This window comes from Nocardioides sp. S5-5 (assembly GCF_054954065.1).
In genome coordinates, this window is sequence record NZ_CP199913.1 from 957,195 (window position 1) to 1,068,751 (window position 111,557).

115 protein-coding genes (2 of these 115 cut by a window edge) are annotated in these 111,557 nt (G+C 71.1%); 79 read left to right on the forward strand and 36 right to left on the reverse strand.

The window, feature by feature from the left end; genetic code table 11:
- The 5 genes in view from ACUP6Y_RS04525 to ACUP6Y_RS04545 are tightly spaced (each overlapping or abutting the next) and all read left to right on the forward strand, a layout consistent with a single transcriptional unit that may run on beyond the window.
- Positions 1-242, forward strand: the end of a protein-coding gene (locus ACUP6Y_RS04525) for an ABC transporter substrate-binding protein (protein WP_462554444.1). It extends 1,021 nt beyond the left edge of the window; the window shows 242 of its 1,263 coding nt (coding positions 1,022-1,263); the start codon falls outside the window, past its left edge; the stop codon is at positions 240-242.
- Complete coding sequence (locus tag ACUP6Y_RS04530; protein WP_462554445.1) at positions 239-1,024, forward strand: ABC transporter ATP-binding protein; 786 nt, start codon at positions 239-241, stop codon at positions 1,022-1,024. The genes ACUP6Y_RS04525 and ACUP6Y_RS04530 overlap by 4 nt, the downstream gene beginning before the upstream one ends.
- Complete coding sequence (locus ACUP6Y_RS04535; protein ID WP_462554446.1) at positions 1,005-1,811, forward strand: ABC transporter ATP-binding protein; 807 nt, start codon at positions 1,005-1,007, stop codon at positions 1,809-1,811. Before ACUP6Y_RS04530 ends, ACUP6Y_RS04535 begins: the two co-directional genes overlap by 20 nt.
- Positions 1,808-2,707 (forward strand): branched-chain amino acid ABC transporter permease, encoded by a 900-nt coding sequence (locus ACUP6Y_RS04540; RefSeq protein ID WP_462554447.1) that lies wholly within the window; start codon positions 1,808-1,810, stop codon positions 2,705-2,707. The genes ACUP6Y_RS04535 and ACUP6Y_RS04540 overlap by 4 nt, the downstream gene beginning before the upstream one ends.
- Positions 2,700-3,908 (forward strand): branched-chain amino acid ABC transporter permease, encoded by a 1,209-nt coding sequence (locus tag ACUP6Y_RS04545; protein WP_462554448.1) that lies wholly within the window; start codon positions 2,700-2,702, stop codon positions 3,906-3,908. Before ACUP6Y_RS04540 ends, ACUP6Y_RS04545 begins: the two co-directional genes overlap by 8 nt.
- Positions 3,909-4,097: 189 nt before the next feature.
- Here the strand turns inward: ACUP6Y_RS04545 and ACUP6Y_RS04550 are convergent, their stop codons facing one another.
- Complete coding sequence (locus ACUP6Y_RS04550; protein ID WP_462554449.1) at positions 4,098-4,799, reverse strand: hypothetical protein; 702 nt, start codon at positions 4,797-4,799, stop codon at positions 4,098-4,100.
- A gap of 248 nt (positions 4,800-5,047) precedes the next feature.
- Here ACUP6Y_RS04550 and ACUP6Y_RS04555 point away from each other — a divergent pair, with 248 nt between their 5' ends.
- The 7 genes from ACUP6Y_RS04555 (at position 5,048) to ACUP6Y_RS04585 (ending at position 8,020) form a co-directional block, all read left to right on the forward strand.
- Complete coding sequence (locus ACUP6Y_RS04555) at positions 5,048-5,404, forward strand: hypothetical protein (RefSeq protein ID WP_462554450.1); 357 nt, start codon at positions 5,048-5,050, stop codon at positions 5,402-5,404.
- A gap of 2 nt (positions 5,405-5,406) precedes the next feature.
- A complete protein-coding gene (locus ACUP6Y_RS04560) occupies positions 5,407-5,796 on the forward strand; it encodes a hypothetical protein (protein ID WP_462554451.1) in 390 nt (129 codons plus the stop codon).
- Between the two features lie 19 nt (positions 5,797-5,815).
- On the forward strand, positions 5,816-6,040 hold the full coding sequence (locus ACUP6Y_RS04565) for a hypothetical protein (RefSeq protein WP_462554452.1): 225 nt from the start codon (positions 5,816-5,818) through the stop codon (positions 6,038-6,040).
- A gap of 34 nt (positions 6,041-6,074) precedes the next feature.
- Positions 6,075-6,767, forward strand: coding sequence for a hypothetical protein (locus ACUP6Y_RS04570; RefSeq protein ID WP_462554453.1), 693 nt, complete (start codon positions 6,075-6,077; stop codon positions 6,765-6,767).
- Between the two features lie 155 nt (positions 6,768-6,922).
- Positions 6,923-7,243, forward strand: a complete 321-nt coding sequence (locus ACUP6Y_RS04575) for a DUF308 domain-containing protein (RefSeq protein WP_462554454.1) — start codon at positions 6,923-6,925, stop codon at positions 7,241-7,243.
- Between the two features lie 277 nt (positions 7,244-7,520).
- On the forward strand, positions 7,521-7,724 hold the full coding sequence (locus tag ACUP6Y_RS04580) for a cold-shock protein (protein ID WP_036550836.1): 204 nt from the start codon (positions 7,521-7,523) through the stop codon (positions 7,722-7,724).
- Positions 7,725-7,873: 149 nt separating this feature from the next.
- The gene (locus ACUP6Y_RS04585) at positions 7,874-8,020 is read left to right on the forward strand and encodes a hypothetical protein (protein WP_462554456.1); all 147 of its coding nucleotides are present in this window, start codon (positions 7,874-7,876) and stop codon (positions 8,018-8,020) included.
- Positions 8,021-8,044: 24 nt separating this feature from the next.
- Here ACUP6Y_RS04585 and ACUP6Y_RS04590 read toward each other — a convergent pair whose 3' ends face one another.
- The gene (locus tag ACUP6Y_RS04590) at positions 8,045-9,097 is read right to left on the reverse strand and encodes a hypothetical protein (RefSeq protein WP_462554457.1); all 1,053 of its coding nucleotides are present in this window, start codon (positions 9,095-9,097) and stop codon (positions 8,045-8,047) included.
- A gap of 19 nt (positions 9,098-9,116) precedes the next feature.
- Here ACUP6Y_RS04590 and ACUP6Y_RS04595 point away from each other — a divergent pair, with 19 nt between their 5' ends.
- From ACUP6Y_RS04595 to ACUP6Y_RS04620, 6 genes are all read left to right on the forward strand, one after another.
- On the forward strand, positions 9,117-9,977 hold the full coding sequence (locus tag ACUP6Y_RS04595) for an NUDIX domain-containing protein (protein ID WP_462554458.1): 861 nt from the start codon (positions 9,117-9,119) through the stop codon (positions 9,975-9,977).
- A gap of 178 nt (positions 9,978-10,155) precedes the next feature.
- Positions 10,156-11,256 carry a phosphate ABC transporter substrate-binding protein PstS gene (locus tag ACUP6Y_RS04600; protein WP_462554459.1) on the forward strand — a complete coding sequence of 367 codons (1,101 nt, stop codon included), beginning with the start codon at positions 10,156-10,158 and terminating at the stop codon, positions 11,254-11,256.
- A gap of 120 nt (positions 11,257-11,376) precedes the next feature.
- Positions 11,377-12,342, forward strand: a complete 966-nt coding sequence (gene pstC, locus ACUP6Y_RS04605) for a phosphate ABC transporter permease subunit PstC (protein WP_462554460.1) — start codon at positions 11,377-11,379, stop codon at positions 12,340-12,342.
- A gap of 88 nt (positions 12,343-12,430) precedes the next feature.
- Positions 12,431-13,486 (forward strand): phosphate ABC transporter permease PstA, encoded by a 1,056-nt coding sequence (pstA, locus tag ACUP6Y_RS04610; RefSeq protein ID WP_462554461.1) that lies wholly within the window; start codon positions 12,431-12,433, stop codon positions 13,484-13,486.
- A gap of 27 nt (positions 13,487-13,513) precedes the next feature.
- Entirely contained in the window at positions 13,514-14,293 is a 780-nt protein-coding gene (gene pstB, locus ACUP6Y_RS04615; protein WP_462554462.1) for a phosphate ABC transporter ATP-binding protein PstB, read from the forward strand.
- A gap of 28 nt (positions 14,294-14,321) precedes the next feature.
- On the forward strand, positions 14,322-15,065 hold the full coding sequence (locus ACUP6Y_RS04620) for a response regulator transcription factor (RefSeq protein ID WP_462554463.1): 744 nt from the start codon (positions 14,322-14,324) through the stop codon (positions 15,063-15,065).
- Here the strand turns inward: ACUP6Y_RS04620 and ACUP6Y_RS04625 are convergent.
- The 3 genes from ACUP6Y_RS04625 to ACUP6Y_RS04635 form a co-directional block, all read right to left on the reverse strand.
- Positions 15,052-16,080, reverse strand: coding sequence for an anion permease (locus ACUP6Y_RS04625; RefSeq protein ID WP_462554464.1), 1,029 nt, complete (start codon positions 16,078-16,080; stop codon positions 15,052-15,054). The genes ACUP6Y_RS04620 and ACUP6Y_RS04625 overlap by 14 nt on opposite strands.
- Positions 16,081-16,092: 12 nt before the next feature.
- Positions 16,093-16,713, reverse strand: a complete 621-nt coding sequence (locus tag ACUP6Y_RS04630) for a DUF47 domain-containing protein (protein ID WP_462554465.1) — start codon at positions 16,711-16,713, stop codon at positions 16,093-16,095.
- Between the two features lie 126 nt (positions 16,714-16,839).
- Complete coding sequence (locus tag ACUP6Y_RS04635) at positions 16,840-19,017, reverse strand: RNA degradosome polyphosphate kinase (RefSeq protein ID WP_462554466.1); 2,178 nt, start codon at positions 19,015-19,017, stop codon at positions 16,840-16,842.
- Positions 19,018-19,103: 86 nt separating this feature from the next.
- On the opposite strand from ACUP6Y_RS04635, the gene ACUP6Y_RS04640 reads away from it, so the two are divergent.
- Positions 19,104-20,138 (forward strand): alpha/beta hydrolase, encoded by a 1,035-nt coding sequence (locus ACUP6Y_RS04640; protein ID WP_462554467.1) that lies wholly within the window; start codon positions 19,104-19,106, stop codon positions 20,136-20,138.
- Positions 20,139-20,250: 112 nt separating this feature from the next.
- Here the strand turns inward: ACUP6Y_RS04640 and ACUP6Y_RS04645 are convergent, their stop codons facing one another.
- Genes ACUP6Y_RS04645 through mshD form a run of 3 tightly spaced genes read right to left on the reverse strand, consistent with a single transcriptional unit; the run spans position 20,251 to position 25,132 of the window.
- Positions 20,251-20,835 carry a hypothetical protein gene (locus ACUP6Y_RS04645; RefSeq protein ID WP_462554468.1) on the reverse strand — a complete coding sequence of 195 codons (585 nt, stop codon included), beginning with the start codon at positions 20,833-20,835 and terminating at the stop codon, positions 20,251-20,253.
- A gap of 11 nt (positions 20,836-20,846) precedes the next feature.
- On the reverse strand, positions 20,847-24,239 hold the full coding sequence (locus ACUP6Y_RS04650) for a hypothetical protein (protein WP_462554469.1): 3,393 nt from the start codon (positions 24,237-24,239) through the stop codon (positions 20,847-20,849).
- 11 nt (positions 24,240-24,250) lie between these two features.
- Positions 24,251-25,132 (reverse strand): mycothiol synthase, encoded by an 882-nt coding sequence (mshD, locus tag ACUP6Y_RS04655; protein WP_462554470.1) that lies wholly within the window; start codon positions 25,130-25,132, stop codon positions 24,251-24,253.
- Between the two features lie 69 nt (positions 25,133-25,201).
- Between mshD and ACUP6Y_RS04660 the strand changes: the two genes are divergently transcribed.
- Positions 25,202-26,749 (forward strand): FMN-binding glutamate synthase family protein, encoded by a 1,548-nt coding sequence (locus ACUP6Y_RS04660; protein WP_462554471.1) that lies wholly within the window; start codon positions 25,202-25,204, stop codon positions 26,747-26,749.
- Positions 26,750-26,881: 132 nt separating this feature from the next.
- The gene (locus tag ACUP6Y_RS04665; protein ID WP_462554472.1) at positions 26,882-27,760 is read left to right on the forward strand and encodes a glycoside hydrolase family 16 protein; all 879 of its coding nucleotides are present in this window, start codon (positions 26,882-26,884) and stop codon (positions 27,758-27,760) included.
- A gap of 22 nt (positions 27,761-27,782) precedes the next feature.
- Here the strand turns inward: ACUP6Y_RS04665 and ACUP6Y_RS04670 are convergent, their stop codons facing one another.
- Positions 27,783-28,544: a winged helix-turn-helix transcriptional regulator gene (locus ACUP6Y_RS04670; RefSeq protein WP_462554473.1), complete on the reverse strand. Its 762-nt coding sequence runs from the start codon at positions 28,542-28,544 to the stop codon at positions 27,783-27,785.
- Positions 28,545-28,677: 133 nt separating this feature from the next.
- Between ACUP6Y_RS04670 and ACUP6Y_RS04675 the strand changes: the two genes are divergently transcribed.
- On the forward strand, positions 28,678-28,953 hold the full coding sequence (locus tag ACUP6Y_RS04675; protein WP_462554474.1) for a MoaD/ThiS family protein: 276 nt from the start codon (positions 28,678-28,680) through the stop codon (positions 28,951-28,953).
- A gap of 72 nt (positions 28,954-29,025) precedes the next feature.
- Positions 29,026-29,721 (forward strand): TylF/MycF/NovP-related O-methyltransferase, encoded by a 696-nt coding sequence (locus ACUP6Y_RS04680; RefSeq protein WP_462554475.1) that lies wholly within the window; start codon positions 29,026-29,028, stop codon positions 29,719-29,721.
- Between the two features lie 36 nt (positions 29,722-29,757).
- On the opposite strand, the gene ACUP6Y_RS04685 is transcribed toward ACUP6Y_RS04680, so the two are convergent.
- The 4 genes from ACUP6Y_RS04685 to ACUP6Y_RS04700 form a co-directional block, all read right to left on the reverse strand.
- A complete protein-coding gene (locus ACUP6Y_RS04685; RefSeq protein ID WP_462554476.1) occupies positions 29,758-30,462 on the reverse strand; it encodes a sugar transferase in 705 nt (234 codons plus the stop codon).
- Between the two features lie 97 nt (positions 30,463-30,559).
- Positions 30,560-31,786: a glycosyltransferase family 4 protein gene (locus ACUP6Y_RS04690; protein ID WP_462554477.1), complete on the reverse strand. Its 1,227-nt coding sequence runs from the start codon at positions 31,784-31,786 to the stop codon at positions 30,560-30,562.
- A gap of 15 nt (positions 31,787-31,801) precedes the next feature.
- Positions 31,802-32,785, reverse strand: coding sequence for an NAD-dependent epimerase/dehydratase family protein (locus ACUP6Y_RS04695; RefSeq protein ID WP_462554478.1), 984 nt, complete (start codon positions 32,783-32,785; stop codon positions 31,802-31,804).
- A gap of 137 nt (positions 32,786-32,922) precedes the next feature.
- Positions 32,923-33,987: a glycosyltransferase gene (locus ACUP6Y_RS04700; RefSeq protein WP_462554479.1), complete on the reverse strand. Its 1,065-nt coding sequence runs from the start codon at positions 33,985-33,987 to the stop codon at positions 32,923-32,925.
- A 101-nt stretch (positions 33,988-34,088) separates the two neighbouring features.
- On the opposite strand from ACUP6Y_RS04700, the gene ACUP6Y_RS04705 reads away from it, so the two are divergent.
- Genes ACUP6Y_RS04705 through ACUP6Y_RS04715 form a run of 3 tightly spaced genes read left to right on the forward strand, consistent with a single transcriptional unit; the run spans position 34,089 to position 37,424 of the window.
- Positions 34,089-35,390 carry an O-antigen ligase family protein gene (locus ACUP6Y_RS04705; RefSeq protein ID WP_462554480.1) on the forward strand — a complete coding sequence of 434 codons (1,302 nt, stop codon included), beginning with the start codon at positions 34,089-34,091 and terminating at the stop codon, positions 35,388-35,390.
- Positions 35,387-36,409: a hypothetical protein gene (locus ACUP6Y_RS04710; protein WP_462554481.1), complete on the forward strand. Its 1,023-nt coding sequence runs from the start codon at positions 35,387-35,389 to the stop codon at positions 36,407-36,409. Before ACUP6Y_RS04705 ends, ACUP6Y_RS04710 begins: the two co-directional genes overlap by 4 nt.
- Positions 36,399-37,424: a glycosyltransferase family protein gene (locus tag ACUP6Y_RS04715; protein WP_462554483.1), complete on the forward strand. Its 1,026-nt coding sequence runs from the start codon at positions 36,399-36,401 to the stop codon at positions 37,422-37,424. Before ACUP6Y_RS04710 ends, ACUP6Y_RS04715 begins: the two co-directional genes overlap by 11 nt.
- A 33-nt stretch (positions 37,425-37,457) precedes the next feature.
- On the opposite strand, the gene ACUP6Y_RS04720 is transcribed toward ACUP6Y_RS04715, so the two are convergent.
- The 4 genes from ACUP6Y_RS04720 to ACUP6Y_RS04735 form a co-directional block, all read right to left on the reverse strand.
- Positions 37,458-38,351 (reverse strand): methyltransferase domain-containing protein, encoded by an 894-nt coding sequence (locus ACUP6Y_RS04720; RefSeq protein WP_462554484.1) that lies wholly within the window; start codon positions 38,349-38,351, stop codon positions 37,458-37,460.
- Positions 38,348-39,106, reverse strand: a complete 759-nt coding sequence (locus tag ACUP6Y_RS04725; RefSeq protein ID WP_462554485.1) for an SGNH/GDSL hydrolase family protein — start codon at positions 39,104-39,106, stop codon at positions 38,348-38,350. Before ACUP6Y_RS04725 ends, ACUP6Y_RS04720 begins: the two co-directional genes overlap by 4 nt.
- Positions 39,103-40,077, reverse strand: a complete 975-nt coding sequence (locus tag ACUP6Y_RS04730; protein WP_462554486.1) for a hypothetical protein — start codon at positions 40,075-40,077, stop codon at positions 39,103-39,105. The genes ACUP6Y_RS04725 and ACUP6Y_RS04730 overlap by 4 nt, the downstream gene beginning before the upstream one ends.
- 106 nt (positions 40,078-40,183) lie before the next feature.
- Positions 40,184-40,750 carry a serine O-acetyltransferase gene (locus tag ACUP6Y_RS04735; RefSeq protein ID WP_462554488.1) on the reverse strand — a complete coding sequence of 189 codons (567 nt, stop codon included), beginning with the start codon at positions 40,748-40,750 and terminating at the stop codon, positions 40,184-40,186.
- Positions 40,751-40,880: 130 nt separating this feature from the next.
- Here ACUP6Y_RS04735 and ACUP6Y_RS04740 point away from each other — a divergent pair, with 130 nt between their 5' ends.
- From ACUP6Y_RS04740 to ACUP6Y_RS04780, 9 genes are all read left to right on the forward strand, one after another.
- A complete protein-coding gene (locus ACUP6Y_RS04740) occupies positions 40,881-41,126 on the forward strand; it encodes a hypothetical protein (RefSeq protein ID WP_462554489.1) in 246 nt (81 codons plus the stop codon).
- Positions 41,123-41,869, forward strand: a complete 747-nt coding sequence (locus ACUP6Y_RS04745) for an SDR family NAD(P)-dependent oxidoreductase (protein ID WP_462554490.1) — start codon at positions 41,123-41,125, stop codon at positions 41,867-41,869. The genes ACUP6Y_RS04740 and ACUP6Y_RS04745 overlap by 4 nt, the downstream gene beginning before the upstream one ends.
- A 9-nt stretch (positions 41,870-41,878) precedes the next feature.
- Positions 41,879-43,177, forward strand: a complete 1,299-nt coding sequence (locus tag ACUP6Y_RS04750) for a phthiocerol/phthiodiolone dimycocerosyl transferase family protein (protein WP_462554491.1) — start codon at positions 41,879-41,881, stop codon at positions 43,175-43,177.
- An 11-nt stretch (positions 43,178-43,188) separates the two neighbouring features.
- The gene (locus tag ACUP6Y_RS04755; RefSeq protein ID WP_462554492.1) at positions 43,189-44,562 is read left to right on the forward strand and encodes a class I adenylate-forming enzyme family protein; all 1,374 of its coding nucleotides are present in this window, start codon (positions 43,189-43,191) and stop codon (positions 44,560-44,562) included.
- A gap of 174 nt (positions 44,563-44,736) precedes the next feature.
- Positions 44,737-45,639, forward strand: a complete 903-nt coding sequence (locus ACUP6Y_RS04760; RefSeq protein ID WP_462554493.1) for an FkbM family methyltransferase — start codon at positions 44,737-44,739, stop codon at positions 45,637-45,639.
- A gap of 1 nt (position 45,640) precedes the next feature.
- The gene (locus ACUP6Y_RS04765; RefSeq protein WP_462554494.1) at positions 45,641-46,564 is read left to right on the forward strand and encodes a glycosyltransferase; all 924 of its coding nucleotides are present in this window, start codon (positions 45,641-45,643) and stop codon (positions 46,562-46,564) included.
- A complete protein-coding gene (locus ACUP6Y_RS04770) occupies positions 46,561-47,331 on the forward strand; it encodes a class I SAM-dependent methyltransferase (protein WP_462554495.1) in 771 nt (256 codons plus the stop codon). Before ACUP6Y_RS04765 ends, ACUP6Y_RS04770 begins: the two co-directional genes overlap by 4 nt.
- Positions 47,328-48,647, forward strand: coding sequence for a lipopolysaccharide biosynthesis protein (locus ACUP6Y_RS04775; RefSeq protein WP_462554496.1), 1,320 nt, complete (start codon positions 47,328-47,330; stop codon positions 48,645-48,647). Before ACUP6Y_RS04770 ends, ACUP6Y_RS04775 begins: the two co-directional genes overlap by 4 nt.
- 10 nt (positions 48,648-48,657) lie before the next feature.
- Positions 48,658-49,317, forward strand: coding sequence for an acyltransferase (locus ACUP6Y_RS04780; protein ID WP_462554497.1), 660 nt, complete (start codon positions 48,658-48,660; stop codon positions 49,315-49,317).
- Between the two features lie 36 nt (positions 49,318-49,353).
- Here the strand turns inward: ACUP6Y_RS04780 and ACUP6Y_RS04785 are convergent, their stop codons facing one another.
- Positions 49,354-50,367, reverse strand: a complete 1,014-nt coding sequence (locus tag ACUP6Y_RS04785) for a class I SAM-dependent methyltransferase (protein ID WP_462554498.1) — start codon at positions 50,365-50,367, stop codon at positions 49,354-49,356.
- Between the two features lie 147 nt (positions 50,368-50,514).
- Here ACUP6Y_RS04785 and ACUP6Y_RS04790 point away from each other — a divergent pair, with 147 nt between their 5' ends.
- On the forward strand, positions 50,515-51,711 hold the full coding sequence (locus ACUP6Y_RS04790) for a glycosyltransferase family 61 protein (protein ID WP_462554499.1): 1,197 nt from the start codon (positions 50,515-50,517) through the stop codon (positions 51,709-51,711).
- Positions 51,712-51,736: 25 nt separating this feature from the next.
- On the opposite strand, the gene ACUP6Y_RS04795 is transcribed toward ACUP6Y_RS04790, so the two are convergent.
- Positions 51,737-53,134, reverse strand: a complete 1,398-nt coding sequence (locus ACUP6Y_RS04795; protein ID WP_462554500.1) for a tyrosine-protein kinase domain-containing protein — start codon at positions 53,132-53,134, stop codon at positions 51,737-51,739.
- Between the two features lie 93 nt (positions 53,135-53,227).
- On the opposite strand from ACUP6Y_RS04795, the gene ACUP6Y_RS04800 reads away from it, so the two are divergent.
- The 11 genes from ACUP6Y_RS04800 to ACUP6Y_RS04850 all read left to right on the forward strand — a co-directional run bounded on the left by ACUP6Y_RS04800 (position 53,228) and on the right by ACUP6Y_RS04850 (position 65,680).
- The gene (locus tag ACUP6Y_RS04800) at positions 53,228-55,063 is read left to right on the forward strand and encodes a DUF4012 domain-containing protein (RefSeq protein ID WP_462554501.1); all 1,836 of its coding nucleotides are present in this window, start codon (positions 53,228-53,230) and stop codon (positions 55,061-55,063) included.
- A 121-nt stretch (positions 55,064-55,184) separates the two neighbouring features.
- A complete protein-coding gene (locus tag ACUP6Y_RS04805; RefSeq protein ID WP_462554502.1) occupies positions 55,185-55,970 on the forward strand; it encodes a HoxN/HupN/NixA family nickel/cobalt transporter in 786 nt (261 codons plus the stop codon).
- Positions 55,967-56,632: a hypothetical protein gene (locus ACUP6Y_RS04810; protein ID WP_462554503.1), complete on the forward strand. Its 666-nt coding sequence runs from the start codon at positions 55,967-55,969 to the stop codon at positions 56,630-56,632. Before ACUP6Y_RS04805 ends, ACUP6Y_RS04810 begins: the two co-directional genes overlap by 4 nt.
- Before the next feature lie 11 nt (positions 56,633-56,643).
- Positions 56,644-61,137, forward strand: a complete 4,494-nt coding sequence (locus tag ACUP6Y_RS04815) for a LamG-like jellyroll fold domain-containing protein (RefSeq protein WP_462554504.1) — start codon at positions 56,644-56,646, stop codon at positions 61,135-61,137.
- A gap of 135 nt (positions 61,138-61,272) precedes the next feature.
- Positions 61,273-61,353 carry a putative leader peptide gene (locus tag ACUP6Y_RS04820; protein WP_372449664.1) on the forward strand — a complete coding sequence of 27 codons (81 nt, stop codon included), beginning with the start codon at positions 61,273-61,275 and terminating at the stop codon, positions 61,351-61,353.
- A gap of 164 nt (positions 61,354-61,517) precedes the next feature.
- The gene (locus tag ACUP6Y_RS04825) at positions 61,518-62,381 is read left to right on the forward strand and encodes a sulfurtransferase (protein WP_462554505.1); all 864 of its coding nucleotides are present in this window, start codon (positions 61,518-61,520) and stop codon (positions 62,379-62,381) included.
- On the forward strand, positions 62,381-62,689 hold the full coding sequence (locus ACUP6Y_RS04830) for a DUF1416 domain-containing protein (RefSeq protein WP_462554506.1): 309 nt from the start codon (positions 62,381-62,383) through the stop codon (positions 62,687-62,689). The genes ACUP6Y_RS04825 and ACUP6Y_RS04830 overlap by 1 nt, the downstream gene beginning before the upstream one ends.
- A 77-nt stretch (positions 62,690-62,766) precedes the next feature.
- Positions 62,767-63,195 (forward strand): TlpA family protein disulfide reductase, encoded by a 429-nt coding sequence (locus ACUP6Y_RS04835; protein ID WP_462554508.1) that lies wholly within the window; start codon positions 62,767-62,769, stop codon positions 63,193-63,195.
- Positions 63,195-63,653 carry a DUF4395 domain-containing protein gene (locus ACUP6Y_RS04840; protein ID WP_462554509.1) on the forward strand — a complete coding sequence of 153 codons (459 nt, stop codon included), beginning with the start codon at positions 63,195-63,197 and terminating at the stop codon, positions 63,651-63,653. The genes ACUP6Y_RS04835 and ACUP6Y_RS04840 overlap by 1 nt, the downstream gene beginning before the upstream one ends.
- A gap of 51 nt (positions 63,654-63,704) precedes the next feature.
- Entirely contained in the window at positions 63,705-64,694 is a 990-nt protein-coding gene (gene gmd / locus ACUP6Y_RS04845) for a GDP-mannose 4,6-dehydratase (RefSeq protein ID WP_462554510.1), read from the forward strand.
- A gap of 2 nt (positions 64,695-64,696) precedes the next feature.
- Positions 64,697-65,680: a GDP-mannose 4,6-dehydratase gene (locus ACUP6Y_RS04850; protein WP_462554511.1), complete on the forward strand. Its 984-nt coding sequence runs from the start codon at positions 64,697-64,699 to the stop codon at positions 65,678-65,680.
- Here the strand turns inward: ACUP6Y_RS04850 and dtd are convergent.
- From dtd to ACUP6Y_RS04875, 5 genes are all read right to left on the reverse strand, one after another.
- Positions 65,655-66,083 (reverse strand): D-aminoacyl-tRNA deacylase, encoded by a 429-nt coding sequence (gene dtd, locus ACUP6Y_RS04855; protein ID WP_462554512.1) that lies wholly within the window; start codon positions 66,081-66,083, stop codon positions 65,655-65,657. The genes ACUP6Y_RS04850 and dtd overlap by 26 nt on opposite strands.
- 10 nt (positions 66,084-66,093) lie before the next feature.
- Positions 66,094-66,948 (reverse strand): SGNH/GDSL hydrolase family protein, encoded by an 855-nt coding sequence (locus ACUP6Y_RS04860; protein ID WP_462554513.1) that lies wholly within the window; start codon positions 66,946-66,948, stop codon positions 66,094-66,096.
- A 25-nt stretch (positions 66,949-66,973) separates the two neighbouring features.
- Positions 66,974-67,336 carry a DsrE family protein gene (locus tag ACUP6Y_RS04865; RefSeq protein ID WP_462554514.1) on the reverse strand — a complete coding sequence of 121 codons (363 nt, stop codon included), beginning with the start codon at positions 67,334-67,336 and terminating at the stop codon, positions 66,974-66,976.
- 210 nt (positions 67,337-67,546) lie between these two features.
- Positions 67,547-67,717: a hypothetical protein gene (locus tag ACUP6Y_RS04870; protein ID WP_462554515.1), complete on the reverse strand. Its 171-nt coding sequence runs from the start codon at positions 67,715-67,717 to the stop codon at positions 67,547-67,549.
- Positions 67,718-67,755: 38 nt separating this feature from the next.
- Complete coding sequence (locus tag ACUP6Y_RS04875; protein WP_462554516.1) at positions 67,756-68,073, reverse strand: hypothetical protein; 318 nt, start codon at positions 68,071-68,073, stop codon at positions 67,756-67,758.
- Positions 68,074-68,198: 125 nt separating this feature from the next.
- Here ACUP6Y_RS04875 and ACUP6Y_RS04880 point away from each other — a divergent pair, with 125 nt between their 5' ends.
- The 12 genes from ACUP6Y_RS04880 to ACUP6Y_RS04935 all read left to right on the forward strand — a co-directional run bounded on the left by ACUP6Y_RS04880 (position 68,199) and on the right by ACUP6Y_RS04935 (position 79,876).
- Positions 68,199-68,693, forward strand: a complete 495-nt coding sequence (locus tag ACUP6Y_RS04880; protein WP_462554517.1) for a heme-binding beta-barrel domain-containing protein — start codon at positions 68,199-68,201, stop codon at positions 68,691-68,693.
- On the forward strand, positions 68,686-69,111 hold the full coding sequence (locus ACUP6Y_RS04885; protein WP_462554518.1) for a Fur family transcriptional regulator: 426 nt from the start codon (positions 68,686-68,688) through the stop codon (positions 69,109-69,111). The genes ACUP6Y_RS04880 and ACUP6Y_RS04885 overlap by 8 nt, the downstream gene beginning before the upstream one ends.
- Positions 69,108-69,575, forward strand: coding sequence for an adenylyltransferase/cytidyltransferase family protein (locus ACUP6Y_RS04890; protein WP_462554519.1), 468 nt, complete (start codon positions 69,108-69,110; stop codon positions 69,573-69,575). The genes ACUP6Y_RS04885 and ACUP6Y_RS04890 overlap by 4 nt, the downstream gene beginning before the upstream one ends.
- On the forward strand, positions 69,572-70,525 hold the full coding sequence (gene ygfZ / locus ACUP6Y_RS04895) for a CAF17-like 4Fe-4S cluster assembly/insertion protein YgfZ (RefSeq protein WP_462554520.1): 954 nt from the start codon (positions 69,572-69,574) through the stop codon (positions 70,523-70,525). The genes ACUP6Y_RS04890 and ygfZ overlap by 4 nt, the downstream gene beginning before the upstream one ends.
- A gap of 212 nt (positions 70,526-70,737) precedes the next feature.
- Complete coding sequence (locus tag ACUP6Y_RS04900; protein WP_462554522.1) at positions 70,738-71,109, forward strand: hypothetical protein; 372 nt, start codon at positions 70,738-70,740, stop codon at positions 71,107-71,109.
- 103 nt (positions 71,110-71,212) lie between these two features.
- Positions 71,213-72,961: a DUF4012 domain-containing protein gene (locus ACUP6Y_RS04905; RefSeq protein WP_462554523.1), complete on the forward strand. Its 1,749-nt coding sequence runs from the start codon at positions 71,213-71,215 to the stop codon at positions 72,959-72,961.
- A gap of 48 nt (positions 72,962-73,009) precedes the next feature.
- Positions 73,010-74,401 carry a tyrosine-protein kinase domain-containing protein gene (locus ACUP6Y_RS04910; RefSeq protein ID WP_462554524.1) on the forward strand — a complete coding sequence of 464 codons (1,392 nt, stop codon included), beginning with the start codon at positions 73,010-73,012 and terminating at the stop codon, positions 74,399-74,401.
- 21 nt (positions 74,402-74,422) lie between these two features.
- Complete coding sequence (locus ACUP6Y_RS04915) at positions 74,423-75,199, forward strand: DUF4422 domain-containing protein (protein ID WP_462554525.1); 777 nt, start codon at positions 74,423-74,425, stop codon at positions 75,197-75,199.
- A 4-nt stretch (positions 75,200-75,203) separates the two neighbouring features.
- Positions 75,204-76,217, forward strand: a complete 1,014-nt coding sequence (locus ACUP6Y_RS04920; protein WP_462554526.1) for a glycosyltransferase family 2 protein — start codon at positions 75,204-75,206, stop codon at positions 76,215-76,217.
- A 10-nt stretch (positions 76,218-76,227) separates the two neighbouring features.
- Entirely contained in the window at positions 76,228-77,286 is a 1,059-nt protein-coding gene (locus ACUP6Y_RS04925) for an acyltransferase family protein (protein ID WP_462554527.1), read from the forward strand.
- 14 nt (positions 77,287-77,300) lie between these two features.
- The gene (locus ACUP6Y_RS04930; protein WP_462554528.1) at positions 77,301-78,617 is read left to right on the forward strand and encodes an O-antigen polymerase; all 1,317 of its coding nucleotides are present in this window, start codon (positions 77,301-77,303) and stop codon (positions 78,615-78,617) included.
- Between the two features lie 20 nt (positions 78,618-78,637).
- Positions 78,638-79,876, forward strand: a complete 1,239-nt coding sequence (locus tag ACUP6Y_RS04935) for a lipopolysaccharide biosynthesis protein (protein WP_462554529.1) — start codon at positions 78,638-78,640, stop codon at positions 79,874-79,876.
- 1 nt (position 79,877) lies between these two features.
- Here the strand turns inward: ACUP6Y_RS04935 and ACUP6Y_RS04940 are convergent, their stop codons facing one another.
- The gene (locus tag ACUP6Y_RS04940) at positions 79,878-80,510 is read right to left on the reverse strand and encodes a hypothetical protein (protein ID WP_462554530.1); all 633 of its coding nucleotides are present in this window, start codon (positions 80,508-80,510) and stop codon (positions 79,878-79,880) included.
- A 45-nt stretch (positions 80,511-80,555) separates the two neighbouring features.
- Positions 80,556-80,966: an elongation factor 1-alpha C-terminal domain-related protein gene (locus tag ACUP6Y_RS04945; protein WP_462554531.1), complete on the reverse strand. Its 411-nt coding sequence runs from the start codon at positions 80,964-80,966 to the stop codon at positions 80,556-80,558.
- Between the two features lie 91 nt (positions 80,967-81,057).
- Between ACUP6Y_RS04945 and ACUP6Y_RS04950 the strand changes: the two genes are divergently transcribed.
- The 4 genes from ACUP6Y_RS04950 to ACUP6Y_RS04965 all read left to right on the forward strand — a co-directional run bounded on the left by ACUP6Y_RS04950 (position 81,058) and on the right by ACUP6Y_RS04965 (position 86,306).
- Positions 81,058-82,335: an integrase core domain-containing protein gene (locus tag ACUP6Y_RS04950; RefSeq protein WP_462554533.1), complete on the forward strand. Its 1,278-nt coding sequence runs from the start codon at positions 81,058-81,060 to the stop codon at positions 82,333-82,335.
- A gap of 170 nt (positions 82,336-82,505) precedes the next feature.
- A complete protein-coding gene (locus ACUP6Y_RS04955) occupies positions 82,506-83,753 on the forward strand; it encodes a DUF222 domain-containing protein (RefSeq protein ID WP_462554535.1) in 1,248 nt (415 codons plus the stop codon).
- A gap of 478 nt (positions 83,754-84,231) precedes the next feature.
- The gene (ltrA, locus tag ACUP6Y_RS04960; RefSeq protein ID WP_462554536.1) at positions 84,232-85,743 is read left to right on the forward strand and encodes a group II intron reverse transcriptase/maturase; all 1,512 of its coding nucleotides are present in this window, start codon (positions 84,232-84,234) and stop codon (positions 85,741-85,743) included.
- A 299-nt stretch (positions 85,744-86,042) separates the two neighbouring features.
- Complete coding sequence (locus ACUP6Y_RS04965; protein WP_462554537.1) at positions 86,043-86,306, forward strand: hypothetical protein; 264 nt, start codon at positions 86,043-86,045, stop codon at positions 86,304-86,306.
- A 120-nt stretch (positions 86,307-86,426) separates the two neighbouring features.
- On the opposite strand, the gene ACUP6Y_RS04970 is transcribed toward ACUP6Y_RS04965, so the two are convergent.
- Together ACUP6Y_RS04970 and cysD are read right to left on the reverse strand one after the other, a co-directional pair.
- Entirely contained in the window at positions 86,427-87,686 is a 1,260-nt protein-coding gene (locus ACUP6Y_RS04970; RefSeq protein WP_462554538.1) for a sulfate adenylyltransferase subunit 1, read from the reverse strand.
- Positions 87,686-88,600, reverse strand: a complete 915-nt coding sequence (gene cysD / locus ACUP6Y_RS04975; protein WP_462554539.1) for a sulfate adenylyltransferase subunit CysD — start codon at positions 88,598-88,600, stop codon at positions 87,686-87,688. The genes ACUP6Y_RS04970 and cysD overlap by 1 nt, the downstream gene beginning before the upstream one ends.
- A gap of 231 nt (positions 88,601-88,831) precedes the next feature.
- Here cysD and ACUP6Y_RS04980 point away from each other — a divergent pair, with 231 nt between their 5' ends.
- From ACUP6Y_RS04980 to ACUP6Y_RS05000, 5 genes are all read left to right on the forward strand, one after another.
- Positions 88,832-90,118, forward strand: a complete 1,287-nt coding sequence (locus tag ACUP6Y_RS04980; protein WP_462554540.1) for a Fic family protein — start codon at positions 88,832-88,834, stop codon at positions 90,116-90,118.
- A gap of 37 nt (positions 90,119-90,155) precedes the next feature.
- The gene (locus ACUP6Y_RS04985) at positions 90,156-90,932 is read left to right on the forward strand and encodes a DUF4143 domain-containing protein (protein ID WP_462554541.1); all 777 of its coding nucleotides are present in this window, start codon (positions 90,156-90,158) and stop codon (positions 90,930-90,932) included.
- Positions 90,933-91,006: 74 nt separating this feature from the next.
- A complete protein-coding gene (locus tag ACUP6Y_RS04990) occupies positions 91,007-92,173 on the forward strand; it encodes a nucleotide sugar dehydrogenase (protein WP_462554542.1) in 1,167 nt (388 codons plus the stop codon).
- 99 nt (positions 92,174-92,272) lie between these two features.
- Positions 92,273-92,404: a hypothetical protein gene (locus ACUP6Y_RS04995; protein ID WP_462554543.1), complete on the forward strand. Its 132-nt coding sequence runs from the start codon at positions 92,273-92,275 to the stop codon at positions 92,402-92,404.
- A 111-nt stretch (positions 92,405-92,515) separates the two neighbouring features.
- A complete protein-coding gene (locus tag ACUP6Y_RS05000; protein WP_462554544.1) occupies positions 92,516-92,653 on the forward strand; it encodes a hypothetical protein in 138 nt (45 codons plus the stop codon).
- A 57-nt stretch (positions 92,654-92,710) separates the two neighbouring features.
- On the opposite strand, the gene ACUP6Y_RS05005 is transcribed toward ACUP6Y_RS05000, so the two are convergent.
- Positions 92,711-93,472 carry a class I SAM-dependent methyltransferase gene (locus ACUP6Y_RS05005; protein WP_462554545.1) on the reverse strand — a complete coding sequence of 254 codons (762 nt, stop codon included), beginning with the start codon at positions 93,470-93,472 and terminating at the stop codon, positions 92,711-92,713.
- 119 nt (positions 93,473-93,591) lie between these two features.
- Between ACUP6Y_RS05005 and ACUP6Y_RS05010 the strand changes: the two genes are divergently transcribed.
- From ACUP6Y_RS05010 to ACUP6Y_RS05025, 4 genes are all read left to right on the forward strand, one after another.
- Positions 93,592-94,185 (forward strand): TetR/AcrR family transcriptional regulator, encoded by a 594-nt coding sequence (locus ACUP6Y_RS05010; protein WP_462554546.1) that lies wholly within the window; start codon positions 93,592-93,594, stop codon positions 94,183-94,185.
- 230 nt (positions 94,186-94,415) lie between these two features.
- The gene (locus tag ACUP6Y_RS05015; RefSeq protein WP_462554548.1) at positions 94,416-94,628 is read left to right on the forward strand and encodes a hypothetical protein; all 213 of its coding nucleotides are present in this window, start codon (positions 94,416-94,418) and stop codon (positions 94,626-94,628) included.
- Positions 94,629-94,682: 54 nt separating this feature from the next.
- A complete protein-coding gene (locus ACUP6Y_RS05020; RefSeq protein ID WP_462556628.1) occupies positions 94,683-95,504 on the forward strand; it encodes a DUF222 domain-containing protein in 822 nt (273 codons plus the stop codon).
- Complete coding sequence (locus ACUP6Y_RS05025; RefSeq protein WP_462554549.1) at positions 95,435-95,794, forward strand: HNH endonuclease signature motif containing protein; 360 nt, start codon at positions 95,435-95,437, stop codon at positions 95,792-95,794. Before ACUP6Y_RS05020 ends, ACUP6Y_RS05025 begins: the two co-directional genes overlap by 70 nt.
- On the opposite strand, the gene ACUP6Y_RS05030 is transcribed toward ACUP6Y_RS05025, so the two are convergent.
- The 4 genes from ACUP6Y_RS05030 to cysC are packed head-to-tail and all read right to left on the reverse strand — an operon-like array spanning position 95,767 to position 102,582.
- Entirely contained in the window at positions 95,767-96,636 is an 870-nt protein-coding gene (locus ACUP6Y_RS05030) for an SWIM zinc finger family protein (RefSeq protein WP_462554550.1), read from the reverse strand. The genes ACUP6Y_RS05025 and ACUP6Y_RS05030 overlap by 28 nt on opposite strands.
- Positions 96,633-99,692 (reverse strand): SNF2-related protein, encoded by a 3,060-nt coding sequence (locus ACUP6Y_RS05035; protein ID WP_462554551.1) that lies wholly within the window; start codon positions 99,690-99,692, stop codon positions 96,633-96,635. The genes ACUP6Y_RS05030 and ACUP6Y_RS05035 overlap by 4 nt, the downstream gene beginning before the upstream one ends.
- Positions 99,692-100,696: a sulfite exporter TauE/SafE family protein gene (locus ACUP6Y_RS05040; protein WP_462554552.1), complete on the reverse strand. Its 1,005-nt coding sequence runs from the start codon at positions 100,694-100,696 to the stop codon at positions 99,692-99,694. The genes ACUP6Y_RS05035 and ACUP6Y_RS05040 overlap by 1 nt, the downstream gene beginning before the upstream one ends.
- Positions 100,696-102,582, reverse strand: a complete 1,887-nt coding sequence (gene cysC / locus ACUP6Y_RS05045; RefSeq protein ID WP_462554553.1) for an adenylyl-sulfate kinase — start codon at positions 102,580-102,582, stop codon at positions 100,696-100,698. The genes ACUP6Y_RS05040 and cysC overlap by 1 nt, the downstream gene beginning before the upstream one ends.
- 139 nt (positions 102,583-102,721) lie before the next feature.
- Between cysC and ACUP6Y_RS05050 the strand changes: the two genes are divergently transcribed.
- A complete protein-coding gene (locus tag ACUP6Y_RS05050; protein WP_462554554.1) occupies positions 102,722-103,198 on the forward strand; it encodes a helix-turn-helix domain-containing protein in 477 nt (158 codons plus the stop codon).
- Between the two features lie 8 nt (positions 103,199-103,206).
- Positions 103,207-103,845 carry a hypothetical protein gene (locus ACUP6Y_RS05055; RefSeq protein ID WP_462554555.1) on the forward strand — a complete coding sequence of 213 codons (639 nt, stop codon included), beginning with the start codon at positions 103,207-103,209 and terminating at the stop codon, positions 103,843-103,845.
- Positions 103,846-103,899: 54 nt separating this feature from the next.
- Here the strand turns inward: ACUP6Y_RS05055 and ACUP6Y_RS05060 are convergent, their stop codons facing one another.
- A complete protein-coding gene (locus tag ACUP6Y_RS05060) occupies positions 103,900-104,217 on the reverse strand; it encodes a hypothetical protein (protein WP_462554556.1) in 318 nt (105 codons plus the stop codon).
- 119 nt (positions 104,218-104,336) lie between these two features.
- On the opposite strand from ACUP6Y_RS05060, the gene ACUP6Y_RS05065 reads away from it, so the two are divergent.
- Positions 104,337-104,657, forward strand: coding sequence for a DUF2516 family protein (locus ACUP6Y_RS05065; RefSeq protein WP_462554557.1), 321 nt, complete (start codon positions 104,337-104,339; stop codon positions 104,655-104,657).
- A 16-nt stretch (positions 104,658-104,673) separates the two neighbouring features.
- On the opposite strand, the gene manA is transcribed toward ACUP6Y_RS05065, so the two are convergent.
- Both manA and ACUP6Y_RS05075 read right to left on the reverse strand, forming a co-directional pair.
- Positions 104,674-105,855: a mannose-6-phosphate isomerase, class I gene (gene manA, locus ACUP6Y_RS05070; RefSeq protein WP_462554558.1), complete on the reverse strand. Its 1,182-nt coding sequence runs from the start codon at positions 105,853-105,855 to the stop codon at positions 104,674-104,676.
- 74 nt (positions 105,856-105,929) lie between these two features.
- Complete coding sequence (locus tag ACUP6Y_RS05075) at positions 105,930-107,381, reverse strand: sugar transferase (protein ID WP_462554559.1); 1,452 nt, start codon at positions 107,379-107,381, stop codon at positions 105,930-105,932.
- A gap of 229 nt (positions 107,382-107,610) precedes the next feature.
- On the opposite strand from ACUP6Y_RS05075, the gene galE reads away from it, so the two are divergent.
- From galE to folP, 4 genes are all read left to right on the forward strand, one after another.
- Complete coding sequence (galE, locus tag ACUP6Y_RS05080; protein ID WP_462554560.1) at positions 107,611-108,615, forward strand: UDP-glucose 4-epimerase GalE; 1,005 nt, start codon at positions 107,611-107,613, stop codon at positions 108,613-108,615.
- A gap of 193 nt (positions 108,616-108,808) precedes the next feature.
- On the forward strand, positions 108,809-109,648 hold the full coding sequence (locus tag ACUP6Y_RS05085; protein ID WP_462554561.1) for an N-acetylmuramoyl-L-alanine amidase family protein: 840 nt from the start codon (positions 108,809-108,811) through the stop codon (positions 109,646-109,648).
- Positions 109,649-109,961: 313 nt separating this feature from the next.
- Positions 109,962-110,858, forward strand: coding sequence for a glucosyl-3-phosphoglycerate synthase (locus ACUP6Y_RS05090; RefSeq protein WP_462554562.1), 897 nt, complete (start codon positions 109,962-109,964; stop codon positions 110,856-110,858).
- Positions 110,855-111,557: the 5' portion of a dihydropteroate synthase gene (folP, locus tag ACUP6Y_RS05095; protein ID WP_462554563.1), read on the forward strand. 155 nt of this gene lie beyond the right edge of the window; the window shows 703 of its 858 coding nt (coding positions 1-703); its start codon is at positions 110,855-110,857; the stop codon falls past the right edge of the window. Before ACUP6Y_RS05090 ends, folP begins: the two co-directional genes overlap by 4 nt.

Consider the following 111,557-nt stretch of genomic DNA (forward strand, 5'->3'; position numbering starts at 1 on the left):
CAGCCATGGAGAAGGCCTGCGACGGCTCCGACCTGACCCGCGCGTCGCTGTGGGAGGTGTTCCACGGCGACTTCAAGATCGACACCCAGGGCGCGACCGTGCCGCTCGACTACTCCTCGCCCGGCGTCAGTCCGTCGAGCCAGGTGATCGTGCTGCGGCCGACGGCGAGCGTGCCCGGTGGCCTGGAGGTCGTGGCGAAGGACTACGCCGGTCCCACGGTGGCGAAGTTCCTCGGTCGATGACGGGGGACGCCTCGTCGCCGGACGCTGCGGCGGTCCTGGCGGCTTCGGGTCTCACGGTGCAGTACGGGTCGTCGACAGTTGCCGTCCGGGGCCTGGACCTCGAGGTTCGGGTGGGGGAGGTGGTGGCGATCCTGGGCAGCAACGGCGCAGGAAAGACGTCGCTGCTCCGGGCGTTCTCCGGGGCACTTGGGCATCACGGAGGTCGAATCGTCTCTGGGGCGATCCGGCACCGAGGGGTGGATATCACCACTCGGTCCGCGGACCAGCGGGTCCGGCGCGGCATCGTCCAGGTCCCCGAGGGGCGCCAGATCTTCGGCACCTTGACGGTGGAGGAGAACCTCCGGATGGGGGCCTACTGCAAGCGCCTCCCGCGTGCCGTGATGCAGGAGCGGCTCGCCGGAGCGTTCGACACCTTCCGCATCCTCGGAGACCGTCGCCGGCAGCCGGCCGGTCTGCTGTCCGGTGGAGAGCAGCAGATGTTGGCGATCGCGCGAGGGATGATGTCGAACCCGGACGTGCTCCTCCTCGACGAGCCGTCACTCGGACTGGCTCCACGGATCGTCGACCAGGTCAGCAGCATCCTGCGGGCGATCAACGTCGCCGGAACGTCGATGCTCGTCGTCGAGCAGAACGCGCACGTCGCGTTGGAGCTCGCCGACCGTGCCTACGTGCTGGCGGTGGGCGAGTCGGTCCTCGACGGCACCGCCGACGAGCTGAAGGCGAGCCCGGAGATCCAGGCCGCCTACCTGGGAGGAGAGATCGATGCCGAAGCCCGCGCTTGAACCCCCGGTGCTGCCGGCCGAGCTCGACGTCCGGGACGTGACGTTGCGCTTCACCGGCGTGACCGCCTTGAGCAAGGTGACGTTCTCGGTGGCCGGTGGCTCGGTCCACGCGCTGATCGGCCCCAACGGGGCGGGGAAGTCGTCTCTGCTGAACGTGCTCAGCGGTCTCTACGCGCCGCAGGAGGGCTCGGTGCGACTCGACGGGCGCGAGCTCGTCGGCACGGCTCCGCACAAGATCGCCTCCCTGAGCGTCGGGCGAGCGTTCCAGAACGCGTCGATGTTCGACGACCTCACGGTCGAGGAGCATCTGATGATCGGGCATCACCGCCACGGGCGGTCGGGTGCGGTGGCTGCGGCGCTCGGATTGTCGCGCGCTCGCCGTGACGAGGGAGAGGCGCGCCGGGCGGCCGCCGAGGTCGCCGAGTACCTGGGCCTGGACGGCCACCTGCACGAGGAGGCGGCCGCTCTCCCCTACGGGATCCAGAAGCGGGTCGACCTCGGTCGGGCTCTCGCGATGAGGCCTCGGCTGCTCCTGCTCGACGAGCCCGCGGCCGGCCTGCACACCCACGAGAAGGCGGAGCTGACCCAGCTCGTCCTGCGTCTCGCCGCCGAGCGCTCGCTGACAGTGGTGTTGGTGGAGCACGACATGAGACTCGTGATGGCGGTCGCCGACGCCATCACGGTCCTCGACTTCGGAACGGTCGTCACGACCGGACCGCCCGAACAGATCTCCGTGGACGAGCGCGTCATCGCGGCGTACCTGGGGACGGAGAAGGAATCAGCATGACCCACTTGCTCACGGTGCTCGTGACGGGCGTGTCGGTCGGATCGCTCTACGCCCTGGTCGCACTCGGCATCGTCATCGTCTACAAGTCGTCGGCGGTGGTGAACCTCGCGCAGCCGTCCCTGCTGATGCTCGGGACCTTCGTCGTCGCGAGCGCGGCCACGGTCCACGACCTGCCCTTCTGGCTCGCCCTGTTGGTCGGGCTGGTGTTCACCGTCCTCCTGTCGGTGCTGATCGAGAAGGTCCTGGTGCGCCGGTTCACCCGGCACAACGCGGTCGTCGCGGCCAGCGTGATGACACTCGGCCTCGACTTCGTCCTGGTCACCGAGGTCGACCGCCGGATCGGCGCACGGATCATCCCAGCGGGTGACCCGTGGGGCTCCGAGACCGTCTCGTTCCTCGGTGTCACCGTTCCCGCGATCAGGATCGCGGCACTGCTGGTCAGCCTGGCCTTCCTCGCAGCCTTCCACCTGTGGCTCCAGCGCAGTGACTTCGGCATCGCGATGCGGGCGACGGCGGAGCGGCCGGACACGGCTGCCCTGATGGGCGTTCGCCTCGGGGGCGTCGCGGCGGTGGCCTGGGGTGTCTCGGGTGCGCTGGCCGTCGTCGCTGGTGTCTTCCTCGTCGGTTTTCCGAGCCCGGGGCTCGACACGAGCCTGGGAGACGTGGCCCTTCGGGCACTTCCCGCAGCCATCATCGGTGGGCTCGACTCGACCACCGGCGCGGTCGTCGGGGGGTTGCTCGTCGGTCTCTCGGAGGCACTCGTGCTCGGCTACCACACGGACTTGGCGTTCCTCGGCCAGGGCCTCGAGGTCGTGGCGCCGTACGTCGTCATGCTGGCGATCCTCGTCTGGCGCCCGGCCGGACTCTTCGGAACCCAGGAGGCGCGTCGTGTCTGAGGGCGGTGGACGGATGACGACAGCGGTCGTGCAGCCCGGGTCGTCCGGTGGTGCGGACCAGCGCCGCGACACTGCGGAGCGGCCACCCCACCCGGGGGAGCGGGTGGCGGGGGATCGTCGCCTGCGCGGCGGGCGCGTCGCCGTCCTGGCCGGGGTGGTCGTGGCGTTGCTCGTGATGCCGCTCTACGTCGACGCGTTCTGGCTCAACCTGGGTGGCTTCGCCTTCGCCGCCTCGATCGGGGCCATCGGCCTGACGATCCTCTACGGCCGGGTGGGACAGCTGTCCCTCGCCCACTCGTTCTTCCTGGCCGTGGGTGCCTACGGCTACCTGTTCTTCGCCTCGCCCGCGTCGGACGGGGCCTGGGGCCTGGGCCTGCCGCCGGTCGTCGCGGTCGCTGCGGCAGTGGCGCTCTCGGCCGCGGTCGGCCTCGCCTTCAGCCCGTTGTCGCGCCGCCTGAAGGGGATCAGCATCGGCGTCGCGACGTTGGCGTTGATCTTCATCGGGGAGCATGTGCTCTACGCCCTCCCGCAGATCAGCGGAGGCTTCAACGGCCGCAGCGTGCCGGACCTCACCGTCGGCGGCTTCGCCCTGATCGGCGACGAGCCCGAGATCACCATCCTGGGCGTGGCGTTCGGTCGTCCGGAGCGGCTCTGGGTCGTCGCGGGCCTCACGCTCATGGTGACAGCGGTGCTCGCCTCACGAGTGCTGCGCGGTCGGACCGGCCGTGCGTACATCGCCGTGCGTGACAGTGAGCAGCACGCCGCGGCTCTCGGCATCGACGTCAACCGGACGCGGTCGAGCGGCTTCATGGTGAGCTCGGTGGTCGCCGGCCTCTCCGGAGTGCTCCTGGCCCTGGCATTCCGCCGGATCGTTCCCGAGTATTGGAGCCTGATGCTGTCGCTCCAGTACCTCGCGATGGTGATTCTCGGCGGGCTCGGATCGATCCGCGGGGCGATCGGAGGAGCGACGTTCGTGACCGCGCTGCCGCTGCTGCTGCAGCGGTACGGCGACGCGGTGCCGGGGTTGAGCTCGGAGCCCGGGGCGGCGTTCCCGCCGGCGGTGGTCGCGCAGCTCGTCTTCGGCGCCCTCATCGTGATCGTGCTCGTGATCGATCCGAAGGGGCTGGCCCACCAGATGACGCGCCTGGGTGACTGGTGGAGGAGCCGGCGGGTCGGTGCTCCTCTCTCGAGACGCCGCTGAGTGTGCTTCGACCTGCCCCACGGGGTCACCCGCGAACACGACCCACCGTCCGCCCGGGCGAGGTCGAGCTCAGACCCCGGCGGACCGGCCGTGCCCGCCTGGCGTTGCGCGTCGCCACCAACAGGGCCAGGACCAGGCGATGTGTCTGCTGCTCAGCGCTCACCACCGACGGGGCCGGCGCCGGCGTCCTCAGGCGGGGGCCGTCAGTCCTCGTACCGTGGCGACGGCGTGGTCGATCCACGGCTCGTCGCGATCGACCTCGGGTTGGGCGGTCGAGCGCAGGTACCACCCCTCGGTGACGGCGGTCAGCATGCCGGCGAGTCGGTGGCAGCCGTCAGGGTCGCTGCTCGTGGGCGGAAGGGTGATCCGCAGTTGGTGGCGGGTCAAGAACGCGCGGAGGCGCGGGATGACGAAGTCGTCGAAGTCGTCGTAGACGTTCGACAGCACCTCGCGCACCATCGAGTCTGCCGGCGCAGCAGGGAAGGCGAGGAAGTAGTCCGGCCCCGCAGCGACCGTCTGGATGCGGTCGCCGGCGACCCAGGCGCGCAGGCCGGACTCCCAGTCGGCGTCGGCATCCTCGAGCGCGTCGCTCGGCAGAGCCTCGGGGTGGGCGAACATCTCGCGGAAGACGTCGCGCAGGTAGTCGTCCTTGTCGTGCCAGTCTCGGTAGATCGAGGATGGTGTGAGTGGGGGGTCGGGGGCGTGGCCACGCTCCTGCTCGTAGAGCCGCGTCGCCGCGTCGACGATGTCGCGCAGTTTGACGCCCGCAAGGATCTCGCTCATCGACCGGGGTTGGCCCGAACGCGCAGCAACGGCCGCGACGCCGGCGGCGATCAGGTCGTCGCGGTCGAGGCGGCGCGCGGGGCCTCGCTTGCTGTTGCCAGGTGCCACCGGCTCACCCTATCCCAAATTCAGAAGTCAGATTCTGAGTTTGGTATTGACGCGGGCCTCCTGCTCCCTCATGCTTCTTGCAATTCAAAATGTGAATTTTGTATTGGCCTGGATGGAAGCAGGGTCCGGGCTCTCGGGCTCCGCGATCGAAGGGACGTGATGAGAGTGGCCAAGTCCAACTGCTGCGGCGAGGACGTCGAGCAAGACGACACGGGCAAGATGCGCTGCGAGATGTGCGGCGCGGTGCAGTGAGTGACCCGAAGGACGGCGGATCGAAGAAGCCGGTCGATCCGCTCGTCCACGCGCAGCGGCTGGAGATGCTGAACGCGCAGGGCGCGATCCGGCGCGCTGAGGCCGACGCGGAGCACGGCAAGGCTCTCGCCGCCCAAGCCGTGTCGGCCGTGCGTCTCGCAGAGTTGCAGACGACGGCCGACGATGCGGTTCACCTACGGCGTGAAGCCGAGCGGGCGCGCGTCGATTCTCAGGCGAAGGAGCTCGCGGCGTCGCTGCTCGAAAGCAGCGGCGGCGCCCGCGAGACCCTCGGCGATGTTCTTCTGAACCGCTGGCGAGACCAGCACGACACCAGGTCAGGGGAGTCCCGATGAGTTTGACGCCGTACTCGGGTGACAACGTCCCCGACATCTCCTCGTTCGGCCGCACGACGCGCCGCAAGGCCGGTCGCTCACTGCCCACGGTTGGGCACCGCGCAACGATGCGCCGCGCGGAGCTGGAGGCGCGCGCTCAGAATCAGCGCGACATCGAGGACGCCTACGCCGAGGAAGTGATCAAGGCCGTCCAGCAGCGCGGTCTGAACCAGCGGATCCGTGAGCAGGCGGTGGCCTCGAACGAGCTGCGCTCGCTCAACATGGATCTTCTCGAGGAGGCCCTCGGACGCGCCACGCAGAACCAGGGGCTACGCGAGCTGGCGGAGTACAACGCCAGCCAGCTGCGTCAGCTTCAGGAGGACCTCGACCGCAACGCGCGCCGCCAGTTCTGACCGAGGAGGTGGAGCGGACATGACGGAGCGGGCCGTGCGCCGTGCGGAGCGGGACTCACAAGCCCTGCTGATGCAGCAGCGCCGAGCCGACCGCAGGCGGGCCGAGCAGGCGCGGCGCCTTGCCGCGGCTCGGCTCGCGGCGATGGAGGGCGCGGAGCGCGTCGTCCATGCCGCTCGGGGCGCCGAGGACTCGTCGTGGACGGTCCGATGGCTCAAGCGGCGCTACTTCGACGGGGCTCCGTAGCCGCTTCCTCCCAACGATGTTCAAGGAGACTGCCATGGGGATCAATAGGCCCGGCTCACGTGCCATCAAGACGAGCGCCCGCTCGCGCGGCTATGCGCTCGCCATCACCTCAGCCAGGATGGGCGCCTTCTGGCCGATCGTGCTGTTGGTGGTGATCGTGCTGCCGGCGGGACTGATCTACATCGCGTACATGCATCGGGTCGAGTTCGCCGAGTGGCTCGGCCGGGATGCCCTCGAGACGTACGCTGCGCTGTTCGTGCTCTTCGCGCTGTCGACCGGGATCGCCCACCTCCTCGACCGCCCGATCGCGGTGGTGCGCGCTGCAGGTGCCCCGCTGACCTTCATGGCGATGTACGGGCTGGGGAGCGTCTTCGTGGCGGTGGGAGTGCTCGACCAGAACCTCGATGGCGCCGGGTTCCGCGAGTTGCTCGGCTGGTCCTACGCCTTCGGTCTGGCGCTCTACCTGATGACGTCGATCGTGTGCGGAGTCGTGGGTCCGAAAAGCCTTCCGGTCGAGGAGGTCGTGTTCCTCACGGGTCTCGGCACTGTCCTGGGCTGGGTGGTCGGTGCGGGGCTGTTCATCGACCGCTTCGACGGTCGACCGGTCAGCTTCGAGAGCACCACCGGCGAGTGGTATCTCGCCCCGGCCTGCTCCCTGGCGGTCGCGGTCCTGTGCCTCGCCGTCATGGCAAAGGTGGGTCCGGAAGACTCCTCGCGGTCTTCGTAGGCGACTCGTGGCCCTGATGTCTCGCACGTGTGTTGGTGGCCGCGAGTCCTGTAGGGCCCCTGCTCCCTGCCCGAGGGGAAGAACTCTGGTCGATCTGGCAGCTGCGCGCGCCGCGCGACCCTCGGCTCTCGAGGGTCCCGGAACAGGTCAACGTCGTGGGCAGCGTGGCCGTCGCCGTCGCGCTGGGGGTGGCGTCGACCGTGTCGGTCAGTGCCGCCTTGACGGTCTGGGGGCTGTGGGCCGTCGGGTCCGGGATCGCCCAGCTGGTCGCGGCCGTACGCCACCGCCGATCCGGGGGACAGGTCCCGCAGATGCTCAGTGGCGCGATCTCGGTTCTGGCGGGTGCCGGCTTCCTGGCGCAAGGGCTGAAGGGCGCCGATGACATCGTCGCCGTCGGCGGCTACGTCCTCCTCGGCGGATTCTTCTTCCTGGTCTCGGCTGTCCGGTTGGGCACGTTGCGGCGCCGCTCCGAGTGACGCCGAGACAGGTTTTCCGGGCCGTCACACGTGTGTTGCAGAACCTTCATGACCGAACCGAAGTTCGTGGCGGCAGACAGGTTCCGCGCTCGCCGCTGGTTGGTAGTGTCGACCCCGCAGCGGCTGCAGTTCTCGAAGGTGAACGCCTGCGGAGTCTGTGGCCGACGGCGTTCTGGTTTGTGGTGTCGTCATCACGCATCGGAGCGACGCGTCATCGCAGCCGCTGCGGGCCGTCGAGGTGGCGGCTCTCGCCCCGATACGAGGAGTAACGAGCAACATGGCTCAGGGCACCGTGAAGTGGTTCAGCGCCGAGAAGGGCTTCGGCTTCATCGAGCAGGAGGGTGGCGGCGACGACGTCTTCGTCCACTACTCGGCGATCCAGACCAACGGCTACAAGTCGCTGGAGGACAACCAGAAGGTCGAGTTCGACGTCACCCAGGGTCCCAAGGGCCCGCAGGCGGAGAACGTCCGTCCTCTCTGAGTCACCTCCGAGGAGACCTCGTCCTCCGTGGAGCCCCGCCGGACGGCGGGGCTCCACGAATTTTTCCGGAACTTTTGGGTTTGCCGAGGACTCCTCGGGGGATCATGAGGTCGGAGTACCGCGTTGGCCTGGCTCGAGGGAGGGGAAGCATGGCCGATCAGTTCGACGTGACCCTCGAGGACGGCGACCTCCTCGTGGAGGTCGAGCTGACCACCAACCTGATCATCGCCGCCAGCAACTCCGACGAGCGGCTCTCGGTCGAGGAGATCGACCGGATCCTCGGCGTCTTGAACTGAGTTGGACGGCGCGAGCCGCGCTCGTCAGCAGGTCGCGAACAGCACCGGTCCGTGGCTGAGGTCGGAGAGCACGAAGGTCCCCTCGACGGGCGTCATCGCCATCGTCAGCACCCGACCGGTCGCGACCACCTTGCCCAGCTCGAAGCGCTCGGGGAAGCTGCCACCCTGGCCGGGGGCCGGGCCCGCGGCCAGCCTCGAGCGGCTGTCGGCGTCCTCACGGGCCTGCTCGTCGGTCTCGAACGCCATCGCCACCCGTACGCCGCCGCCGGGCTGCGCCGCGATCGCGAACCCGGTCAGCGGGTGGACGCCGCCGGCCTGGTCGACCAGCTCGCTGGCCCGGGTCCGGTCGGCCGCGTCGGCGTCGGTCATCGCCAGCTCCGCGCAGGCCTGGTCGCCGGTGGCCACCGAGGCGCTCAGCGCGGGGCCGACGGCCTCGACCACGTCGCTGACGCCGTCGTCCTCGTCGCCGCGCGCCAGCTCGGCGCGGCGCGCCAGGAAGCCGGGGTCGTCGCTGCCGACGAGCAGGCGGTGCTCCTCGTCGATCTGGAGGGCGGCGAGCTCGGGGGTCACCGGACCGCCCAGCCCCTCGAGCAGGTCGACGCCGCCGCGCCACACGCCGTCGGCGGCGTCGGGCTCCTCGAAGCCGACGGCGCGCAACCGCTCGCGCAGCCCGGCCACGTCGAAGCCGTCGGGCAGGCCCATCAGTACCAGCGCGCCGTCCCTGCCCTGGGTGAACAGCTCCCAGTCCACGGTGGCGGGGGAGAAGCCGAGCTCGTCCTGGATGGTCGGCGCCGAGGCGTCCAGCGCCGTCGTGGAGGCCAGGTCGCGGTCGAAGGCCCGCCGGAGGAAGTCGTCGACGTCGGCCCCCGGCGAGGACGCCGACACGTCGGCACCGAGCTCGGCACGCACCGCCGCCCAGTCGGTCCAGCTGAACCGGGCCGCGGACTCCGGCGCCAGCGCGAGCGCCGTGGCGAACCGGGAGCGGTCCTCGGAGCGCAGCCGCCAGACCACGACCACGACGGCCGAGCCGACGAGACCCGCGATCAACACAAGGACCAGCCAGCGCCGACGCGTCACGATTGCCTACCCTAGGCCCGTGCCCGACATCCTCGCTGCCGGCGTGGTCGTGTTCCGTCCCGGACGGGAGGTGCTGCTCGTCCACCGCCCGAAGTACGACGACTGGTCCTTCCCCAAGGGCAAGCTCGACCGGGGCGAGCACCCGAGCGCCGCCGCGGTCCGCGAGGTGGCCGAGGAGACCGGCGTCCACGTCCGGCTCGGGCCGCCGCTGCCGTCGCAGCGCTACCCGGTCGCCCGGCGGATGAAGACCGTCCACTACTGGACCGGACGGGTCGTGGGCGACGACGACGTGTCGGCGTACCGGCCCAACGACGAGATCGACGCGGTGGCCTGGGTGCCGGTCGGCGAGGCGCCCGGGCGGCTGAGCTACGAGCACGATCGGGAGACCCTGGCGGCGGCGCTGCGGGTGCGCCGCAAGACACACGCGGTGGTGGTGCTGCGACACGCCCAGGCCCGCTCCCGCCATGCGTGGCGCGGACCGGACGCCGGCCGGACGCTGCTCAAGGTGGGCGAGCTGGAGGCGGATCGCCTGGTCCCGCTGCTCGCGGCCTACGACGTCACCCGGATCACCACCTCGACGAGCACCCGCTGCGTGCAGACCGTGCGCCCGTACGCCGAGACGGCCGGCTACACCCTGGATCTGCGTCCGCGGCTGAGCGAGGAGAACGCCACCCCGCGCGCGGTCGGGAGGATCGTCGAGGAGCTGCTCGCCACCGAGGCCGGGAGCGTGCTGTGTACCCACCGCCCCGTGCTCTGCCAGGTGTACGACGCCCTCGGGATCGATCTCGGCCCCGATGCCGGCCTCGCGCCCGCCGAGCTGCTGGTGCTGCACGTGCGCAAGGGTCGGGTCGTCGCCGTCGAGCGTCACCAGCCCCGTTGAGGGCGGGTCAACGGTCAGGGTGACGCGGGCCACGCAGGGTTCCCGCCTTGACCGCCACTGTTCACCGTTCGTTCAGATCGGCCGGGGAGTTGCGTTACCGACGCTGCCTACCTTCGCAGACGTCCAGTACGCATCGAGGGGCGAGAACACGTGCCCCTCAGCTCCGAGAGGCAGTTCCTTGAACCTCAAGTCCATCCGCAACGCCGCGGTGCCCGGCATCGCTGCTCTGGCCCTGCTCATGAGCGCCTGCGGCGCGTCCAACGAGGACGGCGGCAGTGACAACGGCGGCGACTCCGACAGCAGCCTCAGCGGCAACCTGAAGGGCGGCGGCGCGACGTCGCAGGAGAAGGCCCAGGAGGCGTGGAAGACCGCGTTCCAGGGTCAGAACAGCGGCCTCACCATCGACTACGCCCTGCTCGGCTCGACCGACGGCCGCAGCCAGTTCACCAGTGGCGCGCTGTCCTTCGCCGGCTCCGACTCCTACATCTCCGACGAGGAGCTCGCGACCGCCAAGGAGCGCTGCGGCGGCAACGTCGTCGAGGTCCCGGCGTACATCTCCTCGATCGCCATCGCGTTCAACGTCCCCGACGTCGACACCCTCAACCTCGACGCCGCGACCATCGCGAAGATCTTCGACGGCAAGATCACCAACTGGAGCGACGCGGCGATCGCGGACCAGAACCCCGACGCCAAGCTCCCCGACCTCAAGATCGCGCCCGTCCACCGCGCGGACGACTCGGGCACGACCAAGAACTTCACCGACTACCTCGGCAAGGTCGCGTCGGCCGACTGGACGTACGAGGCGGCCGACGCCTTCCCGGTCTCCGGCGGCCTCTCCGCCGAGGGCACCTCGGGTGTCGTCAAGCAGATCGGCGACACCGACGGCGCGATCGGGTACGCCGACGCCAGCCAGACCGGCGACCTCGACCACATCTCGGTGAAGGTCGGCGAGGAGTACGTCGCCCCGTCGCCCGAGGGTGCCGCCAAGACCGTCGAGGTCTCGCCGACCGTCGAGGGCCGCGACGCCACCGACATCGCCGTCGACGTGGACCGCAACACCACGGAGGCCGGCGCCTACCCGGTCATCCTGCTGTCCTACCTCATCGCCTGCGAGAACTACGAGGACCAGGCCGAGGCCGACAACGTCAAGGGCTACCTGAGCTACATCGTGTCCGACGAGGGCCAGGCCGAGGCGGCCGACTTCGCCGGCTCCGCCAAGCTCGCGCCCGAGACGGCCAGCAAGGCCCAGGAGATCGTGGCGGGCATCTCCGCCAAGTGACCCCACGGGAGGGGGTGAGGACGGCGAGCCCGTGCCTCACCCCCTCCACCTGTGGGGACTCGGGTTCCCACGCCACCCCCGAGCAGCACCCGAGAAGCACCCGAGCATGAGGTGACAGCAGTGACAGCACCCACCGCCGAGGTCGACGCCTCCGCGAACTGGGCGAAGGCCCGGGCCGGCGTCGGCGACAAGATCTTCGCCGGCACCGCCCTCGCAGCCGGGTGTGTGATCCTGGCCGCCCTGGCCGGCGTCTTCATCTTCCTCGCGATCAAGGGCGCGTCCGGCTTCACCAAGCCGGCCGAGGTCTACGGTCCGCACGCCGAGAGCTTCCTGGGGTACGTCGTCCCGCTGCTCGTCGGCACCTTCACGGCCTCGGTCATCGCGCTGATCATCGCCGTGCCGCTGGCCTTCGGGATCGCGCTGGTGATCAGCCACTACGCGCCCAGGTGGGTCGCGGCGCCGGTCGCCTACGTGATCGACCTGCTGGCCGCCGTACCCTCCGTCGTCTACGGCCTGTGGGGTGCCTTCTTCCTCGCGAAGAAGCTGGTGCCGATGCACGTGTGGCTGCACGAGCACATCGGCCCGATCCCGGTCGTCGGCGCCCTGTTCGGCGAGCCCAACCCGGCCGGCCGCTCGGTGCTGACCGCCGGCATCGTGCTCGCGATCATGATCCTCCCGATCATCACCGCCATCAGCCGCGAGGTCTTCTCGCGTACGCCGCGGCTGCACGAGGAGGCCGCCCTGGCCCTCGGCGCCACCCGCTGGGAGATGGTGCGGATGACGGTCTTCCCGTACGCCCGCTCCGGCATGGTCTCGGCCGTGATGCTCGGCCTGGGCCGCGCCCTCGGCGAGACGATGGCGGTCACGATGGTGCTCTCCGTCGGCTTCGACCTGTCCTGGAACATCATCGCCACCTCGAGCCCGACCTCGATCGCGGCCAACATCGCGCTCAAGTACAAGGAGCGCAGCGCCGACCTGCTCAACGTGCTCGTCGCGACCGGTCTGGTGCTCTTCTTGATGACCTTCCTGGTCAACTTCCTCGCCCGCTGGATCGTGGGCCGCAGCGAGCGGCGGATGAGCCGATGAGCGCGAGGAGCCCCCACGGAGGTACGCCGAGCGCCGGCGAGGTGTGCCGGAGTGAGGCACCGCAGCGCTCATCAGAAGGAGGACACCGATGACCACCCTGGAAGAGGTCCAGACCCGGGTCCACGTCCCGCTGGTCCAGCCGCGGCTGCCGCGGCAGGCCGGTGCCGTCGTCGGCGTGATCGCCGTGGCCTTCGGCGCCCTGCTGCTGGTGCTCGGCCTGGGCGTCGTCGGCTCGGTCCTGCTCGGCGCGCTCGCCTTCTTGCTGGTGCTGCCGCTGTGGTCGCTGGTGATCGAGGGGCGCCGCGGCGCCACCGATCGGCTGATGACCGGCCTGATCTGGACGTCGTTCGCCGTGGCCGTCGTCCCGCTGGTCTCGCTGATCTGGCGGGTCATCAGCAAGGGCGCCAGCCGGATCGACGGCACCTTCCTCAGCTACTCCTTCTTCAAGACCCAGATCGACCAGCCGGTCGGCGTCTACCACGCGATCATCGGCACCCTGCTGGTCACGCTCGGCGCCGCGATCATCTCGGTCCCGGTGGGGGTGATGGCGGCGGTCTACCTGGTGGAGTACGGCAAGAAGAACAAGCTGGCCAAGGCGATCACCTTCCTGGTCGACGTGATGACCGGCATCCCCTCGATCGTCGCCGGCCTGTTCGCCTTCGCGCTGTTCACCTTGATCTTCGGACCGGCCTATGTGTCCGGCTTCGGGGGATCGGTCGCGCTGTCCCTGCTGATGATCCCGATCGTGGTCCGGGCCACCGAGGAGATGCTGAGGCTGGTGCCGGACGACCTGCGCGAGGCGTCGTACGCGCTCGGCACGCCGAAGTGGAAGACGATCGTGCGGATCGTGCTCCCCACCGCGATCGGCGGCATCCTCACCGGCATCACGCTCGCCGTCTCCCGCGTCATCGGCGAGACCGCCCCGCTGCTCCTCATCGCCGGAGCCACCGACCGGACCAACATGAACCTGTTCGACGGTGCGATGACGACCCTCCCGGTCCTCATCTACGGGCAGAACCTGCGGGGTGACGCCCCCGCCGAGGCGATCGCCTGGGGGGCCGCCTTCATCCTCATCGTCATCGTGATGGTGCTCAACCTCGCAGCACGCATCGTCGGCAAGATCTTCGCGCCCCGAAACAAGTGACCCGAAGGGTTTGAGAGGCAAACAGTCATGGCCAAGAGCATCGACGTCTCCGACGTCAACATCTACTACGGCGACTTCCTCGCGGTGCAGGGCGTCAACATGACGGTCCGGGCCGGCGCGGTCACTGCCTTCATCGGTCCCTCGGGCTGCGGCAAGTCGACCTTCCTGCGCTCGCTCAACCGGATGCACGAGGTGATCCCCGGTGCGCGGGTCGAGGGCAAGATCGTCGTCGACGGCCAGGACCTCTACGAGGCCGGCGTCGACCCGGTCGCCGTACGCCGCCAGGTCGGCATGGTCTTCCAGCGCCCCAACCCGTTCCCGACGATGTCGATCTACGACAACGTCCTCGCCGGCCTGAAGCTCAACGCGGGCAAGATCAAGAAGTCGACCGGCGACGAGGTCGTCGAGAAGTCGCTGCGCGGCGCCAACTTGTGGAACGAGGTCAAGGACCGGCTCAACAAGCCGGGCATGGGCCTGTCCGGCGGCCAGCAGCAGCGCCTGTGCATCGCCCGCGCGATCGCGGTCGAGCCGCAGGTGCTGCTGATGGACGAGCCGTGCTCGGCGCTCGACCCGATCTCGACCTCGGCGATCGAGGACCTGATCCACGAGCTCAAGAACGAGTTCACCATCGTCATCGTCACCCACAACATGCAGCAGGCGGCCCGTGTCTCCGACGACACCGGCTTCTTCAACCTCAAGGCCACCGGCGAGCCGGGGCACCTGGTCGAGTTCAACCCGACCAAGAAGATGTTCGCGAACCCGGACGACCCGGCCACCGAGGCCTACATCTCCGGCCGCTTCGGCTGAGCCGAACGGTCCCGGCGAGACGATGGGAATGCGCGACGACGGGCGCCGCGATGCCCGTCGCCAGTCCGTGCGCGCCTACCTCCACCGCTGGGTCGAGTCCTCGGGAGCCCACCTCCTGGTGGTCGACCCCGCCGACGACGGGGGCGCGCTCGCGGAGGCGATGGCGGGCCGCGGCGTCCACGTGACCTGGGTCGGCTCGACGCTCGACGGCCTGGTGGAGTTCGGGCGCACCGATCCGCACGCCGTCGTGGTGACCCCCGGGGCGCCGGGCATCCCGGCGGAGCAGTTCGTCGGCGTGATCCGCCAGCACGGGTCGCCGTACGTCATCGCGGGGACCTGCGACGGCGAGGCCGGCCGGGCGGACGGCGTGGGGCCGCTCATGCTGGCCGGCGCCTCGGCGGTCGTCGTGCGGCCGTACGCCGCGCAGCACCTGTGGGAGCTGCTGACCCACGCGCCGCGCTCGCTGGCCGAGCACGCGCGTCTCGAGTTCGGGCGGGTCGTGCTCGACGCGACGGCGTACAGCGTGCGGGTCGACGGGGAGCGGATCGGCGACCTGCCGCTCAAGGAGTTCGAGCTGCTGCGTGCGCTGCTGCTGGCCGCCCCGGGCGTCGTCACCGACGACGAGCTGCGCGACGCCCTGTGGGGCACCGACGGGAAGCGGCCGGGCGGCAACACGATCGCCATGCACGTCACCCGGCTGCGCTCGCGCCTGGGCGAGGCGGCCGACGTACGGCGGATCCGGGGCCGGGGCTACAGCCTCACAGCAGAATGAGGCGCAGCAGCTCGTAGCAGCCCCACGACGCGAGCGCGGCGGCCGGGAAGGTCGACACCCAGGCGACCAGGATGGTCCGGGCCATGCCCCAGCGCACGGCGGAGAACCGCTTGGTCGCGCCGGCGCCCATCACCGCCGAGGTGATGGTGTGGGTGGTCGAGATGGGGGCGTGGAAGACGAACGCGGTCGTGTAGAGCACGCCCGCGCCGACCGACTCCGCCGCGAAGCCGCGCGGCGGGTCGAGGTGGATGATCTTGCGCCCCAGGGTGCGCATGATCCGCCAGCCGCCGGAGTACGTGCCCGCGGAGATCGCGCCGGCAGCGGCGAGGACGACCCAGATCGGCAGCGTCCCGATGTCGTACGACGCGGGGTAGGCGATCACCAGCGTCAGCAAGATGACGCCCATCGTCTTCTGCGCGTCCTGCAGACCGTGGCCGAGCGCGAGGGCGGCGGCCGAGACCGTCTGCATGCCGCGGAAGCCGCGGTTGATCTTGTGGGGATTGCCCCTGCGGAAGAGCCACAGGATCGCGGTCATCACGACGAAGGCGGCGCAGAAGCCGACGAACGGCGAGACCACCATCGGGATCAGCACCTTCTGCACGATGGTGTCCCACTTGACGCTGACGCCGCCGGCGACCGCGGCGCCGACCAGGCCGCCGATGAGGGCGTGCGAGGACGACGACGGCAGGCCGAAGTACCAGGTGATCAGGTTCCAGATGATCGCGCCGAGCAGACCGGCCATCACGATGACCAGGCCGTGATGGACCCCGACCTGCAGGTTGCCGTTGGCGTCCTCGATGGTGATCACGTCGGCGACGGTCTTGGCGACCTCCTGCCCGAGCAGGGCGCCGATGAAGTTCATCAGCGCGGCCAGGGTCAACGCGATCCGCGGCGTCAGGGCACGGGTCGACACGGAGGTCGCGATCGCGTTCGCCGCGTCATGGAAGCCGTTGGTGTAGTCGAACGCGAGGGCGATGACGACCACGGCGATGACGATCGCCAGGGTGAGGGTCATGAGGTGACTGCCTCAGCCTTCCTTGACGGCGATCTGCTCCACCGTGTTCGCCACCCGCTCGAAGGCGTCGATGGCGCTCTCGAGGGACTCGACGATGTCCTTGAGCTTGAGCACCTCGAGCGTGGGGTACTCGCCGGAGAACAGCTTGGCGAGCGTGCGCCGGTGGTTGCGGTCGCCGGCGTTCTCGAGCCGGTTGATCTCGATCCAGTAGTCGTCGAGGGACTGCATCGACTGCAGCCGCGGCATCGCCGCCGCGGTCAGCTCGGCGCAGCGCTGGAGGACCTCGACCTGCTCGGAGAGCTCGGCGGGCAGCGCGACCTGGACCTCGTAGAGCAGGATCAGGTCGACGGCCTCGTCCATCATGTCCATCACGTCGTCGAGTCCCGAGCCGAGGGCGTAGATGTCCTCGCGGTCGAACGGCGTCACGAAGGTGCTGTTGACCTTCTTGACGATCTCGTGGGTGGTCTCGTCGCACGCGTGCTCGGCGGCACGCATCCGCTCGGCCACCTCGGACTTGTCCGAGGAGTCGGACAGCATCTCGGCGAGGATCTCGGCTCCGCCCACGAGGTGCTGGGCGGACTGGGTGAAGAGGTCGTAGAAGGATGTATCGACCGGACGCAGACGCAGACCCACATGGACTCCCGTTGAGGCGGAGGCGAACTCGCTCATGCTAGGGGACCACTTCCCCGTGAACGCAACTGCGGGCAGTCCGGCGCGCTGTGGCGCCGCGCACGGTACGCGTTGTCGCAGGTCAGCGGGTCAGTCGTCCGTACGACGCCTGCGCTGCTGCTCGATCAGGGTCTCCTGCAGGTGGATCGTCCCGGCGTTGCGCTTCCACTCGCCGTCGGCGCCCAGCTCCCACGCCTGGGTCGTCGGGGCGAACGCGAGGTCCAGCAGCCGCCGTACCTCGTCGCGGCTGGCCTCGGGCAGGCGCACCAGCACCTCGACCCGGCGGTCCAGGTTGCGGTGCATCAGGTCGGCCGAGCCGATCCAGGTGGCCGGCTCGCCGCCGCCCTCGAAGGAGAAGACCCGGCTGTGCTCGAGGAAGCGGCCCAGCACCGAGCGGACCTTGACGTTCTCGCTCAGCCCGGCGACGCCGGGGCGCAGCGCGCAGATGCCGCGCACGAGCAGCTCGACCGGGACGCCCTCGCAGGAGGCCAGGTAGAGCGCGTCGATGGTCTCCTCGTCGACGACCGAGTTGGCCTTGAACCGGATGCCGGCGGGTCGGCCGGCCTTCGCGTGCTCGATCTCCCGCATGATCTGGTCGACCAGGCCGGTGCGCACCGAGTCGGGCGCGACCAGAAGCTGCTCGTAGGTCGCCTTCCGGGACCAGCCGGACAGGTTGTTGAACAGGTGGGCGACGTCCTCGCCGATGGTCTCGTCGGTGGTGAGCAGGCCGAGGTCCTCGTACATCCGCGAGGTCTTCGGGTTGTAGTTGCCGGTGCCGATGTGGGTGTAGCGGCGGATGCCCCCCGACTGCTCGCCCTCGTCGCGCACGACCATCGCCAGCTTGCAGTGGGTCTTGAGGCCGACCAGGCCGTAGACGACGTGGCAGCCGGCCTGCTCCAGCTTGCGGGCCCAGCGGATGTTGGCCTGCTCGTCGAAGCGGGCCTTGATCTCCACCAGCACCAGCACCTGCTTGCCGGCCTCGGCGGCGTCGATGAGGGCGTCGATGATGGGGGAGTCGCCGGAGGTGCGGTAGAGCGTCTGCTTGATCGCCAGCACGTGGGGGTCGGCGGCGGCCTGCTCGATGAAGCGCTGCACCGACGTGGCGAACGAGTCGTAGGGGTGGTGCAGCAGCACGTCGCGGCGGCGCAGCGCCTTGAACACGTCGACCGGCGCGGCCGACTCGAACTCGGCCAGCCGGGTGTGGGTGCTCGGCACGAAGGAGGGGTACTTGAGGTCCTCGCGCGGCAGGTCGGCGATCGAGTGCAGGCCGCGCAGGTCGAGCGGCCCGGGCAGCCGGAACACCTCGTTCTCGCTGATCCCGAGCTCGGAGACGAGCAGCTCGAGCACCGACGGCGCGATCGACTCCTCCACCTCGAGGCGCACCGGCGGGCCGAACTTGCGGCGCAGCAGCTCCTTCTCGAGCGCGGCGAGCAGGTTCTCGGCGTCGTCCTCCTCCACCTCGAGGTCCTCGTTGCGGGTGACCCGGAAGGTGTGCGCCTCGAGCACCTCCATGCCGGGGAACAGCCGGCGCAGGTGGGCGCCGATCACGTCCTCCAGCGGCACGAACCGGGCGTTGCCGAGCGAGACGAAGCGGTCGAAGTTCGAGGGCACCTTCACCCGGGCGAACAGCTCCTTGCCGGACTTCGGGTTGCGCAGCACGACCGCGAGGTTCAGCGAGAGGCCGGAGATGTAGGGGAAGGGGTGGGCCGGGTCGACCGCCAGGGGAGTGAGGACCGGGAAGACCCGGTCCTTGAACAGCCGCTTGCACTCCTTCTGCTCGTCGCGGTCCAGGTCGGCCCAGCGGACCAGGTCGATGCCCTCCGCACTCAGTGCCGGCACCACGTCGTCGTGGAAGACCCGGGCATGGCGCTGGCTGAGCTCGGCCGAACGACGCCAGATCGCCTCCAGCACCTCCAGCGGCATCAGGCCGCTGGCGGCGCGCACGGCGAGGCCGGTCGCGATCCGGCGCTTGAGGCCGGCCACGCGGACCATGAAGAACTCGTCGAGGTTGCTGGTGAAGATCGCGAGGAACCGGGCCCGCTCGAGCAGCGGCAGCGCCTCGTCCTCGGCCAGCTCCAGCACCCGCTCGTTGAACCGCAGCCACGACAGCTCCCGGTCGACGAACCGGTTGTCGACCGCCTCGACGGCCTCGACCAGAGCCGGATCGGGGACGTAGCCCGACGCCTCGTCCGACACGGCGACCAGGGTACCGGTCTCGGGGTGCTCGGCGTCGGGGAGGAGGGACGTCGGCTGCTGCTCGGTCGACATGTTCGCGAGTGTGGCACCTCCGGGTGAACGCGAGGTGACGTCGGATGGGACGCCGCGATCGCCGTACTCTCGGTATGGTCACACCCGTGAGCATCCGGAACGCGGCCGAGGCGCGCCTGCTGTCGACCTTGATGGGACTGCCCGTGCGGGCGCAGCGGCTGGTCACCGGCCCGCCGCTGGTGCTCGACGGGCAGACGCTGGCCCCCGACGTCCAGATGATGCTGACCCTGCAGCGGCTGGCCCGCAAGGGCGACCTCGCCGGAGCCGGGGTCGTCGAGGGCCGGGCCGCGATGCGGGCCAACGCCGCCCTCGTGGGCGGCCGCCAGCCGATCGGCAGCGTCCGCGACCTCGCCGTGGCCGACCTGCCGGCGCGGCTCTACGAGCCCTCGCGTCGGGTCGGGAGCGGGCTGCTGCTCTTCTTCCACGGCGGGGGCTTCCTGTACGGCGACCTCGCCTCCCACGACGCGCCCTGCCGGCTGCTCGCGGAGCGGTCGGGGGTCCGCGTGCTCGCCGTCGAGTACCGGGTCGGTCCCGAGGCCGCCTTCCCCGCCGCCTTCGACGACGCCGAGGCCGCGCTGCGCTGGGTGCATGAGCATGCCGACTCCCTCGGCGTGGACCCCGAGCGGATCGGCGTCGCCGGCGACTCGGCCGGCGGCAACCTCGCGGCGTACACCGCGATCGTCGCCGCCCGGGCCGGCCTCCCGCTCGCCTTCCAGCTGCTCGTCTACCCCTGCACCGACGCCGACCGCGCCACCGAGAGCCTGCGGCTGTTCGGGGAGGGGCTCTACCTCACCGCCGAGTCGATCGGGTCCTTCAACGACACCTACCTGCCCGACCCCGCGGACCGGGCCGACGAGCGGATGAACCTGCTCGAGATCGACCTGCCGTCCGGTCTCGCCCCCGCGTTCGTCGCCACCGCCGGCTTCGACCCGCTGCGCGACGAGGGAGAGGACTACGCGCGCAGGCTGGCCGACGCCGGCGTCGAGGTCGAGCTGAAGCGGTACGTCGACCAGGTCCACGGGTTCTTGAACGTCCTCGGCGTCGGGCGCACGAGCCGGGCCGCCGTACGGGAGATCGCGGGCCGGGTGCGCGCCGCCCTCGGCCGACCCGGCGCAAACTGACTCGGGTTGGGTGCCGACCCGGCGCAAAAGTGCTCGGTCGGCGAGCATAGAGAGTTGTTTTCGGCCGGGTCGGAGACGGAGCGAGTTCGTTTTGCGCCGGGTCGGCGAGGGGTCAGAGCTCGGGGCGGTGCTCGCGCAGCCGGCGCAGGAAGTCCTCGGCGTCGACCATCGAGCCGTCGACCACGAACGGGTCCATCGCCTTGCGCGGGAAGCGCACCGCCCAGCCGGGCTCGCCGGCACGACCGACCACCTCGACCCGGGTCTCCGGCTTGCGGACGTCGAAGCGGTACGTCGACTCGCCCTGCTCGACGTACACGATCCCGCGGACCACGCTCACCTCGACGGGTACCACCCGGGTCTTGGCCGCGGCCCAGCCCAGGCCGACCGCCACCAGGACGATGACGACGCCGAACGGCGTGGCGAGCTTGCCGTTGAGCAGCGTCAGCAGCGCCACCATGACGGCCACCACCGCCGTCGCGCCGAGCACCATCGACAGCACCCGCGGGTCGCTGCCGTCGCCCGTCAGCCGGTCACCGGCCTGCGGCTCGCCGTCGAACAGCGACAGCGACTCGCCCGACTCCAGCGTCGCCACCTCGGCCCGCGCACTCTCCAGCTCGGCCCGCAGCCGCGCGACCTCGTCCTGGCTGGCCGCCAGCCGCCGTGCCAGCTCGTCGCGCTCCAGGCGGAGCGCGACCACCGGGTCGACGTCTAGAGGTCCGGTTGCCACTGGCGCAGCGCTTCCAGGAAGGTGGGGGCGTCGACCATGCGCGAGTCGATGACGACCGGCGCCATGCTGCGCCGCAGGATGAGGACCCGCCAGCTCCGCGAGCCCGGCACACCCGTCTGCTCGATCTTGGTGTTCGGGCTGGTCAGGTCGAAGGTGCTGTTGGTGTCGCCCTGGGTCACCTTGAGGACGCCGACCTCGTCGATGCTGACGCTGCGTGAGGAGTTGCTCGCCTTGAGGGCGTAGCCCAGCAGGATCGCGGCGATGACCGTCAGGGTCGCGCTGAACGCGATGTCGTCCCACAGCGTGCCCTTGATCGCCCGCATGCCGACCACCGCGGCCAGCCCGAGCGCGACGAGGATGGCGAGTGGCGCGAGGGCGTCGGTCCCGCGCTTGGCGTGGAACGGGACGCGCTTGATCGCGGGCCTGGGCGCCGGGGCGGCGGCCATCGCCGGCTCGGGCTCCGGTTCGGGCTCGGGCTCCGGCTCCGGCTCCGGCTCCGGCTCGGGCTCCGGCTCGGGCTCCGGTTCCGGCTCGGCTTCCACGAGCGGCTCGGGCTCGGGAACGACGACCGGCTCCTCGGCGGCCTCCTCGGCCACGTCGAGCGTGTCGATGTCGTCGAGGAGCTCGTCGCTCTCGTCGGGCTCGGGGGTGCTCGCGGTCGCGCGCCACTGCTCCATCAGGGACGGTGTGCGCTCGGCGTGGCGGCCCAGCACCTCGGCGCCGGCCGGCTCCTCCGCGTCGGGCTCGACCTCGTCGGCGGCCTCGAGGTCGGGCTCCGGGGCGGCCGGGCCGTCCTCCCCGGCCAGGCGGGCCCGGATCTGGGCCATCTGGGCGGCGAGGTCGTCGGCGGGGGGTACGTCGGTCACCGGCTCGGCCGCGACCAGCTCCGCCACGTCGGGCTCGTCCTCGACGAGCGGCTCCGGCTCGGTCTCGACGAGCAGGTCCGGCTCTGGCTCTGGCTCTGGCTCTGGCTCCGGCTCGACCTCGGGCACCACCTGCGCGGCGAGCGGTGCGACGGCGGCCGCGCTGTCCGCAGCGGTCAGGGTGTCGGGAGTGTCGGGAGCGTTCGGGCCCTCCGGGACGAGGGTGGCGCGGATCTCGGCGACCTGCTGGGCGAGGGCGGCGGCGTCGGCGAGGGCGCGCTCGCGCTCCTGGGCCAGCTCGGCGGCGCGGGCTTCGGCGTCGGCGCGGGCGCGGGCGTGCTCGAGGGCGCGCTCCTCGGCCTCGACGAGCTCGGAGCGGAGGCGCTCGACGGCGGTGGTGTGGGCGGCGGCGGACTGCTCGAGCTCGGCGAGGGCGGCGGCGGCGCGCTCCTCGGCCTCGGTGCGGGCCCGGGTGGCCTCGGTGGCGAACTCGGAGGCCCGGGCGAGCGCCTCCGTGGCGACCTTCTTCTCCTCGGCGAGGGCGGCGGCCGAGGCGTGGGCGGCCGCGGCGGCGGCCTGGGCCTCGGTGGCGAGCTCCAGCTGCTGGCGAGCGGCCTCCTCGGCGACCAGGCGGGCCTGGTGCGCCTCCTCGGCGCGACGAGCCTGCTGGGCGGCGGACTCGTCGGCGGCCACGCGCGCGGCGGACTGCTCCTCGGCCCGTCCCGCCGCGTCGGCGGCGCGCGCTTCCGCGGCCTGGGCCGTCTCGTGGGCCAGGCGGGCCAGCTCGGCCTGCTCGAGCGCGGCCTCCTCGGCCAGCCGGCGGGAGGCCTGGGCCTCCTGAGCGAGCCGGGCGTGCTCGGCGGCGGCCTGCTCGGCGATCGCACGCTCCTCGACGGCCTGCCGGGCGAGAGCCCCGTGCTCCTCGGCACTGGCCGCCGCCTGGTCCGCGAGCAGCCGGGCCCGCTCCTCGGCGGCCTCGGCGGCGCGGTGGGCGTCTTGGGCGAGGGCGGCCTGCTGACGGGCGGCCTCCTCGGCGAGTGTGCGGGCCTGGGCGATCTCGGCCGACGTACGCTCGGTGGCCTCCCGCTCCTCCAGCACCCGGCGGGCGAACTCGGCATGCTCGGCGGCGCTCACGGCAGCCGCCTCGGCCACCACCCGGGCGCGGGCCTCGGCCGCCTCGCGGGCGGCGTGTGCCTCGGCCGCCAGGCGGGCCTGCTCGACGGCGCGCAGCTCGGCCTCCTCGCGCTGCGCGGACGCGGCGTTGGCCAGCCGGTCGGCCTCGGCCCGGGCCTCGTGAGCCAGCTGCGCGGCCTCCTCGGCGGCGATCCGCTCGGCGGCCTGCTCGGCGGCGGCCAGCTCGGCGTCGCGCCGCAGCCGGGCGGCCAGGGCCGCGACCACCTCGGCGTTGCCGGGGACGCTCGCCTCGTCGGGCTCGACCCCGTCGGGCAGCTCGCCCGGTGCGACCAGCTCGGCCTCGATCTCGGCCCGCGCATGGGCGAGGACCTCCTCGGGCCGGCGCGGTATGTCGTCGATCCGGTCGATGTTCGGGATCGGCTCGTCCAGCAGCGGCGGCTCGACGAACTCCTGCAGCGGGCGGGCCCGCGGCCGCGGCGCGGACCCGGCACCCTGGCGGCGACGCAGGCGGGCCAGACCCTTGGGCTGCGGAACCGGTGTCGGCTCCGCGAAGCCACCGTCGACGGCGGCCGCGATGACCCGCTGGCCGGCCTCCTCGTCGGTCAGCCGGTGGTCGGGGATCGCCTGCTCGGCGACGGGCGCCGGCTCGGGGCCGGGCGCGGCGGCGCCGTGGGCGTCGCCGAACGGGCGCTGGGTGGCGCGGGAGATGATCGCCGACCAGTCGCCGGCCTCGGGTTCCTCGACCGCCGGGCCCTCGGACGGGGCCTCCTCGGAGGTGGCCTCCTCCGCCGGGGCCGCCTCCGCCGGGACCGCCTCCGCCGGGACCGCCTCGACCGTCTCCACGGAGCGCATCCGCTCCAGCCGGTCGGTGAGGGTGCCGCGCAGGCTCGGGTCGTCGGTGGCGGCGGGGCCGGCCTCGAACTCGTGGGGCTCGATCTCGGTGAGCGGCCGGCCGAGCGAGCGGTCGATGACGCTGGCCCAGTCGGCCGACGGTCCGGGACCGAAGCGGTCGGCGCGGGGTGCCGCGTCCTCGCCGTCCCCGAGCCTGTCGACGGCCGAGGTGTGCGGCTGCACCATCGCGGCCCAGTCGACGTCGTCGGCCTCCTCGGCCTCGTCGGGAAGCGCGCCGGTGGGGCTGCCGACGCGAGCGGCGATGTCGTCCTCCGGCGCCCGATCCGGCGCCTCGTCGTCCGGCACCGACGTGGTGCTGCGGCGCAGCAGCTCCTGGACGTCGTCGGGCGCGAGCTCGCCGACGTCGAGGGCGTCCGCGTCGTGGCGCCGCCGGAGCATGCCCCTGCGTCCCCGACCACGCCCGGCGCGCGACCCGGCGAGCCGGGAGTCCTCGGGACCCGGATCGCCGTCGGTGACAGAGCTCATGGTGGGTAAATCTACTCAGGGGCGAGGGGGTTACGGGCAACTTCCGTCCGCTGGTACTGGACGTGGGTGTCGGCCGCGGCGTGCTGGAAGCCGAGATCCTCGTACAGCCGCCGGGCGGGCGCGTTGTCGGACTCGACGTAGAGGAGCACCTCGGCCACGCCGCGCGCCGCGAGGTGCTGCAGCCCGGCGACGGTGAGCACCCGGCCGAGGCCACGGCCCTGCGCGGCGGGGGAGACGCCGACGACGTACACCTCCCCGAGCGACGGGTCGTGTTGCTTGGTCCAGTGGAAGCCCAGCAGCGCGCCGTCGTCGTCGACCGCGAGCAGCAGGCCGGCCGGGTCGAACCACGACTCGGCCATCCGCTCGGCCAGACCGGCGGCGTTGAGCGAGCCCTGCTCCGGGTGGTGGGCGAAGGCGGCGGCGTTCACCGCGAGCAGTGCCTCGGAGTCGGAGGCGCCGAAGTCCCGGATCCGTACGCCGTCCGGCAGCTCCACCCCCGGCAGCGGTACGACGGCCGGTCGCCGCATCACCCACAGCTCCCGCGTGCGGGCGAACCCCCAGCGGCGGGCGAGCGCGGCGGCGGCCGGATGGTCGCCGTGCGACCAGGCGCTCAGCGGACCCGGCTCGGCGACGGCGAGCGCCCCCAGCGAGGCACCCAGGCCCTGCCCCCGTGAGGAGGGCGCGACGGCCAGGTCGAGCCCACCGTCGTACCGCAGCGCGAAGCCCTCGCCGCTCACCCAGGCGCCGGTGCCGGCGAGCCCGTGGTGCTTGAGCCGGAGGGCGACCGCCTCGTCGACGGGGTCGGTGCCGTCGTGCTCCCGGCTGGCCTCGCGGACCCGCCCGATCGCGTCGAGGGCGGCGGCGTCGGTCAGCAGGGGGAGCTCCGAGTTCACCTCGCCCACGCTATCCGGCCATCCGCCCAGCGTTTACATGTGTCGCCGTGACGCGGTAGGACTGCCCTCATGAAGCTGAGCCACGCCGTGGGTGGGGCAGCCGTGGCGCTGGGCGCGCTCGCCGCTCGCGACCTCGTGCAGAAGAGGCACGCGCTGCAGCGCAACTTCCCGGTGATCGGGCACGCCCGGTACTGGCTGGAGACGATCGGGCCCGAGCTGCGCCAGTACATCGTCACCAGCAACGAGGAGGAGCGGCCGTTCAGCCGTGACCAGCGGACCTGGATCTACGCCTCCAGCAAGGAGGAGAACAGCTACTTCGGGTTCGGCACCGACGTCGACGTCGAGCACGTCCAGGGCCACGCCTACATCAAGCAGCGCACCTTCGCCGACAAGCTGCCGAGCGACCAGGACAGCAACTGGACGCTGCCGGCGGCCAAGGTGCTCGGCGGGCCGCGCGGGCGGGCGAGGGCGTTCCGGCCGGGGTCGGTCGTCAACGTGTCCGCGATGAGCTTCGGCTCGCTGTCGTCCAACGCCATCACGGCCATCAACAAGGGTGCGGCGGCGGCCGGCTGCCTGCACAACACGGGCGAGGGCGCGATCTCGCCGTACCACCGCAACGGGGCCGATCTCGTCGTCCAGATCGGTACGGCCTACTTCGGGTGCCGTGACGAGAAGGGCGCCTTCTCGCTGCCGCGGCTCAAGGAGATGATCGCCTCCGCGCCGGTCAAGGCGATCGAGATCAAGCTCAGCCAGGGTGCCAAGCCGGGTCTGGGCGGGCTGCTGCCGGCGGCGAAGGTGACCGCGGAGATCGCCGAGATCCGCGGCATCCCGCAGGGCCGGGACTGCTCGTCGCCCTCGCGTCACACCGCCTTCCACGACGTCGACTCGATGCTCGACTTCGTCGAGATGCTGGCGGCCGAGACCGGACTGCCGGTCGGGATCAAGTCCGCGGTCGGCGCGATGGACTTCTGGGAGGAGCTGGCCCGGCTGATGTCGCCGCGTGAGCGCGGCGTCGACTTCGTGACCGTCGACGGCGGCGAGGGCGGCACCGGCGCGGCGCCGCTGATCTTCGCGGACTCGGTCGCGCTGCCGTACCGGATGGGCTTCTCGCGGGTCTACGGCACCTTCGCCGAGCTGGGCCTGACCGACGACGTCACGTTCATCGGCTCGGCCAAGCTCGGCCTGCCCGACAACGCGATCGTCGCGTTCGCCCTCGGCGCCGACATGATCAACGTCGCCCGCGAGGCCATGCTCTCGATCGGCTGCATCCAGGCGCAGAAGTGCCATACGGACCACTGCCCGACCGGCATCGCCACCCAGAACCCGTGGCTGGTCCACGGTCTCGACCCGGTGTCGAAGGCCGAGCGCTGCGCGGTCTACCTGCGCACCCTGCGCAAGGAGCTGACCCGGGTCTCGGCCGCGATCGGCGTCGCGCACCCCTCGCTGATCACCTGCGCCGACGTCGACATCTTCAACGGCGACTACGACGCCCGCTCCCTCGCCTCGGTCTACGGCTACAAGGACGGGTGGGGCGAGCTCGGCCCGGAGCTGCGCGAGCAGGTGGTCCGGCTGATGGACACCGCCGACCACTTCGACGAGCAGGGCCGCACGTCCTAGTGGTCGTCGAGATCGGGTATCCCCACGCGGGCCCTGGGCGTGCCAGAGTGTGCTCACCCGCGGTCGATGACTGCTTGCTCCAGGAGGCATGCCGTGTTCCGAGTCCGGTTGGTGACGCTCGCGTGTGCAGCGATGACGATGGGTGCGGGTGTCGTTCTCGGCCCGGTGCCGGACCCCGTTGCGGGGGCCGTGGCCGGGGCCGCGGCGCCGCCCCGGGCGGTGCCGCCCACCTGCGGCGGTGAGCGGCCGGTCAAGCCCGGTGGCGGCCGCTACACGTGCTCCTTCGACGACGACTTCGACGGCAAGGCCGTCAACCCGGCGAAGTGGGTCGTCCAGCAGACCGAGCTGAGCGGGATGACCACCTCGACGAACGACTGCTACGTCAACGACCCGGACAACGTCGCGGTCTCCAACGGGCAGCTCCATCTGCGCGCGATCGAGGAGGCGCGGCCGTTCGTCTGCCGCAGTCCCTACGGCAGCTACACCGCGACCCGCACCGTGGCCACGCTGGCGAGCTGGTCCCTGTTCACGCAGACCTACGGACGCTTCGAGTTCCGTGCGAAGGTGCCCGACCACTCCGGCCCCGGCCTGGGCTCGGGCATGTGGCTCTACCCGCAGGAGCACACCTACGGAGCCTGGCCCGCCTCGGGCGAGATCGATGTCGCCGAGTGGTTCAGCGGCCAGCCCGGGCAGGTCTACCCGTCGGTCCACTACAACGGGGAGATCTGGCCGTTCAGCACCGGCTTCAACTGCCTGGTCGCCGATGCCGGCAAGACCTTCCACCGCTACGCCGTCGAGTGGACGCCCACCGTGATGCGGTTCCTGTACGACGGCAACCTCTGCTTCACCCACTCCTGGGCGCCGAGCTGGCCGCTGTTCGCGCCGCAGCCCTTCGACCGGCCCTTCTACGTGGTGATGACCCAGGCCTTCGGCGCCGGCTGGAACGCGATCGACGCCGCGACGCCCCGCAGCGGCGAGCTGACGGTGGACTGGGTGCGCGTCTGGAAGTGACGGCGGCCGCGTGCCGGCGCGCTCAGGAGGAGGCGTCGACCGCCGAGGTCGGCGCCGAGGCGGGTCTCGAGGCCGGCGCCGCGTCGGCCTCGACGGCCTCGCCCTTGGTCGGCAGCACGAAGCGGTAGCCGACGTTGCGGACGGTGCCGATCAGCATCTCGTTCTCGGGCCCCAGCTTGGCCCGCAGCCGGCGTACGTGGACGTCGACGGTGCGGGTGCCACCGAAGTAGTCGTATCCCCACACCTCCTGCAGCAGCTGCTGGCGGCTGAACACCCGGCCGGGATGCTGGGCCAGGAACTTCAGCAGCTCGAACTCCTTGAACGTCAAGTCGAGCACCCGGCCGCCGACCTTGGCGGTGTACGTCGCCTCGTCGACCACGACCTCGCCCGACCGGATCAGGTGCGCCTCGGGGTCGGCGGCGTCCCGGGCCGCGTTGAGGCGACCGGTCGAGAGGCGGATCCGGGCCTCGAGCTCGGCCGGGCCGCAGGTGTGCAGGACGACGTCGTCCATGCCCCAGTCGTGGTTGACGACGGCGAGACCGCCCTCGGTGACGACGAGGAGGACCGGTACGTCGGTCCCGGTGGTGCGGATCAGGCGGCACAGGTCGCGTGCGCCCGCGAGGTCCTGGCGGCCGTCGACCAGGAGCAGGTCGGCGTCCGGGGCGTCGAGCAGAGCGCTACCCTCGGCGGGCAGGATCTTGACCTGGTGGCCGAGCAGCGCGAGTCCGGGCAGCACCTCGGCGGAGGGCTGCAGTGCGCTGGTCAGCAGAAGGAGTGTGCTCACCCTGGCCTCCTCACCGGCGTCCGCCTGTTCCGGGCGGCACCGAGTCGAGACCGAAACGCAACGTTGGGCAACGGCCAGTTTTCTGGTGAGCGACGATACCGAAATACGCAGGCAACGGGGAAGGGTCGGCGACGTGAGTGAGACGCAGGTCATCCGGGTGCGCTACTGGGCGGCGGCCCGGGCGGCGGCCGGAGTCGGCGAGGAGTCGGTCGAGGTCGCCGGAGCGGTGACGCTGTCGGACCTGCTGGCCACGATCGTGGCCCGCCACGCGGACTCGTCCCTCGAGCGTGTCCTGGGCGTCTGCTCGGTCCTCGTGGGCGAGCGCCCGGCGTCGTCGACGGATCCCTCGGCCGTCCTGGTCCGGCCCGGCCAATCCGTCGAGTTCCTCCCGCCGTTCGCCGGTGGGTGAGAGGATGTGCCAGCCGACCGCCGGGCAGTCAGCCGACCCCTCCAACCGCCGGCGGTGCATGGGAGGCCTTGCATGTCCCTGTCCTATCGCGCGCGACTGAGGCTGCGCCGAGCGGTCATCAAGTACGGCATCGACAACGGACGCTTCGACGTGCTGCACCAGCTGCCGAAGCTCGGCACCTGGGAGCGTGAGCGGGTCCCGGCGGACATGCCGCGACTCGAGCAGCGCCGGGAGCTCTACGAGCGCCTCCAGTCGAGCGTCCTGGGGGACGACGCGATCGACTACCTCGAGTTCGGGGTCTACAAGGGCGAGTCGATGGGCTACTGGACCGACATCCACCGCCACCCGGGCTCGCGCTTCTACGGGTTCGACTCGTTCGAGGGCCTGCCCGAGGACTGGCACTACTTCGGCGGGACGATCGAGCAGTCGACGTTCGACGCCGGCGGGGTGGCTCCCGCCATCGACGACGACCGGGTCCGGTTCGTGAAGGGACTCTTCCAGGACTCGGTGCCCGGCTTCCTCGACAAGTTCGAGCCCCAGAGCCGGATCGTGCTGCACTGCGACGCCGACCTGTACTCCTCGACGCTCTACGCCCTCACCCAGTGCGACCGGCTGCTCGTGCCGGGCTCGGTCGTGATCTTCGACGAGTTCGCCTCGGTGATCAACGAGTTCTCGGCGTTCCGCGACTACTGCGTCGCCTACCGCCGCGAGTACGACGTCGTGGCCTGCACCCAGCACATGCTGCAGATCGCCGTCGTCATGAGGTGAGCGCGGCAGCGGCGCGTGGCCTGGTCGCCCTGGCGCTCAGGCCACGTCCGCCTCGGGGGCCGGGCTGTACACCGGGTGGGCCAGGTCGGAGGCGTGCAGCACCCGGCGGCGCGGCTCGACGAGGCGCATCGCGCGCTCGTAGGTCAGCGGCCTGCGCAGCCCGAAGGTGATCAGCACCGTGTTGAGCAGGATCAGGAAGTCCAGCCGCAGGCTCGGGGCGAAGGCGGTGCGAACCGAGTACGCCGACTCGAGGGCGAGCCGCTGCCGGTCGTCGACGCCGTGGCGGCCGATCAGCTGGGGCAGGCCGGTGAGGCCGGCCGGGGTCACCCAGCGGGAGTCGATGTCGCCGTGCTGCTCGCTGAGCGCCTCGCGGACGACGTCGGTGAGCGGCCGGGCGCCGACGATGCTCATCTCACCGCGCAGGACGTGGATGAACTGCGGGATCTCGTTGAGCCCGAGCCGGTCGAGCACCCGCCCGATCGGCGTGTAGAGCGGCGAGTCGGGCGGCGTGTTCAGGAAGCGGCCGTCCTCGACGGGCGCCGTCACCTTGTTGGCGTTGGGCACCATGACCCGCAGCTTCATCATCTCGATGGCGGCGCCGGGTCCGACCCAGCGCCGCGACCTGTAGAAGATCGGCCGACCTGACAGCACCAGCACGGCGATCGCGGAGAGGGCCACGACAGGCACCCACACCACGGCAGCCAGGCAGATGACGACGACGTCGAACGCCCGCTTCTTCACCAGTGACCTCCACCAGAAATGTGTCCCCGAATGTGCGGGTTGAGGCGGTCCCGCGAACCTCTCAACGACCGAGTGCCCGATGGGATACGTGTTCTCGTCAGAACTTTGCGAGGGATCGTTGATCGCGCACCGCGACGCCGCACTGCGCGGCGAGCAGGCGCTCGAACCTGGTGGCGCAGCGCTCCAGCGCGAACTCCTGCTCGGCGAGGTCCCGGGAGGCCTCGCCCAGCTCGTCGCGGAGCTCGGCGTCGCCCAGCACGCCGCTGACCCAGGTGGCCGCCTCGGCGAGCGAGTGGTCGGCCGGCGGCAGCACCAGGCCGCCGGCGCGGGTGACCAGCGACGACGCGAGGTTCTCCCCGGGCATCAGGCCCAGCACGGGACGACCGGCGCACAGGTAGGACAGCGTCTTGGACGGCACCGAGAAGGCGCCCGCCTCCTGCTCGAGGAGCACGACCAGCACGTCGCCGGTGCCGAGCACCTCGGGCAGCCGCTCGTAGGGCTGGAACGGCAGCAGCGTGACGGGTACGTCGAGCCGGCGCGCCTCGTCCTGCAGCACCTCGACCGCGGGCCCCTCGTTGACGACGACCAGCCGCACCGGCCTGCCGGCGTCGTGGACCGCGCGCGCCAGGCGGACCAGCAGCGCGGGATTGTGCTTGAGGCCCAGGGTGCCCGAGTAGACGAGGGTCGCGACGTCGTCGAGCTCGTGCTCGATGGCCCAGTCGTTCTTGCGCTCGGTCGGGACGATCTCGTCGAGCGGCGCCCAGTTGGGGATGACGGTGACCTTGTCACCGGTGCCCCAGGCCTCGTGGACGGGGACGAACGACGGGGCGATCACGACGATCGCCGCCGCCCGGCGCGAGCACCACCGCTCGGCCACCTCGAAGGCCCAGGCGACGAACGCGAAGCGCCGCGGCAGCTTGGAGCCGGTGAACGACCTCACCGCGACGGCGTAGACGTCCTGGTGCCACAGCACCCACGGTCGCCGCAGCAGCGCGGTCACGAACGCGAAGATCACCAGGGTGGGGATCTGCACGTTCGACAGCATCACGATGTCGGGGTTCACCCTGCGGACGTGCCGCACCAGCTCGACGCCGCGCCGCATCTCGCGCAGCAGCCGCTGTGCCATCCGCTGGTTGTCGACCTTCTTCGCGCCGCCGATCGCCTCGAAGGTGACCGACTCGCCGGGGGTCGCCTCGAGGCGCCCCTTGCCGGAGACGTAGCCCTCGACGTACGAGTGGGTGACGTCGTGGCCGCGCCGGGCCAGCTCACGGCTGAGCTCGGCCTGGAAGGGGTGCCCGCTGTGGTCGTGGACGAGGATCCGCACGTGCCGTCCGCCCGATCAGCCCTGGGCGCGCTTGACCTGGTCGTAGACCCAGGCATAGGTCCGCGCGAGGCCGTCGGCGAGACTGATCGACGGCTCCCAGCCGAAGACCTCGTTGATCATCGTGTTGTCGGAGTTGCGCCCGCGCACGCCCTGCGGGGCGGAGAGGTCGTACCTCCGCTCGCACTTGATGCCGGCGATCTCCTCGACGATCGAGTAGAGCTGGTTGATCGAGACCAGCTCGGCGGAGCCCAGGTTGATCGGGTCCTCCAGGTCGCCGGCCAGGATCATCTGGGTGCCCTTGACGCAGTCGTCGATGTACATGAACGAGCGGGTCTGCTCGCCGTCGCCCCAGATCTCGAGCTCGTGCCGCCCGGAGATGACCGCCTCGGCGATCTTGCGGCACACGGCGGCGGGGGCCTTCTCGCGCCCGCCGGTCCAGGTGCCCTCCGGCCCGTAGACGTTGTGGTAGCGCGCCATCCGGGTGGTGAGGCCGAAGTCTTCGCGGAAGTGGCGGGCCATCCGCTCGGTGAAGAGCTTCTCCCAGCCGTAGCCGTCCTCCGGCATGGCGGGGTAGGCGTCGGACTCCTTGAGAGCCGTGACCGAGGTGTCGGTCTGCTTGTCGGCGGCGTAGACGCAGGCCGAGGAGGAGTAGAAGTAGCGTTCCACGTCGTACTTGTGCGCGGCCTGCAGCATGTGGGTGCTGGTGAGCACCGTCAGCATGCACAGGGCCTTGTTGTTCTCGATGAAGCCCATGCCGCCCATGTCGGCGGCGAGCATGTAGACCTCGCGCGCGCCCTCGGTGGCCGCCTCCGCCTGGTCGAGCAGCGACAGGTCGCCGACGGAGTTCTGCGCGTCGGGATGGACCTGGTACCACTCCTCGATCGGCTTCACGTCGACCGAACGCACCGTCTTGCCCTGGGCGAGGAGGTCAGCGACCAGGTGACCTCCGATGAAGCCGCCGCCGCCGGCGACGAGCACATCTACTGGGCCCGAGTTCATGCGCACTCCCTCATGTCGATTGGATCCGCCCCCCAGCGTCGAGTGACCAACGAGACGCCCTCGGGTGCGTCACGGCCCGACGCCGGAATCCGGGTCGAGAGGGGGAAGGCCGGGATCAGGTCTCCCCAGGTCCCGGGTCAGCGCAGGTGGCGGCGGATCACCTCGGCGGTGGCGCGCCAGGTGAACGCCGCGGCGAACTCCTGCCCGGCCCGCAGCTGCTCCGGCGTGCGCGCCCGGGCCCGGCGCAGCGCCTCGGCGAGATCCGCGGGCGAGGTCGTCGAGGCGACCTCGGCCAGCCCACCGGTCACCTCGGCGAGGGCGGGGTCGTCGGAGACGACGACCGGGATGCCGAGGCGCAGCGCCTCGGCCGCAGGCAGGCCGAAGCCCTCGAAGTCGGAGGGGAAGACGACCAGCCCGGCCCCGGTGAAGCAGCGCTGGAAGGACGCGTCGTCGAGCCAGGGCATCAGCTCCACCCGGGAGCCGATGCCGAGGTCCTCGACCTGCCGGCGCGCGGCCTCCCGGTCGGCGCGGCCCATGCCGACCAGGCGCAGCCGCCAGTGCTCGTCCGTGCGGCAGAGCTCCGCCCAGGCGGCGATCACGGCGTCGGCGTTCTTGTTGGCGAAGTGCCCGAACGCCAGGGCGTACGGCGGGTCGGCGGGCTCGGTGGGCGCGGGCCAGGCGAGCGCGTGGTCGGACCCGAGCACGGCCGCGTGGCCCCTGCCGGCGACCGAGGGGTGCCGTTCGCGCAGGTCCGACAGGGTCCGCTCGGAGATGGTGAAGATGCCGTCGGCCCGGCGCATGCTCCAGCCCCAGGACAGGCGGCGGGCCCAGCGCGAGGCCCGGGAGAACTGGTGGGGGCGCAACTCGTGGCGCAGGTCGTAGAGGAGCACGCCGCGCGGGCAGCCGGCGCCGAGCAGGCCGCTGGCCGGCACCCCCGAGAGCAGCGCGTCGGGACGCAGGCCGCGGGCGGCGCGACGTGTGCCGAGGGTGCGCAGCCACAGCGTCCCGGCCCTGCCCCCGACGGGCGGACGCACCTCGTGGACCGCGACGCCGGCGCCCGGGTCGAAGGCGGGTCCACCAGGTGTGGTGAGCACCGTGATCCGGTCCTCGGGCGCCAGCTCGCGCCATCCGCGCAGGAGGTGCTCGACCACGATGGCGGCGCTGCCTTCTCGGACAGCGACCGCGTCCACCAGCAGGTGCATGGTCGGCGACGATACTGTGCAGCCGTGACACGGCCTAGCTGCGCAGTCGTCCGGGACCGCATGCCTCCCGGCGTCGCCTCCCACCACGCACGGGGAGGTCGATGAGCGTGGAGACGCGCATCGTGACGGGCTGCTTCGCGCTGGCCGCGGTCGCCCTCGCGGCGGCGGCCTCGCGCGGTCCGTTCGGCGCCGTGGCCGCGGGCATGCTCGCGGTCCTGATCTGCGCCCTGGCGGTCCTGGGGCGCGAGCGGGTGGCCACGGCCGCACTGGGCGGTGCCTTCGCCACGGCCCCGATGTACCGCGGCCTGATCGACTCCAGCGTCGCCACGCCGACCGACGTGCTCATGCTGCTGGGCATGGCCCTGCTCCTGCCCGAGCTGCTCCAGCGCAAGGTCCAGATCCCACCGCTCTTCTTGTCGGCCCTCGGCCTGCTGACCGTCTGCGGGGTGCTGGCCTCGGTGGTGAACCCGGCGCCCTACGCGAGCATGGTCTTCGTGGCGCAGTGGCTGCTGCTCCTCGGCGTGCTCCCCATCGTGCTGCTCGTCTGGCAGCCGAGCCGGACCGTCGTCAACGGCTTCTTGTGGTGCTACATCGGCGGCCAGCTCGTCAGCTTCGGGAAGGCCCTCCTCGAGGGGGCCGCCCTCAACAACCGGTACGACGGCCTGGCCCACCACGCCAACGACTTCGGCCTGGCCGGGGCCGTGGTGGTGTGCGCGGTGCTCTACCTCTTCCCGCAGCACCGCTCGCGGCTCGTGCGGGTGCTGCTCGCCGGCGCGATGGTCCTGGGGCTCGGCACGGTGGTCATGAGTGGCAGCCGGGGCAGCACCCTCGCGGTGGCCGTCGTCGTCTTGCTGGTGCCGGTCGCCGAGCGGTCGGGCATCTGGGCGCTGGCCCTGACCGCGATGGGGGCGCTGGGCCTGGTCCTGCTCCCGTACGTCCTGCAGATCGGTGGTCAGGGCGGCTCGATCGCGCGGCTGGCGGGCGACGCGACCGCGGCCGCCTCCGACACCGAGCGCGAGGCCGCCATCGCCGACGGCATCGCCCGGTTCCTGGACTCGCCCTTCCTGGGCAGCGGTCTGGACCCGCTCGTCGGCACCTACCACAACGTCTTCCTCGAAGCGGCGGTGGCGGTCGGCATCTTCGGCACGACCGCCTACCTGATCGTCTGCTACGTGCTCGCCCGGCCGCTGTTCACGACCCACCCGCTGCGCCGGCTGACGTACCTGACCTGGCTGTTCCTGGTCGTCGGCATCACGTTCCCGGGCCTGGTGGACCGCACGGTCTCCATCCCGATGGCACTCGCGATCCTGGCCGTCGTCCGGGTGCCCGAGCCCGAGAGCGAGCCCGAGACCGGGGCGAGCGTCGTGGCCGGCCGCCGGACCGCCCCGGGGGGCCGCGGATGACGGCGGTGGTCCTGGTCGGGTTCAACCGGCCGGCGCACACCCGCCGCACGATGGACGCCGTCCGCCGGGTCGCGCCCGAGCGGCTGTTCCTCCTCGCCGACGGTCCGCGGGCGGGCCGCCCCGACGACGAGGCCGCCTGCGCCGAGGTCCGGGCGGTGATGGACGCCGTCGACTGGCCCTGCGACGTGCGGCGGCGCTACAGCGACGAGAACCTCGGGTGCGAGGGCAACGTCGAGACGGGCCTGGACTGGGTCTTCGGCCAGGTGGGCGAGGCGATCGTGCTCGAGGACGACTGCGTCGCCGACCCGACCTTCTTCTCCTACGCGCAGGAGCTGCTCGAGCGCTATCGCGACGACCGGCGGGTGTGGCAGATCGCGGGGAACAGCCACGGCATCCCCGCGACCCGGTTCGGCACCGACAGCTACCGCTTCGCCGCCTGGGCGAGCGTGTGGGGCTGGGCCACCTGGGCCGACCGCTGGCAGGCCCACCGGGCGGCCTTCCCGCGCGACCACCGCGGTGGCGCCGGCGGCGCGCCCGTGCGGACGCACGCCACCACGCCGCGTCCCGGCCTGCTGGTCACGCGGGGCGGCCTTCGGCACTTCACCGAGGCCGCGGTCTCCGACGACGTCGTGCGCCACGGCTGGGACAAGCAGTGGTGGATCACGATGCTCGCCGAGGGCGGCCTGGCCGCGACGCCGGGGACCAACATGGTCGAGAACATCGGCTTCGGTGCCGGCGCCACCCACGGTGTGTTCGAGCGCGAGACCGACCCGGCCCGTCCGATGCCCCAGCCGCTGCGGCATCCCGAGCGGGTCGAGCTCGACGTCGAGGTCGAGCGCGAGCTCGAGCTGCTCCTCAACAGGATCGGCGGCCCGACGACCGAGCTCGCCCGGCGGCTGATCACCCACCCCCGCCTGCGCGCGCTCGCGCGCCGGATCCTGCACAGTCGCGCAGCCGTCCGGACCACCCGCGCGCTGTCGCGCGTCACCGATCGCCGAGGAGCTCCCCGTGGCCTTTGATGTCCCCGTCGTCCTGGTCGCCTTCAACCGTCCCCGCGTCACCCAACGGGTGATCGACGCGTGGCGCCAGGTGAAGCCGTCCCGGGTGTTCGTCATCGCCGACGGTCCCCGCCCCGGCAACGACGAGGACGTCGAGCGCTGCCGTGCGGTGCGGGAGATCATCGAGACCATCGACTGGCCGTGCCAGGTCGAGCGCCGCCTGGCGGAGAGCAACATCGGGCTGGAGGCCAACGTCGAGCTCGGCCTCGACTGGGTCTTCGGCCAGGTCGACCGCGCGATCGTGTTCGAGGACGACTGCGTGCCGGACCCGTCGTTCTTCCCCTTCTGCGAGGAGCTCCTGGACCGCTACGCCGACGACGAGCGGGTGTGGCTGATCGCCGGGGACAAGAAGCTGGTGCCGCGCGAGTACTTCAAGGGCCACAGCTACGCCTTCAGCAGCTGGGCGAGCGTGTGGGGATGGGCGACCTGGGCGGACCGGTGGCAGCGGCACCGTGCCCTGTTCCCGCGCGATCACGAGGGCGCCGCCGAGCGGTCCGGAGCCAAGCCGCGCACCGCCGACGCGGTCCGGGTGGAGCCGGCGCCGCCCGCGCCCGGCGCGCTGACGACCGATGCCGGCAACCGGCACTTCCTCAAGGTGTCGCAGACCCTCGACGGCGACCACTACGGGTGGGACCACCACTTCTGGGTCACGATCATCTCGCAGGGGGGACTGTGCGCCTCGCCGTCGCTCTACATGATCGAGAACGACGGGTTCGGCCCCGACGCCACGCACACCCGTGCCAACCGCCAGCCGCGCCCGGCCCAGGAGATGGCCTTCCCGCTGGCCCACCCTCCCGCCGTGGCCCTGGACCGCGACGTCGAGACCGAGCTCGAGCTGGTGCTGCTGCGCATCGACGGCAGGCTCTCGCGGATCGCCAAGCAGGTCGTGCGACCGCTGTGGCTGCGCAAGATCGTGCGCCGCATCATCACCCAGCCACTGGTGTGGAAGATGGTGCGGCGGTTGGTCGCCCGCTGACCCGGTCAGGCCCGTCAGGCCCGGTCAGGCCCGTCAGGCCCGGCGGGCGGTGACGTCGAGGATGATCCGCGGGGCCACCGGACTGTGCACGACGGCGTCCATCGCGCGAGCGGCCGGGCGCAGCGCCCACGCCGGCGGCCGCAGCGAGGCGAGATAGGCCTCCGAGGTCAGCGAGTAGCGGGCCTGGGGCGCGACCCGGATGTCGGTGAAGCCGTGGCGCGCGAGCAGTGCGGTGATGCTGCGCGGGGTGTGCAGGATGCGGTGGTGCCCGGCCAGGCGGCGGTCGGAGAGCCGCGCCAGGCGGCCGCCGGTCGCGCGCTTGGCGCCGATCAGCACCCGGTCGGCGAACGTGCGGTGCGGCGTCTGCAGGAACAGCAGGCCACCCGGCTTGAGGATGCGCGCGGCGCCCGCGACCATGCCGGGTCCGTCCGCGGTGTGGGCGAGGACGCACCACATCGTGACCACGTCGACCGGCTCGGGGTCCGCGAGCGCGTTGAGGTCACCGAGATCGAGGTCGATGCCGTAGCGACGCTTGGCGACGGTGATCGCACCCTCGAGGATGTCGTTGCCGCCGACGGCGAAGCCGTACTCGTCGCGGGCGATCGCCAAGAACTCGCCGTCCCCGGCACCGAGGTCATAGAGACGGGGGCTCGCGACGTCGCGCAGCTCGTGCTTGAACCGGGTGAGCTGCCTGTTCCACTCGCCGGTGCCCACCGACTCGCGCTTGTTCTCGACCCAGGTGTCGACATAGTCCTCGGGCAGGTCCTCGAGGGTGAAGGTCGCCGGCGGCATCGGCGCGTTGACCAGCCAGGCAGCGCCGCAGGCGCCGCAGGTCACCACGACGTGCCCACTGCCGCGGGACTCCGGGCCGCGGCTGACGTCGGTGGACTCACAGGCCGGGCAGCGGGTGTCGTCCTGCTCGCTCATCGACGGCGCTCCTCGGGAGTGGGCATGGGGTGGGTGGTCAGGTGGTCGAGGACCAGGCGGCGGGTGGCGGCCCGCCCGGCGTCGTTGGTGTGGCAGCCGTCGTCGGTCTTCTCGGCCGGAAGCCGGCCCGCGCCGTCGGCGAGGGCCGGGCGCAGGTCCAGCGCGCTGACCCGCGGGTCGTCGGGCACCGCCGCGAGGAGGGCGTCGGTCAACCACCGGTGCGCGGCGACCCGCGCGTCGATGTCCCCGGCGATCGGGAACATCACGTGGTCGGCGATCTCGTCGCTCGGCGGCGGCGGGGTGAGGATCACGACCCGCGCGGCGCCGATCAGGTCCGCGAGCGCGACGGCCCGGTCGACGTACGCCTGCACGAAGCCGGCGTCGAGGCCGTCGCCGAGCCGGGGCGCGAGATGGCAGCGCACGTCGATCTCGCCGAAGACGAAGAAGCAGGTGAGCCGCCGCGAGGCCGGGAGCCGCCCGAGCTTGCGGGCGTGGGCCTCGACGACGCTCGGGAAGCCGCGGGCGGCGATCGAGTGCATGATCCGCGGCCCGAGGTGCCAGATGAACCGCCGCTCGCTCACCGTGTCCATGAACAGGGGGAAGCGGTCGGTGTTGAGCAGCACCGTGTGCGAGTCGCCGATCCACAGCTCGCGGACCCGGCCGCTGCCGATCCCGGCGAAGAGCCGGGTCGCGCCGACCGCGCGCATGGTCTTCCACGCCGCGCGCCGGCCGGCCTTCTCCAGGGCGGACCTCATCGGCGGGGCGCGCTCCAGTCGGGGACGGCCTCGGCCACGGTCGTGTCCTGGCCGGTGGTCACCTCGACGAGCGGCAGGTGGCCGATGACGGCCAGCCGGTCGCCGACGCCGCGCATCCGGGCCAGGGTGCCGTCGGCACGACGCGAGGTGAGGTAGCGGCCCTCGCGGAAGCCCTCCGCGGTGGTGAGGGACGGCAGTGCCCCCGCGCTCTCCTCGCGGACGAAGAAGGCGTTGACGCCGTTGCTGGAGCAGCCGACGAAGCGGTAGCCCCGCCGCGTCGCGTGGTGGACCAGGGCACCGAGGGACGCGCCGAAGTAGGTCTGGGAGTAGTGCTTCTCGCTGTTCACGAACGCCGGGTCGTAGGGCACCGTGACCGCCGCGTCGGGACCGAACAGAGCGTTGTACTCGGCGACCAGGATGGTCGGCCGCACGTCGGTGATCGCCTCGAGGAGCCAGTAGTCGACGCCGTCGACGTCCATCGACAGCAGGCCGATCTCGCCCCGCAGGCCGTTGTCGGTGATGAGCGAGTTGACGTTGTCGGTGGTGACGAAGGCGCTCACCGGCTCGACGTCGTGGCGCCAGCTCAGGCCGGAGGTGGTGATGAACCGGACGTGGTCGTCGCCGCCGTTGATCGCGATGCCCCGCCAGTTGTCGTTCTCCAGCAGGAAGCGGGTGTTGGACTCGCTGTAGTCCCCGGTCCCGATCTCGACGAAGGTCGTCCGGGCCGGGCGGGCCTCGCGCACCAGGTGCTGGATGATGCCGTCCTCGCCGTACTGCGAGAACACGGTGAACTCGGCGTCGGCCAGCTGCGCGGGCGTGGGCCGCACGTCCATCAGGTGCACCTCCAGCCGACCGATCGCGGCCCGCAGCTGGTCCTGCTCGTGCCGGACCCGGCGGAAGACCTGCCGGGCGACGGGAGCGTCGGAGAGCTGGCGCAGCGAGAGGTTCGGAAAACCGGGGAACCCGGGCACGGGAGACCTCCGTCGATCGGGAGCGGGGGGATGGCGCGAGCGGCCAAGCCTGGACAAGGGGTGTCGTGCGGAGGATAACGTCAGTCGCGCCCCGTGCGCCGCAGGATCACTCCTGCCTGCCCAGGAACGGCTTGTCGAGCTTGCGGACCGACGTGGCCGGGATGCCCGAGACGACGTGGAGCGGCTCGACGTCCCTGGTCACGACCGAGTTGGCCCCGATCACCGCGCCGTCGCCGATGTGGCAGCCCTGCAGGATCATCGCGTTGGCGCCCACGAAGACGTTGTCGCCGATGTAGGTGGGCTGGCTCGGGTCGAGCGGCTCGGTCATCCGCATCGCGCCGATGTTGCTCCCGCTGTTGACGCGCAGGCCGCGACCGGCGCGGACGTCGGCGCCGATGGTCACCCCGGGGCCGTGGGCGAGCACGAACCCGGGGCCGATCCGGGCCTTCGGGTGGATGTCGGCTCCGGCCCAGATGATCCCGAACGCCTTGAACGCGAACGCCAGCGGCCACAGCGGCGTCCCGCGCAGGGAGGAGCCGATGCGGAAGGCGATCAGGGCATGCACCTGCGGGGCGAGCGCGGTCTTCCCGAGCAGGTAGATCCAGAATCTGGGGCCGGTACGCCGCCCGGCGTCCACGGTGGCCCTCAGGTCGTCGGCGAGGAGCTGCAGCATGCGCCGATTCTGGCATCGGCGGGGCCGCTCGTGGCCCGGTCGACCAGACTCGGGGCAATCGTGCGCATCCGCCGTCCGGGCCGGGTCCGCACTGGTAAGGTCCGCGACGATTCCGACGGAAGGTGCTCCCATGAATGACGTACGCAACTCGGTGGTCGCGATCATCGAGTCGCTCCTGACGGCCGCCGACAAGTCGGACGCCGTCGTCGCGATGGACAGCCTCCTGCACGGTGAGGGCGGCCTCGAGCTGGACTCGCTGCAGACCGCGGAGCTGTCCGCCACCTTGGAGGACGAGCTCGGATCCGACCCGTTCAGCGCCGGTGAGATGCCGGAGACGGTCGGCGACATCGTGGCGTTCTACACCGTCGCCGCATGACGCTCGAGCGCGGCCGGCGCACGGTCGTCGTCACGGGCGGGAGCAAGGGGCTCGGCGAGGGCATCGTCCAGTCCTTCCTCGACTCCGGTGACCGGGTGGCGACCTGCGCGCGCTCGGAGACCGCCGCGGTGCGGCGCTGGCGCGACGATCCGGCACACGCCGATCGCTTCCTCTTCGTCACGGCCGACCTCGCCGATCGCCAGCAGTCGACGTCCTTCGTCAAGGAGGTGATCGGCCGGTGGCGCTCGATCGACGTCCTGGTCAACAACGCGGGCGTGGCGCGTGACGGCATCTTGGCGCTGTTCTCCGACGACGACACCGACACGGTGATCGACCTGAACCTCAAGGCGACCGTCCACGTCTCCAAGCAGGTGGTGCGCAACATGCTCGCCCACGGCGGCGGCCGGATCGTCAACATCTCCTCGATCACCGGCCTGACCGGCTACCGCGGCCTGGCCGTCTACGGCGCGTCGAAGGCCGGCCTCGACGGGTTCACCCGCGGCCTGGCCCGGGAGGTGGGCTCGCGCCGGATCACGGTCAACAGCATCGCCTCGGGCTATCTGCGCACCGAGATGAGTCACGGGCTGGACGAGGGCCAGCTCGACCAGATCGTGCGGCGTACGCCGGCCGGTCGCCTGGGGGAGCCCGACGACATCGCGCGCGCCGTCCAGTTCCTCGTCGAGGAGCGCAACGACTGGATCACCGGACAGACGCTCGTCGTCGACGGCGGCCTGACCAGTTAGCTCCACGGCGTGACCCCGCACCCGTCCCTCCCCGACGGCCGCGCACTCGGCGCGTCCGAGGCCTACTACTGGATGCTCGAGCACCGGTGGCCGGTCAACGTGTTGTGCGTCGTCGAGCTGGACGCCGAGCCGGACGAGGTGCGCGCCGCCTGGGCGGCGACGGTGGAGCTGATGCCGGTGCTGCGGGCCCGCGTCGTCGCCGCGGACCTCGGCGCCACCCTGCGCTACGACGACGCGATGCCCGACCCGCCCGTCGAGGCGACCGGGAGCGTGCGCGACATCATGGCGGCGCAGGCGAGCCTGCGCCTGGCGCTGGACTCGCACGTCGCCCGCTGCGTCATCGTCCCCCCGACCACCCGGTCCCCGGCGACCACCGCGATCCTCATCGCGCACCACACGGTGATCGACGGTCGCGGGATCGCCCAGGTCGCGCGCGTGCTCGGGGCCCTGGTGTCCGGCGAGCAGCCGCCCGACGTCCCCCTGCTGCGACCGTCGATCTCCCTGGAGCAGGCGGCCGCCGCGACCACGGACTCGCGCACCAGGCGCCGCGAGCTGCTCGCCGTCGCCCGGGAGATGAGGGGCGAGGCGAGCCATCTCGACCGCGCGGTGGCACTGCCGATCCATCGGGACGCCGACGACCTCGCCCCGGACCTGGTCTTCGACTTCATCCGGCTCGACCGGCACGCCACGACGTCGCTGGTGGGCGCGGCCCGCGCCCAGGGCGCGACGATGCACGGCCTGCTCGCGCAGGAGGTGCTGCGCGTGTGCGCCGACCTGTCGCCCGGCGTCGCTCCGATCGCCCTGTCGACGACCGTCGACCTGCGGGTCGCGATGGGCGTCGGCCTCGACCAGCCGGTCGGCCAGGCGGCCTCGCTGATCTCGGCCGGCTACGACCCGGCGCTGCCGGACGGCGAGCTGGCCCGCGCGGTCTCGGCCGACGTCCGCCGTCGGGTCGACCGTGGCGAGGCCGAGCTGCTGTTCGCCCTCACCGGCGCGGACCGGCTGTCCGCCGCCCGCGACCCGGAGGACGTCGTACGACGCTGGATGACGGGCCTGACGCCGTCGTTCTGCGTCAGCAGCATCGGCGTCCTCGACTGGCCGCTGCCACCCGCGGTCCGCACGTTCACGATCGCCCTCGCGCCCGCGCCCAACCAGGTCGGGTTCTTGGTCGCCATGACCGTCGACGGCGCGTTGACGGTCGTGGTCTGCTTCGACCGCAGTCGCCTGTCCGTCGACACCACCCAGCTCACGCGGGCGATCGAGGAGCGTCTGGTCGCGGCGGCCACCGACGGGCAGGGCATGGCCTAGGCTCGGCGATCGTGATCGAGCTGCTGCGTCGTGTCCGGTCCGAGGATCCCGAGCGCGTGGCGGTCCTCGCGCAGGAGAGCTCCCCGACCTATGCGGAGCTGACGGCCGACGCCGAGTCCCTGGCCGCCGGCCTGCGAGCCGCCGGCGCCGACCGCGTCGCGGTGGTGACCTTCGACATCGCGCTGATCGTGGCCGTCCTCGCCGCGTCCTCGCTCGCGGGCGTGGAGGCGTGCGTCTACGCGCCCGACATCACGGCGGCGGAGCTGGAGCGCCAGGCGGCGGCACTCGGCCACACCGTGCTGCTCACCACGCGCGACGACCTCGACGCCGCCGGGCTCGACGTGTGGCGACCCGAGCAGATCCGTGGCCGGGGGGAGCCGATCGAGGACCCGCCGGCGACGCGGCCGCTGCTCGTGCTGACCACGGGCACCACCGGCCTGCCGCGCGGCGTGCGCCACGACTGGGCGCGTCAGCTCTCGCGGGTTCCCGCGGCGGCGAGGGGAGCGGGGGAGCGCTGGCTGCTCGTCTACGGGCCGAACCAGTTCGCCGGCCTGCAGGTGCTGATCCACGTCTTCGGCGCGGGCGCGACCCTGGTCGCGCCGCCGGTGCGGCGCCCGCAGGCGGTCAAGGACGACCTCTTCGACCGCGGCGTCACCCACATCAGCGCGACGCCGACCTTCTGGCGGTTCCTGCTGGCGGAGCTGCGCGCGGATGGTCGACCGGCTCCCGCCCTGCGTCAGGTCACCCTCGGCGGCGAGGCGGCACCGGCGTCATTGCTGGACGAGCTCGAGACGGCGTTCCCCGACGCCCGGATCTCGCATGTCTACGCGGGGTCGGAGTTCGGATCCACCGGCTCGGTCAGCGACCGGCGCAACGGGCTGCCCGCCTCCCTGCTCGAGCGCGGCGACGACGGCCAGGTGCGTCTGAAGGTGGTCGACGGGCAGCTTCTCGTGCGCTCCGACGCGTCGATGCTCGGCTACTACGGGGAGGAGGACCGTCCGGCCGACGACTGGTGGCCCACCGGCGACCTGGTCGAGGTGGTCGACGGCCGGATCGAGTTCCGTGGACGGGTGTCGGACGTGATCAACGTCGGCGGGGTGAAGGTGCATCCGCTGCCGGTCGAGGAGCGGGTCGCGGGCGTGCGAGAGGTTCGCGCCGCGCGGGTCTACGGCCGCGTCAACGCCCTGGTCGGTGCCGTGGTGGCGGTCGACGTGGTCCTCGAGCCGGGCGCCGACCCGGCCGCCGCGAAGGCTGCCGTCAAGGCTGCCTGCGCGGACCTGCCCCGCCCCGCGCAGCCGCGCAGCGTGCGGATCGTCGAGGAGCTGGCCGTGAAGGGTGGCAAGACCGTGCGCGGTCTGGCGGACGGCAGCCCGCCCGACCACTAGTGGTCATCTCCGTTGAATCGTCCGGGGTCTACGCACCCACCGCACGCACCCCGCCGCGTTGGCGACGCTCGGAAGACAACCCGGTATGCCGTCGCGCCGCCGCCTTGCGCTGTTCGCACCGTGAGCACGGATACCCTCGACGAATCAACGGAGATGACCACTAGCATGCCCACCGTGATCTCCCCACGAACCGCACTCTCCTCGGTGCGCCTGCGCGCAGGTTGGCTGATCAGGGACCGGTTCCCCCGTCGGGCCGTCGTTCGCGAGGTGCAGGGAGTCCGGATGGTGCTGCCGTGGTCGCACCGGCTGCCCGACTATGCCGGCAACGGCTCGGTCTACGGGCAGAACCTGGTTCGTCTCGCGCGCGCGCTCGCCGACCTCGAGCCGCCCCTGACCGTCCTCGACGTCGGCGCCAACGTCGGCGACTCGACCCTGCAGATCCTCGACGCGGCCGACGGCCGGGTGCTGTGCGTGGAGGCGGACCGCTACTACCTCGACTTCCTGCACCGCAACGTCGACGGCGATGCCCGGGTCACCGTCGTCGAGTCGCTGCTCGCCGTCGACGACGCGGCAGCCCGTACGACCGCCGTCCGCTCGGGTGGCACCACGCGGTTCGTCGAGGCCGTCGGCGACGCGGACGCGGACGCGATGCCGTCGATCACCCCGCGGCGGCTGCGCGAGACGCAGCCCGACTTCGCCGACCTGCGCCTGGTCAAGTCCGACACCGACGGCTACGACGTCGCGCTGGTGCCGGTGATCGCCGAGGCCTGGCGGGAGTCCCGGCCGGTCCTCTTCTTCGAGTACGACCCCTACCTGATCAGGATCGCCGGCTACGACCCGGTGGAGGTCTGGGCCAGGCTGGCCGACCTCGGCTACCGCGAGGCCGCGGTGTGGCACAACGGCGGCGCCGACGTCGGGCGGATGACCGGCGCGCAGATCGCCGATCGGAGCGCCGAGCTCGACGACTTCAACCCGCGCCGGCCCGGCCGTCGCGCCTACTGGGACGTGGCGATCGCTCACGACGACGACCCGAGCGGTCGCGCGGCTCTCGACCGCGTCATGCCGCGCAGGCCATGACGTGGCAGCCGATCCTCCGGTGCGCGCCGGCCTCGTCTTCGTCCTGTTCGACCCGGACGAGGAGTACCTCGCGAATCTCGCGGCGGCCGCGCGCGCGTGCCCGAATGTCGTCGCCGTCGACAACACCCCGGACCCGGACCCGGAGCTCCACGATCGCCTGCGCGCCTCGGGCACGCGCGTCGTCGCGCAGCGCAACCAAGGTGGTCTCGCCGGGGCGCTGAACGTCGGCGCCGAGCTGCTCTTCGAGGAGGGGGCCGACCTGGTCTTCTTCCTCGACCAGGACTCGCGGGTCGCGGACGACTTCTTCGCCGACATGCTGCGCGCCTGCGCGGACGTCCCCGGTGACAGCTTCGTGCTGGGGCCGAAGGTCTACGAGACCACGATGGACGTCTACATGGCGGTGAGCCCGCCCGACGGGGCGGCGCCGGTCCCCATGTCGCGGGACACCACGGGGCTGTACCCGGCGAGCATGGTGATCACGTCCGGCTCGCTGGTGACCCTGGGCGCCTGGCGCCGGCTGGGCCCGCTGCGCGAGGACTACTTCATCGAGTTCCTCGACGCCGAGTACGGCATGCGCGCGGCGACGCTCGGCGTGCCGGTCCTCGTGACCGGCGCGGTCACGCTGCGCCAGACCTGGGCGAACACGAGGCAGCACGGTCGCGTGTTCACCTCGCACGCCGACCACCGCCGCCGGTACTACATGGTCCGCAACGGGCTCGACGCGGCACACCGGTACCGGAGTCCGCGGCGACGCTATCTCCGGCTGGCCGCCCGCGAGCTGGTCGCCGTCGTGGCCCTCGAGAAGGGGAAGGCCGGGAAGGTCGCGGCGATCGTCGCCGGAGTCGCCGACGGCTACCGGGGTCGACTCGGTAGGTTCGAGGACCGTCAACCCCGCCTTGCCCGCCGATTGGGAAAGACCGCATGACTGAGCCCGGTGCCACCACCTTTGCCCGCCTGCTGAAGGACCACCTCGCTGCCGGCGTGATCCGGAGCGACGACTCGGTGCTCGTGCAGTTCGCGGGCACGTTCGACGAGATGGTGTGCCGCGAGGTCGGCCTGACGAACGTCACCTTCGTGAACATCGCCCCGGACAGCCCGAGCAGCGAGATCGGCGGGACCGCGTTCGACGCGCACCGGATGCCGCAGGCCTCCGGGTCCTACGACCACGTGATGGGCCACTCGGGCATCCACCACTGCAGTCGCCCTCACGAGGCGCTGCACGAGATGTACCGGATCGCGCGCAAGACCGTGCTGTTCGTGGAGAACCAGGACTCCGCCCTCATGCGCGCCGCGACCAGGGCCGGCGTGGTCGGCTGGTACGAGCTGGCGGCGGTCGTCGCCGACGGGTACGACACGGGCGGCGTCGACGGCACCGGCGTGCCGAACTTCGTCTACCGCTGGACGCGGCGCGACCTGTACAAGGCGGTCGCCGCCTTCGACCCGGCCTACGACATCCCGATCGAGGTCCACACCGAGTGGAACCTCGGCACCGGCCGGGTCGCCTCGGAGGTGCTGCGGCGCAAGCTGCGGCTCAGCGAGGCCAACGCCGCGCGCGCCTTCACCCAGGGGCAGCGGGCGCTGAACAAGGTCGCGTCGCGCCAGGGCAACATCTTCGCGGCCACGATCCGCAAGGACCTCGCCACGCTCCACCCGTGGATGGAGACACCACAGCAGATGCGTCGCGACGCGTGAGCAGCGGCCGTCACAAGGCCGCTCGCGGGGCCTCCCAGCCACGGACCCAGGCCAAGGTCTCCGACGCGGTCTACGTCCTCGCCGCGGGCATGGGGAACCAGGTCCTGACCCTGGCCTCCGGCCCGCTCATCGCCCGGATGCTGGGGCCGTCCGGCCGGGGCGAGGCCGTCATGGTCCTGGCCGTCGCGCTGTTCGCGAACCAGGTCATGCTCGCCAGCCTCACCGGGGCGGTGTCCCGCTCGGTCGCGGCGGCGCACGCGCCGGGACGCGACGTGGTCGGTCCGTTCCTGCGGGGCTGGCTGGCCTGGACCTTCCTCGCCGCCCTCGGCGCGGCCGTCGGCGTGCTGTTCGCGCTGCGCGACGCGGCCCAGCTGCCCGTCCTCGTGCTGCTGACCTTCGTGGCGACCTTCGTCGGCGGCGCCCACAGCCTGCTGCGGGCGATGGTGTTCGGTGAGAACAGGATCCGCCGGGCGATGGGGGCCGAGCTCGGCTTCATGGGCACCTACGTCGGCCTGGTCGTCGCGCTGTTCGTGGTCCACCGCGACAACCCGCCGAGCCTGGTGCTCCTGTGCTATCTCGCGGCGCAGCTGGTGGGCCTGACCCTGATGCACCGCGCCCTGCAGCCGTCGGCCGGGGGGCGGGCCGACCCGGCGACCCGCACCGAGATCCACCGGTTCGCGCGGTCGTCGTACTTCAGTGCCTTCGGCACCCTGGACCGCCTCGGCGTCGACTCGATGATCCTCGGCCAGATGCTCGGCGTCGCCGCGCTGGGCCTCTACTCGGTGGCGTCGTCGATCGCCCTGATGCCGGCCGTCATGGTCGGCACCCTGGCGGCACCGCTCATGCCGAAGATGGTCGCCGCGTCCCCGCGCCTGGGCGCGGCCCTCCTGCGGCGGTGGTCGCTGGGGTCGCTGGTGCTGCTCGCGATCATGCTGCCGGCGATGTGGTTCATGATCCCGCCGGCGGTACGGATCTTCTTCGGCCCCGAGTTCGAGGGGTCGATCCACATCTCGAGGCTGCTGCTGGTCGCCAACGCGGCCTTCGCGCTGCGACTGCTGTGGGACTCCGCGGCGAAGGCGCAGGACCGGGAGAAGGCCGCGTCGGTGCTGTCCTTGCTGGCGAGCGTGGCGCTGCTCGGCTCGCTGGCCCTGGGCGCGCACCTCGACGGACTCAACGGCGCCGCCATCGGCATGGTGCTCGCCTCCCTGGTCAGCTGCCTCGCGATCGCGTCCATCGTGTCGTGGAGCGGTGCCGGCGTCGTGCGCCGCACCCCCGAGACGGCGCAGCGCCAACCGACCCCCCAGCCCGACGAATAGGATCCATCCCGTGCGCGACTTCGTGACCACACTGGCCTTCCTGCTGCCCGGCTTCCGCCTGAAGGTGAGGATCCTCAACTGGGTGGGGCACGACATCCACCCCTCCGCCAGGATCGGCATCAACCTGGTGCGCCGCGTCCACTTCGAGGTGGGCGAGGACGTCATCATCGGCCACTTCAACGTGTTCGGCGGATTCCGCAGGGTCCAGATGGGCCCGCAGAGCAAGATCGCCTACTTCAACTTCTTCATGCCCGGCGTGCGTGGCGACGACGTCTCGCCCACCGACGACCCGCATCTCGCGGAGATGCGGGGAACGCTGCGCATGGAGAAGCGTGGGCGGATCGTCAGCTTCCACACCTTCGACGTGTCCGGCGGCGTCATCATCGGCGAGGACTCGACCGTGACCGGCATGCGCTGCCTGTTCCTCAGCCACGCGTTCGACCCGACGGGGGAGGGCGTCATCGTCGAGCCGATCCTCGTCGGGCGACGCTCGATCATCTCGACCTCATGCACGCTGCTGGCGGGGTCGGTGGTCGGCGACGGGGCGCTCCTGGCCGCCGGATCGACCCTGTGGACCCGGCAGCAGGCGGCCGCGGGCAGCCTGCTGGGAGGTGTGCCCGCCCGCCGGCTGTCGCCGATCGAGATCGCGGACTGGGTCTACGACTGGTGATCGGCTGAGCGGTCGGGCGCGCGCGGCCGCGCGGCGTCAGGCCGCCTTCCTCTTGAACAGGTAGAAGCGGTCGTGGAGGTCGATCAGCGGCAGCAGCTCCTCGCTGTCGTGGATCGGTCGGGAGTCGACGAGCTCGTAGCCGCGGTCCAGGACGTCTTGGCGGAACGGCTCCATGCTGCCGTCGAGCTCGGTGCTGCGCAGCTCGTCGGGCGTGTTGGGAACGATCAGCAGCCACGGGATGTCGCGCTCGGCGATGCGGTCCAGCCACCACCGGATGGCGTCGTGGGAGCACTCGGAGAAGCTGTGGATGTTGACCGCGACGTCGTAGCGCTCGCCCAGCGTCTCGTGCTCGGGCAGCGGCACCACGCGCACCGACGCGGGCAGCTCGCGGAAGCGGGTGTAGTAGTCGCACAGGAAGGTCGAGGTGGCGACGCCGTCGATGCAGTCGTAGGCCGCCAGGTTGGGCAGAGCGGCCGACATGCGGTGGGCCAGACGGCCGTAGCCGGCGCCGATGTCGAGGACCCGGAGGCCCTCGATCCGACTCAGGCCCATCTGGTCGTCGAGGTAGTTGATCTCGTTGATGCTGTCGAGCAGATCGCGGCTCACCGAGGGGCGCGAGCCGAACTCGAAGGTCCAGGCGCCGAAGAGGCCGTCCTCGTCGACCTCGTCGATCACCCCGAGGTCGTCGCGGGACAAGACGTCGAGCATCGCGAGGTACATCCGGATCCGCGCCGCCTTGCCGAGCTGGCGGAACTGCCAGACGTAGGCGTTGTCGCCGCGGAACCACGCCATCGACAGGTTCTTCTTGAGGAAGGACTGCTGCCACTGGGTGTGGACCGCGGCGGGGATGTCGAGCGCGTCGTAGGCGGCCTGCAGCTCGACGAGCCGCGGGTTGTCGGCGCGGAGGTACTCGTCGGCCCCGTCCGGCAGGCTCACCTGGTCGTTGTGGGTGACCGACACGTAGCGGCGGGTCTCCTCGTCGACGCGGCTGACCATGATCCCGGCGCGCGCGGCGCCCATCCGGGCACGGCGGACCAGCCAGCCGCGCATCAGTTCAGGGTTCGCCCGACGGGCTCGAGCCACGAGCTTGCGGGGGGGATTGGGAGCCACGAGGCGCAACTGTAACGGTGGGGCGGCGGCGTCTGCTGGAATGTTCGCGCAACATCTCCATTTTCAGCACCGTCAGGAGCCGCATCGATGGCCCTCCCCCCTGCGCTTCGTCGCTGGTGGCCCCTCTTCAAGCGCCTGCATCGACTCCTCACCCGGTCGTGCGGGTCGGTCTTCCGTCTGCTCGCCCCCGTCCTGGGCAGCCAGGGCGTCCCGCGGCGCGCCACCGAGCGGTCCCAGGACACGGTGCTCCTCGACCGGGCGGTGCGGCTGCACCGCGGCGCCGACGGCGCGTCCCTCGAGCGGCGTCCCACCCCGGGAGATCCGGCCCGCCACTGGGTGTTCGAGGTCGAGACGGCCGACATCTCGCCCAGCTTCCTGCTCGAGGTCGAACGCGGCCGGCTGGTGGGTGACTTCGCCGCCACGGTGACGCCGACCGGGGTCCTCGACCACGAGACCAGCCCCTACTTCGGGGTGGCGGACTGGCGCGAGCACCCGCTGTACCTGCGCCCGACGTTGGGCGAGGTGCATCGGGTCGACGGCACCGTGCTCAGCCTGACCGCCCGCGGCACGGCGGCGAACTACTACCACTTCCTCTACGACGCCGTCGCCCGCTACCAGGTCTACGAGCAGCACTTCCCCGACCTGACGCCCGACGCCGTCGTGGTTCCCCACCAGACCCGCTACCAGCGCCAGCTGCTCGAGCTCGCCGGGATTCCCGGTCCGTACCTCCAGCCGGAGCGCGGCCGCACCTACCTGGCCGATCGGCTGCTCGTGCCGAGCAACCCGAACTGGGCGCTCGAGGCGCCGCCGGGCGTCGTGTCGTGGCTGCGGGACCGGCTGCCGCCCAAGAGCCCCCCGGCTGCCCCGGTCCGGCTCCTGCTCACGAGGGGGACGACTCCGCTCACCCGACGCTACGTCGAGGAGGAGGAGCTGCTGGCGGCGCTGACGGAGCGTGGCTTCCAGCGACTCGACCCCGGGACCTTGAGCGTCCAGGAGCAGATCGACGTCTTCCACGCCGCCGAGGTGATCGTCGCGCCCCACGGGGCGGGGCTGACCAACGTGACGTTCAGTCCGCCGTCGGTGCGGGTCCTGGAGCTGTTCCCCTCGACCTACGTGCATCGCGGCCTGTGGGCGATCTGCCAGGCGCTCGGCGCCCGCTACCGCTACCTGGTCGCCGAGGGCCCCGGGAGCCCCTCGGGGCCGAACGCCGGGATCGCCGACGACGTCTCGATCCCGCCGGCGCGGGTCCTCGCGGCGCTCGACGAGCTGATGTCGATGCCCTGAGGAGCGGCGAGACGCCAGCGCGCCACTAGGCCTTGCGCCGCCCCCGACCGCCGGACTCGGCCGGGACCCGGCTGCCGCTGGTCTCCTCGTAGTAATAGTAGTAGTACGAGCCGACGGCACGCTTGGCGACCATGTTGACGACCATGCCGTAGAGCCTGGCCCCCACGTGCTGCAGGCGGTTGATCGCCTCGTTGACCTGGTCCTTGGTGGTCTTGCCGTGCCGCACGACCACGATGACGCCGTCGGCCAGCGTGGCGAGCACCGACGCGTCGGCCACGGGCAGCAGCGGCGGTGCGTCGATGATGACCATGTCGTACGACGAGCGCAGCCGCCGGATGAGGTCGTGGGTGATCTTCGACTGGAGGATCTCGGTCGGGTTCGGCGGCTTCGCGCCGCTGGCCAGGACGTGGAGCCCGCTGGGCTCGTGGACCTGGATGGCGTCGTGGATCTCGGCCTTGCCGACCAGCGCCGTCGTCATGCCGACCGCCGGGTCGAGTCCCAGGGAGCTCGCCACCCGCGGGCGCCGCAGGTCGGCGTCGATGATGAGCGTGTTGCGACCGGTCTGGGCCAGGGCGACGGCCAGGTTGGTCGAGGTCATCGTCTTGCCCTCGCCCGGCACCGCGCTGGTGATGACCAGGCAGCGCGGCTGGTGGTCGAGGTCGATGAACTGCAGGTTGGTCCGCAGCAGCCGGAAGGCCTCGGTGCGCGCGGCGAACCCGCCGAGGTCGGTCAGCAGCGGTGCGGCCTTGATGTCGCTGTCGAAGCCGACGCTGGCCAGCACGGGTGCGTCGGTGAGCTCCGCGACGTGGTCGGCGGTGCGGATCGTGCGGTCGAGGATCTCGCGGGCCACCGCCAGGGCGACGCCCAGCAGGATGCCGACGATGGTCGCCGCGACCAGGTTGAGGATGATGTTGGGGCTCACCTGGCGGCGGTTGAGGCTGGCCTCGCGGGTCTCCTGCGCGACGATCTGGGACTCGCCGCCGGCCGTCGGGGTCTCCAGGTCGGCGATGTAGTCGATGAACTCGCGGGTCGCCACGTCGGCGATCATCCGCGCGTCGTCGGGGTTCGTGGCCCGCACCCGCAGATCGATCAGGGAGGTGGTCTGGACGACGGTCGCCGAGATGTCGTCGGCGAGCTCCTCGGAGGTCAGGTCGATGTTGACCTGCTTGAGGATCCGGTCGGCGAGCTTGGTGCTGCTCGCGAGGTCGGCGTACGAGCTCGCGCGCCCCGAGGCGAACAGCGATGCCGCGTAGGCATCGGTCGTGTCGCGGACGTCGACGCTCAAGAACACCTGGCTGCGCGACTCGTACATCGGCGTGCGGGTGAACGTGAAGGCGGCGCTGGCGCCCACGGCGAGCAGGACGATCGCGACGATGCTGATCCAGCGACGGCGGAGCACCGTCAGGAACTGCTTGAAGTCCAAGACCCAACCCTTGCTGTCGGTACCGTGTGCCACGGACGAGTGAGGTGATCCTAGTCAAGAGCACGGTGCGATCGACGGTGGCTCCGGTGTGTCATGCCTGAAGTACGTCGCCGGCGGACCCGCGGCCCGCGCCGGGTCGGGCGCCGGGTCGGCCGATTCTGTCGCTCCCACCCCCGTGCCGCGGGGATCGTGGCGCTCGGTGCCGTGGTCGTGCTCGGCGTGTCGTGGTCGGCCTGGACCGCGTGGTCGGCGGCCCGGCACCTCGGCGAGGTGGCGGACCAGGCGCAGATCATGCGCGCCGCGCTCGTGCGCGGCGACGCCGCCGGTGCGCGGCGCGCGCTGGCGAGGTACCAGGAGGAGGCCGGGGCGGCGCGGGAGCTGACCGATGGCCCGACCTGGTGGGCCTTCGAGCGGGTGCCGCTGCTCGGTGACGACGCCCGGGGCGTCGCCGTCGTGGCCGACGTGCTCGCCGATCTCGGGCGCGACGGACTGCCGCCGGTCGTCGGCGCGGCCGACGAGGTGGCGGCCGACGCCTTCCGGCCCCGCGACGCGGTGTTCCCGGTGCGGCGGATCGCAGCCCTCGCCGAGCCGGCCCGGCTCAGCGAGGCGGCCTTCGAGGCCGCCACCACCGAGCTGGACGCGGTGGACGGCTCCGGCTTCGTCGGCCCGGTCGGCACCCGCTTCGAGCAGCTGCGCGGACTGGTCGACGAGGCCCGCAGCACCCTGGACTCGACCTACCGCGCGGCTCGGCTGATGCCGACGCTCCTGGGCGAGAAGCGCCCCCGCAACTTCCTCCTGGTGTTGCAGAACAACGCCGAGATGCGCAGCGGAGGCGGCCTGCCCGGCGCCCTCTCGCTGGTTCGCGCCCAGGAGGGACGCGTCGAGATCGTCAAGCAGCTCGACATGTCCGACATCGGCGAGATGACCGCGGACCTGCGGGTACCCCTCGACGAGGACGAGCGCGACCTCTTCGGCGACATCCTGGGCCAGGTCGCCGTCAACGCGACCCTCACCCCCGACGTGCCCCGCGCCTCGGAGCTCGTCCGGGCGCGGTGGGAGCACGCGACGAGGACCCGCCTCGACGGCATCCTGTACGTCGACCCGGTGGCGATCTCCTACCTCCTGCACGGCACCGGCCCGGTGCCGGTCTCCGGCTATCCACCGGTGAGCTCCGCGACCCTCGTCGCCGCGGTCGAGCACGACATCTATGCGCTCACCCCGGACCGGGACGTCCAAAGCGAGTACCAGCAGGCGGTGGCCAAGGCGGTCTTCGACGCGGTCGCCGGCGGACAGGTCGACTCCGTCGAGGTGATCCGCGGCCTGGTGCTCGGCGTGGCCGAGGGCAGGGTGCGCGCCCACTTCTTCGACGACCGGGCGCAGGACGACATCGCCGGCACCCGGATCGCGGGGGAGTACGTCGACCGGCGAGCCGACGGCCCGGAGGTCGGCATCTACGTCAACGACGCCGGCCCGACCAAGATGCAGTACTACCTGCGTCAGGAGGCCTCGCTCTTCTCGCGCAGCTGCGAGGGGGATCGCCAGGAGCTGCGCGCCTCGATCAAGCTCACCAACGCCACGCCGCCCAACCCGGCGTCGATCCCGGACTCGGTGACCGGGGCGTCGTACCCGGGGCAGCGCGCGGGGGCGGGCCAGCAGCTGCTGGTCCTCTACGTCAGCGCGCCGCGCGAGGGCGAGGTGCTCGACATCGAGGTCGACGGGCAGGACCTCGGGGGAACCTCGCTGCGGGAGTACGCCGGCCACGAGGTGGCGATCGTCGGGGTGCTCCTCGACCCGGGCAGGTCCCAGCGGATCGACGTCACGATGCGCTCGGGCAAGGGGCAGGCGGGCGACCCGCGCCTGGAGATGTCACCGGGCGCGGCGCCCGGCAGCTCGAACGCCACGGCGGTCTCCGCCTGCCGCACCCGCTGACCGTGCCCGCTGCGTGCTCCCACAGTTGGTGAGGCCTTCACCTCTCTCTTCACCTTCGGGTCATCGCAGGTCCACCGATCGACGCCGTCGACTTCACCGGGCGGCGTGAGCATGACTGCCCGTGCCCTCCCTCGACGACCGCCTGGTCGACCTCGTCGGCGCGCCCGGCTTCGTGCCTGTCGCGTTCCTGCTCGCCTTCGCGGCCGGTGCCGCGCACGCCGTCGGTCCCGGCCACGGCAAGAGCCTGGCGGCGGCGTACCTCGTGGGGGCGGACGGCAAGGTCCGCGACGCCGCCTGGCTCGGCGCCTCGGTCGCGCTCATGCACACCGTGTCGGTGCTCGTCGTCGCCGTCGCCTGGACCTTCCTCTCGCTCTCGGACCTGCTCTCGCTCGAGCGGCTGACCAGCGGGCTGCAGCTGGCCGCGGGGCTGCTGGTGGTCGGCGTCGGCGGGTGGCTGTTCCGGCGCCACCTGCGCGGCAGCGGCCACGGCCACGGCCACGGACATGGCCACGGGCACGGCCACGGACATGGCCACGGGCGCGGCCACGGGCACGGCCACGGGCACGGTGACGGCCCGAGCCGCCCGGGCCTGGTCCTGCTCGGCATGTCCGGCGGCCTGACCCCGTCACCGGCGGCCTTCCTGGTGCTGGTGACCGGCATCTTCACCGGCCGCTCCGGGTTCGCGCTGCTGCTCGTCATCACCTTCGGCCTGGGCCTGGCCGCGGTGCTGTTCGTGGTGGGCCTGCTGGCCCTGGCCGGGCGCAGCGTCGTGGTCCGGGCCGCGGAGTCGCGCGCGCTGGTCACCGCCGCCACCCGGGTCGCGCCGGTGCTGGCCGCGACCAGCATCACCGTGATCGGCTGCGTGGTCGCCACGTCCGCCGTCGGCCAGCTCGTCGGTGCCTCGTGACCGCGCTCGCCGCGCACCCGTTCGGCGACCCGCAGACCGTCGAGATCTCGGCCGACGCCACGGACCCGGCGCTCGTCCACGTCACCTGGAAGGTCGGCGCGGCGGACGATCTCACGCTGCTCGGCATCAAGCTGCGGGTGCTGCCCGAGGACCGGGTGATGCTCGACGGCGCCATCACCTACGACGACGGGGACGCCGCGCTCGTCCAACGGGCGCCGCAGGTCGAGACCTACCTGCTCGACCACATCGTGGTCCGCTCCGACGGGGAGCAGTGCCCGGGCCGGCTGACGACGTCGGGAGACCTCGTCGCCGACGGCGCCGAGCTGGTGTTCGCCTGCGCCGGCCCGGCCGCGGCCGCGAGCGTCGAGGTCACCACGCTCACCGACCTGCACCCGGCGTACCGGACCCTCGCGACGGGCCCGGACGGCCAGCACCAGGTGTACGGCGTCGACGAGCCCAGCCACGACTGGTCGTTGGGCGGCTCCTCCGCGACCCCCGGCGGCACCGGCAGCAGCGCAGCCCTCCAGATCGGCGGCGTGCTCTGCGCCGCTCTCCTCGTCGCCGTCGCCGGGACCCTCGTGGCCCGGCGCCGGCGTCAGGCACGAGATCGCCCGGACCGGTCCGGGCGATCTCTGACTCCCACCCCCACCCCCCACCCCTGAGGAGAACCGTCGTGCCCGCACGACCGATGCGCAGGCTCCGGCTGCTCGCGACCACCCTGGTCGCCGTGTCCGTGGCCTCGGGTGGCCTGCTGGCCGCCCCGAGCCAGGCCGCCCCACCCGCAGCCCCGACGCTGGTGCCCCAGGCGGCACCCGGCGCCGACCCGGCGCCGACCCCCGACGTCCTCGACGTCTCGTTCGCCGGCGGCGTGCCCACCGACGCCGCCCAGTCGCTGGCGCCGATCACCTACGGCACCCCGACGTACGGGACCGACGCCAAGCAGGGCCCGGTGATGAGCGTCGACGGCGTCGACGACGCGGTCGGCTTCGGTTTCGAGGACCAGTGGCCCAAGCTGACCGGCGGGGTCAGCTTCGAGTGCGTCTTCCGCGTCGACACCGCGATGCCGGTGGTCCGGGAGATGGACCTGTGCTCCGACAAGGAGGCCGGCGGGCTGTCGATGTACGTGACCGGCGGCAACCTCGGCTTCATGGGATACATCGGCGGCGGCTACAAGAGCGCGCTGACCCCGATCGAGGGCAACCGCTGGTACCACGCCGTCGCGACCTGGGACGGCAGCCAGATCAGGCTGTACGTCAACGGCCAGCTGGCCCAGACGACGGCCGCGAGCGGCGCCCTCACCTTCCCGGTGGCGACCGCGCGGCGCTTCATCGTCGGCGCCGACGCCAGCCCGACCGGGATCGGCCAGCCCGCCCCGCCGAGCACCTTCGCTGCGGCCGGCGTCTTCTCCCGGGCGGTCACGGCCGACGAGGTGAAGGCCCTCGCCGGGGAGTGGGACACCGTCGTACCCACCCCGACGGCGGACGTCCTCGACGTCGACTTCGCCGACGGCACCCCGACCGAGCGGGTCCGCGGACTGGAGGTGACGACCTTCGGCAGCCCGCGCATCGCGCACGACCCGGCGCTGGGCCGCGACGTCGCGACCCTCGACGGCACCGCCGCCTACGGCTACGCCCTCACCCCGCACTGGGGCGAGATCAGCAACGCGGTCAGCCTCGAGTGCACCTTCCGCTACACCGGCCCGCTGCCGCCCGCGGCCGAGGTCGACCTGTGCTCGGGCAAGGAGGCCGGCGGCTACTCCATCTACATCAACCAGGACATGGTCGGCCTGATGGCGCACATCGGCGGTGGCTACAAGACGGCACGCGCGACCATCAGCGCGAACCGCTGGTACCACGTCGTCGGCGTGTGGACCGGCACCGAGATCCGGCTGTACGTCGACGGCGAGCTCGCCGCCACCACGCCGGCCACCGGTGCGCTGACCCTGCCCAACGCGACGGCGCGCGCCTGGACCCTCGGCGCGGACTCCTCGCCCAACGGCGGGGCGCAGTTCTATGCGCAGGCCAAGCTGGCCAACGCCCGCATCTACGGCCGCGCGCTGAACGACACCGAGATCAAGGCCCTCGACATCGCCGCCTTCGGCGAGTACCCGGACGCGGCCGTCGCCCTCACCGGGTCCGTGCCGGCGGCGGGCGAGCACCTGTCCGCGCCCGTCGAGCTCGACCTCGACATCGCCAACCAGGACAACGCCACCGGCTGGACCTACCTGCTCGACGGCGAGCCCGTCGCCGTGGGCGACCAGGTGGGCCCGGGCCTGAGGGCGGGCGCGCACACCGTCACCGCCACCGCTGTCGACGTCTTCGGCAAGGAGATCGACTTCGAGATCCCCTTCGAGTCCGACACCATCCCCACCGGCGGCGGTACCGACGCCGGCGAGGGCAAGGGCGTCGTCCAGCTCTCCGCGATCGCGACCAGCCCCGACGGCGGCGACGTCACCACCACCTTCCGCGCGGCCACGGCGACCGTCGCCGACGGCGGGGTCCAGGGCGTGGTGAAGCAGGTCCCGACGACCCTCGAGTTCGACCACGAGGACGAGCAGCCGATCACCGGCCGCCTCGTCCCCGACGACGGCGACGCGAAGGCCAGCGCCACCAGCGGGGACCTCCCGTTCCAGCGCTTCGACGTCGAGGTCGGCCCGGCGCTCACCGGTCAGCAGGTCGTGTGGAAGGGCGTGGTCGACCCGGAGCGGTCGGTCACCCTGCGCGCCTGGAACACCGAGACCTCGCGGTGGGTGGAGCTCGCCACGGCGCGCGGCGTCCAGGACGGCGACACCGTCCTCAACGCCGTCGTGCGCCCGGCGATGGTCGACGAGGGCACCGTCCACCTGCTGGTGCTCGGCACCGACCCGTTCGCCGACGACCTCGCCCCGCGCGACGCGAAGGCAGCCGACGACAAGGACGGCTTCGAGAAGCTGGAGGACTACGACTTCTCGCTGGCCCACTTCACCGACACCCAGTACCTCGCCGAGGGCGCTGCCGGAGGCACGTACGACGACTGGGACGGCGTGGCCGAGCCGGCCGATCTGATGAAGGCCGAGGAGCAGGCGATCTGGGCGAAGGCATATGAGGCGACCACCGACTGGATCGCCGAGCAGGCGGGGCCCCGCAAGATCGCGTGGGCCGGGCACACCGGCGACGTGATCGAGAACGACTACTACGACCCGCTCGCCACCAACGGCTCCGGCGACCTGCTCTACCCGGGCCTGGACGCGCAGGTCACCCGGGAGTTCGAGTTCACCTCCGGCGCCCAGGCCACGCTCGACGGCTCCGGCATCCCCAACCAGGTGATCGCGGGCAACCACGACAACCAGCTCGGCAACGAGACCGGTCCGACCTCGCGGTTCAACCAGTACTACGGGCCGGGGCGCTACTACGCCGCCGCGCAGTCGTGGCCGCAGGGCGCGTCGTACCACGCGTGGGACGAGACGACCGACAGCCAGGGCGCGGTCAGCACGCCCGGCCAGGACAACCAGAACAACTACGTCCTGTTCTCCGCCGGCGGCCTCGACTTCGTCGCGGTCGGCCTGTCGTACGGCGTCACGCAGGCGGAGGCGGACTGGGCGAGCTCGGTGTTCGCGCGCTACCCCGACCGCAACGGCATCCTGCTGACCCACGCCTACCTCGCTCCGTCGACGGCCCCCGACGGCCGCGGCGCGAGCTTCTCCGGTGACGGCTCGAAGCTCTACGACGAGGTGGTCAGCGCCAACCCGAACGTCTTCTTGATCCTCGCCGGCCACGAGCACGGCGTCGGGACCAACCTGAAGACGGGCGTCGGCGCGACGGTGCAGCACAACGTCGTCGAGCTGCTGGCGGACTACCAGTTCTACAAGGTGTCCGCGGGCGAGCTGTGGCCCGAGAAGGTCGACAGCTCCGGCAACATCGACCTCGACGGCGACGGCGTCACCGACCACAAGGCGAGCGACCTGCTCCAGTTCGGCGCCAGCTGGCTGCGGCTGCTGCAGTTCGACGTCGACCGTGCCGAGGTCAGCATCGACACCTACTCGCCGCACTTCGACGACTTCGGGGCGACCGAGTACGACGACCGCAACCGCTACAACAGCGCCGAGGACAACCTGACCCTGCCGGTCGACCTGTCCAGCCGCACCACGACCTTCGCCACGGACGGCCTGACGGTGGTCACCCCCACCGACGAGGTGATCGGCGTGCAGAAGGCGAGGTCGGGCTGGCCGGCGAGCGTGACGTGGACGGGCCTGACCGAGGGTGAGGTCTACGCGTGGACGGCCCAGAGCAGCACCGAGTCGGGTGAGCGGATCGGCGCGATCCGCCAGTTCGGCACGGTGTTCCGCGCCACGGCCGCCGGCACCGACGTGACGGCGCCGAGGATCGAGGTGCCGGAGGAGACGACGGTGACGGTCGGGAAGACCTTCGACCCGCTCGCCGGCGTGAGCGCGACCGACGACACCGACGGTGACCTCACCGCCGAGGTCGACGTGGTCGGCGAGGTCGACGTCGACAAGGCCGGCAGCTACGCGCTGACCTACCTGGTGGCCGACAAGAACGGCAACCAGGCGATCGCCTCGCGGGTGGTCCGGGTCGTCGAGCCGGTCGACTCCCGTGCCGACACGTCGCTCACGGTGGCCACCACGTCGGCGACCTTCGGGACCGACCTGACGCTGACCGCGCAGGTCGGACCGACCGGGGCCACCGGCCAGGTCCGCTTCCTCAACGGCGAGGACGTGCTGTGCGAGGCGAGTGTCTCGGGCGGAGTCGCGACCTGCGTCGTGCGCACGCTGCCGCCGCCGGGCGACTACGTGATCACGGCGGTCTACGACGGTGACGACGCCCACCGCGAGTCGCAGCGCTCCTTCGTGCTGAAGGTCGGGCAGCCCCCGGTCGCCGGGCCGCCGGCCAAGGCCGACCCGCTGCTGTCGGCGAAGGCCAAGAGGTCCACGGTCGCGCGCAACGAGGCGGCCGTGCTCAAGGCGAGGCTCGCTCCCGGCGCCACCGGGAAGATCAAGTTCAAGAGCGGCGGCAGGTTGCTGTGCGTCGCGAAGATCCGAGCGAACGGGGTCGCGAAGTGCAAGGCCCCCAAGGCCCTCAAGCGCGGCACCCACGAGGTCAAGGCCACCTACGCGGGCTCCGCGGCGTACCTGCCGGCGAAGGCGGTGTTCACCTTCCGCAAGCGCTGATCACAGCCTGACCGCGACCGCCGTCCGGCGGGGCCACCCGGTCCCGCCGGACGGCAGTCTCAATATTTGGATAGCCGTCTCGCCATTCGAGAAGCCGAGTTCGTGGATCGCGGAAAGCCGCCTAGGCTCTGTCTCATGTCGACGACCCTGCTGCTGACCAAGCGGCGCGCGGTGGACAACTGCCGCGTCAGCTCGGCGCTGTGTCGACCCTGCTGACGGGTCTCTGAGTCTCCCCGGCTCCTGCCGGCTCACCCGTCGTCTCCGTGGCGCTCTCGCGCGCCCAGGCGTCGTCCTGTGCGCTCGTCGTGCTGCTCGTCCCGAGCAGGCGCCGCAGCATCGTCCGTCGTACCGCACCATCGCAACCACCAGAAGGAATCACCATGAGCCGCGACAATTCGCTCGTCTCCACCCAGTGGGTCGAGGACAACCTCGGCACCGACAAGGTCGTCGTCATCGAGGTCGACGAGGACACCACGGCCTACGACAAGGGTCACATCAAGGGCGCCATCAAGCTCGACTGGACCACCGACCTGCAGGACCAGGTTCGTCGCGACTTCGTCAACAAGGAGCAGTTCGAGGCGCTCCTGTCCGAGCGCGGCGTCGCCAACGACGACACCGTGATCCTCTACGGCGGCAACAACAACTGGTTCGCCGCCTACGCCTACTGGTACTTCAAGCTGTACGGCCACCAGGACGTCAAGCTGATGGACGGCGGCCGCAAGAAGTGGGAGCTCGACAGCCGCGAGCTGACCGACGAGCTGCCGCAGCGCGCCGCGACGACGTACACCGCCCAGGAGCAGGACCGCTCCATCCGCGCCTTCCGTGACGACGTCGTGGCCGCCATCGGCGCCCAGAACCTGGTCGACGTGCGCAGCCCCGACGAGTACGCCGGCCGCCTCCTCGCCCCGGCCCACCTCCCGCAGGAGCAGTCGCAGCGCGCCGGCCACATCCCGACCTCGGTCAACGTCCCGTGGAGCAAGAACGCCAACGACGACGGCACCTTCAAGTCCGACGAGGACCTGCAGGCGCTGTACGCCGAGGTCGGCTTCGACGAGGACAAGGACACCATCGCGCTGTGCCGCATCGGTGAGCGCTCCTCGCTGACCTGGTTCGTGCTGCAGGAGCTGCTCGGCAAGAAGAACGTCAAGAACTACGACGGCTCGTGGACCGAGTACGGCTCGCTGGTCGGCGTTCCGATCGCGCTCGGCGACGAGCCCGGACTGGCTGACGGGACCCGGGCCTGATGTGCGGCGCGAAGGTCGGCGGCCTCTCGCTTGACGGCGTCAACGTCGCCAAGGAGGCCGTGATCCAGGGTCAGGTCGTGCGCGGCAGCGGCGACGCCGCCACCCCGGTGGCCAGCGCCTACGTCCGCCTGCTCGACCAGACCGGCGAGTTCACCGCGGAGGTCCCCACCTCCGCGACCGGCCACTTCCGGTTCTTCGCCGGCGACGGCCAGTGGACGCTGCGCACCCTGGCCCCCAAGGCCGACCCGGTCGACCGCGTCGTGCAGGCGCAGACCGGCTCGGTGGCCGAGGTCCTGATCTCGCTCTGAGGCCCCTGCGAGGCTGTGATGTACGTCGGCGGCGGCTCCCGGAATCCGGGGGCCGCCGTCGTGGTTGAAGGAGAGTTGTGAACCCCGGACTCGTGCTGCTCCTGATCGCCGTCGTCGTCGCGGTCGGCTTCGGGCTGCACCGCCGCCGTACCGACGGCAGCTTCGCGGCCGCCCCCGCCGTCGGCGCCGCGTGGTCGAGCGTCACCGCCTCCGTGCCCGACGCCGAGCTGGGGGAGCGGGCCACGCTGCTCCAGTTCTCCAGCGCCTTCTGCGCCCCGTGCCGCACCACCCGCGTGGTGCTCGCCGACGTCGCCGGCAAGGTCGACGGCGTCGTCCACGTCGAGATCGACGCCGAGGAGCACCTCGACCTGGTCCGCGCGCTCGACGTGCGCCGTACGCCGACCACGCTGGTGCTCGACGGCGACGGCCACGAGCTCACCCGGGCCGCCGGCGCCCCGCGCCGCGAGCAGGTCCTCGCCGCCCTCCCCGCGCTCCAGGAGTCCTGATGACCGCCACCACCCCCGCCGGCACGACCGCCGGCATCGACCCCCGCGGCCCGCGCTTCACCGCCGCGATCACCCTCGTCGTCTTCGCCGTCGCGCTGCTGCTCTCCGACGCCGCGCCCGGCGTCGCCGCCGTGCTGACCGGCGTCCAGGCGGTGCTCTTCGCGATCGGCGCGGGGCTCGGCGTCCACCGCACGCCGACGGGCCTGCTCTTCCGGCGCCTGGTCCGCCCCCGCCTCGCCGCCCCCGACCACCTCGAGGACCCGGCTCCGCCGCGCTTCGCCCAAGGTGTCGGCCTGGTCTTCGCGGTCGTCGCGACGATCGGCTTCGCCACCGGCGCCGTGCTCCTCGGCCAGGTCTTCGCCGCGTTCGCGTTCGTCGCCGCCTTCCTCAACGCGGTGTTCGCGTTCTGCCTGGGCTGCGAGATGTACCTGCTGGGGCTGCGGCTGACCCGCGGCTGACCCGCGGCTGAGGCTCGGCTGCGTGGCCTTTCCCTAGTAGGGTGCGGCCTCGTGGACAAGCGTGCTCTCATCACCGGCATCACCGGCCAGGACGGCTCCTACCTCGCCGAGCTCCTGCTGGCGAAGGGCTACGAGGTCCATGGCCTCGTGCGGCGCCACTCCACCCTGAACCGGAGCCGGATCGACCATCTCGACGACCCGCGCCTGCACCTGCACTACGGCGACCTCACCGACGGCGTGAGCCTGGTCAACCTGGTCCGGCTGATCGAGCCGACCGAGGTCTACAACCTGGGCGCGCAGAGCCACGTCAAGGTCTCCTTCGAGATGCCCGAGTACACCGCCTCCACGGACGCGGTCGGCACCTTGCGCCTCCTCGAGGCGATCCGCGCCTCGGGCATCGAGTGCCGGTTCTACCAGGCGTCGACCTCGGAGATGTTCGGCGCGACGCCGCCGCCCCAGAACGAGTCGACGACCTTCTACCCGCGCTCGCCCTACGGCGCGGCCAAGCTCTACTCCCACTGGGTGACGGTGAACTACCGCGAGGCGTACGACCTGTTCGCGGTCTCCGGCATCTTGTTCAACCACGAGTCGCCGCGGCGCGGCGAGAGCTTCGTGACCCGCAAGATCACCCTCGGCGTCGCCTCGATCAAGCTGGGGATCACCGACCACCTCACCCTCGGGAACCTGGACGCCGTGCGCGACTGGGGCTACGCCAAGGAGTACGTCGAGGGCATGTGGCAGATGCTGCAGCACGACCAGCCCCAGGACTTCGTGCTGGCGACCGGCGTCGGGACGACCGTGCGGCAGTTCTGCGCGTACGCCTTCTCGCACGCCGGGCTCGACTGGGAGGACCACGTCCGCTACGACGCGTCCTACGAGCGCCCCTCGGAGGTGGACGCGCTGATCGGTGACGCGAGCAAGGCGCGCGAGCTGCTGGGCTGGAAGGCGCAGACCGACGTCGAGGGGCTGGCACGGCTGATGGTCGACGCCGATCTGGAGAGCATGGCGCGGCTCGTGCGGCATCGCGCCGAGCGGCCCTGACCTTGACCCGCCGGGTCGCGCTCGTCACCGGGGTGACCGGCCAGGACGGCGTCCATCTCGCGCGGCTGCTGGCCGCGGAGGGCATCCGCGTCGTCGGCACGCACCGGCCGGGATCCGCGGCCGCCGTGGCCATGCGGCCCTACCTGGCGGACGTCGAGCTGGTCGGCCTCGACCTGGCCGACCACGCGGGCTTCGCGTCGCTGGTGCGCGAGGTGCGCCCGGCGGAGGTCTACAACCTGGCCGCGATGTCGTCGGTGGGCGACTCGTGGGGCGACCCGGAGACGGCGCTGGCCCTCAACGGCACGGCCCCCGTGGCGATGCTGCGCGCCCTCGCCGCGGTCCCGGAGGCGCGCTTCTTGCAGGCGGCGTCGGCCGAGCAGTCGGGTACGGCGGCCGGCAGCCCCTACGCGCGCGGCAAGCAGCGCGCCCACGACGCCGTCATCGCGGCGCGCGAGGCGGGCCGGTTCGCCGTCGCGGCGGTGCTCCACATCCACGAGAGCCCGGTACGGCGCCCGCGGTTCGTCGTACGGAAGATCACGCGGGCGGCGGCCGCCATCGCGCTCGGCCGGCAGGAGCGGCTCGCCCTCGGTGCGCTCGACATCGAGCGCGACTGGGGCGCCGCGGCCGACCACGTCCGCGCGATGCGGATGATGATGGGGGCCGATACGCCGGCCGACTACGAGGTCGCGACCGGCGTCGTCACCAGCCTGCGGCGGGTGGTCGAGCTCGCGTTCGGGGCGGCCGGCATCGACGACCCGTGGCCGCTGGTCGACGTCGACGAGGCCCTGGTGCGGCCCGCGGACGCCGCGGTCCTGGCCGGCGATCCGGAGCCGCTGCGCCGGGACCTGGGGTGGGAGCCGCGCCTGGGCATGGCGCAGACGGTCGCCGCGATGGTCGCCGCGGACCGGGAGCGGCTGGTCACCGGCGTCGAGGAGTCGGCGCGCTATCTCGCGCCGGGGCTCAGGGAGTCTCGAGCAGCACCGTGAACGGTCCGTCGTTGACCGAGCTCACCTTCATGTCCGCGCCGAAGACGCCCTTGCGGACAGGCGTCCCGGCCGCTTCCAGCGCGGCGCACACCGCCTCGTAGAGCGGCTCGCTGACCGGGCCGGGGGCGGCCGCGACCCAGGTGGGGCGCCGGCCCTTGCGGGCGTCGCCGTACAGGGTGAACTGGGACACGACGAGCACCGGACCGCCGGTCTCAGCGAGCGAGCGCTCGCCGTCGAGGATGCGCAGGTCCCGGACCTTGCGGGCCGTCCAGGCGACCTCGGCGGCGCCGTCGGAGTGCGTGACGCCGAGGTAGACGAGCAGGCCGGGGGAGTCGATCGCGCCGACCACGACGCCGTCGACCACGACGGAGGCGGAGCTGACCCGCTGGAGGACCGCGCGCATCAGTCGCCCATCAGACCAGGTCGGCGAGCAGGTCGGCGACCATGGCCTGCTCCTCGGCGTACGGGTGCCAGGCGACTCCGCGCCGGCCCTTCGCCGGCGCCGTGCCGGCGATCCACGGGTCGTCGGAGCAGATGTCGTGGCCGCGGCTCGGGGTCGCGGTGTCGAGATAGGTCGCGCCCTTCGCCGCGGCCGCCTCCTCGGCCGAGCGGTTGAGGCCGTCGATGACCCCGCGCACGAGGGGAAGGTCGCCCTCGGCGATGCCGAGCTCGCGGCAGGTCTCGCGTTCCGGGAAGATCGACGGGTAGCCGACGAGGATGATCCTCGCGTCCGGCGCGCGGTCCCGGACGGCGTCGATCGTCGCCGTCAGGCGGTCGGTGATCTGTCCCAGCGCCGCGGCCAGGTCCTCGTCGCCCGCGGCGGCGTCCGCGTCGGTGCAGGGCGTGCCGCCGGGGTCGGTGGTCGCGAGCTGGACGCAGCTGACGAACACCCGCACGGAGATGCCGAGGTCGTTGAAGCCGAGCCCGATCGTCACCAGGTCGGTGTCGGTGTCGACCGCGTCGATCTGCGGTGGCACCTGCTGGCCGAGCACGGCCTGCTCGTCCTCGATCGCCTCCGTCGGTGCGCCCGAGCAGCTGACGTCGGTGAGGTCGAGGCCGGCGTGCTGGGCGAGGCGATGGGGGTAGTTGTTCTTCGAGCGGCCGCAGCCGCGTGGGAAGGCGGCCGAGCCGATGCCCGGCGCCGCCACGTAGGAGTCGCCGAGGGCGACGTACTTCGGCTTGGAGCCGGACTGGTCACAGGCGCCCAGCCCGACCGCCAGCGCGACCGTCAGGGCGGCCGCCAGGAGCGGGGCGGTGGCGCGACGCATGGGAGAACCCTCTCAGAAGGAGTTCTCAGTAGACGAGCGCCTGGACGCCCTCGCCCAGCACTTCCTCGACGAACACCGGCGCCCCCGCGATCCGTACGTCGGCCAGCAGGTCGCCCTCCGTGAGCGCGCGGCGCGCGGCGCACTGCGCGCACACCGTCACCGAGCCCGTGGCCAGGACGGCCTCGATCAGGTCCGGCAGCGGCGTCGCGAGCGGCAGCTCGAGCTCGGCGGCCCGGCCCGGCACGGCCAGCCAGGCGGCCTCGCCGGTCAGCCACAGGGAGACCGGGACGCCCGAGACGGCGGCCGCGCCGGCCACGGTGAAGGCCTGGTTGCAGCGCTCCGGGTCGTCGGCTCCGCAGGTGACCTTGACGACGAGGCTGCGTGACATGGCCCGAGCCTATGCCAGCCACGGATCGAGGCTGAGCCTGGATTCACCGGTCTGCCGCGTAGCGAGCGTCACCAGATGGGTGCGATCGCAAGGCGCGGGCGCGACGGCGGTCTGGTTGCACCATCGAGCGTCCGCAACGCCGCGAGCGTGCCCAGCTGGTGGCGCGCAGTAGCGGCAGATCGGTGAATGCAGGCTGAGTCGGCCGACGCCTCAGTTCCTGAACTCCTCGTCGTACCCGTCCACGTCGTCGGGGAGTCGGATCGCCGCCAGGCGGAAGACCCATTCGTTGAGGGGCTCGCCGAGCTTCCGCGAGACGCGGACGTGGATGCGCGCGGCCTTGATCGAGGCCCTGCTCGGGTTGTCCACCAGCTCGATCTCCATGCGTCCTACCTCCTCCTGTCAGTATGCCAGCCCTGCCGTCAGGGACGCCGGCGCTCGCGCGTGCTCGCGGCCATGGCGGCGTCGGTGGCTCGCATCACGAAACGTTGGTCGGCGTTGTCCAGCAGAGGAGAGTCCTCGAGTGCCTCGAGGATGTCCATCCCCGCGTCCTGGCGCATCTCCTGCTCATCGAGGGCGAGCTCGACGGTCCATCTCAGCATCCGCATGGTCTCCTCCCGCTTGCGCCAACGGTCCAGCTCGACCGCACTCCTGCGGGTGAGCAGATGACCGGCCATTGCGCCCAGGAACGCCGTTCCCGGCGTCAGCATGAGCAGCAGCCAGTTCATGGAGAGCAGCACAGCATCCGAAGGTGATCCGAGGTCGGCACTGCGTCCGGGCCTGTGGACGGAGCAGGTCCGGGTGGGACCTGTGCATGCCCGACGTCACCGCATGCGCCCGTCGGGGCGCACTAGAATCATCGGTCGTGGCCTTCGAACTTCCCGACAACCTGCACCCGAACTGCGGTCCGATCGCGTGGATGCTCGGCACCTGGCGCGGCAACGGCCACGGCGACTACCCGACGATCGAGCCCTTCCAGTTCGGCCAGGAGCTGATCTTCACCCACGACGGGCGGCCGTTCTTCCACTACATGGCGCGGGCGTGGGTCGTCGACGAGAACAACGAGAAGGTCCGCGACGCCGCGATCGAGACCGGCTTCATCCGCGGCGTCGGCGAGGGCCGCTTCGAGATCCTGCTGACCCACAACACGGGCATCGCGGAGATCTGGGAGGGCGAGGCCGACAACGGCAAGTTCGAGTGGACCACCGACGCGGTCGCGCGCACCGAGACCGCCAAGGAGTACGTCGCCGGCAAGCGCCTGTACGGCAACGTCGAGGGCGACCTGCTCTACGCCTTCGACATGGCCGCCATGGGCCAGCCGCTCCAGCCGCACCTGTGGGCGAGGCTCAAGCGTGCCTGACGAGGCCGACTGGCGCGCGGCCCTTCGCGAGAGGGGCTACCGGCTCACGCCCCAGCGCGAGCTGATCCTCGGCGCGGTCGACGAGCTGGGCCACGCCACCCCCGACGAGGTGCTGGCCCACGTCCAGCAGACGGTGAGCACGATCAACGCGTCCACCGTCTACCGCACGCTGGAGGTGCTCGAGGAGCTGGGCCTGATCCGGCACGCCCACCTGTCGGACCGCGCCGCGACGTACCACTCGACCCGGGGGCACACCCACTTCCACCTCGTGTGCCGCGGCTGCGGCGAGGTGATCTCGGTCGACGAGGAGGAGGCGGCGCCGTTCGTGGCGGCCCTGACCACCCGCGGCTTCGTCCCCGACCTCGGCCACCTGACCGTCTTCGGGCGCTGCGCCCGCTGTGAAGGAGCGACCTCGTGACCACCGTGCTGACCTACGGCACCTTCGACCTGTTCCACATCGGTCACCTGCGCCTGATCGAGCGCCTGGCCGCGTTGGGCGACCGGCTGATCGTCGGCGTGTCCACCGACGAGTTCAACGCCGGCAAGGGCAAGCGGTCCGTCGTCTCGTACGACGACCGCGCGGCCATCGTGGGCGCCATCAAGGGCGTCGACCTGGTCCTCCCGGAGCGGTCCTGGGACCAGAAGCGCTCCGACGTCGTCGAGCACGGCGTCGACCTGTTCGTGATGGGCGACGACTGGGCCGGGAAGTTCGACGACCTCGGCGACGTTTGCGAGGTGAGGTACCTGCCACGCACCTCGGGTGTGTCGAGCACCGAGATCAAGGAGATGCTCCGTACGCTCGACCCGGCACACATCGAGGAGATGCAGACAGCCCTCGGCACCCTGACCCGACTCCTCGAACACTACCGGGACCTGACATGACCTCCCCCCTTCTCCAGCTCCCCGGCGCCGTCGCCGGCGAGGGCATCGACGCGGCCGTCGCGGCCCACTACGGCAGCCTGTACGGCGAGCAGCGGGCCCTCGCGGCCGGCGACGGCTTCGTCGACCTGTCCCACCGCGACGTGCTCCGGGTCGCCGGCCCCGACCGGCTGACCTGGCTGCACTCGCTGACCACCCAGTACTTCGAGGGACTCGAGCCGGGGCAGTGGGTCTCCGCGCTCGTCCTCTCGCCCCAGGGACACGTCGAGCACGCCTTCGCCGGCGTCGACGACGGCGAGGCGTTCACCGCCCACACCGAGCCCGGCCGCGGGGCGGCCCTGATCGGGTTCCTGGAGCGGATGCGCTTCATGATGCGCGTCGAGATCACCGACGCGACCGGCGACCTCGCCGTCGCCTGGCGCCCGGCCGGTGAGGGACGCTACGACCTGGTGCCCCGCGACCAGCTGGCGTCGTACGCCGAGGCGGCGGGGCCGGCCGCGGGCCTGTGGGCCTTCGAGGCGCTGCGCATCGAGCGCGGCGAGCCGCGCTTCGGCATCGACACCGACGAGCGCACCATCCCCAACGAGGTCGGGTGGATCGTGGACCGGCCGTGGGGCGCCGTCCACCTGGACAAGGGGTGCTATCGCGGCCAGGAGACGGTCGCTCGGGTCCACAACCTGGGCCGCCCGCCCCGGCGGCTGACCCTGCTCCACCTCGACGGGTCCGAGAACCGGCTCCCGGCGCCCGGCACCGAGGTGCTGCCCGAGGGCGGTGGTCGCGCGGCCGGCTTCGTCGGCTCCTCGGCCCGCCACCACGAGCTCGGCCCGATCGCGCTGGCGCTGCTCAAGCGCAACACCGACGTCGCCGCGCCTCTCGTCGTCGACGGCCTGCCGGCCGCCCAGGAGGTCGTGGTCGACCCCGAGGTGGGCCTGCACTTCCGTCCCGGGCGCTGAGACGGTCGGTGGTCCTCTTTTTGGAGGACCACCTCCGGTGCGGTCAGGCGGGATTGTCCTCGCCGGAAACCTCCTTGTCACCGGAGTGTCACGGCTTTTTTCGATCGGTTTCTGAACTTTGCAAGGATTCGTGAGAGGGTGATGGTCGCCTGCACTCGGACGAGGGACGCCCGGGGTGGGGAACCCGAACATGTCTTAGGGGGCATTGCGTAATGAAGAAGCTCGTTCTCGGCCTGCTTGCTGTCGCGCTGATGACGCTGGGTCTGGTGGGGACCACGTCGGTCGCGCAGGCCGACCCGTACACCGGCACGGTCGTCGTGTCCGCTCCGGCGAAGACCAAGGCCAAGGCCAACAAGAAGGCGAAGATCCAGCTGACCGCCGCGGGCAACGTGACCCCGGCCGGCAACGCCAAGGTCGTGTGCAAGAAGGGCAAGGCCAAGGTCAAGCGCGTCGGCGCCCTCAACGGCAAGGGCATCGCCAAGACCGGCAAGCTCGCCAAGGGCAAGTGGAAGTGCACCGTCAAGTACCAGGCGACCGGTGTCTTCAAGGCCGACAAGTACAAGGTCACCGTCAAGGTCAAGTGATCCGCGGCCGCCGTCGGCGGCCGAGAGTCATCGGTGAGAGGGCCCCGTGGGTACGCCCCCCGGGGTCCTCTCCCGTGCATGGGGCGTGGAGAGGCGGAGAGCGATGCTGAGGTCCAGGAAGGTCTGGATCGGTGGGGGTGTCGCTGTTCTCGTCGTCGTGCTGCTGTGGGCGGCCTGGACGGCGTGGCAGGTCAATCGCGACCTCAACGACGCGGTGGACAGCGCGCAGCGCATCCAGGACGCGGTCGAGGCGCGGGACACGGCCGCTCTCGACCGTGAGCTCGCGGCGCTGCGGACCGCGAGCTCGTCGGCGGCCGACCGCACCGCGGGGCCGACCTGGTGGGTGCTGACCAAGGTGCCCTTCCTCGGTGACGACGCCCGGGGGATCGAGACCACCAGCCGGGTGCTGGACGATCTGGCCGACGAGGGGATCGAGCCGCTGGTGACCGCTTCGGACCGGTTCGAGGAGCTGCTGCCCAAGGACGGCGCGCTCGACGTGGGCGTCGCCGAGGAGCTGACTGCTCCCGTCGCGCAGGCGCACCGTGCGTTCGCGGCGGCTGACGCGGAGCTCGCCGAGGTCGACGCGGGCGGCTTCGTCGGTCGTCTGCACCGCCAGTTCACCGACTTCCGCGACCAGGTCGCCAAGGCGTCGCACGCCCTCGCGTCGGCCGACATCGCGACCCAGGTCCTGCCGACCATGCTCGGCGCCGACGGACCGCGCAACTACCTGTTGGTCTTCGAGAACAACGCCGAGATCCGCGGCACCGGCGGCCTGGCCGGCGCGGTGTCGTACGTCGACGCGACCGACGGCCGGCTCGAGCTGCGCAACCACGTCGCCGCCGCCTCGCTCGGCGAGGCAGCTGGCCCGGTGCTGCCGCTGAGCGACGCCGAGCAGACGCTGTACGGCGACGTGCTCGGCACCTACGCCGTGAACGCGACGATGACGCCCGACACCGCCCGGGCCGCCGCCTTGTTGAAGGCCCGCTGGGAGCAGGAGTTCCCGAAGCAGCGGGTCGACGGCGTCGTGCTCCTGGACGCCGTGGCGATCGGGTACCTCCTCGACGCGACCGGTCCGGTGAGCGTCGACGGGGTCGAGATCAGCGGTGAGAACGCCGTCGACGAGCTGCTCCACAACACCTATCTGCGCCTGCCCGAGCCGGACCGCCAGGACGCCTTCTTCGCCGACGTCGCGGCGGCGACCTTCACGAAGTTCACCGCCGGCCTCGGCAACCCGACCGGCGTGCTCAAGGCGCTGGGCCGCGCGACCGACGAGCGCCGGATCCTGGTGCATTCCTTCGACGAAGGGGTTCAGCGGGAGCTGGCGGGCACGTCGATCGCGGGTGAGTTCGGCACCGACGCGAAGGGCGAGCGCCCGCAGGTGGCGGTGACCTTCAACGACATGACCGGCGCGAAGATGTCGTACTACCTGCGCTACGACGTCGAGGTCAGCCCCACCGCCTGCCGGGGATCGGCGCAGATCTACAGCGCGAAGGCGCGGATCTCCTCGGTCGCGCCACCTGACGCGGCCACGCTGCCGGACTACATCACCGGTGGCGGCAACTACGGGTCGAAGCCGGGCACCCAGCTCATGGCCGTCCGCGTCTTCGGACCGGCCGGGGGAGCGGTCAGCGACTTCGAGTTCAACGGGGTGCCCTCGCAGACCGTCGAGGCCGACCAGGACGGTCGCCCGGTGGCGATGACGTACGTCCAGCTGGCGCCCGGCCAGACCGTCGACCTGGCGTGGAGGATGACGAGCGGGAAGGGGCAGGCCGGCGACACCGACCTGGCCGTGACGCCGACGATCGAGCGGAAGGACAGCGCGCGCACGTTGCCGAGCGCGTGCGGGGGATGACGATGATGGGGACGATGTTGCCGACGATGCACGAGACGGGAGCCCGCCATGGAGCTCCGTGACTACCTGCGCGTGCTGCGCCGCCGTTGGATATCGATCCTGGTGATCGCCGCCGCGGTCACCGCGGCCGCCGGCGTGTTCACCGCCGTGCAGACCCCGCAGTACGCCTCGACCGCGCGCCTGTTCGTCACCACCGCGCAGACCAATGACACCCAGCTGCTCCAGGGCGGCCAGTTCTCGGCACAGCGTGTGAAGTCGTACGCCGACCTGATCAAGAGCCGCAAGCTCGCCGACCTGGTCAAGGCCGACACCGGTCTGAAGATCGAGCCGGCCGAGCTGACCAAGAAGGTCTCGGCCCAGGCGGTGCTGGACACCGTCAACCTGGACATCACGGTCACCGACCCCGACCCCGCGCAGGCCCAGGACATCGCGCAGTCGTACGCCGAGCAGCTCAAGGACCTGGTCCGCGAGCTGGAGACACCGGACGGTCAGACCGAGGCTCCGATCAAGGCGACCATCGTCGACAACGCCTCCCGGTCCGACGGACCGGTCTCGCCGCAGCCCAAGCGCAACCTTGCCCTCGGCCTGGTCGTCGGCCTCATGCTCGGCTTCGGCCTCGCCGTCCTGCGCGAGGTCCTGGACACCCGGGTGAAGTCGCTCGACGACGTCGCCGAGATCACCGACGCCCCCACCCTGGGCACGATCGTCTACGACCCCGCGGCCACCAAGACCCCGCTCCTCACCCAGGTCCCCTCGCACTCCCCGCGCGCGGAGTCGTTCCGCGTGCTGCGCACGAACCTCCAGTTCGTCGACGTCGACAGCCAGCAGAAGGTCTTCGTCGTCAGCTCCGCCATCCCCGGCGAGGGCAAGACCTCGACCGCCGTCAACCTCGCCATCAGCCTCGCCCAGGGCGGCACCCGCACCCTCCTCGTCGAGGGCGACCTCCGCCGCCCCATGGCCGCCAAGCGCCTCGGCATGGACGAGGCCGTCGGTCTCACCAACGTCCTGGTCGGCAAGATCAAGGCCCCCGACGTTTTCCAGGTCCACGACGAATCCGGCCTCCACTTCGTCGCCTCCGGCCCCATCCCGCCCAACCCCGCCGAACTCATCCAGTCCCACGCCATGGCGGACTTCCTCGCCCACGCCCGCGACGAGTACGACATCGTGCTCGTCGACGCCCCGCCCCTCCTTCCCGTCACCGACGCGGCACTGCTGGCCGCCAAGTCGGACGGCGCGCTCGTCGTACTGAGCCACGGGAAGGTAACTAAGGAGCAGGTCCGTCACTCGCTCGAGCGGCTCGAGCAGGTCGACGCCCATCTGGCAGGCCTCGTACTTAACAAAGTGCCGGTCAAGGGAAAGTCCTACGGCTACGGCTACGGCTACGGATATGGCTACGCCCCCGAAGCTGAAACGACTGCAGTTCCCGACAACGCGGAATGAGATCCGAGCGGAGTCTGAACCATGCCCATGCTGGTCGCGTCGCACAAGGCCACGGAACTCCCCGTGGACCCGTTCTACCTGCCGGTGCATGTCGGGCACGCCCTCAACCCGGTGGACCTGGGATATCAGCCGGACGACGACGGCGAGAACATCTCTGAGCTCAACAAGTCGTACTGCGAGCTGACTGCTCTCTACTGGGCATGGCGCAACCTCGACGCGGACGTCGTCGGCTTGAGTCATTACCGCCGGTACTTCAAGGGATCGGCGGCCGGACCAAACGGGTCGCAGATCATGTCGGAGGATGACGCCGATCGGCTGCTCTCGAGAAATGACATGGTGATCGCCCGACGGCGTCACTACGTTGTGGAGACGATCGACTCCCACTACCGAAACGCTCATCACGGTGAGGACCTCGATGCCCTCCGCGACGTGCTCAGCGCTCTTTCGCCCGACTTCCTTGACGGATACGACAGGGTCTTCTCGGGCCGCGGCCTCTCGCTCTACAACATGTTCCTGACGCGGCGCGAGGTCGTCGAGAGGTATGCGGGCTGGCTCTTTCCGATCCTTGAGGAGACCTCTGAGCGCTTGGGAGCGAGTGCCGAGCGAACCGCCTACCAGCAGCGAACGATGGGCTATCTCGGTGAGCGCCTGCTCAACGTCTGGGTCGCGTCCCAGCCTGACCTGAAGGTTGCACGCATCCCGGTCATCAACGTCGATGGCGAGCCGAAGATCAAGAAGGGCGTCAAGATGCTCGCTCGCAAGGCGCGCCTCATCGACGCCACCTCCCGGACCGCGTGACGAGATGATCAGCTTCGTCATGCCGGTCTACAACGTGGATCCTGCACTCGTTGAGGAGGCGATCGATTCGGTCCTCATACTCGGCACCGAGTCCGAGATCGTCGTCGTCGACGATGGATCCACTGACGATCGCACGACCGCGTTCCTTGCGACGCTTCCTGAGCGCGACACTCGGATCTCACTGGTACGGCAGACCAATGCCGGCGTGGCGACCGCACGCAATCGGGGAATCCAGGAGGCCAGCCAGGACTGGATCGCGTTCATCGACCCGGACGACCGGTGTCGCGCGGAGATGGCGGTAGTACTGGCGACGTTGGCCGACGCCGATCACGATCTGGTCGTGACCGCGGGCGCCGGCATCACCGTGGCCGGCGAAGAGGTCGAGCACTACGGTCTGAGCGAGCTCGAAGGCGAGCGTGCCGGAACAGAGCTGCTCAACGAGATGATGTCGTTGTATCTGCACGGACGAGTCTCGGCGTCGTTCGTGCTGGGTGTGCCGTGGGCGAAGTTCGTTCGCCGCTCGGTCCTGCTCGAGGAGAGCCTCTTCTTCACCGACGGTCTGGTCAAGCGTTCAGACGCTGAATGGCTCATTCGCCTCTACCAGGCCGTCGATGGGGCCGTCGTCGTCGATGTACCGACGGTCGACTACCGGCTCGACGTACCCGGCAACATCTCCCGGCGCTTTCGCCCGGAGATCCTCGACGCATTCGACACCTTGCGCACCACGGCGATGGCCGCGCCCGTGGCGCCCGCGGTCCTCCAGCTGTACTCCGTCGAGCTGCTCAAGGACGCCATCAACTCGGTCTTCTCCAGCCCTGCTGCGCCAGCCGACATGGCCTCACGCGCCGCCTACCTGGACTTCAGGGCGCGCTTCGACATCAGCCTCCCTCTCCTGACCGGCGGCACGCTCAAGCCGGCGAGCATCCCGCGCAAGCTCCTCTACATTGCGATCAAGCGGAGCTGGTTCGTTCAGGTCCGACTGTTGCGTGCATGGAAGAGGCAAGATGTCGTCAAGTAGGCGCCTTGCCGTGACGCTGGAAAGCACATTCCAGCCCCGGCGGAACAGTCTCAACGTCCTACGTCTCATCATGGCGGCGGGGGTCGTCTACTCCCACGCCAACCCGCTGCGGGGCCGGGGCTCCGAGCCCACACTGGTCGGTACCAACATCGGCACGTGGTCAGTGATCGGCTTCTTCATCATCTCCGGCGCCCTGATCACGCGAAGCCGGCTGTCTCGCTCCACATGGGAGTACACCCGGGATCGCGCCCTGAGGATCTTTCCCGCATTCCTGTTCGTGACGGCGCTGATCGCCTTCGTCGTCTCACCGTTGTCGCTGTTGCTGACCGAAGGAAGGCACTGGACGTGGTCCAGTGCGGTCCGGTACGTCGTCACGAACCTTCCGCTCGGTGGTGGCTTTCCCTTCCGTCAGGACTCCGTCGGCTCGACGCTGGTCGGTCTGCCACTGGAGGTCTGGAACGGCGCCACGTGGACGCTGATCTACGAGGCGTTCTGCTATGTCGCGATCGCGGTGGCCATCGCCGTGATACCTCGACGGTTCTTGGTTCCGTCCCTGTGCGTGGCCTGGCTGGCCCTGGCCGCCGCTGCGCAGGTCGGGACCTGGGTCACCATCCCGAAGGTTGCGTCTGACCTCGGCACGATGGGCGCTGCATTCTGCGTTGGCGCGATCATGTGGCTCGAACGCGAGCGCGTACCTGTCGGCAGGTGGGCTAGCTTGCTGGCGGCTGCGCTGTTCGTGGTGTCCTCGGCGCTCGGGTTCCAGTTCTCGCTCGCGCCGGTGGCTCTTGCCATTGTCATCTTCTTCCTGTCGTGGAGCGTGCCGATTAACCAGATCGGTCCGCACGACATCTCCTACGGCGTGTATGTGTGGGGATGGCCGGTCCAGCAGTTCGTGATCCTCGCCCTGGGCGCCACGATCCCCTCGCTCCTGAACCTCGGCCTGGTCCTTGCGGCGACCGCGGCGCTGGGCTGGCTGAGCGCGGTCCTGGTGGAGGAGCCCGCGCTGCGGCTCAAGAGGCGCGCGGTGGCCCCCGCTCCACTCGTCGCCGGAGGTGCGGAGAGTGCGTAGCCGAGAGGGCCGCGATGGCTGAGTGGGTGATCGTCTTCCTGGTCGCCGGCACGGTGGTCAGCTACCTGATGAACCGAAGTGTGCTGAATCCCGTCACCATCCTGCTGGCGGTGTTCGCGTTGGTCTCCTTCCTGGCCAACCTCCACCTCTACGGCCTCTACCAGTTCCCCGACATGGCCTACCTGATCGTGTTCGCAGGGTGTGCGTCGATCCTGGCCGGCGCTGTGATGGCCCGCCTCGTGCATGCCGCGTCCCTCCGCAATCCCGCAACGGTGCAGCGCCGGCGCCAGGCCGCGTGGAGGATCTCGTACGGGTTCATGAACTGGGTCCTGGTGGTGGCGATCGTCACCATCGTGGTCACACGCTGGGGCTCGTTGTCGATCCTGGCGTCGGGAGGATCCCTGGCCGACGTGAGGAACGCCTATCTGGGCTACAACGGGACGGGCGAATACGCACTCACCGTCGGTGCGTTGCTGGGACGTGTCGTGGTCTCGCCGGTGCTCTTCGCAGCGCTGCCGATCTTCGTCTACAGCATGGTCGAGGGGCAGCGGAACCGACGGTTCAACACCCTCTTCCTGGTCGCGATCGTCCTGAATTTGGCCACCAGTGGCGGGCGGATCATCTTCGTCTACGCGGTGGTCCAGCTGCTGGTGCTGCTGGCCCTCAACGGCCGGCTCCGGGTGCGGATGAGTCGTGGCCGCGCCCTTGCGCTGGTGCTCGTGCTGGTTGCAGTCGTGACGCTCGTGACGCTCTCCCGTGGCAACACGCTGGTGTTCGAGGCGTACACGTACTTCGCGATCCCGCTTCCGCTGCTCGCGCACTGGACCTCGGTCACCGACACCCAAGCGGTCTACACGGACGGCTCGAGCTTCTTCTACGGTGTGGTGACCCTCGTTGCCAACGGTGTCGGGATCTTCGGTGGATCGACGGCGGAGTCGACCACCCAGGTCGTGAACCAGCCTCAGGACACCTGGATCGAGCTGCTTCCCGGCCGGCCCTTCAACGCCTTCGTCACCCTCTTCTACTACTTCTACGCCGACTTCAGGATCCCCGGTGTCGTGCTCTTCAGCGCCGTGTACGGCGCTTTCGTGCAGACGGTGTACGACCGAGCCCGGACCTTCAACGGCCTGCTTCCCAAGCTGCTCCTTCTTCTCACGATCCAGTCGGTCGTGATGTCCTTCGTTCGGTGGCAGCCGACCGACGGCGCCTATGTCCTGGCCTTCGTCGTGCTGCTGGCCGCCGTGCGGAAGACGAAGGCGGACGGCGGCGGCTCCACGTCGGGACGCGACAGGTCGCGCGGGCTCGTCGCGACGCGGTCGGTCTCGCGGTGAGGCGAATCCGGATCCCCGGCATGTCAGCGCAGTCGGCGTCGGCGCGGAAGCTCGTGATCTCGCAGGCGGGTGGCCAGATCTGCCTCGTTGCCGCCATTCCCGTGCTCACCCGGATCGTGTCGATCGAGGCGATGGGAACGTACGCCCTGGCGGTCGGCATCGCCCTGATCCTCCAGCCCGTGGCGACGGCGCGTGCCGAGTACCTGCTGCCACTCGCCAGCGATGCCCACGAGATGTCGGGACTCCTTCGGCGAGCGTGGCTGACCGTGCCGGCGGTGGCCGTCCTGGCGCCCGTGGTGGTCCTCGCGGTCGGACACTGGGTCAGCTCGTTCGATCGTCTCGACCTGGCGGTGAGCACGTCGCTGTCGGTGCTCGCGTACTCCGTGACGCAGGTCAGCGCCGGCAGCCTCATCCGCCGGCAGGCCACCAGCCAGCTGAGCGGACGGAACCTCTGGTCCGGCATCATCGGCGCCGTCGCCCAGGTCGGCCTGGCGCTCGTGTGGCCGTCCGCGGCGGCGATGGCCGCCGGACTCATGCTGGGGCGCGCGGCGGTCACCGTCATCTTCCGTGCCGATGGGCACCGTCCGCTTCCACCCGCGTCCGGGGACTCGTTGGAGCGCACCGGCCGGATGCGGGCGATCGTGGCCGGAGTGCTGGGCGGAGCGTCGGCGCAGGCCGTCGTGATCGCGTCCGGCATGTCGTACGGCGCCCGTGTCGCCGGTGAGGTGGGCATGGCGCAGCGGATCGTCGGCACGCCGACGGTGCTCGCGGGTCAGGGCCTGCGCCAGTGGACGATGCTGGACATCACCCGGCTGCTGCGGGAGGAGAAGCCGATCTGGCCGCTCCTGCGCTCGCGGGTCACGCAGCTGGGCGGGGTGTCCGCGTTGATGGCGGTGGGCGTCGCCGCTGTCGCGCCCCTGGCTGTGGGCCCGGTGCTCGGCGACGAGTGGAGCCGGGCCGGACAGATGATCGCGATCCTCGCTGTGCCACTGAGTCTCCAGCTGACCTACATGCCGCTGGAGCCACTGCTCATGCTGACAGGCCAGGAGCGAACGCTGATCGTCGTCCAGATCGTCCGCCTCAGCGCGATCGCCGCGGTCGTGACAGCGGCCGCGGGTGCTGATCTGCCGGCCCTGACCATGGTGGCGGGCATGTCGGTCATCTGGACATCGACGTACGTCGTGCTGCTGGTGTCGATGGCCCGGTTCGCCAGGCGCCGCGACGCGGCGCTCGGCAGTCCCGCAGCTGCCCCGCGGTAGCTCAGTCCATGACGTAGCGGAAGTGCGCCAGCAGGTCGGCGATCGCCGCTCGGTCGAGCCCGCCGTCCTCCGGTACGACGAACAGGGCCTGCCGCCCGCAGCGCTCCGCGATCGGCAGCACGTCCTCGACGACGTGGTAATAGGGCCGCTCGGCGTAGTCGTCGAAGAAGATCCGGGTGCCCGGCGTCGCGTTCGCGAGCGAGGTCAGGAAGCACGCCACGCGGAACCGGCCGTCGACCAGCACGACGTCCGGTGCGACGCCCTGCTGCCAGATCCAGTCGGTGTAGTCGCCGAACCGGTCGCGGTGGGCGTAGGAGACCGGACGACCCCAGTCGCCGAGCTCGCCGAGGTCGGTCCAGTGCAGCTCGGCCCGGTCACCGACCGAGGAGCGCACTGCGTCGATCCAGTCGCGGCTGGTGTCCACGGCGAGGACACGGGCGGTGGTGTTGCCGTCGACCCAGCGAGTGCTGGCGCCGCAGCCGTACTCGGCGTAGACGGCGGCGTCGGCCACGACCTTCTTGAACAGGGCGTCGTCCCCGTCGAAGAGGGAGTCGTCCCGACGCAACTGGTCACGGACCCGCTGCGCCGGCCCGATCAGAGCCGGAGGAACGATCTGGCGAAGCAAGGAGCTCATGCGGAGGTTCCTCCAGGGTGCGGGGGCGATGCCGGTGGTGGGTGCTCAGCCGTTGATCATGCCGACGCCGACAGTCACGCCGGTCGCCTCGACGATCAGGATAAAGGACCCCGTTGTCCTGTTCTTGGAGTAAGGATCGCACAGCAGCGGGACGGTGGTGCGCAGTGTGACGCGGCCGATCTCGTCGGCGCCGAGCTCGTTGGTGGCCTGGTCGCGGTGGAGGGTGTTGACGTCGAGGCGGTACTGGATGTCCTTGACCAGTGCGCGGCCTGTGCGGGTGGTGTGCTTGATGGCCAGCTTCTGCCGCGGTTGGAGCGGGGTGGTGGTCATCCAGCAGATCATCGCGTCGATGTCCTGGCTGGGGACGGGGGCGTTCTTGACCCGGGCGATCATGTCGCCGCGGGAGACGTCGCCGTCGTCCTCGAAGTGGACCGCCACGTTGTCCACAGGTGTCATGTCTCAAGACATCGGTGACAGTTCTGCATCAGGACATCGGTGACACTTTGAGGGTTCTTGGTGGTAACACTTCTGCCTCGAATCTGCGGCGGTGGCTGCGAATGAACCCATCGATCCCCGTGTCCGTCTCGCGATCGCCCGGTGGCCTGATGACGCGCCCCGTGGCGCGGTGTCGACGTTCTGTGTCGAGCACGGCATCTCCCGCAAGACGTTCTACGAACTCCGCAAACGTGTCCTGACCGACGGGCCGGCAGCGGTGCTCGAGCCGCGGTCACGGAAGCCGGGGGCAAGCCCGGGTCGGGTGAGCGAGGAGGTCAAGGCCCAGGCCGTGGCGGTGCGTGCCGCACTGGAGTCCTCCGGTCTGGACTGCGGTCCGATCAGCGTGCATGACAAGATGCACGCGATGGGCCTGGCCGACGTGCCGTCCACGGCGTCGCTGTCGAGGATCTTCCGCCAGGCCGGCGTGGCCCGCCTGGAGCCGAAGAAGAAGCCCCGCTCGGCATGGCGGCGGTTCGTCTACCCCGCCCCGAACGCCTGTTGGCAACTCGACGCCACCGAGTACGTACTGACCGGCGGCAGGAAGTGTGTGATCTTCCAGCTGCTCGATGACCACTCCCGCTACGCCGTGGCATCGCACGTCGCGGACGGTGAGTGCGTCGAGGCAGCGATCGCGGTCTTCGACAAGGCCGTGACCGCGCACGGGGTGCCGCAGCGGCTGCTGTCCGACAACGGCATGGCGCTGAACCCGACTCGGCGTGGCTATGTCGGACAGCTCGTGGAGCATGTCTCGTCGTTGGGTGTCGAGGCGATCACCGGCAAGCCCTACAAGCCGACGACGCAAGGCAAGAACGAGCGGTTCCACCAGACCCTGTTCCGCTACCTCGACAAGCGGCCCATCGCCGAGTCGCTGGCCGAGTTGCAGGCCCAGGTCGACACCTTCGATCTGATCTACAACACCGAGCGCCCCCACCAGGGACTGCCCGGCAGAGTCACGCCCCTCACGGCGTGGGAGGCCACTGAGAAGGCCGAAGCCCCGCGGCCCAAGCCGGATCAGCCGTTCTTCGTCGAGGCCGCCGCGAGGCAGCTTCGTCCGCCAGCAGTACCGCCCGAGCCGAAGGATCTGCCGACCGGCACCAGCGTCAAGAGGTTGAGCACGGCCGGGACGTTCAGGCTGGCCGGAGTCACCTACAAGGTCGACGGCCGGTATGGCCTCCAGCAGGTGCTGGTCATCGTCGAGGACGACAAGATCACCGTGGCCGACCTCGAAGGCGAGATCCTCATCGAGCACACCCGACCCACGCCGGGCGTGACTTACGTCGGCAACGGCAGACCCCGTGGAGGCCGAGAACCCGCGGGCCAGGACCGCTGAACTGTCACCGATGTCCTGACACATCAGGTGTCACCGATGTCCTGATGCCGAACTGTCACCGATGTCCTGATACATCACACACGTTGTCCACAGGTCGGGTGCATCGTTCGAAAGAATGTTCGAACCTACGGTAGAGTTCGACGTACTTCGACCACTCGGGAAGGCCGTAGATGTCCGTCGCTCCATTGACCACTCAGCCGCTGCTGGCTGCGGTGGCCGACGCGCGCGCGGCGCTTGAGCGAGTTGCGGAGTTGCAGCCGTTGTACTTGTCCACGGCGGAGAAGGAGCGGCTGTTGACGGAGGCGGTGGGGCTGTCGGCGCAGGTCGACGAGCTTCGGCTGCGGGCTCTGGCTGACGGCAGTGACGTGGCGCAGGTCCACGGTGCCCGCGACGTCGGGGCATGGCTGGCTCATGCCGCGCATCTTGATCCTTCGGCCGCGCGCGCTGATCTGCGTCTCGCGCAGGCCTTGCAGGCGCGGCCCGTGGTCGCGGCCGGGATGCGGGCCGGGGTGGTCAACGCCGCGCAGGCTCGCGTGATCACGGCCGCGGTCGATGACCTGCCCGATCGGTTGGGTCCTGGGTTGCGCGACGATGCCGAGGCCCGGCTGGTGGACTACGCCGGCCAGTTCGGGCCGGTCGAGCTACGCCGTGTGGGGCGCCGGATCCTCGACGTGGTGGCCCCGGAGATCGCTGAGGCCGAAGAGGCGAAGCGTTTGGAGGCCGAGGAGGCCGCGGCGCGTGAGCGAGCGTCCCTGAAGTTCCGTGACCTGGGTGATGGACGTTCCCGGATGTCGGGAGTGCTGCCCACCGGTGCTGTCGAGCGGCTCAAGGGCTACCTCGACGCTCACACCAACCCTGCCCGCAGGGGGTCTGGTGGCTCTGGTGACGGGGAGTCCTCCGGTCACGATGTGGGGGAGGCGAACCCGGACGTGGTGTCGTCCCCGTTCCATCGGCGTCGGGCGTGGGCGTTCATGGACCTGCTCGAGCTTCTCGACCCCGACCGGCTTCCTGTGCATGGCGGTGAGCCCACCACGGTCGCGGTCACCATCAGCCTCGATCAGCTGCGTGCGGATCTGGCTACCGCGGGCCTGCTCACCGGTGATGGGGACGAGGCGATCTCCGCAAGCGAGGCGCGGCGTCTGGCTTGTCAAGCGCGGATCATCCCGGTGGTGCTCGACGGTCAGGGGCGTGTGCTCGACCTGGGCCGGTCGGCGCGGCTGTTCCAGTCCGCCCAGCGCACTGCGATCCGGCTACGCGACCGCGTGTGTCGTGGCGAGGGATGCACCATCCCGGCCCGCTGGTGCCATATGCACCATCTCGACCCGGTGCGCCGTGAGGCGCCTGTTCTACCGAATGGAGGTGAGAGACCTCCGTCGCCGGTCTGTCGCAGCAGTCCGGTGAAGCTGAGGGCAGCCTGATCCGGGAGGTGCCGGGGAGGGTGGGAAGCAGCCCTGACAAAGCCGGGACGGTCCGGGATCACCAGACGGGCCGGGTCCGGCGAGCGTGATGAGAAGGAGTACGCGAGGAACCAGTGTCAGACGCCTCGTTATGTGGAGCCGGCTCAAACTTGGTGGATATGGGCCGGTGTACGGTGCGCGACGCCGAATGGGTCGGGTGCGTCGTCCGGCCAGCCGCAGCCAGTGGTCTGGTCAGCCCGTGGTGAAGGTCTGCGGCGTAGCCGCGGGGGCCGTCGGGGTAAAGCTGGGCTCCTCCCTCGTCGAGCGGTAGCAGGTGAACACGGGAACCATCCCGGTCGTGTCCCGGAACAGCACAACAGGCCCCGCAGCCAGCGGGTCCGGGTAGGCACACCGTCGGCCGAAGCGTCGGGATGGGGCGGAGCCGCCGTAGTAGTCCGAGGCCGGGAAAGCCGGTCACGCGACGTGCATCGCGGGCGTCATGGCGAAGGGCGGCAGCGAGTCAGGCAACGAAGGGACTGTCATGTCAGAAGACGCGTCGGTGAATATCGACGCCATGCTGGAGAGCCCCTATGGGGCCGAACGGCGGGTACTGGAGATTCAGACCAAGTTCCACCAATGGGCGGCGGCCGATCCTGGCCGCCGGTTCGATGATCTGTTCAACCTCGTGGTGGACCCGGCCTTTCTTGCTTTGGCATGGGAGCGGGTCCGGGGGAACAAGGGGGCACGTACTGCCGGGATCGACGGCAAGACAGCGGGTGAGATCGAGCGCTCTGAACGTGGAGTGAGCGGGTTCTTGTCCGAGTTGCGCGGCGATCTGAAGTCCCGCGCGTTCGAGCCGCTCCCGGTTCGGGAGAGGAAGATTCCGAAAGCGGGCGGCAAGGTCCGTCGGCTGGGGATTCCGACCGTGCGGGACCGGGTGGTGCAGGCGTCCTTGAAGTTGGTGTTGGAGCCGATCTTGGAAGCGGACTTCGATCCGTGCAGTTATGGTTTCCGTCCCCGACGCCGAGCCCAGGACGCGATCGAGGAGATCCGCCTGTACGCCCGCACCGGCTATGAGTGGGTGTTCGAGGGCGACATCGCGGCTTGTTTCGATGAGATCGACCACACGGTCTTGATGGACCGTCTACGTCGACGGGTCGGGGACAAGCGCGTCCTGGGGCTGGTCAAGGCGTTCTTGAAGGCGGGCCTGCTGGACGAAGAAGGACTCAACCGGGACACCCATACCGGCACCCCTCAGGGCGGCATCCTGTCGCCGCTGCTGGCCAACCTCGCCCTGAGCGTGCTCGATGAGCACTTCGCCGCAGTCGCGGCGCAACTGCCCAACGCCAGCGCCCGTTACCGACACCGCAACCGAGGAGGAGCGACCTATCGGCTGGTCCGGTATGCCGACGACTTCGTGGTCATGGTGTTCGGGACCGAGCGACACGCCCGGCAGTTGTGGGACGAGGTCGCGGACGTCTTGGACCGGATCGGGCTCCGGCTCGCGCCGGACAAAACCCAGGTCGTCCACATCGACGAGGGGTTCGACTTTCTCGGGTTCCGCATCCGGCGGCACCAGCAACGAGGAAGCGACCGGCGACACGTCTACACCTACCCGTCAGCGAAGTCGATGGCTTCGATCAAACGGAAGGTCAAGGCGGTCACCAGCACAATCACGACCAGCGACGTGAGCGAGGTGTTTCGACGTCTCAGCAGCATCACTCGCGGATGGGCCATCTACTTCCGGCACGGGGCATCAAGCGACGCCTACTCCAACCTCCACGACTACCTGTGGTGGAGCGTGTGGCGATGGCTACGCAAGCGACACCCCAAACGGCCCGCGAAGTGGATCTTCCGGCGCTACTACAACCGCCAGCACGGCTGGTGGCCCCGAGCGCAGGACGGCGTGAACCTGTGGCAACCCGCCACGATGACGATCGTTCGTCACCGCTACCGGGGAGCCGCGATCCCCACGCCATGGACCCAACAGCCAGTAACAGCACCGTCCTGAGGGACTCGTGGAGAGCCGGATGCGGTGAAAGCCGCACGTCCGGTTCGGGCAGGCGGTCGGGGGAAACGGACCCGGAGCAATCCGGACACCGCGCCCCCGGCCGACCTCACTGGGCGGGCGGCGGATCGACCGACCTGGACCTGGGCGTCAGCCTGTGTGGGCACCACCACCAACGCATCCACGACCACCGCTACACCCACGAACGACTGCCCGACGGTGACATCCGCTTCCATCGACGAACCTGAGGGCGTCGCGGGACGTGCGTGGTCGGCGTCAGTCCGGTCTGGTTGGCTGGGCGCGTGCCGAAGAAGAGATCGAATCGGAAGCCGGCGAACAGGCGCAGCGGCGTGTCCTCGTCCGGTGCGGACCTGGCGTTGCTCCAGACTCTGCTGGCGAATGCCGGCCGGGACAGGTTCACTGACATGTTCCAGGAGCCGACGCCGGAGGTTCGGATGGGGCTCAGCGCGCCGGAGATGCGGGAGCGGCTGCCGCTGGACTGGCATCCCGACCGGTTCTCGGTGAGTGGGACCAACGAGGCGCTCATCTCTCTGTTCGGGGGCTGAAGCGCCGTCCGTCGTATCGACGGCCCCGGGATGGCCGACGGCGCCCGCTCCCTCAGGGAACGGGCGCCGTCGCGTGTCTCGATCCGCCGCTCGCTGGCGCTCGGGGCACTCGCCGAGCAGTCAGCCGTTGATCATGCCGGCGCCGACAGTCACACCGGTGGCCTCGTCGATCAGGACGAACGAGCCGGTGGTGCGGTTCTTGGAGTACGGGTCGCACAGCAGCGGCACGGTGGTGCGCAGTGTGACGCGGCCGATCTCGTTGACGCCGAGCTCGTTGGTGGCCTGGTCGCGGTGGAGGGTGTTGACGTCGAGGCGGTACTGGATGTCCTTGACCAGCGCGCGGCCTGTGCGGGTGGTGTGCTTGATGGCCAGCTTCTGCCGCGGTTGGAGCGGGGTGGTGGTCATCCAGCAGATCATCGCGTCGATGTCCTGGCTGGGGACGGGGGCGTTCTTGACCCGGGCGATCATGTCGCCGCGCGAGACGTCGACGTCGTCCTCGAGATGGACGGTGACGCTCATCGGCGGGAACGCCTCGGAGACCTCCCGGTCGAACAGGTCGATCTTGGAGATCTTCGACGTCATCCCCGAGGGCAGTACGACGACCTCGTCGCCCGGCTTGAGGACACCACCGGCAACCTGGCCGGCGTACCCGCGGTAGTCGTGGAACTCGTCCGACTTCGGGCGGATGACGTACTGCACCGGGAACCGGGCGTCGATCAGGTCGCGGTCGGAGGCGACGTGGACGTGCTCGAGGTGGTGCATGAGCGTGGGACCGGAGTACCACGGCATGTTCTCGGAGCGGGTCACGACGTTGTCGCCCTGCAGCGCCGAGATCGGGATGACCTCGAGGTCGGGGACGTTCAGCTTGGTCGCGAACTGGGTGAACTCGCGGTAGATGTTCTCGTAGATCGACTGGTCGAAGTCGACGAGGTCCATCTTGTTCACGGCCAGCACGAGGTGCGGGACGCGGAGCAGGGAGAGGATCACGGCGTGCCGGCGGGACTGCTCGGTGAGGCCCTGGCGGGCGTCGACGAGCACCAGGCCCAGGTCGGCGGTGGAGGCGCCGGTGACCATGTTCCGGGTGTACTGCACGTGCCCGGGGGTGTCGGCGATGATGAACTTGCGGTTGGGCGTCGCGAAGTAGCGGTACGCCACGTCGATGGTGATGCCCTGCTCGCGCTCGGAGCGCAGGCCGTCGGTCAGCAGCGCGAGGTCGGTGTAGTCGTACCCCTTCGCCTCGCTGGTGGCCTCGACCGCCTCGAGCTGGTCCTCGAAGATCGACTTCGAGTCGAGCAGCAGGCGCCCGATGAGGGTCGACTTGCCGTCGTCGACCGAGCCGGCGGTCGCGAAGCGGAGCAGGTCCATGTTGGTGCCGGCCATCAGAAGTAGCCCTCCTTCTTGCGGTCCTCCATGGCAGCCTCGGAGAACCGGTCGTCACCGCGGGTCGCACCGCGCTCGGTGACCCGGGCGACCGCGACCTCCTCGATGATCTCGGGGATCGTGCTGGCGGTGGACTCCACGCAGCCGGTCAGGGTCAGGTCGCCGACGGTACGGAACCGGACGGTGCGCTCCTCGGCGACCTCGCCGTCGCGGAGCGGGTTGTGCTCGCTCTCGGTCAGCAGCATGCCGTCGCGCTGGAACACGCGGCGCTGGTGCGAGAAGTAGATGTTGGGGATCTCGATGCCCTCGCGGCCGATGTAGTCCCAGATGTCCAGCTCGGTCCAGTTCGAGATCGGGAAGATCCGCATGTGCTCGCCCTCGTGCAGGCGGCCGTTGTAGAGGCTCCACAGCTCGGGGCGCTGGTTCTTCGGGTCCCACTGGCCGAACTCGTCGCGGTGGGAGTAGACGCGCTCCTTGGCACGGGCCTTCTCCTCGTCGCGGCGGCCGCCACCGAAGGCGGCGGTGAAGCCGTTCTCCTCGATCGCGTTGAGCAGGGTGCCGATCTGCAGGCGGTTGCGCGAGGTCTTGCCGTCGTCGACGACGATGCCGTCCTTGATGGCCTGCTCGACGCTGGCGACGATCAGCTTCACGCCGAGGCGGCCGACCCAGTTGTCGCGGGTGGCGAGCACCTCGGGGAAGTCGTAGCCCGTGTCGACCTGCAGCACCGGGAACGGGATCTTCGCCGGGTAGAACGCCTTCTCCGCAAGGCGCATCATCACGATGGAGTCCTTGCCGCCGGAGAACATCAAGACCGGCTTCTCGAACTCGGCCGCGACCTCGCGGAAGATGTGGATCGACTCCGCCTCCAGCTGGTCCAGCTGGCTGAGGCGGTAGTCGCTGTGCGTCTGCGTCATGCCTGGGCGACCTGTCCTTTCGGGGTTGTTGCCTTCAGGGCCCGCTCATCGTGCCATGGCGCGCCTTGCATCGGCGTATCGGAGGGCATCCGATAGACAAATCGGCGAGTTTGGCGCGGGATGCGGTGCGAGAACGCGCCCATCGAATACTTCCTTGCCCCGGGTCCGCGTTTGTCAATAGATAAGGGCCTAACCTTTGATAGTTGCGATGGGGATGAAAGGAAAGGGCTGATGGCGACCTGGGAGGACGCGCACTGGGCGTCGACCATCGACTCCGGTGCCCGCAGGGCGGATCAGCGCTCCGGCACCTATCGGCGGTACCTGCCGGACCCGCTCGACGGAGTCGGCCTCGCTGTCGAGGGTGAGCTGTCGCGGCAGGTCGCAGCCGTCGAGCGGCGCCTGCGGGCACTCAACGGTCCAGGCGCCGAGGGCCTTGCCGGAATCGCCCGGTTCCTCCTGCGCTCGGAGGCGATCGCGAGCTCACGGATCGAGGGGATCGCCCCCTCGGCCCAGCAGGTGGCCCTGGCTGAGCTGGGGCAGTCCGAGTCGGTGCGGGGGATCAGCGACCAGGCCATGCTCGTCGCCAACAACATGACGATCGTGCGCGGCGCGACCACCGAGCTCGTGGCGGCCGATGTCCTGACTATCGATCACATCACCGACCTGCACAGGTCGCTGCTCCCTGGCGAGCCGCGCCATCACGGCCTGCGAACGGTCCAGAACTGGATCGGCTCGTCGAACTGGACTCCGATAGGCGCGGAGTTCGTTCCGCCCGATCCGCGGCGGGTCCCCGAGCTCATGGCCGATCTCGTCGACTACCTCAACGGCGCCGCGCACTCGCCGCTCGTCCAGGCGGCGCTCATCCATGCCCAGTTCGAGACCGTGCATCCGTTCACCGACGGCAACGGCCGGGTCGGACGCGCGCTCATCCACACGGTGCTGGCGCGGCGCGGCCTCACGGACCGGGCGGTGCTCCCGATCAGTCTCGTGCTCGCCACGCTGCGGGATCGCTATATCGAGGGCCTCACCGCCTACCGACACGACTCGGATACCGGCAGCGCGAGAGCGAGCGCCGCCATCAACGAGTGGGTACGGCTCTTCGTCGACGCCGCAGCCGTCGCCGTCGACCGGTCGGAGGTCTTGGCGCGCGAGATCGAGGAGCTGCGTGGAGTGTGGACCGAGCGGCTCACCGCCCATCGTCGTGAACACGGCCTCCGCCCGACGCCGCGCGCGGACTCGGCCGTCGCCCGGCTGTTGAACCAGCTCCCCGAGGCTCCGGTCGCGACGGCCACGACCCTCGCGCGGATCCTCGACGTGTCCTTCCCCGCGGCGAGCTCGGCCCTGGAAGAGCTGAAGCGGGCAGGAGTCCTCGGCACCCGGTCGATCGAACGAGGCGCCCGGGCCTATGTGGCTCGCGACGTCCTCGACCTCGTGACCCTCTCCGAGCGAGCACTCGCGAGCACCCGGTTCGACACCAGAGCCTCGCCTCCGCACAGCGGAGTGCCCGCGCGTCCGTAGCTCTGCGCTCTCGCAGTCGGAGACCTACGCTCCACCCGTGGCCACTGACCTCGTCGCCCGTCTGGGCTCCCGCGCCCTCGTGCCGGGCGAGATCCGCACGCCCTGGTCGATACCCGACTACGTCGCCCTGACGGACCGGCCCGGCGTGGCCGACGAGCTCGACGAGGTCGTACGACGGGCGCAGGCGCTGCGCCGCCTCGACCCGGCCCGGATGCGGGCCGTGCTGCGCGCACTGGCCGACCCGCCGGCGGCCGAGCTCAACAAGGCCCGGATCGCGGCGACGGCGGGGCTGCCAGTCACCACGCTGTCGCCGTACGTCGACGTGCTGGTGCGCCTCGGGGTGCTGGTCCTGCTGCCGGGCAGCCGCGCGGCCGTCGCCAAGCGCGCGATCGGCCGCCCGCAGGCGGTGTTCGCGGACCCGGCCGTCGCCCGCCACCTCGCCGGCGACCCGATTCCGGCCCTCCTTGACCTGTCCGGGCGCAGCCGGCTCACGCCACTGCTGCGGGGGATGGTGGCGGCCGAGCTGCTCCGTCAGCAGCGGGCCGGCGCGGCCGAGTACCGGGTCGCCTACCTGCGCGAGCGCAACGGCCTCGAGGTCGATCTGGTCGTCGAGCTGCCCGACGACGGCCTGTACGGCATCGAGGTGCGCACCGCCGCGAGCCTGCGCCCGCACCAGTTCACCGCGCTGCACGCCCTCGCCCGGCGCGCGGGCGGACGGTTCCGCGGCGGGGTGGTCCTCAACACGGCGCACCGCGGCCACGTGTACGGCCCGCGGATGTGGAGCCTCCCGATCGCGACCCTGTGGGACCCGTGAGAGTTGGGCCACTGTTGCCGGGCGGTCATGCCACTTCTGCTGCGCCCGTTCCCGTCATCTCGTACTGTCGCTGCGTGAAGATCGCTGTCGTCGGCACCGGCTACGTCGGACTCTCCAACGCCGTCATCCTCGCCCAGCGCCACGAGGTCTGGGCGCTCGACGTCGACCAGGACCGCGTTGACCAGGTCAACCGGCGCAGCTCGCCGATCGTCGACGAGGAGCTGGAGGACTACCTCCGCAACCACGAGCTCGACCTGAGGGCCACCCTCGACAAGGACAAGGCGTACGCCGACGCCGCCTACGTGGTGATCGCCACGCCGACCGACTACGACCCGGTGACCAACTACTTCGACACCTCGACCGTCGAGAGCGTCACCGCCGAGGCGCTCGAGGCGAACCCGCAGGCCCGGATCGTGATCAAGTCGACCGTGCCCGTCGGCTTCACCAGCAAGCTGCGCGAGCGCCACCTCGGCGCGTCGATCATCTTCAGCCCCGAGTTCCTCCGCGAGGGCAAGGCGCTCTACGACAACCTGCACCCCTCGCGGATCATCGTCGGCTCGGACACCGACGCGGGCCGTCGGTTCGCCGACCTGCTCGTCGAGGGCGCCCTCGACGAGGACATCCCGGTGCTCTTCACCGGCTCCACCGAGGCCGAGGCGATCAAGCTGTTCGCCAACACCTACCTGGCCCTGCGCGTGGCGTACTTCAACGAGCTCGACACCTACGCCGCCGTCCACGGGCTCGACACCCGCCAGATCATCGAGGGCGTCGGCCTCGACCCGCGGATCGGAAGCCACTACAACAACCCGTCCTTCGGGTACGGCGGCTACTGCCTGCCCAAGGACACCAAGCAGCTCCAGGCCAACTACCGGCACGTCCCGCAGAACCTGATCAGCGCCATCGTGGACGCCAACACCACCCGCAAGGACTTCGTCGCCGCCGACATCCTGTTCCGCCGTCCCCGCGTGGTCGGCATCTACCGGCTCACCATGAAAGCCGGCTCCGACAACTTCCGGATGTCGTCGATCCAGGGCGTCATGAAGCGGATCAAGGCCAAGGGCGTCCCGGTCATCGTCTACGAGCCCGAGCTCGAGGACGAGACCTTCTTCGGCTCGGAGGTCGTGCGCGACCTCGACGAGTTCAAGACGAAGGCGGACGTGATCATCGCGAACCGTCGCACCGACGCCCTCGCCGACGTGGCGGACAAGGTCTACACCCGCGACATCTACGGCCGGGACTGACCCGACCGGCTCCTCAGGCCGGCTCCTCAGGCCGGCTCCTCAGGCCGGCTCCTCAGGCCGGCTCCTCAGGCCAGCGCCGTGCCGGCCGATGAGGGGGCCATGATCGTTGTGATGCTCGCGGCGTGCGCCTGGCTGCTGATGCAGCTTCCGGTCGGTGTCGTCCTCGGTCGCGTGCTGGGCGCCGCGACGGCAAGCGTCGAGCCGTTGGTGGAGCAGCCCGTCGAAGGGTGATCCGAGATCGCCCGCGCGGGTGCTGTCCTCCTATTGGAGGACAGCGATCAGCCACGGCACCACCCGCGGAGCGCTACCGTCAATGGGACGAACGAACTGGGGGGTTCAGTCATGGAGATGCTGATCGGGGCCGCCGGCGCGCTGTGGGTCGCTGCCGCCGCTGTCGTCACGTTCGGGCTGGCGCGTGCCGCCGCCGCTGAGCACCCCGTCGACGGCGAGGGACGGCGCGAGCTCGATCTGGCCCGCTGACCGGCGCGGACCGGAACACGTGGGCCTTGCGGCCGGGCGGCTGCACGACCGCGGCGGCTATGTACGCAGGGCTGTGGCCGTCAGGGTGACGTACTCCATCGTGAAGCTGCCGCCGATGGCGTCGATCGCCGTGCCGGCGGCTTGCAGGATCTCGGACCCCTGCGCGGGAGACAGTTGGGTGAGACCGCCCGTGGTGGCCATGAGGGCGAGCCATTCCTCGCGGGTGTAGGGCTTGCTCCAGTTGAAGTTCCACTGCTCGACGCTCTCGAACGCACCACTGTCGCCGATGGACTCCGCGATCCTGGCATAGCCCGCGCGGTAGGTCTCCAAGGGTCGTCGGCCCTGGCTGCTGAAGGGAGAGTGGGGCACGACGCGGCGGTACGCCTCGGCCGTCGCGTGCGCAATGGCCTCGGGCGGCTCGAAGACGTGCCCGAAGATCGCGAGTCGCCCCCCGGCCCGCAGCAGATCAGCGGCTTTCGGGACGCCGATCGTCGGGTCGATCCAGTGCCACGACTGCGCGGCCGTCACCGCGTCGAACTGCCGGCCCGCGGGCTCCCATGTCTCGAAAGTCGAGACCTCGACGTCGAGGCCGTGCGCGCAGGCATAGCTCGCCATGCGCTCGTCGGGGTCGATACCGAGTACGACGCAGCCGGCGTCTTCAAACTGGCGTGCCGCGACGCCGGTTCCGCAGCCGACGTCGAGCACCTGAAGTCCCGGTGACCTGGACCGGCCGCCGGTGATCCGATCGACCAGGTCATCGGGGTAGGGCGGCCGCGCCCGGTCATAGCCGTTCGCGTCGACGCCGAAGGACTCGGCCATGCTTCGCTGCTGGTGGATGGCTGGAGTGGGCGAGGACGATGCGGATGGTTCGGGCGGTACAGTGGGCATGTGCCCACTCTAAGTGGGCATGCGCCCACTAGCAACGGAAGGAGCGAGCTGTGCCGACCGGCGTGCATCTGCAAGACGCTCGCCAGCAGCTCTTCGATGCCGCCGAGCGCATCTTGTTGCGCGAGGGGCCCGAAGCACTGACCAGTCGTGCGGTCACCGACGAGGCCGGCTGCGCCAAAGGTGTCCTGCATCGTCACTTCGCCGACTTCGACGGCTTCCTGGCCGAGCTCATCCTCGACCACGCATCGCAGTCGCAGGACCATTTGGACGGATTGATGGCCGCGGTCGGCATCGGCACTGTCGAGCAGAACCTCGCTCGTGCTCTCGCCGCGCTGTTCGGGCCGGTGTCCGTGGCGATCCTGCCGCTCATCACATTCCGCGACGAGCTGCGCGTCCGCCTCCGTCAGCTGCGGCCGGGCGGCGGCATCGCGATTCTGTCCGACGCGACCAACGCCGTCTCGGTGTACCTCGCCGCGGAGCGCGACGCCGGCCGAATCGCCGCCGACGCGGACGTCGACCCGCTCACCCTCGCGCTGGTCGGTGGCGGCCATCTCCTCTTCGCCGATCGTCACGCCGATAGGCCGGACGCGCCGACCCTCGAGCGGTTCGTGGCGGCAAGTCTGAAGGACACCCTCGCGCCATAGCGCCGACTCGGCCGCCGCTCTGCGGAACCAGCCGGTCGCAAGGACGCGTGTAGCCGGGCCTTCGGCCAACACTGCACGGGGCGGAAGAGTGGCCGGACGTCACCGTAGTCCTGGGACACCTTGTGTCACCGATGTCCTGATGCAGAACTGTCACCGATGTCTTGAGACATCACTGGCAATGCTCTGCCGGGGGGCTTGTGTTCAAACATATGTTCGACCAAGATGAGCGCATGACTTCTCTCGGAGCGCTCGATACGGCCACTGTGGTGGTCGAGCGTGCCGCGGGGCTGGCCCGAGACGACTGGGGTCAGTTGAGCGGCCCGGACGCGGTGCGGGCCGTGGAAGCGGTGGTCGCGGCTCGCTCGTTCCTGGATGCCGCGCTGCTGCGGGGGATCGCGCGACTCGAGGCCACCGATGCGGTGCGGGAGCTGGGCTGGGCCTAGGTCAAGGACTTCCTGACCCATCTGACCGGCGGCCACAAGGGCACCGGCGGCGGGCTGGTCCGCGCGGCCGAGCAGCTGCGGGACCTGCCCGACGTGCAGGCGGCGCTCGACTCCGGTCGGGTCACGTTGCCGCAGGCCCGGGCGACCGCCTCGAAGGTGCAGACCCTGCCCCGGGTGCCGGAGTTCCGGGCCCAGGTGGCCGGGGCGATGCTCGACCTGGTCGACGTCCACGGCCATGACGCCTCCGACCTGCAGACCGCGTTCGGTGACGTGGTGCGCGAGCTCGACCCCGACGCCGCGATCATCAACGCCGAGAAGGAGCGGGCGAAGGCGGAGCGGGGCGCTCATCACGCCCGCGAGCTCTCCTTCGCCGAGGACGGCTTCGGCGGTGTCCGGGTCCGGGGCTACGGCACCGTCGAGGACGCCGAGAAGATCAAGGCCGTGCTGGTGCCCCTGTCCGCGCCGGTCACCACGGAGCCCGGGGCGTGCGGCGGTGTGAACCGGCGTCCGGGCCAGGAGCCCTACGACGAGGACGGGGTGTCCACCCACAAGCCCTGTCCCGACCCGAGGTGCGGCCACACCGGCCGCGATCCCCGCGACAGCGGTGCCCGGATGTGGGACGCCCTGGTCGAGGCCTGCGACCGACTCGCGGTGGCCGACGAGCTGCCCCGCGACACGGCGCCCGGCCTCGGGTGGTGGTGCTCATCGACCAGGACAGTCTCCAGCAGCAGGTCATCGACGCCGGGCTGGCCCGTTCGGGTGAGACCCCGACCGGGGCCCGGCTCTCGGCGACCGCGGTGCGCCGGATGGCGTGCGACGCCCACCATGTCGTGCATTGGGCCGACGGCGGCCCGACCAGCCTCGACAACCTGGTGATGCTGTGCCGTCGCCACCACGTCCTGCTCCACCAGAGCCATGGATCGTGCGGATCGATCTCGAGACCCGACAGCCCGTGTGGATCCCGCCGCCCAGAGGCACCCTCGAGAAGTCCGAGCGGCCGGCATGACCTACACCCCTGCCCGACCACGAGCGGCCTGAGGCGGTCGGGGCGGTCGGGGCGGTCGGGGCGGTCGAGTCTGGTGGTCGAGTGGTCCGAGCCGTGGGCGAGGGTGTCTCGAGGCGAGCCGAGCTCGGGCCGCTACTCGGCGTCCGAGGCCAGTCGCTGATATCCCGTCGCGAGGACGTCGCTCAACGCCGTGCCGCCCAGGGACGTCGGCGGGGTGGGCAGTTGGCGCAGCAGGATGCCCGGATCGGACGAGAGTGCCGGCGGTCGTGCCGGAAGCGGAGCGGGAGGTAGCCAGAAGTGCTCGGGTTGGCGGCTCGGAAAGGTGAGGTCGCTCAGTGCGAGCAGGCTGCCGCCGACCGGTGCCACCTCGTCGGCTGGTGCGGCCTGGTCGCCGGCCGTCTCCTCGGCGGGCGCTCCCGAGCGAAGCTCGCGCAGGCGCGACAACAGGACCTCACGATCGCGGCCGCGCCAGCGCAGAATCAGGAACGGGTCGTCGTCGAAGGCCTCGGCGAGCAGATAGAAGGTCGCTGCCAGATGCTTGCAGGGCACCGCGCTGTCGGGACAGCTGCACCGCTGGTCCAGGTCGTTGACCCGCTCGGGGAAGAGCGGCGCCCCGGCTGCTGCGAACAAGTCCTCGAGCTCGGGCGGCACTTCGCCGGCGAGCAGCTTGGCGCTGGGCAGGGCCTGTTCCGAGAGGGCGATCTCGGCCTTCGCCCAGACCAGCTCGGGGAAGGGAGCCAGGCCGATCGAGACGCGGTACGGCTTGGCGCGCGAGCCCTGCACGACGGCGCTCACCCGTCCCGCGGTCACCTCCAGCGACATCACCTGGCCCTTGCGGGCGTAGGTCCGGCCGCGGGTGAGCCGGTTGCCCATCGCGAAGGACTCCAGGACGTCGATGAAGCGTCGCGACCACCAGGTCGCGCCGATCGCGCCGCGACTGGTCCGGGCCTTCAGCCCGTTGTCGACAGCGCGAGGTCGCGACGGCTCGTACCATCCGCTCATTCGACGACCGCCCCCTCCTCGAGCCGGAACAGGGTGGCCAGCTCGGCCGTGGACAGCTCGCTCACCCAGTCCTCGCCCGAGCCTACGATCCGCGAGGCCAGGCTGCGCTTGTCCGCGATCATCGCGGCGATCTTCTCCTCGATGGTGCCGGCGCTCACGAACTTGCGGACCTGCACGTTCCGCTCCTGGCCGATCCGGTACGCCCGATCCGTCGCTTGGTCCTCCACGGCCGGGTTCCACCAGCGGTCGACGTGGATGACGTGGTTGGCCGCGGTCAGCGTCAGGCCGGTACCGCCGGCCTTCAAGGAGAGCACGAACAGCGGGGGTGCGCTCGGCTCGTCGGACTGGAACCGGGCCACCATGCGGTCACGCTCCCGCTTCGAGACCCCGCCGTGCAAGAACAGCACCTCGCGACCGAATCGGCCGGACAGGTGACCGCGCAGCATCGCGCCGAACTCGGCGTACTGCGTGAACAGCAGGGCGCGATCGCCGACGGTGAGGAGCTCGTCGGTGATCTCGTCCAGCACGTCGAGCTTGCCGGAGCGTCCGTCGAGCCGACCGCCGTCGCGCAGGAACTGGGCGGGGTGGTTGCAGATCTGCTTCAGCTTCGTCATGGTGGCCAGCACCAGCCCGCGACGCTCGATGCCCTCGCTGCGGGCGATCCGCTCCAGCATCTCGTCGACGACCGCCTGGTAGAGGCTCGCCTGCTCGGTGGTGAGGCTGCACACCACGTCCATCTCCAGCTTGTCGGGCAGGTCGGCGATGATCGACTTGTCCGTCTTGAGCCGGCGCAGGATGAACGGCGCGGTGAACTGGCGCAGGCGCTCGGCGGCCGCGTCGTCGCCGTGCCGCTCGATCGGCACGGCGTAGCGCTTCTTGAACGCCGGGGCGGTGCCCAACATCCCCGGGTTGGTGAACTCGAGGATCGACCAGAGGTCGGCGAGGCGGTTCTCCACAGGTGTGCCGGTCACCGCGATCCGGCTGGTCGCCGGCAGCGAGCGGATCTCCGTCGCCTGCCGGGTGGAGCCGTTCTTGATCGCCTGCGCCTCGTCGAGCACCACCCGGTGCCAGTGGATCTTGCGCAGATCGGCCGCATCGCGGAACGCGAGGGCGTACGTCGTCACCACGAGATCGCAGGAGGCGACCGCGTCGGCGAACGCCTTGCCGCGGGCCCGCTCGCGACCGTGATGCACGTGGACCCGCAGGTCGGGCGCGAACCGGGCCGCTTCCCGCTCCCAGTTGCCGGTCAACGACACCGGGCAGATCATCAGGGTCGGACCGGTGCTGCCGCTCTCGGTGTCGTGGGCGAGCAGCGCCAGGATCTGCACGGTCTTGCCCAGGCCCATGTCGTCGGCCAGGATGCCGCCGAGACCGGTGCGGCGCAGGAAGTCGAGCCAGGCCAGGCCGCGTGCCTGGTACGGGCGCAGGGTGCCGGTGAAGCCGGGCGGCGTCTCCACCGGCGTGACGCGCTGGTCCAGGGCGCCGGAGAGGAGGTCGCCCAGCCAGCCCTCCGCCTCGACCGCCTCGATCGGCAGGCCGTCGGGGCCGGGGTCGATGCCCAGTCCGAGGCGGATCAGGTCGCCGATCCGTGCCTCGTCGCGTTGGCCGGTCAGCCGCAGCGCGGAGGCCAGCCGCCGAGCGTCCACCTCGACCCACTGGCCGCGCAGCCTCACCAGCGGCGCCTTCGCGCGGGCCAGGGTCTGCAGCTCCTTCTTCGACAGCGTGGCGCCGCCGATCGCGACGTCGTAGCGGAACTCCGCGATGGTGTCGAAGCCCAGCGCGGAGCCGCCGTCCACCTTCGCCGGCTGACCGGGCGTGGACGCCGTGACCCGCAGTCCGACGCGGGAGGCCGACGTCCCCCACCAGCCAGGCAGTTGCACGCCGAACCCAGCGGTGGCCAGCAGCGGGGCGACGTCACGGAGGAAGACGTGGGCCTCCTCGGTGCTCAACGCCAGCTCCGTGGGCCGCGGATCGCGCAGAGCCCGGTCGAGCTCCGGATACAGCCGGGCGGCCTTGCCCAGCTCGCGCAGCAATGCCTCCTGGGGTGCCTCCACCAGGCCGGCCAGCGCCGACTTGCGCCGGCCGGGACGCCACACACCGGCAGCCCGCAGCATGAGACTCGGCTGGTCGGCCGACTGGAGCGCGAACAGGATCCGCCACGGCTCGTCGACGCCGTCCGGCTCGGCGAGCTGGAAGGCGGCTCGTACCGGTCCGGCGGCCACGTCCTGCTGCCAGGCAGCCAGTTCGTCACGCAGGCGGTCGAGTGCGGCGGGCGTCGCCTCGAACGAGCGGGTCGGCCCGCGCAGCGCCGCCAACCAGGCCCGGGTGGCGGGGTCGCCGGAGCGGCCCAGGGACCAGCGGTCCCGTCGTCGTCCGGCATCGGTGAGGGTACGTCGTACCGTCGCGTCCACGATCGCGTCGAGGCCGCCGGCCCACCACTCGAGCTCGCGGCCGGGGCGAGTCGCGAACAGCGAGGGAGGCGCGGCGGTGGCCAAGGCGCGCGCCCAGGTGGCGTCCGAGGCCGTCAGCAGGGGGCGCCACAGAGCCTGCGCAGACGTCTCCGAGACGCCGGGCAGCATCCGGCCCCGGGCGCAGAGGTCGCGGGCGAACGCCACCATCGCGCTCACGTGCTCGAGCGCGGCCCCCGCCACGCCGTCGCCGTCGTCGTCCACCCGGTCGGACGGCGACCACAGCAGCTCCACGACGGCATCCGCCGTCAGGTCGAGCACCGGGACCGTCCAGGGCGCGAGGGTGACCGCGCCGTCGGCGTCGGGCGACAGGTCACGGATCAGCTCGGGGGAGGGGAGCGGAGCATGCGCCCGCGTCGGCAGCTGCAGCACGGCCTCGGTGGTGCCGGGGGCGTCCCCTCCATCGGTGGTGAGGCCGAACGCCGCCAGCAGGTCCGCGTGCGGCAGCGCGAACGGGTGGGTGCCGACCCGCGGCCGGCGACCCGGACGTCGCGGCGCAGCCGCGGGAAGCGCGGAGTCCTCGCCCCACAGTCCGAACCGGAGCGATCCCTCGGCCCCGTCCAGGAGGACCACGTGGAGTGTGCGCATCAGCGCGACGAGTGGTCGGCGGGCCGCTTGCGGCTGCCGAACGACTCGATCTCGGCGACCGTGGGCGCGCCGAACATCGGCATGCCGAGCCGCTTGCGGAGCAGGCCCCACACGAACGGCACCAGCACCAGCATCGCCACGCCGACCGCGGCGACCAGGACGGCCTCCAGCGTCTCGTGGCCCTCGCCGAACGGGTGCAGACCGGCCTTGAACAGCAGCGCCACGCCCGACATGGTCAGCACGATCACGATGCCGCGGCGGATGAACGACTGCGGCACCCGCGGCGCGAGCCGCGAGCCGAGCAGGGTGCCGGGGACCGAGCCGACGACCAGCGGGATCACCAGGTCCCACTCGAGGCCGTGGATGGCGATATTGGCCAGCGCGGCGCTGAGCACCAGCGGCACGGCCTGCACCAGGTCGGTGCCGACCAGGCGCACGGCCGACAGGCCCGGGTAGAGCATGAGCAGCGCGATCATGATGACCGAGCCGGAGCCGACGCTGGTGACGCCGACCAGCAGGCCGCCGAGCATGCCGACCAGCAGGGTCGGGATTGGCCGGATCCGGGGGTTGTCGTCGGGCAGCGCGCCGCCCCGGCGGACCCGCTTGAGATTGATGTAGAGCCGCAGCGCGTACGTCGACGCGGCGAACAGCAGCGCGACGCCGATGCAGAGCTTGAGCGTCTTCTCCAGCTCGGTGGGGTCCTCGGTGACCGCCTTGACCAGCCAGGGGCCGAGGAAGGCCATCGGGACCGAGCCGAGGATCAGCCAGCCGGCGAGGCGCAGGTTGGGGGAGCCCTCCTTGGCATGGGTGAGCGCGCCACCTGTCTTGTAGACCGCCGCCGCGGTCAGGTCGGCCGTGACGATCGAGGCGGTGTGGCCGACGCCAAGGAAGATCAGCGCCGGCGTCATCAGCGCCCCGCCGCCCATGCCGGTCAGGCCGACGACGATGCCGACGAAGAAGCCGGCGGCCGCGATGGAGAGCGCGGTGAGGGTGAGGAGGTCCACTACTCGTCGCCTGCCTGTCCGCTGGTCGGGCCGGTCGGGTTCGGGGCGGCCGGCGTCGCCAGGCGGCGCAGCACGGCGTTGAGGAGGGCGTCGATCTGGTCGGCCGACACCTCGGCCGCCGCCTTGCCCCGGCGGTAGGGGTCGCGGATGTCGTGGTCGTCGGCGGTGCCCGCCCGACGGTGGCCGACGGCGGTGACCAGCTCGATGCCGTGCAGGTCGGGGGCGACCCGCTCGACCGACTCGGCGAACTGGGCGAGCGTGAACGCCTTGCGGAACGCGGCCGGCACCTCCTCGAGCACGAACTGCCGGTGCGCCGCCTCGGCGGTCAGCACCAGGTCGGCGGCCTCGATCAGGTCGTCGGTGAGCGGGCGGCTGGCGAAGCCGCCCAGCAGGTCGGCGCCCACGCCGCGCTCGGCGAGCACCTCGGCCATGGTCCGGTCGACCCGGTGGGCGTTGAAGCCGTGGGTGCCGGCGCTGGCGAACTCGATCCCGCTGTCCCTGCCCGCGAGCGCCCGCGAGCGCAGCTCCATGTAGGGCGAGCGGCAGATGTTGGCCGTGCAGACGAACAGCACCCGCAGCGGGCGCGAGCCACCGGCGGTGGTGCGGGTGCCGGCGGCCGTGACCTCGGCGATCTCCGGTGCCGGCTCCGGGGCCGGGGCGGATGGCGCGGGCGGCGCCTCGGGGGCAGTGAGGTCGACGTAGCCCGCGGCGCGCAGCGCGCTCAGGACGTCGTCGAGGGCGTCCTCGATGGTGCGGCCGGTGGTGTCGACCCGGACGTCGGCGTCGGCGGGCTCCTCGTAGGGGGAGGAGATGCCGGTGAACTCGGGGATCTCGCCGCGCCGGGCCTTGGCGTACAGGCCCTTGCGGTCGCGGCGCTCGCACTCCTCGAGCGGTGTCGCGACGTGGACCAGGAAGAACGCGCCGCCGGCCGACTCGACCATCGCCCGCACCTGCCGGCGGGTCTCGTCGAAGGGCGCGATCGGGCTGCACACCGCGATCCCGCCGTGGCGGGAGATCTCGGCGGCCACCCAGCCGATCCGGCGGATGTTGGTCTCGCGGTCCTCCTTGGAGAAGGTGAGGCCGGCCGACAGGTTGCGGCGCACGACGTCGCCGTCGAGGCTGGTCAGGGTCCGGCCGCCGTGCTCGAGGAGGCGGTCCATCAGCGCCTGGGCCAGCGTCGACTTGCCGCTGCCCGACAGGCCGGTGAAGAACAGCACCAGGCCCTGCCGGTCGGGCCGCGGGCGCTCCGCCTCGGCGATGTCGGCAAGGCCGGGGAGCAGGTGGCCGCCGTAGGCGAGCTCGACGACCGGGTCGGTGTCGGCGTACGACGTGAGCACCGAGATCCGCAGCGCCGGGTCGGCGAGCGAGGCGTGGTCGGCCAGCGGTACGGCGACCACGGCGGCGTCGATCGTCTCCGCGACCCGCAGCGTGGCCCGGAGCAGGCCGACCGGGCTGATCGCCGGGGTGCCGGCGCCGACGAACGCGAGCAGCACCACCGGGCCGAGGCCGCGCAGCTGCTCGACCTGGACGTCGGTCATCAGGTCGGTGACGGGGACGAAGGTGCGCCCGGCGTGCTGCTCCCGCACCGCGGCGGGCGAGAGGTGCAGGCGACGGAAGGGCCCGAACTGGGCGTGCGTCAGCGGCGTGACGGCGAGGCCGCGCAGCGCGCTGGAGACCCGGGCGAGGGGGAGTCCCTCAGGGTCGACCAGCTCCACCTCGTTGCCCTCGTCGAGGTGCGTGAGGAGGTCGTCGGGCAGGGAGAGCGTGAGGGGGCTGCCCGGCTCGTTGAACCCACGGATCGGGTCGGCCGCTCCGGACGTCAGCAGCTCGAGGTCGTCGAGCTCGCGCTGCGTCGGGCAGTGCTGGGGCAGGGGCGGGCGTGACACACGGGTGATCGTACAGAGTCGAGTGAGTTGATCCGATTTGAACAGTGAAAGGTGGGACCGGGCGGGCGAGCGAGCTTGTGAACGAGTTCACGCCGCGCGTGCTTGCAATCTGCTAACTATTGCTAGCACCATGGGTGTCATGGCCAAGGGCAAGGTGGTAAAGACCGTCGGGTCGCTCGGCGACTACCTCAAGGAGCAGCGGGTGTCCGCCCGTCTCTCCCTGCGGCAGCTCGCCGACCAGGCGGGCGTCTCCAACCCGTACCTGAGCCAGATCGAGCGGGGTCTGCGCAAGCCGTCGGCCGAGGTGCTGCAGCAGATCGCCAAGGCCCTGCGGATCTCCGCCGAGCAGCTCTACATCAGGGCCGGGATCCTCAGCCCCGATGACGGCGTGGGGGGATCGGTCGAGCTCGCGATCGTGAGCGACACCGGTCTCACCGAGCGACAGAAGCAGTCGCTCCTCGATGTCTACGCATCGTTCCTCGCGCTCAATGCGGCCGACACGGACGGCTCCACCGGCTCCACCGGCTCCACCGGCGTCGCCGAGGCCGCCGAGGCGCAGGAGGACGCGCCGACCAACACCGAGACGGACTCCGACGCCGTCGCCAACGAAGGGTGAAACCAGCAATGCCGAAGCTCGAGCTCCCCAAGATCGAGATCCCGACCATCGACCTGTTGAAGGTCGACCTCCCCGAGATCCCCGCGTCCGCCGCGAAGCCGATCTACGCCGGCGTCGGCGTGATCGACCTGGCCGTCGAGGAGGTCCGCACCTACGTCGCCGACGTGCAGGCCAAGGCGCTCGCCTACGTCACCGACGTGCACAAGGACGTCACCGCCCGCGTCGCCGGCGTGCAGAGCACCGTCCAGAGCACCGTCAAGGGCTTCGAGCTCCCCGAGCCGAAGAGCCTGCAGGGCAAGGCCGTCGCCGGCCTCACCGAGCGCCGCACCCAGGCCGAGGCCCGCATCGCCGGCATCCAGGCCGACGCCAAGGCCTTCCCGGCCAAGGTGCAGAGCAGCGTCAAGGGCGCGTACGACGAGAACGTCGCCACCGCCACCGCCCTGTACGCCGACCTCGCCAAGCGCGGCGAGGGCGTCGTCGTGAAGCTGCGCACCGGCGAGGCCCCCAAGGCCGCCGCCCCGGCCCCCAAGGCGCCGGCCGCGAAGAAGGCTCCCGCCGCCAAGAAGGCCCCGGCCAAGAAGGCTCCCGTCGCCAAGAAGGCCCCGGCCAAGAAGGCCCCGGCCAAGAAGGCCACCCCGGCCAGCTGATCGAATCCGGCACGAACGGCCCCGAGGTGTCCGCCTCGGGGCCGTTCTGCGCGTTCAGGCCGAGCGCTGCCCGATCAGGTGTCCCTTGACGAGCGACATGTCGGTCTCCAACGTGTCGAGGCGGTGCCCGACGTCATCGAATCTCGCGTCCATCAGCTCGACGCCAGGTCGTGGGGGCACGTCGATCTTGGCTTTGAGGGCGGTGAGCATGTTGTCGATCTTCGCTTCGAGAGCGTCGGAGCGGAGGTCCTGGCGGGCGAACCCGGCCGCCATCTCGCGTCGCAGCGAGTTGATCGACCACTGCTGAACGCCGAACGTGGTGGCGAAGACGCCGATCAGCGTCCACACCTGTGGTTCGTTCAAGGGGCTCACCTCGTCATTGTGCGTGGGGAGAGGTCAGCCTGTCACCCGATGGCGTCGACAGGGGTCTGGGCGAGGACGCCCTGTGGATAAGCGGCGTCACGGTGGGGGCCGCCCACTACGCTGAGGCCATGAGCGATGCCTTCGTCCCGCCGCTGCCGTCGTGGCTCGGCGCGGGTGCCGACATCGAGGCGTGGATCTTCGTCGGCGTCTCGTTCGCCCTGCTCGCCATCAAGATCTTCGCCTTCGTGAGCGCCCTGCTGTACTCCGCCGAGTCGTACTCCGCCGCCGACAAGATGTCCAAGGCCGCTTGGTGCGCGATCCTCGGCGTCGGCCTGCTGATCCAGATCGTGCCGGTGCCGCTGAGCCTGATCAACCTGGCCCTGCTGGTCGCGGCGCTGGTCTACCTCGCCGACGTCCGGCCGGCGCTCGCCGGACTGCGGCGCCGCTGAGGCGCCCGCGCGCGGGTCAGATCAGGTCGAACAGCTGCCCGCGGGCGGCGGTGGCGGGTACGAACGCCTGGGCGATCTCGCCGGTGCCGGCGACCCGCAGCTCGCCGTCGCCGGCGTCGGCGTACGCGACGTCGCCGCGGCCCAGGCGCAGCACCTCGTCGCGCCGGTTCGCCAGGGCGACCGCGCCGCCGGTGCAGACCAGCAGCCGGGGGCCCGAGGCGGGCAGGACGACGCCGGCCGGGTCGGCGGGCGAGCTCTGCGTGACCGACAGTGCGAACTCGTCGCCGGGGCTGAACACGTCGGTCGAGTGGTTGAACACGATCGGCTCGACCCGCGCCGCGCGCGAGGCGCCCTCCTCGAGGCAGCGGACCAGGCCGTGGGGGTCGACGTGCTTGGTGGTCAGGCCGGCGCGCAGCACGTTGTCGGAGGACACCATCACCTCCAGGCACATCCCGCTCAGGTGCGCGTGGATGATCCCGGTGGCCAGGTACGCCGCCTCGCCGGCCTGCAGCGTGAGCCGGTTCATCAGCAGCGAGACGATGACGCCCACGTCGCCGGGGTTGGACTCGGCGAGCTCGACCGCGGTCTCGAAGGCGCGCTTGACGTCGCGGCCCGCGTCGAGCGCCTTGTGGCAGGCCAGCGCCACCTCGGTCACGACCTCCGGTGCCGGCGGAGCGGCGAGCAGGCCCTCGATCAGCCGCACGATGCCGGCGAAGCCGGTGCGCTCGACCAGGTCGGCCATCAGGCCGTCGGCCAGCGGGTGCTCGAGGGCGTGCAGGACCCGCATGATCTCCGAGGTGCGCCGCAGCCCGACCAGCGTGTCGAAGGTCGACAGGGCGTAGACCATCTCCGGCTTGGGATAGGGATCCTTGAAGACCCGCTCGGGCGCGTCGATGGCGATCCCGGCCTCCTCCTCGGCGGCATACCCGGCCGCGGCCCGGGGCGCGTCGGGGTGGACCTGGATGGACAGCGGGCGGTCCGCGGCGAGCACCTTGAGCATGAAGCCCAGCTCGCCGGCCAGCTCGGTCAGCGGCCGCCTCCTGCCGGACTCGTCGACCACCTGGGCGGTGCCGAGCGGGTGGGTGCCGACCCAGACCTCGGCGACCCGCCGGCCGTCGGCATCGCGGCGCAGGAAGCCCGGGATGGCGTCGGTCGAGCCCCAGTCGTAGGACCGGGTGGCGCAGTCGAGCGCGAGCAAGGAGACCTCCTGGAGGGGGAGCAGGACGGGGACACCCTAATCCGGGCGCCCGACCCCCCGGGGCGCAACGCCCGTCAGTAGGCGCCGTGGGACGAGACGACGGCGCGGACCGTCCGGCCCAGGATCGAGAGGTCCTGGAGCATCGACCAGTTGTCGACGTAGTAGAGGTCGAGGCGCATGGCCTCCTCGGCATCGAGGTCGTTGCGGCCCGAGACCTGCCACAGGCCGGTCATGCCGGGACGGACCAGGAGGCGACGAGACATCGCGCCGTCGTAGAGCGCCACCTCGCGGTCGACCTGCGGGCGCGGCCCGACGAGGCTCATGTCGCCGCGCAGCACGTTGAACAGCTGGGGGAGCTCGTCGACCGAGAACCGGCGCAGCCAGCGGCCGGGGCGGGTGATGCGGGGGTCGTCCTTCATCTTGAACAGCAGCGCGTTCCGGCCGGTCTGCTCCTGCAGCCTCTGGATCATCGCGTCGGCGTCGACGCGCATGCTGCGGAACTTCAGGCAGTGGAACGGCTTGCCATTGCGGCCGATCCGGCGGTGCCGGTAGGTGATCGGACCGCGGTCGTGCAGCCAGACCGCTGCTGTCGCCACCACGAACAGCGGCGACAGCAGCGCGATGAGCGTGGCCGCGCCGAGGACGTCGAAGATCCGCTTGCCGAGCGCGCCGGCGTCGGCCCAGGTGGGCGAGTCGACCTGGATCAGCGGGATCCCGCCGACGGGCCGGATGCTGATCCGCTCGTGGGAGATGTCGTCGAGGCGCGGGGCCAGGGCGACGTGGACGTGGTGTCGCTCCAACGACCAGATCGCCTCCTTCATCTCCGTGCCGCTCGAGACGCTGCCGGCGGCGAAGACGACCAGGTCGACGTGCTCGTCGTCGGCGACACTCGTCAGCTCGTCGACGGTGCCGACCACGGGGACCCCGCCCGGGGTCTCCTCGAGACGATCGGAGGCGGGGACGACGCCGCCCACGACCGAGTAGCCGAGCCAGGTCTCGCGCCGCAGGACGCCGGTCATCGTGTCGATGCTGTCCGGCGTGCCGGCGACCAGCACGTGGACCGCGAAGCGGCCGCGGCGCCGGAAGGCGTGCAGCACCTGCCGGGCGGCCCAGCGCCCGGCGAGGAGGACGACGGTGCCGAGGGTGAAGGCGAGCACGAAGAACCCGCGCGCCAGCTCGAACTCGGTCAGGTAGCAGCCCACGCCCAGCAGCCCGGCGGTGACCATGGTCGCGTGGAAGAGCGTCTTGAACTCGTCGGTGCCCGCGCCGAGGAGGTCCTCGCGGTAGCCGCCCATCAGGCCGGTCACGACGAGCCAGCCGCCGATGGTGAGGGGGGCGACGACGCCGACCTGCTCCTTGACGTTGGTCGGGGCGGGGAACAGGGGGAGCTGCTCGCGCAGGAGCACGGCGAGCGACCCGACGACCGCGAGGACGAGGACGTCCAGCGCGAGCACGCCCAGCGTGAAGGTGGCGAGCGGATGGTGGCGGCGAGCCTTCGTGATGACGAGACCCCGCGAACGTGCCACTACGGTCATGCGAACTGGCCCCTACCCGAAACTGGTCCCTGGAGAGCTGATGTGCCCGCAGAACTCCCCCCACAGGAGCCGACATCATCGTCGTCCGGGCGACGGGGCAACGATAGGTGAGGAACGGCCGGCGTACCCCGTTTTGGGTAAGATCGGTCCGAGATCCGGTCGGATCCAGCGGATCCGAGGACGCCGGGCGGGCCCGGGCCGGTCTCAGTAGGGTCGGAGCATGAAGGTTCTCGTGACCGGCGGCGCCGGCTATCTCGGATCGATCACGGCCAAGGCGCTGGAGCAGGCCGGGCACACGCCGGTGATCCTGGACTCACTGCTGAGCGGGCCGCGGGCCTATGTCGGCGACCGGATCTTCTACGAGGGCGACGTCGCCGACCGGGCGCTGCTGCGTCGGATCGTCGCCGAGCACCCCGACCTCGACGCCACCGTCCACATGGCGGCGCGGATCGTCGTACCGGAGTCGGTCGCGCTGCCCTACGAGTACTACCGCGACAACGTCGCGAAGTCGCTGGAGATGTTCGACGAGCTGACGGCGCTCGGGAAGCCGCGGATCCTGTTCTCCTCGACGGCGTCGCTGTACGCGCTGACGCCGCGGTTCGAGGTGACCGAGGAGGACCCGGTCGACCCGACCTCGCCGTACGCCCGCACCAAGCGGATGATGGAGCAGGTCCTCGAGGACCTCGCGAAGGCCACCGACCTGCGGGCGATCATCCTGCGCTACTTCAACCCGATCGGCGCCGACCCGGACCTGACCACCGGCTACCACCTGCGCGACGCGACCCATGTGGTGCCGCTGATGGCGCAGACCGCGCTGGGCTACCGCGAGAGCTTCACGCTGACCGGCACCGACCACCCGACCCGCGACGGCACGGGCATCCGCGACTACATCCACGTGTGGGACCTGGCGCGGGCGCACGTGCGGGCGGTGGAGGAGTTCGACCGCGTGCTGGAGCAGGTCGACGCGCCGTACACCTATGTCAACCTGGGCGCCGGGGACGGCGTCACCGTGCGCGAGCTGCTCGCGGCCGTCGAGCGGGTGGTCGGCAGGCCGGTGCCCGTCGTCGAGGCGCCGCCGCGGCCGGGGGACGCCGCCGGCGCCTACGCCAACGCCGACAAGGCCCTCCGACTCCTCGGGTGGCGCACCGAGCTGTCGCTCGACGAGGCGATCGCCTCGGCCCTGGCGTGGGGCGAGAGGCGCAAGGACGTGCTGGGCTACGCGTGAGCGCGGGACGGGTCAATGACGTTCGAGGTGTGGGCAGCGGCCGACGCCGTACTTGCGGCGACACCGGATCGTGCGCTTGAGCCTGCGAAGGCTGGCCAGCATGAGTGTCCTGTCTGGTCGGGAGGGAGAGCAACACCGTGACATCCCGAGAACAGGCTCACATCCTAGGGCCGGTGGGGGTGGGGATGGCGCCGTGATTCGCGTCACCGCGCTGCTCGTTGCGCTGCTGCTCGCCGGCTGCGGCGGCGACCCGGAGGGGCAGGCGCCGGCGTCGCCCGCCTCCAGCACGGCCCTGACACCGGCCCCGACACCGGCCCCGACACCGTCGGTGACCGCGTCGCCCACCGAGCCCCCGCCGCTCGAGGGCCGGGTGGTGGTGCTGGACCCGGGCCACCAGCTCGGCAACGCCCGGTTCCCGGCCCAGATCAACCGGCCGGTGGACGCGGGCGGGTTCGACAAGCCGTGCAACACGACGGGGACTTCGACCGACGACGGCTACCCGGAGGCGACCTTCGTCTGGGAGGTCGCGGTGGAGGTACGCCGCCGGCTGCGGGCGCTCGGCGCGCGGGTCGTGCTCACCCGCGACGACAACTCGGCGCAGGAGTGGGGGCCGTGCGTCGACGAGCGCGGCCGGGTCGGCAACCCGGGGGAGCCCGGGCCCACGGCCGACGTACGGATCAGCCTGCACGCCGACGGCAACCTGTCGCCCACCGCGCACGGGTTCCACGTCATCCGCCCTGGCGAGCGGGCCGGCTGGACCGACGACGTCAGCAAGCCGTCCGAGCGGCTGGCGCTCGCGCTGCGCGACGCCCTCGTGGATGCGGGGTTCACGCCCTCGACGTACCTCGGCGAGGACGGCATCGACGTCCGCACCGACCTCGGCACCCTCAACCACTCCGATGTGCCGGTGGTGATGGCCGAGCTCGGCAACATGCGCGACGCCGACGAGGCGGCCGTGATGGAGAGCGACGCGGGACGGCGGCGGTACGCGCGGGCCGTGACCGCGGCGGTGCGTGCGTACCTGGGGAGCTGAGAGCCGCTCAGCTCCGGGCGTGCCTCCCGAGCGGCGGCTCGGCGAGCGGCGGCGCCGGCATCCGGTCGGGGCCCTGGCTCGACGGCGTGGGAACGCGCCGCCGGGGACGGCGGGTGTGTCGCTCGATGTGCGGACATCCGCGCGGGCCGTGCTTGAGCACGCAGCGCACCTTGCGTCGGAAACGGCGAAACGACATGACCAACTCCAGGGAGTGAGGGAGCACCCACTTTCCCGAGACCCTTCGACAGTAACACCGGGGTCGGGGGTTGGGGAGGCGATCGGACGGGTGAATGCGGGGGGTAGGTTGACGGTCATGGGCATCCGGGCGGGCCATTGGGACGACTGGGCCCTCGAGGGGCTGCTGAGGCGCAAGTCCGCGACCGGTCAGCGGGTCAGCCTCGTCGTCCCCGCCCGCAACGAGGCCGCCACCGTCGGCGCCGTCGTCTCGCGGGTCCGCACGGCGCTGATGGACACCGTCTCCCTGGTCGACGAGATCGTCGTGATCGACAGCGACTCGGTCGACGACACCTACGCGGTCGCCGAGTCCGCGGGCGCGCGGGTACATCGCTGTGCCGAGATCCGGCCCGACCTCGGCACCCACCCCGGCAAGGGCGAGGCGATGTGGAAGTCGCTCTTCGTCACGACCGGCGACCTGGTCGTGTTCATGGACGCCGACCTGCACGACTGGGACACCCACTTCGTGCCCGGGCTGCTCGGTCCGCTGCTGCACGACCCCGAGGTGCAGCTGGTCAAGGGCTTCTACGACCGGCCCGGCGCCGACGGCCCGCTCGAGGGCGGCCGGGTCACCGAGCTGGTCGCGCGCCCGCTGATCGCGCTGCTGTTCCCCGCTCTCGGGGACCTGGTGCAGCCGCTGGCGGGGGAGTGGGCGGTACGGCGGTCCTGGTTCGCGGGGCTGCCCGTCCCGACCGGGTACGCCGTCGAGCTGGCCGCCCTCGTCGACACGGTGCGCCTGGGCGGCCCCTCGGCCATCGCGCAGGTCGACCTCGGCGTGCGCGCCCACCGGCACCAGGCGCTGCGCGACCTCGGCGGGATGGCCACCCAGATCCTCGCCGCCGCGCTGGCCCGGGTCGGGGCGTCGCCGGCCGGAGGCGCGGACGAGGCGGTGCTGCGGCAGTACCTGCGCGGGCTCGAGCCGGTCGAGCGCGTCGTACCGACTCTCGAGCGACCGGCGGCGGAGGCGTACCTGTGAGGCTGGGACGGCATGGGTTCGGTGACGACGAGGCGCTGATGATGGCGATCGTCAACCGGACGCCCGACTCGTTCTTCGACAAGGGCGCGACCTGGGCCGAGGACGCCGCCTTCGCGCGGGTCGCCGAGGTGGTCGCCCAGGGTGCGGAGATCGTCGACATCGGCGGGATCAAGGCGGCGCCGGGCGTCGAGATCTCGGCGGCCGAGGAGAAGGACCGGGTCGTCGACTTCGTCGCGCGGGTGCGCGATGCCTATCCCGAGCTGGTCATCTCGGTCGACACCTGGCGCGCCGAGGTCGGCGCCGCGGTGTGCGCCGCCGGCGCCGACGTCCTCAACGACGCGTGGGGCGGCGCGGACCCCGAGCTGGTCGACGTCGCGGCGCAGTACGACGCCGCGATCATCTGCACCCACACCGGCGGCGTGACGCCGCGGACCCGCCCCTACCGGATCGAGTACGACGACGTGGTCGCCGCCGCGATCGCCGACACCGTCGCGTACGCGAACCGGGCGCTGGAGGCCGGCGTCGCGCGCGAGGCGATCGTGATCGACCCGGCCCACGACTTCGGCAAGAACACCTTCCACTCCCTCGAGGTCACCCGCCGGCTGGGCGAGATGGTCGCCACCGGGTGGCCGGTGCTGGTGTCGCTGTCCAACAAGGACTTCGTCGGCGAGACCCTCGGCCTCGACGTGGGCGAGCGGC

What these genes read in the sequence shown, in the direction of transcription:
- ACUP6Y_RS04530 (WP_462554445.1), top strand. Translation starts at nt 239, where the DNA reads ATGACGGGGGACGCCTCGTCGCCGGACGCTGCGGCGGTCCTGGCGGCT.
- ACUP6Y_RS04535 (WP_462554446.1), top strand. Translation starts at nt 1,005, where the DNA reads ATGCCGAAGCCCGCGCTTGAACCCCCGGTGCTGCCGGCCGAGCTCGAC.
- ACUP6Y_RS04540 (WP_462554447.1), top strand. Translation starts at nt 1,808, where the DNA reads ATGACCCACTTGCTCACGGTGCTCGTGACGGGCGTGTCGGTCGGATCG.
- ACUP6Y_RS04565 (WP_462554452.1), top strand. Translation starts at nt 5,816, where the DNA reads ATGACGGAGCGGGCCGTGCGCCGTGCGGAGCGGGACTCACAAGCCCTG.
- ACUP6Y_RS04570 (WP_462554453.1), top strand. Translation starts at nt 6,075, where the DNA reads ATGGGGATCAATAGGCCCGGCTCACGTGCCATCAAGACGAGCGCCCGC.
- ACUP6Y_RS04580 (WP_036550836.1), top strand. Translation starts at nt 7,521, where the DNA reads ATGGCTCAGGGCACCGTGAAGTGGTTCAGCGCCGAGAAGGGCTTCGGC.
- ACUP6Y_RS04585 (WP_462554456.1), top strand. Translation starts at nt 7,874, where the DNA reads ATGGCCGATCAGTTCGACGTGACCCTCGAGGACGGCGACCTCCTCGTG.
- pstA (WP_462554461.1), top strand. Translation starts at nt 12,431, where the DNA reads ATGACCACCCTGGAAGAGGTCCAGACCCGGGTCCACGTCCCGCTGGTC.
- pstB (WP_462554462.1), top strand. Translation starts at nt 13,514, where the DNA reads ATGGCCAAGAGCATCGACGTCTCCGACGTCAACATCTACTACGGCGAC.
- ACUP6Y_RS04620 (WP_462554463.1), top strand. Translation starts at nt 14,322, where the DNA reads ATGCGCGACGACGGGCGCCGCGATGCCCGTCGCCAGTCCGTGCGCGCC.
- ACUP6Y_RS04625 (WP_462554464.1), bottom strand. Translation starts at nt 16,080, where the DNA reads ATGACCCTCACCCTGGCGATCGTCATCGCCGTGGTCGTCATCGCCCTC.
- ACUP6Y_RS04635 (WP_462554466.1), bottom strand. Translation starts at nt 19,017, where the DNA reads ATGTCGACCGAGCAGCAGCCGACGTCCCTCCTCCCCGACGCCGAGCAC.
- ACUP6Y_RS04650 (WP_462554469.1), bottom strand. Translation starts at nt 24,239, where the DNA reads ATGAGCTCTGTCACCGACGGCGATCCGGGTCCCGAGGACTCCCGGCTC.
- ACUP6Y_RS04660 (WP_462554471.1), top strand. Translation starts at nt 25,202, where the DNA reads ATGAAGCTGAGCCACGCCGTGGGTGGGGCAGCCGTGGCGCTGGGCGCG.
- ACUP6Y_RS04665 (WP_462554472.1), top strand. Translation starts at nt 26,882, where the DNA reads ATGACGATGGGTGCGGGTGTCGTTCTCGGCCCGGTGCCGGACCCCGTT.
- ACUP6Y_RS04680 (WP_462554475.1), top strand. Translation starts at nt 29,026, where the DNA reads ATGTCCCTGTCCTATCGCGCGCGACTGAGGCTGCGCCGAGCGGTCATC.
- ACUP6Y_RS04695 (WP_462554478.1), bottom strand. Translation starts at nt 32,785, where the DNA reads ATGAACTCGGGCCCAGTAGATGTGCTCGTCGCCGGCGGCGGCGGCTTC.
- ACUP6Y_RS04700 (WP_462554479.1), bottom strand. Translation starts at nt 33,987, where the DNA reads ATGCACCTGCTGGTGGACGCGGTCGCTGTCCGAGAAGGCAGCGCCGCC.
- ACUP6Y_RS04705 (WP_462554480.1), top strand. Translation starts at nt 34,089, where the DNA reads ATGAGCGTGGAGACGCGCATCGTGACGGGCTGCTTCGCGCTGGCCGCG.
- ACUP6Y_RS04710 (WP_462554481.1), top strand. Translation starts at nt 35,387, where the DNA reads ATGACGGCGGTGGTCCTGGTCGGGTTCAACCGGCCGGCGCACACCCGC.
- ACUP6Y_RS04720 (WP_462554484.1), bottom strand. Translation starts at nt 38,351, where the DNA reads ATGAGCGAGCAGGACGACACCCGCTGCCCGGCCTGTGAGTCCACCGAC.
- ACUP6Y_RS04725 (WP_462554485.1), bottom strand. Translation starts at nt 39,106, where the DNA reads ATGAGGTCCGCCCTGGAGAAGGCCGGCCGGCGCGCGGCGTGGAAGACC.
- ACUP6Y_RS04735 (WP_462554488.1), bottom strand. Translation starts at nt 40,750, where the DNA reads ATGCTGCAGCTCCTCGCCGACGACCTGAGGGCCACCGTGGACGCCGGG.
- ACUP6Y_RS04740 (WP_462554489.1), top strand. Translation starts at nt 40,881, where the DNA reads ATGAATGACGTACGCAACTCGGTGGTCGCGATCATCGAGTCGCTCCTG.
- ACUP6Y_RS04745 (WP_462554490.1), top strand. Translation starts at nt 41,123, where the DNA reads ATGACGCTCGAGCGCGGCCGGCGCACGGTCGTCGTCACGGGCGGGAGC.
- ACUP6Y_RS04770 (WP_462554495.1), top strand. Translation starts at nt 46,561, where the DNA reads ATGACTGAGCCCGGTGCCACCACCTTTGCCCGCCTGCTGAAGGACCAC.
- ACUP6Y_RS04785 (WP_462554498.1), bottom strand. Translation starts at nt 50,367, where the DNA reads ATGCGCGGCTGGCTGGTCCGCCGTGCCCGGATGGGCGCCGCGCGCGCC.
- ACUP6Y_RS04790 (WP_462554499.1), top strand. Translation starts at nt 50,515, where the DNA reads ATGGCCCTCCCCCCTGCGCTTCGTCGCTGGTGGCCCCTCTTCAAGCGC.
- ACUP6Y_RS04800 (WP_462554501.1), top strand. Translation starts at nt 53,228, where the DNA reads ATGCCTGAAGTACGTCGCCGGCGGACCCGCGGCCCGCGCCGGGTCGGG.
- ACUP6Y_RS04820 (WP_372449664.1), top strand. Translation starts at nt 61,273, where the DNA reads ATGTCGACGACCCTGCTGCTGACCAAGCGGCGCGCGGTGGACAACTGC.
- ACUP6Y_RS04825 (WP_462554505.1), top strand. Translation starts at nt 61,518, where the DNA reads ATGAGCCGCGACAATTCGCTCGTCTCCACCCAGTGGGTCGAGGACAAC.
- ACUP6Y_RS04830 (WP_462554506.1), top strand. Translation starts at nt 62,381, where the DNA reads ATGTGCGGCGCGAAGGTCGGCGGCCTCTCGCTTGACGGCGTCAACGTC.
- ACUP6Y_RS04840 (WP_462554509.1), top strand. Translation starts at nt 63,195, where the DNA reads ATGACCGCCACCACCCCCGCCGGCACGACCGCCGGCATCGACCCCCGC.
- dtd (WP_462554512.1), bottom strand. Translation starts at nt 66,083, where the DNA reads ATGCGCGCGGTCCTCCAGCGGGTCAGCTCCGCCTCCGTCGTGGTCGAC.
- ACUP6Y_RS04860 (WP_462554513.1), bottom strand. Translation starts at nt 66,948, where the DNA reads ATGCGTCGCGCCACCGCCCCGCTCCTGGCGGCCGCCCTGACGGTCGCG.
- ACUP6Y_RS04865 (WP_462554514.1), bottom strand. Translation starts at nt 67,336, where the DNA reads ATGTCACGCAGCCTCGTCGTCAAGGTCACCTGCGGAGCCGACGACCCG.
- ACUP6Y_RS04870 (WP_462554515.1), bottom strand. Translation starts at nt 67,717, where the DNA reads ATGGAGATCGAGCTGGTGGACAACCCGAGCAGGGCCTCGATCAAGGCC.
- ygfZ (WP_462554520.1), top strand. Translation starts at nt 69,572, where the DNA reads ATGACCTCCCCCCTTCTCCAGCTCCCCGGCGCCGTCGCCGGCGAGGGC.
- ACUP6Y_RS04900 (WP_462554522.1), top strand. Translation starts at nt 70,738, where the DNA reads ATGAAGAAGCTCGTTCTCGGCCTGCTTGCTGTCGCGCTGATGACGCTG.
- ACUP6Y_RS04905 (WP_462554523.1), top strand. Translation starts at nt 71,213, where the DNA reads ATGCTGAGGTCCAGGAAGGTCTGGATCGGTGGGGGTGTCGCTGTTCTC.
- ACUP6Y_RS04910 (WP_462554524.1), top strand. Translation starts at nt 73,010, where the DNA reads ATGGAGCTCCGTGACTACCTGCGCGTGCTGCGCCGCCGTTGGATATCG.
- ACUP6Y_RS04915 (WP_462554525.1), top strand. Translation starts at nt 74,423, where the DNA reads ATGCCCATGCTGGTCGCGTCGCACAAGGCCACGGAACTCCCCGTGGAC.
- ACUP6Y_RS04920 (WP_462554526.1), top strand. Translation starts at nt 75,204, where the DNA reads ATGATCAGCTTCGTCATGCCGGTCTACAACGTGGATCCTGCACTCGTT.
- ACUP6Y_RS04930 (WP_462554528.1), top strand. Translation starts at nt 77,301, where the DNA reads ATGGCTGAGTGGGTGATCGTCTTCCTGGTCGCCGGCACGGTGGTCAGC.
- ACUP6Y_RS04935 (WP_462554529.1), top strand. Translation starts at nt 78,638, where the DNA reads ATGTCAGCGCAGTCGGCGTCGGCGCGGAAGCTCGTGATCTCGCAGGCG.
- ACUP6Y_RS04940 (WP_462554530.1), bottom strand. Translation starts at nt 80,510, where the DNA reads ATGAGCTCCTTGCTTCGCCAGATCGTTCCTCCGGCTCTGATCGGGCCG.
- ACUP6Y_RS04945 (WP_462554531.1), bottom strand. Translation starts at nt 80,966, where the DNA reads ATGACACCTGTGGACAACGTGGCGGTCCACTTCGAGGACGACGGCGAC.
- ACUP6Y_RS04955 (WP_462554535.1), top strand. Translation starts at nt 82,506, where the DNA reads ATGTCCGTCGCTCCATTGACCACTCAGCCGCTGCTGGCTGCGGTGGCC.
- ltrA (WP_462554536.1), top strand. Translation starts at nt 84,232, where the DNA reads ATGGCGAAGGGCGGCAGCGAGTCAGGCAACGAAGGGACTGTCATGTCA.
- ACUP6Y_RS04970 (WP_462554538.1), bottom strand. Translation starts at nt 87,686, where the DNA reads ATGGCCGGCACCAACATGGACCTGCTCCGCTTCGCGACCGCCGGCTCG.
- cysD (WP_462554539.1), bottom strand. Translation starts at nt 88,600, where the DNA reads ATGACGCAGACGCACAGCGACTACCGCCTCAGCCAGCTGGACCAGCTG.
- ACUP6Y_RS04980 (WP_462554540.1), top strand. Translation starts at nt 88,832, where the DNA reads ATGGCGACCTGGGAGGACGCGCACTGGGCGTCGACCATCGACTCCGGT.
- ACUP6Y_RS04995 (WP_462554543.1), top strand. Translation starts at nt 92,273, where the DNA reads ATGATCGTTGTGATGCTCGCGGCGTGCGCCTGGCTGCTGATGCAGCTT.
- ACUP6Y_RS05000 (WP_462554544.1), top strand. Translation starts at nt 92,516, where the DNA reads ATGGAGATGCTGATCGGGGCCGCCGGCGCGCTGTGGGTCGCTGCCGCC.
- ACUP6Y_RS05005 (WP_462554545.1), bottom strand. Translation starts at nt 93,472, where the DNA reads ATGGCCGAGTCCTTCGGCGTCGACGCGAACGGCTATGACCGGGCGCGG.
- ACUP6Y_RS05015 (WP_462554548.1), top strand. Translation starts at nt 94,416, where the DNA reads ATGACTTCTCTCGGAGCGCTCGATACGGCCACTGTGGTGGTCGAGCGT.
- ACUP6Y_RS05025 (WP_462554549.1), top strand. Translation starts at nt 95,435, where the DNA reads ATGGCGTGCGACGCCCACCATGTCGTGCATTGGGCCGACGGCGGCCCG.
- ACUP6Y_RS05030 (WP_462554550.1), bottom strand. Translation starts at nt 96,636, where the DNA reads ATGAGCGGATGGTACGAGCCGTCGCGACCTCGCGCTGTCGACAACGGG.
- ACUP6Y_RS05035 (WP_462554551.1), bottom strand. Translation starts at nt 99,692, where the DNA reads ATGCGCACACTCCACGTGGTCCTCCTGGACGGGGCCGAGGGATCGCTC.
- ACUP6Y_RS05050 (WP_462554554.1), top strand. Translation starts at nt 102,722, where the DNA reads ATGGCCAAGGGCAAGGTGGTAAAGACCGTCGGGTCGCTCGGCGACTAC.
- ACUP6Y_RS05055 (WP_462554555.1), top strand. Translation starts at nt 103,207, where the DNA reads ATGCCGAAGCTCGAGCTCCCCAAGATCGAGATCCCGACCATCGACCTG.
- ACUP6Y_RS05065 (WP_462554557.1), top strand. Translation starts at nt 104,337, where the DNA reads ATGAGCGATGCCTTCGTCCCGCCGCTGCCGTCGTGGCTCGGCGCGGGT.
- galE (WP_462554560.1), top strand. Translation starts at nt 107,611, where the DNA reads ATGAAGGTTCTCGTGACCGGCGGCGCCGGCTATCTCGGATCGATCACG.
- ACUP6Y_RS05090 (WP_462554562.1), top strand. Translation starts at nt 109,962, where the DNA reads ATGGGCATCCGGGCGGGCCATTGGGACGACTGGGCCCTCGAGGGGCTG.